This is a genomic window from Zavarzinia compransoris (assembly GCF_003173055.1).
Taxonomy (GTDB): Bacteria; Pseudomonadota; Alphaproteobacteria; order Zavarziniales; family Zavarziniaceae; genus Zavarzinia; species Zavarzinia compransoris.
Genome location: NZ_QGLF01000003.1, coordinates 221031 through 332377, shown reverse-complemented (window position 1 = coordinate 332377; position 111347 = coordinate 221031). Strand labels below are relative to the sequence as shown.

The window sequence follows — 111347 nt, the reverse complement described above, 5'->3', positions numbered from 1 at the left end:
CCGAGGGCGTGGTTTCGACCAGCACCGGCACGGTGACCCTGCGCTCGCTCTTCCCCAACCCGAAGGAACAGTTGCTGCCGGGCATGTTCGTGCGCGCCACCGTCCAGGTCGGCGTCGACGACAAGGGCCTGCTGGTGCCCCAGCGCGGCATCACCCGCAGCCCGACCGGCGACGGCGTCGCCATGGTGGTCAACGCCAAGGGCGAAGTCGAGGCGCGCAAGGTGACCGCCGACCGCGCCGTCGGCGACGCCTGGCTGGTGACCGAAGGCATTGCGGCCGGCGACAAGGTGATCATCGACGGCTTGCAGCGCATCCAGCCCGGCATGCCGGTGAAGCCCGTCGAGGGCGCCACGGCCGCTGCCGCCGACGCGCCCCCGGCGCAGTAAAGCGAGGTCGCGTCATGGCCAATTTCTTCATCGACCGCCCGATCTTTGCCTGGGTGATCGCCATCGTCATCATGATGGCGGGGGCGATGGCCATTCTCGGCCTGCCCATCTCGCAATATCCGGCGATCGCCCCGACCACGATCTCCATCACCGCCACCTATCCCGGCGCCTCGGCCCAGGCCTTGGAAGACTCGGTCACCCAGGTGATCGAGCAGAAGATGAAGGGGATCGACAACCTGCGCTACATGGCCTCGACCTCGTCGTCGTCGGGCCTGTCGATCATCACCCTGACCTTCAACCCGGGCACGGACCCCGATATCGCCCAGGTCCAGGTCCAGAACAAACTATCGCTGGCGACCCCCAGCCTGCCCCAGTCGGTGCAGCAGATGGGCGTCGTCGTCGCCAAGGCGACCGACAACTTCCTGATGGTGATCGGCCTCGTCGCCGGCGACAGCGGCCTGTCGCAGACCGACCTTGCCGATTACATCGGCTCCAGCCTGGTCGATCCCCTGAGCCGGGTCGACGGTGTCGGCGACATCCAGGTCTTCGGGTCGCAATATTCCATGCGCGTCTGGCTGGACCCGGGCAAGCTGAACGCCTTCGGCCTCACCACCGCGGACGTGCTGGGCGCCATCCAATCGCAGAACATCCAGGTTTCGGCCGGGCAGTTGGGCGGCACGCCGCCGGCGCCGGGCCAGCAGCTGAACGCCACCATCGTCGCCCAGACCCTGCTGCGCACGCCCGAGCAATTCAGCAAGATCCTGCTGAAGGGCGGCACCGACGGTTCCCAGGTGACCCTCGGCGACGTCGCCCGCATCGAGATCGGCAGCGAAAGCTATGACGTCATCGCCCGCTACAACGGCGTGCCGGCGGCCGGCATCGGCCTGAAGCTGGCGGCGGGCGCCAATGCGCTGGCCACCGCCGACCTGGTGAAGGCCAAGATGGCCGAACTCGGCGCCTTCTTCCCGCAAGGGGCCCATGCCGTCTACCCTTACGACACCACGCCCTTCGTGAAGATCTCGATCGAGGAAGTGGTGAAGACGCTGATCGAGGCGATCATCCTCGTCTTCGTCGTCATGTATGTCTTCCTGCAGAATTTCCGCGCCACCATCATCCCGACGATCGCGGTGCCGGTCGTGCTGCTCGGCACCTTCGCCGTGCTCTTCACCCTCGGCTATTCGATCAACGTGCTGACCATGTTCGCCATGGTGCTGGCGATCGGCCTTCTGGTCGACGATGCCATCGTCGTGGTCGAGAACGTCGAGCGGGTGATGAGCGAGGAAGGCCTGCCCCCGCGCGAGGCGACGCGGAAATCCATGTCGCAGATCACCGGCGCCCTGGTCGGCATCGCCCTGGTGCTGTCCGCCGTCTTCGTGCCCATGGCCTTCTTCTCGGGCTCGGCCGGCGTCATCTACCGGCAGTTCTCGGTCACCATCGTTTCCGCCATGGTGCTGTCGGTCCTGGTCGCCCTGGTGCTGACCCCGGCCCTCTGCGCCACCCTGCTGAAACCCCATGCCAAGAGCCATGAGGACAAGCAGAAGGGCGCCTTCGGCTGGTTCAACCGCGGCTTCGACAAGGCCAGCCGCGGCTACGAACGCAGCGTGGGCGGCCTGCTGCGCCGGGTGCCCCATGTCATGGTGGTCTATATCGCCCTGATCGTCGCCCTCGGCTTCCTGTTCGTGCGGCTGCCGACCTCGTTCCTGCCGGACGAGGACCAGGGCATCCTGTTCACCCAGGCGCAATTGCCCGTGGGCTCGACCCAGGAACGCACCATGGAAGTGGTGAAGGAAGTCGAGAAGCACTTCCTCGAAACCCAGGGCGAGGCGGTCAATTCGATCTTCACCGTCCAGGGCTTCAGCTTCGGCGGCAACGGCCAGAACGTGGCGCTCGGCTTCGTCGGGCTGCGCGACTGGGCGGTGCGCCAGCGCCCCGACCTTGCGGTGCAGGCGGTGGCCGGCCAGGCCATGGGTGCCTTCATGGCGCTGCGCGATGCCATGGTCTTCGCCTTCGCGCCGCCGGCGGTGATCGAGCTTGGCAATGCCTCCGGCTTCGATCTCCAGCTTCAGGATCTCGGCGGCCTCGGCCATGCCAAGTTCCTCGACGCGCGCAACATGCTGCTCGGCATGGCGTCGCAGGATCCCCGGCTGATGGGCGTCCGCCCCAACGGCCAGGAGGACGAGCCGCAATACCGGGTCGAGATCGACCAGGTGCGCGCCGCCTCGCTCGGGATTTCGATCGCCGACATCAATGCGACCCTGGCCACCGCCTGGGGCGGCACCTATGTCAATGATTTCGTCGACCGGGGCCGCATCAAGAAAGTCTATGTCCAGGCCGACGCGCCCTACCGCATGTCGCCCGAGGATCTGAACCGCTGGCACGTGCGCAACGCCAGCGGCGACATGGTGCCCTTCTCCGCCTTCGCCTCGGCGCGCTGGGACTATGGCCCGGCCCGGCTGGAGCGCTACAACGGCATGCCGTCCTTCTCGATCCAGGGCTCGGCGGCGCCCGGCCTGTCGTCCGGCGATGCCATGACGGCGATGGAGGAATTGATCGCCAAGCTGCCGGCCGGCGTCGGCTATGAATGGACCGGCCTGTCGGACCAGGAACGGGCATCCGGCGATCAGGCGCCGGCGCTCTATGCGATCTCGATCCTGGTCGTCTTCCTCTGCCTCGCCGCCCTTTACGAAAGCTGGTCGATCCCCTTCTCGGTGATCATGGTGGTGCCGCTCGGCGTCATCGGGGCGGTGCTGGCGGCGGTCACCCGCGGCCTCTCCAACGACATCTTCTTCCAGGTCGGGCTGCTGACCACGGTCGGCCTCGCCGCGAAGAATGCGATCCTGATCGTCGAATTCGCCAAGGAACAGCAGGAACAGGGCAAGGAACTGGTGGCGGCGACCCTCGAAGCCGTGCGCCTGCGCCTGCGCCCGATCCTGATGACCTCGCTCGCCTTCATCCTGGGCGTGCTGCCCCTGGTGCTGGCCAGCGGCGCCGGCTCGGGCGGGCAGAACGCCATCGGCACCGGCGTGATGGGCGGCATGATCGCGGCGACCGTGCTCGGCATCTTCTTCGTGCCGGTCTTCTTCGTCATGATCCGCAAGATGTTCCAGCGCCCGGCCAAGGCGCCGGCCGCAGCCGGCCACCAGCCGGCGGAATGAGCGAAGGGGCGCCCCGCCGGGCGCCCCTTTTCCCTGTCAGAGCTTTTCCTTCACGTCGCGCGCGGTATCGGAAATCGCGTCGCCGGTGTTCTTGATGTCGCGGCCGGCGCCTTCGATCGTGTTGCAGGCGGCGGTCAGGGCGACGAGCCCGAGAATCAGGGCAAGACCGAGTGTCTTCAAGGCGGCTCCTCCTTCGCCGGAACGGCATCGATGCCCGGCGTCGCGCCGACGATACGATGATTCACCGCCCCGGCGATACTGTCGCCCCCGGGCCTGTTTCTGCACCGGCCGGCCGGGCGGCAGATGAACAAAAAAAGGGTGGCTGCCGGCCGGCAGCCACCCTTTTCTCCGAAATCGCGGGATCAGGCGCGGAAGTAACCGCCGCAGGCGCCGCAGACGATGTTCACATAGTAGTTGGTGTCGAGGCCGACGGTCCAGCCGACATGGCCGCACCACGGGCACTGGGTGTAGCCGCTGTAGGCGGCCTGGCCTTCGGTCTCGTTCTGCGGCGGCTTGGCCAGCAGGATGCCGAGCTTGCTCTTGTCGATGCTGGCGGCGTCGGCAGCGTCAACCTTGGTGCCGCGCTTGATGGTCAGTTCGGACATGTCTCATCCCCCCGGGATCATGATCGGTGACGGCCAGACGGCCAATCGCCGGCGATCATAGCCGATTTGCCGCCCGATACAAACACCGTGGCGCAACCGGCCGCGACGCTTTAGGAAGAATGGACCCGGGGAGAGGACGACGGCTCATGGCAGGAACCGCATTCATTACAGGCGGCACGCGGCGCATCGGCGGGGCCATCGCCGCAGGGCTTGCCGCCGCCGGTTACGATCTGGTGCTGCAGACCCGCGATACCGCCACCGTCGATCCCGCCGTGGTCGCGCGGCTGGCGGCGCTCGGCGCCCGGGTCGAACTGGTCGCCCTCGATCTCGACCGGCCGGAGGCCCTGGCCGCCGCCGCCGACGCCCTGTTCCGGCGCCGGCCCGACATCGACCTCGTGGTCAACAATGCCTCGCGCTTCGAACCCGACGATTTCGCCAGCCTGACGCCCGCCGGCTTCAACCGCCATATGACGGTGAATGCCCTCGCGCCCCTCCTGCTGATCCAGGCGCTGGACCGCACGCTCGGGCGGGGCGCCGTGGTCAATGTGCTGGACGCCAAGCTCGCCTGGCCGCATCCGGATTTCCTGTCCTATACCCTGGGCAAGGCGGCGCTGGCGACGGTCACCGACCTTGCCGCGCGCTATTACGCGCCGCGTATCCGGGTGAACGGCGTCGCCCCCGGCCTGACCCTGATCAGCCCATTCCAGGACGCCGACCGCTTCGCCGCCGAAAAGGGCAAACTGCCCCTCGGCCCCGGCCTCGGGCCCGAGGATATCGCCGGCGCCGTCGTCTTCCTGGCCGGGGCGCGCCAGGTCACCGGGCAGGTGATCGCGGTCGACGGCGGCGAACGCTATCTCGCCCGCGACAGAGATCCCTCCAGCCCGATCGAATAGAACCAGGGTTCGACCCGCATTGAATACACTGCCGCTGGACTGTGCCCGCGCGGCGCGTAGTGTTGCCACATGCGGAAATGCCTGCCCATCCTGCTCGCCCTGATGGTGCCGCTTGCCGGCGCCGAGGGGGGGAGTCTGCGCGACAGGCAACAGGTGGACATCGCCCCCGCGATCGAGGGGCGCGAGGGTCCGGCCGGGTTCGGCATGCCCCTGGCCCCGAAGGCCGGCAATGCCCCGCCCATGGTGACGGCCGAAGCCCCGCCGTCCGTTCCGGAGACGCGGGCCCCCTCGTCCCCGCTGCGGCCCGAGCGCGGCCTGGGCCTGACCTTCGGCCTGGACGAGGACGGCCTGCCGCCCCTGCTGAGCCCCGGCGACGGCGCCGATTTCGCCGGCATGATCCAGTTCCGCAAGCCCCTGCCGTAGGCTTCTCAGCGCTCGGTCAGTTTCAGTTCGATGCGGCGGTTGCGCGCCAGCGCCTCGGGCGTGGCGCCCGCCTCGAGGGGCTGGAACTCGCCGAAGCCGGCCGCGGCCAGACGCTCCGGCGGCAGGCCCTGGGCGATCAGGAATTTGGCCACGGCGACGGCGCGGGCCGTGGACAATTCCCAGTTCGAGGGATAGAGCGGCGAATTGACGATGGGCGAACTGTCCGTATGGCCGTCGACGCGCAGGATCCAGGGCAGGTCGGACGGGATCTGTGCCGCGATCTCCTTCAAGGTCGCGGCGAAACGGGCCAGGGTTTCCTGCCCCGCCGCGCCGATCTCGGCCGAGCCGGAGGCGAAGAGCACTTCCGACTGGAAGACGAAGCGGTCGCCGACGATGCGGACGTCGTCGCGCTCGCCCAGCACTTCGCGCAGGCGGCCGAAGAATTCGGAGCGGTAGCGCGCCAATTCCTCGACCTTGCTGGCCAGGGCCAGGTTCAGGCGGCGGCCGAGGTCGGCGATCACCGCCTGGGCTTCCCGGTCCTTGGCCTCGGACGCATCGAGCAGGGCGGCGATTTCCTTCAATTGCTCGCGCAGTTCCGCCAGTTGGCGGTTCAGGAGATCGACCTGGGCCTGGGCTTCGGCGGTCAGGGCCCGTTCCCGGTCCAGTTCCCCGCTCAGGCTGCCGACCTGGGCTTCGAGCGCGGCGGCGCGGCTGCGCTGTTCCTCCGCCTCGCCGCGCAGCGTGTCGCGTTCCGCATTGGCGCTGCCGACCCCGCTGGAGAGCGAAGACACGGACAGGCGCAATTCCGCATTGGCCTGCCGCTCGAGGGCGAGAAGATCGGTCAGGTCGGCGATCTGGCGGTTCAGCCGGGCCAGCGCCTCGTCCCGCCCGGACAGGGCCTGGCCGAGAAAGAATTGCGCCAGCATGAAGACCGACAGCAGGAAACTGATCGCCAGCAGCAGCGTGGTCAGCGCATCGACGAAGCCCGGCCAGATGTCGGGCCCGCCCCGGTCGCGAAAGCGCCGGCTGCGCGCCGCCATGTCAGCGCTCCTCCGCCGCCATGGCGGCGATGGTGCGGGTCAGGATCTTCACCTGGGCCGCCACCTCGTCGAGGCCGGCGCGCTGGCCCTCGGCCAGCCGGGTGATGCCGCTGTCGAGGTTGCGCAGATGCGCCTTGCTGGCATCGTCCAGCACCGGCGCGGCCTGGCCCTGGGCCAGCCGTTGCAGGACCGGGCGCAATTCCATCTGGGTTTCGGCGATCCGCACCATCAGGTCCTGTTCCGCCCGCATCTGGGCGGCCAGGGTCGACAGCCGTTCGGTCAGGTTGACCAGGGCATTGTTGGCGGTGGCGCGGTTTTCCTCGGCATGGGCCATGGTCCGCTGGAGGCGGTCCAGGCTTTCCGCGGTCGATTCCAGCAACGCCGAGACATAGGCGGGCACGCCGGCGCCGGTTTCCGATTCGACGCCGCCGGTGCCGCCCAGGCGGGTATTGGCGGTCAGGTAATCCTCGACCTCGCCGAGGAAGCGGCCCTGGGCCTGGCTGGCCTGAAGTTCCAGGAAGCCGAGGATCAGCGACCCCGACAGGCCGAACAGCGAGGACGAGAACGACGTCCCCATGCCGGACAGGGGCGCTTCCAGCCCGCGCTTCAATTCGCCGAACATGGCGGTGAAATCGCCGCCGCCGGCGATATTGAGGTTGCGGATGGCATCGCCGATGGCCGACACCGTTTCCAGCAGGCCCCAGAAGGTGCCGAGCAGCCCGAGGAAGATCAGCACCGAAACGAGATAGCGGCCGATCTCGCGCTTTTCATCGAGGCGGGCGGCAAGGCCGTCGACCAGGGCGCGGGTCGCGGTCGGGCCCAATTGCCAGCGGGCGCTGCGCTTCTCGGGCAGGGCGGCGGCGATCGGGCCGAGCAGGTCCGGCGCCGGCGCGGTGCCCAGGTTCGGGTCCTGGCCGATCAGCCGCTCGAACCAGCGGATTTCCGGCCGCAGTTCCAGCACCTGCCGCAGCATGTAGACGATGCCGAGCAGCAGCACCGAGACGATCACCGCATTCAGCGGCACATTGGTCGAGAAGAAGCGGGAAGCGGGGCCGAGCAGGAACACGACCAGGCCGGCGATGGCCAGCAGGAACAGGGTCATGCGCAGCAGGTAACGGTCGGCTTTCATCGGTCCTCGTCCCTAGAGCATGTTCGGAATGACCGTCATTCCAAACATGCTCTATCGCTTTGATTTTACGCATCTTCGGGCGGCGAACCGGTTTCCACTTCGCCTGAAGATGCTCTAAGCGCCCCGGCCGACGGCACCGAAAACGGTCCCGGCGAAGCGAAAATTCCGGCAGGGAGCCGCCGATGCCGGGGCCCCGACCACATCCTGCGATCAGGGCGTGACGGCGATGTCGACCCCGTCGGCGACCGGCGCATCCGCCGCCATGCCGACCGCGCGCAGGTCGATCAGATTGGCCGCGACCCCCTGTTCGATCAGATAGGTGCGCACCGCCAGCACCCGCTGCCGGGCAAGGCGGCGGGCCCCGGTGGCCGTGTCGTTGGTGCCGCTGGCGAAGCCGCGCAGCAGGATGCGGCCGCCCGGTTCCTTGAGGCCGGCGACCGCGGCATCGAGGGCGGCGCGAGCCTCGGCGTCCAGCGTATCGGAGGTGGTGCCAAAACGGACCTGCGTCACCGCCCTGGCAACCGCCGGCAAGCCGCTGGCCGGGGCGGCGCCGGGCGCCGGCACGGGGGCCGCGGCTTCCGGCGGCGCAGCCGGGGGCGGCGGCGGCGGGGCCGGGGGCAGGGCCGCAGTCAGGTCCTGGGGCGGATTGGCCGGCGTTTCCGGCACGCTGGCCGCAGGCGGCGGGGGAGGAGGAGGAGGCGGTGGCGGTGACGGCGGTGGCGCTGGAGGCGGGGCCGGCGGCGGGGCGGCGGCGGTCGCCGGCTCGTCCAGGCGCGAGCCGAGTTCGGTCATGGCCAGGGTGCGCGGCGTCGCCACGTCGATGGCGGGGGGTGCCGGCGGCGGCGGCGCTTCAGCCACCGGCGCGGGCGGTTCCGGCGGCGCGACCGGGGCGGGCGGCGGGGGCAGCGCCAGGGCGGTTTCGGTCTCCGCCGGCGCCGGGGCGGCGACTTCGGCGGCGTGCGGCGCGGCGGCGGGGCGTTCGGCAGCCGACCGTTCGGGGGCCGACCGCTCTGGCGCCGGGCGGGCGACTGCCGGCCTCGGCCGGCGCGGGCGCGCAGGCGGCGCGACCAGATCGTCCAGCACCGACATATCGACGCTCACGCCCGTGGACGGGGCGCCGCCGATGATGATGGTTTCATAATCGACCCCGGCACCGGCGGGCCGGGCCGCCGGACGGCGCGGCGCGGGGCGCGCGGGCGTGCGCAGCGCCGGGGCGACCTCGTCCTCCTCGTTGCCGCCGGCATGGGCGGGCGCGGAAAGCGCGAGATCAAGGCCGAGGAGCGCCGCGACCAAGGCAAGAAGGGAGACCCCGGACCTCACGGTCCAGGCGGTTCCGCGTCCCCTTGCGGCTGCCCTCATACGCTTTGCACTCCCCTGTAGCCTCGCTCTCTTACCAGGAACTGACGAGTCGCGAAACCGACGAAATATTGCAATGCAGGGCGCCCCGCCCGACCCCTCGGCCGGGCGCGGTGCGCACGGCCAAATCAGGCCGCTATCATTCCCCGCTGTCGGGCCCGGAAGCAACCGGAGTTTCGGCCTTGGCCGCCGACTTTTTGGCCGCGGGCTTCTTGGGCGGCAGGCCGGCGCGCTCGATCAGGCGGCGCAGCTTTTCGTGGACGATTTCATTGCCGGCAACGATCTCGGGCGCATGCAGCACTTTCTTCGCGCCGCGCTGGTCGGTGACGACGCCGCCCGCCTCGCGCACCAGGATGATGCCGGCGGCGATGTCCCAGGACTGAAGCTCGGTTTCCCAGAAACCGTCGAACCGCCCCGAGGCGACGAAGGCGAGATCGAGGGAGGCGGCACCGAAGCGGCGCACCCCCGCCACCTCGCGCATGACGAGGCCCAGTTCCTTGAGGAAGCGCAGGTGATCGCCGCGGCCGTGGAACGGGATGCCGGTGGCGATCACGCATTCCTTCAGGTCTTTCCGCGCGGCGACCCGGAGACGGCGATCGTTGCAATAGGCGCCGGCGCCCTTTTCCGCCCAATACATTTCATCGGCGATCGGGTTGTAGATCAGGCCGGCGATAATCTCGCCGTCGCGCTCGACCCCGATCGAAATGGCGAATTGCGGCAGGCCGTGCAGGAAATTGGTGGTGCCGTCCAGGGGATCGATGATCCAGCGATGCGACTTGTCGCTGCCCTCGATGATGCCGCCCTCTTCCATCACGAAGCCGAAATCGGGCCGCACCCGCGACAATTCGGCATGGAGGACTTCCTCGGCCTTCTTGTCGGCGACGGAGACGAAATCCGCCGGGCCCTTCTTCGAAACCTGCAGGTTCTCGACCTCGCCGAAATCGCGCTTCAGGCCGCGGGCGGCCTTGGTGGCGGCGGAAGCCATGACATTGATGAGGGGCGAACGGAACGCCATCGGAAACCTCGGGATCGAACAGGGAAAAGAGCAGGCACGCCCAGGGGGCGGCAATGGCGCGGGACCCTATCAGGCCCCGCGGTCCCGGTCAAACCACCCCGGTCAGGGCGCGGCGAAGATCGCGTTGAAGGCTTCGACGGCGGCGGCCGGGCCTTCCGGGTGCTGCCAGATGCCGGCGGAAACCGCCAGGAAATCGGCGCCGGCCCGGACCAGGGGACGGCAGTTGTCGGCCGTGATGCCGCCGATCGCGACCTGGGGCACGGTCATCATCTCGGCCCACCAGGAGACGAGTTCGAAGGGCGCCCGGGCCTTCGGGTCCTTGGTCGTGGTCGGGAAGAAGGCGCCGAAGGCGACATAATCCGCCCCCGCCTCGCCCGCTTCCATGGCGAGGTGGCGGCTGTCGTGGCAGGTGACGCCGACGATGGTGTCCGGCCCCAACAGGCGCCGGGCCTCGGCATAGGGCATGTCGTCCTGGCCGACGTGGACGCCGTCGGCACCCAGCGCCTGGGCGAGGTCCGGCCGGTCGTTCAGGATGAAGGCGGCGCCGGCCCGCTGCACGATCGGCATCAGGTGATCGGCGGTGCGCAGGATATGATCGTCGGTCACATCCTTCAGGCGCAATTGGACGCAGGCGACGTCGCCCGCCCCGAGGGCGGCTTTCAGCACCTCGCCGAAAGCCTTGGCCTCGAACGCGGGCGGCGTGACCAGATAGAGGCGGCAGGGCGGCTTGGGGTCGTCCTGCACCGGCTGTCCCGCCGCCTTGGCCATGTTATTCCTGGCCCTTGTAGATGCGGACCAGCTTGTCCAGCATGCCCAGCGCGTCTTCGCGCGAGCGCTGGAACGTGTTGCGGCCGATGATCGAGCCGTTGCCGCCGCCGTCGCGGATCGCGCGGGCATCGTCATAGACCGAATCTTCCGACTTCGCGGCGCCGCCCGAGAAGACGACGAGACGCCTGCCGCCGAAGCAGGCCTGGGTGACATGGCGCACGCGGTCGGCCAGGGTCGCGGTCGGCACCGGGTGCTTGTCGTAGACCTTCTTGGCCTCGCCCTGCTCGATGAAGTCGGAGGGGAGCTTCACCTTGATGACATGGGCGCCGACCAGGGCGGCCATATGGGCGGCATAGGCGCCGACATCCAGCGCCAGCTCGCCTTCCTTCGACAGGTTGCCGCCGCGCGGGTACGACCAGACGACGACGGCAAGGCCATGGGACTTGGCTTCGGCGGTCAGTTCGCGCAGTTCTTCCACCTGGTCGAACATCTGGTCCGAACCGGGATACATGGTGAAGCCGATGGCCGAGCAGCCGAGACGGACCGCATCCTTCACCGAGGCGGTGATCGCCTGGTCCGGGGCTTCCTTGGCGCGCGACAGCGAATTCGAGGAATTGACCTTCAGGATGGTCGGGATCTGGCCGGCGAACGTGTCGGCGCCGGCTTCCAGCATGCCGAGGACCGAGGCATAGGCCGAGAGGCCGGCATCGATCGCGATCTGGAAGTGATAATGCGGGTCATAGGCCGGGGGATTGGGCGCGAAGGAGCGGGCGGGACCATGCTCGAAACCCTGGTCGACCGGCAGGATGATCATCTTGCCCGTGCCGCCCAGACGGCCGGCGCCCAGAAGGCGGGCGATATTGGCCTTGGTGCCCGGGTTGTCGCTCTCGTACCACGAGAGGATGTCCTTCACCTTCTTGGTGACTTTGGTCATGGGGTCCCCCAGAAACGACTCGGTTGAAATTCGGGCGCGCTTTTAGCAGGCGGGCGGAAGGCCGTCCATGCTGCGGCGCATCGTGGAAAAGAAAAAGCCGGCGGGACTTTCGTTCCCGCCGGCCGAGACTATTTTTACCGTGCCAGCGCCTTCACGCCCGGCAGTTCCTTGCCCTCGAGCCATTCGAGGAAGGCGCCGCCGGCGGTCGAGACGAAGGAGAAGCCTTCCGCAGCGCCGGCATGGTTGAGCGCCGCCACCGTATCGCCCCCGCCGGCGACCGACAGCAGCTTGCCCGCGCGGGTGAGCTTCGACACTTCGCGCGCGGCGGCATTGGTCGCGGCATCGAAGGGTTCAATCTCGAAAGCGCCGAAGGGGCCGTTCCAGACCACGGTCTTCGCCTTGGCGAAGACTTCGGCCACGCGCTCGACCGAGCGGGGCCCGACGTCGAGGACCATGGCATCGTCCGGCACCGCGTCGAAGGACACGGTCTCGGACGGGGCATAGGCCTTGAACTCGCGGGCGACCACGCCGTCGACCGGCAGCACCACTTCCGTACCCGCCGCCTTCGCCTTTGCGACGATGGCGCGGGCGGTATCGGCCATATCGCGCTCGGCCAGGCTCTTGCCGATGGCCTTGCCGTTGGCGAACAGGAACGTATTGGCCATGCCGCCGCCGATCACCAGGTAATCGACCTTGCCGACCAGATTGCCGATGACTTCGAGCTTGGACGAGACCTTGGCCCCGCCGACCACCGCCACCACCGGGCGCTCCGGCGCGCCGAGCGCGGCTTCGAGCGCGTCCAGTTCCTTCTTCATCCAGATGCCGGCCGCGGACGGCAGCAGCCTGGCCAGGCCCTCGGTCGAGGCATGGGCGCGATGGGCGCAGGAAAAGGCGTCGTTGACGAAGAATTCGCCGAGGTCGGCCAGCTGGCGGGCGAAGTCGGGATCGTTCTTTTCCTCACCCGGGTAGAAGCGGGTGTTCTCGAGCACGAGAACGCCACCCGGCGCCAGGTCGTCGACCGCCTTCTTCGCGACCGGGCCGACGCAATCCGGGGCGAAATGCACCGGCAGGCCGACGATGACCGGCAGGGCATCGGCGACCGGGCGCAGGCTCTGCCCGGCGTCCCAGCCCTTGGGCCGGCCGAAATGCGACAGCACGATGACCTTGGCGCCCTTGGCGGCCAGGGCCTTGATGGTGACGGCATTGGCCTGCAGGCGGGTGAGGTCGGTGACGACCCCATCCTTCATCGGGGCGTTGAGGTCGACCCGGAGCAGGACCCGGCGGCCGTGAAGGTCGCCGAGATCGTCGATGCCGGCAAAGCGGCGTCCCGCGGACATGGGCAGGGGCCTCAGATCAGCTTCGCCATGGCGACGGCGGTGTCGCTCATGCGGTTCGAGAAGCCCCACTCGTTGTCGTACCAGGTGAGGATGCGGACCAGGGTGCCGTCCATGACCTTGGTCTGGTCGAGGGCGAAGGTCGAGGACGCCGGGTCATGGTTGAAGTCGATCGAGACGTTCGGCGCGGCGGTATAGGCGAGAACGCCCTTCAGGTCGCCGTCGGCCGCGGCCTTGATCGCGGCGTTCACTTCCTCGACCGTGGTCGCGCGCTTGGCGACGAACTTCAGGTCGACGACCGAGACGTTCGGGGTCGGCACGCGGACCGAGACGCCGTCCAGCTTGCCCTTCAGTTCCGGCAGCACGAGGCCGACGGCCTTGGCCGCGCCGGTCGAGGTCGGGATCATGGAGAGGGCGGCGGCACGGGCGCGATACAGATCCTTGTGCATCTGGTCGAGCGACGGCTGGTCGTTGGTATAGCTGTGGATCGTGGTCATGAAGCCCTTGTCGATGCCGATGGCATCGTTCAGGACCTTGGCCACGGGCGCCAGGCAGTTGGTGGTGCAGGAGGCGTTGGAGACGACCAGGTGCTCCGCCTTCAGGGCGCCGTGGTTCACGCCGTAGACGACCGTGAGATCGGCATTGTCGGCCGGGGCCGAGACCAGGACGCGCTTGGCGCCGGCGGTCAGATGGGCGGAAGCCTTGTCCTTCGAGGTGAAGATGCCGGTGCATTCCATGGCGATGTCGACGCCGAGGTCGGCATGCGGCAGTTCGGCCGGGTTGCGGACCGCGGTCACCTTGATCTTCTGGCCGTTGACGACGATGAATTCGCCGTCGACCGCCACTTCACCGGGGAAACGGCCGTGGACCGAGTCGAAGCGCAGCAGATGCGCATTGGTCTCGACCGGGCCGAGATCGTTGATCGCCACGACCTCGACATCCTTGCGACCGGATTCGGCAATCGCGCGCAGAACATTGCGGCCGATACGCCCGAACCCGTTGATCGCTACCCGAACAGCCATTCAATCCTCCTGTCAGCCAATTTTGCCGATCGCGGCCTTGGCCGCATCGGCCACCGCCTCTGCGGTGATGCCAAAATGCTTGTAAAGCTCGGGCGCGGGCGCGGAGGCGCCGAACCCGTCCATGCCGACGAAATAAGTCGGCACCCCCAGGATCGGTTCCCAGCCCATGGCGATGCCCGCCTCGACGCCGACGCAGGGCGCATTGCCCACCACGGTCTCCTGATAGGCCTGCTCCTGCGCGGCGAACAGCTCCATGCAGGGCACCGAGACGACACGGGCGCGGATGCCGTCGTGCGCCAGTATGTCGCGGGCCTTCACGGTGATTTCGACCTCGGACCCCGAGGCGAAGAGGCTGACCTCGGCCAGGCCGCCCGCGGCCGGCAGCAGTTCGTAGGCGCCCTTGGCGGTCAGGTTCACGTCCGTATGGGCATCGCGCAGGGTCGGCAGGTTCTGCCGCGACAGGGCGAGAACCGACGGCGTGGTCTGCGAAGCGACCGCGACCGCCCAGGCTTCCGCGGTCTCGACCGTATCGCAGGGACGGAAGACGTTGAGGCCCGGAATGGCGCGCAGCGAGGCGATCTGTTCCACCGGCTGGTGGGTGGGACCGTCCTCGCCGAGGCCGATCGAGTCATGGGTCATGACGAAGATCGAGCGGATGCCCATCAGGGCGGCCAGGCGGATCGAGGGCCGGCAATAATCGGCAAAGGCGAGGAAGGTGCCGCCATAGGGGATGACGCCGCCATGCAGCGCCATGCCGTTCATCGCCGCCGCCATGCCGTGCTCGCGCACGCCCCAATAGACATAGCGGCCCTCGTAGGAGCCGGGGGCGAAGGTGCCGAGACCCTTGGTCAGGGTATTGTTCGAACCGGTCAGGTCGGCCGAGCCGCCGATGGTGGTCGGCACCGCCTTGTTGATCACTTCGAGCGCCAGTTCCGACGATTTGCGGGTGGCGACCGAGGGTTTGTCGGCCGAGATCTTCGCCTTGAAGGCATTGATCTCGGCGATCAGCTTGGCCGGGATGAAGCCCGAGAAGGCATTCTCGAACTCTTCCTGCAATTCCTTGGGCGCGGCCAGGAAGCGCTCGCCCCAGGCCTTGCCCTCGGCGGCGCGGGCCTTGGCGGCGGCGCGCCAGGCGTCGAGGATCGCCTCCGGGATCTCGAACGGGCCGTAGGGCCAGCCCAGCGCCTTGCGGGCGCCTTCGATCTCGGCGGCGCCGAGCGGGCTGCCGTGGGCCGACGACTTGCCGGCCTTGGTCGGCGCGCCGAAGCCGATGGTGGTGCGGCAGGCGATCAGGGTCGGCCTGTCGGTGGCGAGCCTGGCGCGGGCGATCGCGGCCGAAACCGCCGCCGCGTCATGGCCGTCGACCGCATCGACCGCCCAGCCGGCGGCCGTGAAGCGCAGGCCCACGTCTTCCGAGGTGGAAAGATCGGTGGCGCCGTCGATGGTGATCCGGTTGTCGTCCCAGAGCACGATCAGCTTGTTCAGCTTCAGGTGCCCGGCGAGCGTGATCGCTTCCTGGCTGACGCCTTCCATCAGGCAGCCGTCGCCGGCGATCACATAGGTGAAATGGTTGACCAGCGCCTCGCCGAAGCGGGCGCGGAGATGCGCCTCCGCCATGGCAAAGCCGACCGCGTTGGAAATACCCTGGCCGAGGGGCCCGGTCGTCGTCTCGATGCCAGCGGCATGGCCGTATTCCGGGTGGCCGGCGGTGCGGGCGCCGAGCTGGCGGAACTTCTTGATCTCGTCGAGATCGATGTCCGGATAGCCGGTCAGATAGAGCAGCGCATAGAGCAGCATCGAGCCGTGGCCGGCGGACAGGATGAAACGGTCCCGGTCGGGCCAGGCCGGATTGGCCGGATCGTAGCGCAGATGCTCGGTAAAGAGTGCGGTGGCGGCATCGGCCATGCCCATGGGCATGCCGGGATGCCCCGACTTCGCGGCCTCGACCGCATCCATCGCCAGGGCGCGAATGGCATTGGCCAGATCCCGAGCGGCCGGCGCCGTCGTCGCGAGGGGGGAGGTCGTCTCGGTCATGGAAATCGCCCGGTGCTAAGCGGTATACGCCAGGGGAAGCCGGCGGCGGGAACTCGCCGCGGCCTTTGCGGGCGTTGCATTGCAGACCGTCCTGTGCATGTCAACTGCCATGGCCGCGGTGCAGTCATTTCGCGGACGATGGCCGGCGCCGGCGCCCCCGGCCCGCGGCGCCGGAAACATGGCCGCAAGATCCCGGAAATCCGCTGGCGGCGATTGACCGCGAAAGCCCGCAGGCACATTCTGTTGGATGATTCGCGCGGCCATGCCGCACATATAGATGCCGCACATCTGATCTGGGGCCGCCCATGGACCGTCTCGCCGCCGCTGAAATCCGGCTCGCCGCCGCCCTCGACCGCCTGGACGCCCTGCCCTTCGGCGGCGGGGTCGATCAGACCGTGCATGCCACATTGGTCGACGAATACGATCGCCTGAACCGCGACGTCGACGAATTGTCGCAGGCGCTGGAGGATGTCCGCACCGACAACCGCCAGCTGGAAAACCGGATCGCCGAGCTTGCCGCCGAGAATGCGGTGCTGCGCGAGACCCCGGCCGCGGCCGCGCCCGACCTCGAGCGCCGCCTCGCCGATGCCGAGGCTTTCGCCGACGAAGCCCTGAGCGAACTCGACACGGCGCGGAAGGAAATGGCCCAGTTGCGCCAGGCCCTCGCCCAAGCCGAACAGCAGAGCGCGCAGCGCCAGGCCGACCTGTTCCGCCTGGAAAACGCCCAGGACGCGGCGGCCAAGCGCCTGGACCAGACCATCGGCCGCCTCGACCGCGCCATCGCTGAGTGAGGCCCGCCATGCGCCAGACCACGGTCCGGGTGAACGGGCGCGACTACCGCGTCGCCTGTCAGGCCGGTGACGAGGACAAGATCGCCGAACTCGCCGAATACCTGCAGGCCAAGGCCGACAGCCTGAACCTGCCGCCGAACGCCTCGGTGCCCGAGGCCCAGGTGCTGCTGCTGGTCGGCCTGCTGGCCGCCGACGACCTGTCGGACCGGCTGAACGAGATGGAGGCGATGCACGCCGAACTCGAACAGCTGCGCGCCGAAGTGTCCCGCCTCCATGCCGAAGCCGGCAGCCGGGCCGCCCATGTCGAATTGCGCGCCGCCCAGGGTCTGGAAAAGGCCGCCGCCCGCGTCGAGCAGCTGGTCGCCCGCTTCGAGCCGGCCTGATCCCCGGTTTTCCGCCCGATTTGTGACCGCCGCCCCTGTGCGGCGGCGGTACTTCGGTGTTTCCTGGAAGGCGGGCGGCCTGGTGCCTTCGGCGGGTTGAAGGCGGCGCCCCCCGGGGGAACATGATGGCCATCGCAATCGCGCCTTTCTACAACGTCCAATATGCCGTCGGGCCGGGCAAGCCCAACGTCGATACGGACGTGATGCTGGTGCAATACATGCTGTTCACGATCTGCGTGAGCACGGGCCCATGCTGGATGGGCAGCAACCCCAATCCGATCGGCGGCTCGGTCCTGATCGGGCCGACCGCGGGCGGCAAGGGCGGGGACGGGATCTATCCCGTCGACGGCAAGTTCACCTCGCGCACATCGGACTGGATCAAGGCGTTCCAGAGCGTGGCCAACCAGCGCAGCCTGGGCCCGCTGACGGTCGATGGCATCGTCAACCGCGCCCCCATCGGCTGGGGCAAGCCCCAGGCCAAGAAAACCGGCGGCTGGTATACGATCCAGGCGCTGAACCGCTGCCTCCAGGTGATGAACGGCCGCACTTTCCGCAATTTCGTGGAAAAGGCGACCGATGCCCCCGCCGCCCTGCGCGAGCGGCTGGGCTTCGTCGACTTCAGCTTCTACGACGGCCCGGGCGCCTGAGCGGGACTATTGCGCCAGGCGGATATGGGCGCGGATGGAAAGGGCGACGTCGTCCGAGACCAGCCCCTGGTCCGCGACCATGCCGAAGGCGGCGCGGTCGACCTTGCCGGTCACGGTGAAATTGGCGACTTCGGCCCCGGCGGCGGGATCGAAGCGCCGGTCGGTCAGGCTGGCTTCCAGGGTCTGCGGCCGGGTGACGTCGCGGATGGTCAGGTCGCCGGTGATCGCCACCCGGCCGGCATCGAGCGGGGTGACCGCATTGGCCCGGAAGCGCATCACCGGATAGCGCTCGACGTCGAAATAATCGGCCGAGCGCAGGCGCTCGCCGGCATAGCTGGAATCGGTCGCGACCGAGGTCGTGTCGACCCGGACCTCGACCCGGCTGCGCTCCGGCTCCTTGAGGTCGAGCAGGAGATTGCCCTCGAAGGCCTCGAATTCGCCCGTGGTCTCGAACAGGCCCATGGCATCGACGGCGAAGGCGATGGTCGTGGTGCCCGGCTGGATGCGATAGAGATCGCCCGCCCGGGCCGGCACCGCCCCCAGGACGAGGGCTGCCACCGCCAGTTGGACAATGTTCAAGGGTCGGACAATGTTCAAGGACTGCCGCATGCGCGCCTCCTCCCCGGTCTTGCCCCCATGGTTTTCACCTTTTCGTGCAGGCTAGCACGTCGCGGCCCCGGCGCCAGCCGCATGAATCCTTGGACAAGCGGCCATCGACACCCTACATAGGAATTGTGGCGGGTACTGCTGGGTGCGCCAGGCACTGCAATCCCTGGGGCCAATACCCGAACTCTTGGGAGCTGTCCCTTTCCGGACCGTGGTCCGGAAACATGGCGCCCACCTGCTGACGCAGGCCACAGAGGATCGGAACGCCAGCGGCTTCGGTGGTCCCGCCACGCCTATCGCCCTGCGCCAATACCCTGAACGACAAGACGACGGGCTCATGGACATCGACGACGAGAAGGCCCGCCTGCGCAAGACCCTGCGCGAGCGCCGCAAGGCTGCCCAGGCGGCGGCCGGGCCGGAAGCCGCCCAGCGGCTGGCGGACCGGCTCGAACGCCTGCCCCTGCCCACCGCGGCGTGGATCGCCGGCTATGTCGCCCATGGCAGCGAGATCGACCCCCTGCCCGGCCTGCGCCGGCTGGCGGCCCGGGGCCACGACCTGTGCCTGCCGGTGGTGGTCGCCCCCGGGCGCCCCCTGGTGTTCCGCGGCTGGGCCGAGGGGCTGGCGCTGGAAGCCGGGGAATTCGACATTCCGGTGCCGGCGGGCGGCGCCGAACTGTTGCCGGACGTGGTGCTGGTGCCCCTGGTCGGCTTCGACCGCCGGGGCGGCCGGCTTGGCCAGGGCGGCGGCTTCTACGACCGCACCCTGCCCCTGCTGCGGGCGGCAAAACCGGATCTTTTCACCATCGGGCTTGCTTTTTCGGTCCAGGAAGTGGCATCCGTGCCGCGCGCGGCCAATGATGCAGACCTCGACTGGATCGTGACCGAGCGGGAAACGATCGGAATCCATGCATGAGGCTGCTGTTCTTCGGTGATGTCGTCGGCCGGGCCGGGCGCGACGGGCTGGCCCGCCACCTGCCGGAAATCGGCGCACGGCTGAAGCCGGACTTCGTCGTCGTCAACGGCGAGAACGCCGCCGGCGGCTTCGGCATCACCGCGCAGATCGCCAAGGAATTCTACGCCCTTGGCGTCGACGTCATCTCGACCGGAAACCATGCCTTCGACCAGAAGGAAACCCTGTCCTATATCGGCAGCGACCCCCGCCTGCTGCGCCCGCGCAACTATCCCCCGACCACGCCGGGCCGGGGCGCCGGCGTGTTCGAGACCCGGACGGGCAAGAAGGTGCTGGTGGTCAACGTCATGGGCCGGATCTTCATGGATCCCCTGGACGATCCCTTCGCCGCGGTCGAGGCGGAATTGAACAAGGTGCGCCTGGGCGCCACCATCGCCGCCGCCATCATCGACGTCCATGCCGAGGCGACGTCGGAGAAAATGGCCATGGGCCATTTCTGCGACGGCCGCGTGTCGCTGGTCGTCGGCACCCATTCCCATATCCCGACCGCGGATGCCCAGGTCCTGCCCGGCGGCACCGCCTATCAGACCGATGCCGGCATGTGCGGCGACTACGACAGCGTCATCGGCATGCAGAAGGCGGAGCCGGTCAACCGCTTCGTCCGGAAACTGCCGGGCGGCCGCTTCGAGCCGGCGGCGGGCGAAGCCACGGTCTGCGGCCTGCTGGTCGAGACCGACGACCGCACCGGCCTTGCGCTCAGGATCGAGCCGATCCGCGTCGGCGGGCGCCTCAAACCCCAGTGGCCTCCGGACTGAGGGGCCTCCGGACTGACGTCCGCCACCAGATATGGTATTCATCACCCCGACGCTTTCGCAAATCAGGTCAGGGCTACGGTTTCGCCGGCCCCTGGAGTAGGGAACATGGCAGGTCATTCACAGTTCAAGAACATCATGCACCGCAAGGGCGCGCAGGACGCCAAGCGGTCGAAGATCTTCTCGAAACTCGCGCGCGAAATCACCGTGGCGGCCAAGATGGGCCTGCCCGACCCCAACATGAACCCGCGCCTGCGGGCGGCCATCCTGGCGGCGCGGGCGGAAAACATGCCGAAGGACAATATCGACCGCGCGATCAAGAAGGCGGCCGGCGGCGACGGCGACAATTACGAGGAAGTCCGCTACGAGGGCTATGGCCCCGCCGGCATCGCCGTGGTGGTCGAGGGCCTGACCGACAACCGCAACCGCACCGCATCGGAAGTGCGCTCGATCTTCACCAAGTTCGGCGGCAACCTGGGCTCGACCGGTTCGGTCGCCCATATGTTCAACCGCATCGGCCAGATCACCTATCCGGCCGAGGCGGCGGGCGCCGACGCCATGCTGGAAGCGGCGATCGAGGCCGGCGCCGAGGATTGCATCTCCACCGAGGACGGCCACGAGATCACCACCTCGATCGACGACCTGGGCGCCGTCCGCGATGCGCTGGAAGAGAAGTTCGGCGCCGCCTCGGGCGCCAAGCTGGTGTTCAAGCCGGGCGTGACCTCGGCCGTGGACGAGGACACCGCCCGCAGCCTGCTGAAGATGATCGACGCCCTCGACGACAATGACGACGTGCAGAACGTCTATTCGAACTTCGAGGTGTCGGACGAGATCATGGCGAAACTGTCGGCCTGATGCGGCGATGAGACTGATCGGCCTCGATCCCGGACTTCAGCGCACCGGCTGGGGCGTGATCGAGGCCGTCGGCTCCCGCCTGACCCCGGTCGCCAACGGCACCGTGACCTCGGATGCCGGCGACGACCTCGCCACCCGCCTGCGCCAGATCTTCGAGGGCGTGCAGGAGATCATCGCCCGCTATGCCCCGGATGCGGCGGCGGTCGAGGAAACCTTCGTCAACAAGAACCCGACCTCGACCCTGAAACTGGGTCAGGTGCGCGGCGTCGTCCTGCTGGCCCCGGCGCTGGCCGGGATTCCGGTTGCCGAATATACCCCGAACCACATCAAGAAATCGGTGGTCGGCGCCGGCCATGCCGACAAGGCGCAGATCCACCACATGGTGAAGGTCCTGCTGCCGACCGTCACCGTGACCGGGCCCGACGCGGCCGATGCGCTGGCCGTCGCCATCTGCCACGCCCACCACGCCCAGAGCGAGCGGAGCCTGGCCCGCGCCACCCTTGCCGCCGGGGGACCCCGATGATCGGCAAGCTGTCCGGCCGGCTGGACGAGACGGGCGAGGACTGGGCCATGGTCGATTGCGGCGGCGTCGGCTATGTCGCCACCTGTTCCGCCCGCACCCTGCGCCGCCTGCCCGCCCCGGGCGAGGCCGTCGCCCTGGTGGTCGAGACCGTGATGCGCGAGGATTCGATCCGCCTGTTCGGCTTTCTCGACAAGGCGGAACGGGATTGGTTCCGCGTCCTCCAAACCGTGCAGGGGGTGGGGGCCAAGGTGGCGCTGGCCATCCTCGACACGCTGGCGCCCGACGAATTGACCCGCGCCGTGACCCTGGGCGACAAGGCGGCGCTCGGCCGCGCCTCCGGCGTCGGGCCGAAGCTGGCGCTGCGCCTCGTCACCGAATTGAAGGACCGGGTGCCCGCGGGCGCGGGCACCGGCTTCGTCGCCGCCGGGCCCGCGCCTTCCGATGCCAAACCGGCCGGTGGCACCGGTCCGGTGGCGGAAGCGGTTTCCGCCCTGGTCAATCTCGGTTACAAGCCGGTGGAGGCGTCGGTGGCGGTGACCGCCGCCCTGTCGAAGCTGGGCCCGGCGCCCGAGCTTGGCGCCCTGATCCGCGGCGGCCTTAAGGAACTGGCGAAATGACCGGCGAGCAGCGGGTGGTATCCGGCGTGCGGCGCGAGGAGGATATCCTCGAAGCCAGCCTGCGCCCCGCCCGGCTGGACGAATTCATCGGCCAGGCCAAGGCGCGCGAGAACCTGAAGGTCTTCATCGAGGCCGCCCGCGCAAGGGGCGACGCCCTCGACCATGTGCTGTTCTTCGGCCCGCCCGGTCTTGGCAAGACCACGCTGGCCCAGATCATGGCGCGCGAACTGGGGGTCGGCTTCAAGTCGACCTCGGGCCCGGTGATCGCCCGGGCCGGCGACCTCGCCGCCCTGCTGACCAATCTCGAACCGCGCGACGTCCTCTTCATCGACGAGATCCACCGCCTGAACCCGGCGGTGGAGGAAGTGCTCTATCCGGCGATGGAGGATTACCAGCTCGACCTGATGATCGGCGAGGGACCGGCGGCGCGCTCGGTGAAGATCGACCTGCCGCCCTTCACCCTGGTCGGCGCCACCACCCGCTCGGGCCTGCTGACCACGCCCCTGCGCGACCGTTTCGGCATTCCCATCCGGCTCAATTTCTACGAGGTCGCGGAACTGGAGCTGATCGTCCGGCGCGGCGCCCATATCCTGAACGTGGAGATGACGCCGGACGGCGCCCGCGAGATCGCCCGCCGGGCCCGCGGCACGCCGCGCATCGCCGGCCGCCTGCTGCGCCGGGTGCGCGATTTCGCCCTGGTCGCCCGTGCCGAGGCCGTCGATGCCGAGGTCGCCGACATGGCCCTGACCCGCCTCGAGGTGGACAGCCGGGGGCTGGACGCCATGGACCACCGCTATCTCTCCGCGATCGCCCGGGATTACGGCGGCGGGCCGGTCGGGGTCGAGACCATGGCCGCCGCCCTGTCGGAACCGCGCGACGCGATCGAGGAAATCATCGAGCCCTATCTGATCCAGCAGGGATTGTTGCAGCGCACACCAAGAGGGCGCATGTTGACCCAGGCCGCGTTCCGCCACCTGGGGCTGGCCGTGCCCGAGCGCGGCGACATCGCCCAACTGCCCCTGCTTGCCGAGGATGACGATGCCTGACTGGTCGAGCCTAGCCCCCCAGCACGGGACCTTGGCCGAGGGGGCGCATTGGCTGCCCGTCCGCGTCTTCTTCGAGGATACGGATGCGGGCGGCATCGTCTATCACGCCAATTACCTGAAGTTCATGGAGCGCGCCCGCAGCGATTTCGCCCGCCTGATCGGCATCGACCAGAATGCCATGATGGAGGGCGACGATCCCCTCGCCTTCGTCGTCAAGCGCATCGACATCGATTATGCCCGCCCGGCCAAGCTGGACGATGCCCTGGTGGTCGAGACCCGGCTGCAGGTGCTGAAGGGCGCCAGCATGGAATCGCGCCAGATCGTGCGCCGGGGTGAGGAAATCATGACACAGGCGACGGTCAGAATCGCCTGTCTCGACCGAAATGGCCGGCCGCGACGCTTTCCGGATGCGGTTCGCCTTGCTTTTGCCCCCTTCGAGATTCAAGACCAACCCATGTCCAGCGGGAACCCGAAATGAATCCAGAAACTGCCCCCGGCGCCCTGACTGCCCCGGTCGGCGATATCGCGGCCACCGGGCTCGGCGGGGCCCATGCCCCCGACATGTCGATCCTCGGCCTGTTCATGCAGGCCGACTGGGTGGTGAAGACGGTCGTGATCCTGCTGCTGCTCGCCTCCTTCTGGTCGTGGGCCATCATCATCGACAAGCTGCGCCGCCTGCGCCGGGTCCAGGCCCAGGCCGACCAGTTCGAGGAAGCCTTCTGGTCGGGCAATTCGATCGACGATCTCTATGACCGCATCAACGGCCGCCCGGATCATCCGCTCGCCCTGGTCTTCGTCGCCGCCATGCGCGAATGGCGCCGCGCCACCGACCGCCTGGCGGTGCCGGGCGCCGTGGTCGCCGCCGGCCTGCAGGAACGGATCGCCAAGGTGATGCGCGTCGCCCTGAACCGGGAACTGGACGGGCTGGAACGCTATCTCGGCTTCCTCGCCACCGTCGGCTCGACCGCGCCCTTCGTCGGCCTGTTCGGCACGGTCTGGGGCATCATGAATTCCTTCTCGTCGATCGCGGTGTCCAAGAACACCTCGCTCGCCGTGGTCGCGCCCGGTATCGCGGAAGCGCTGTTCGCCACCGCCCTCGGCCTTGTCGCCGCCATTCCGGCGGTCATCGCCTACAACAAGCTGTCGTCCGACGTCGGCCGGTTCCAGGGCCGGCTGGAAGGCTTCGCCGACGAATTCTCGGCGATCCTGTCGCGCCAGATCGACGAGCGGAGGAGCTGAGCCATGGGCGCTTCGCTCGGCGGCGGCGGGGGCAGGCGGGGCGGCCGGCGCGGCCGCGCCCCCATGGGCGAGATCAATGTGACGCCGCTGGTCGACGTCATGCTGGTCCTGCTGATCGTCTTCATGGTGGCAGCGCCCCTGATGACCGTGGGCGTGCCCGTGGACCTGCCGACCACCCAGGCCGACACCATGCCCCAGGACGACAAGCCGGTGATCGTCTCGGTCGATGCCGAGGGCAAGGTCTTTATCGGCGATACGCCGTCCTCGGTCGATACGCTGGTCGCCGATCTTCAGGCAGCGGCGAAGAAGGGCCCGGAAACCCGGATCTACGTCCGCGGCGACCAGGCGATCAATTACGGCAAGGTGATGGAGACCATGGGCAAGATCAAGGCCGCGGGTTTCACCAAGGTCGCCCTCATCGCCCTGCCGCCCGCGAAGTGACGGACGGATAGCTACAAGGAAGGTTCGGTTCCGTATCATGCGTAAGGGCGCCATCGCCTCCGGCATCGTGCATCTGCTGCTGATCGCCATCATGGTGTTCGGCCTGCCGCAGTTCGCCCGCCCGCTGCCCGAGCCCGAACCCTTCTCGGTCGAAGTCCTGGACGTCATCTCGGACCAGGCCAATCCGGCGCCCCCGGAGCGGGTGAAGACGCCGATCCCGCCTTCGCCCGCCTCGAAGCCGCTGCCGCCGGCAGATACCTTGAAGGAAGTGCCGCCGCCGCCCGCCGCCGCCGGCACCCCGCCCCCGCCCGCGCCGACACCGCCGACCCCGGCCCCCCAGCCGAAGCCCGAGCCGCCCAAGGAAGTGGCCGAAGTCCGCCCGCCCGACCCGGTGAAAAGCGAAGTGCCGGACCCCGAGCCGGTGAAACCGGTCGAGAAGCCGCCCGAGAAGCCGCCCGAGAAACCGAAGGAGCCGGAAAAGCCGAAACCGGAAAAACCCAAGGAGCCCGAAAAGCCCAAGGAACCGGAGAAGCCGAAACCCGAAAAGCCGGAAAAGCCGAAACCCGAGAAACCGAAGCCGGGCAAGCCGAAGCCGGAGAAGCCGGAGGCGAAGCCGCTCGACCTCGACGATCTCGATGCCCTGCTGAACGACAAGGACCCGCAGAAGCCCGGCTCGCCGCCGCCGCCCGACGCCCGCGAGGCGCCGAAGCCAAACCGCGAGACGACCAACCGCAACAACCCCAGCCGGCCGCTCAGCGCGTCGGAAAAGGATGCGATACGCGGCCAGCTCATGGCCTGCTGGTTCACCGATTCAGGGATAGCCGGCTATGACAGCATGTCGGTCACCTGGCGGGCGCAGTTCGACCAGAACGGCGCCCTGATCGGCGAGCCCCAGCTGGTGAAGAAGACGGCGACGACGAGCAACGCCTATGTCAACTCGACCTATCGCGCCTTCTTCAAGTGCAACCCGCTGAAGGGCCTGCCGATCGCGAAATACGACGCCTGGAAGGACATGGAAATCACCTTCAACCCGGGCGGCATGGTGTTCTGAGACCGGCGCGCCGCTACCCCTGGCCGAACAGGCGGTAGCGGCGCAGCACGTATTTCTCGACCTCGAGCACCAGCATCAGCGCGACACCGGCGCCGATCACCATCAGCCCGTCGACGAGGCCGACCGGCCTGGTGCCGAACAGGTCCTGCATCACCGGCAGATAGGTGAACCCGGCCTGGGCCAGGATCACGCCGCCGAGCCCGGCCAGCACCGCCGGCGTGCCGAACAGGCCGCGCAGAGTGATCGAGCCGCCGTGCAGATAGCGGATGTTGAAGAGGTAGAAGACCTCGAACACCACGATCAGGTTGACCACCAGGGTCCGCGCCAGGGCGAGGTCGCCGTCCCAGGCCAGCGCCGCGAAAAAGACCCCGAGGCTGCCGGCCAGGAACAGCACGGAAACGAACACCACCCGCCACAGCATGAAGGCGGACAGCAGCCCGGCCGCCGGATCGCGCGGGCGGCGCGCCATCACCCCCGGTTCCGGCGGCTCGAAGGCCAGCACCAGGCCGAGGGTCACCGTGGTCGCCAGGTTGATCCACAGGATCTGCACCGCGCTCATCGGCATGGTGAAGCCGAGCAGGATGGCGGCGATCACGGCCAGGGCCTCGCCGCCGTTGGTCGGCAAGGTCCAGGCGATGACCTTGCGGATATTGTCGTAGACCGTCCGCCCCTCGTGCACCGCCGCGACGATGGAGGCGAAATTGTCGTCGAGCAGGACGATCTGCGCCGCTTCCTTCGCCGCCTCGGTGCCCTTGTGCCCCATGGCGATGCCGACATCGGCCTGTTTCAGCGACGGCGCATCGTTCACCCCGTCGCCGGTCATGGCGACGATGGCGCCTTGGGCCTGCAAGGCGCGGACGATGCGCAGCTTGTGTTCCGGGCTGGTGCGGGCGAAGACCGCGACCGGGGCGACCGCTTCCGCCAGGGCCGCGTCCGGGATGGCGTCCAGCTCGGCGCCGGTCATCACCCGGCCGGCGCTGTCGAGGCCCAGCTGGCGGGCGATGGCGCCCGCGGTGGCGGCATGGTCGCCGGTGATCATCTTGACCGCGATCCCGGCCGAGCGGCATTCGGCGATGGCGGCGACCGCCTCCGGCCGGGGCGGATCGATGAAGCCGACCAGGCCGAGGAAGCGCAGGCCCGGCCCGATGCCGTCGACCGTCAGGGCTTTCGCCGCATCGGCGGGGCCGGCGCAGAAGCCGAGCACCCGTTCGCCCTCGGCCGCGCGGCGCTCGATCTCGGCCTGCCAGAAGGCGCGGTCGATCGGCCGCGGCGCCCCGTCCGGCCCGGCCTCTTCAAGGCAGAGGTCCAGCAATTGTTCGGGCGCGCCCTTGACCAGCAGGCGATGCTCCCCGCCCGGGCCCCGGTTCACCGTCGCCATGAAACGGTGGCGGGCATCGAAGGGCAGTTCGGCCAGCCGCGGCCATTCGCGGCGGATATGATCGGCCTCGAGCCCGGCCTTGGCGGCCAGGGTGACCAGGGCGCCTTCCATGGGATCGCCCTCGACGCGCCAATGGCCCGAGACATAGCGCAGCACGGCATCGTTGCACAGCAGCCCGGCGCGGATCAGCGGCAGGGCGGCGGCCAGCGCCTGGGCATCGTCGACGCCCGCCGCATCCTCCACCCCGCCCTCCGGGGCATAGCCGGCGCCCCCGGCCGCCAGCCCGCCGCCGGCGGTGACGACATGGCGCGCGGTCATCTCGTTCCGGGTCAGCGTCCCCGTCTTGTCGGTGCAGATGACCGAAGTGGCGCCGATGGTCTCGACCGCCGGCAGGCGGCGCACCACCGCGTGGCGGGCCGCCATGCGCTGCACGCCGATGGCGAGGGTGATGGTCATCACCGCCGGCAGGCCTTCCGGGACCACGCCGACGGCCAGGGCGACGACAGCGATCAGCGCTTCCGCCCAGGGGTGGCCGCCGAGCAGGACGGCATAGAGGAACAGCGCCAGCGCGGCGAGGCCGATCATCACCGTCAGGCGCCGGCCGAAGCGGTCGATCTGGCGCAGCAGGGGCGTGGTCAGGGTCGGCACGGCGCCGATCAGGCTGCTGATGCGGCCGATCTCGGTGCGCAGGCCGGTGGCGGTGACGATGCCGCTGCCCTGGCCGGCGGCGACCAGCGTGCCGGAAAAGGCCATGGACTGGCGCTCGCCCAGCGCCGCGGCGGGGGCGGCGGGCTGTTCCGCCTTGGCGGCGGCGACCGATTCGCCGGTCAGGATCGCCTCGTCGATCAGCAATTGGCTGGCCCGGGTCAGGCGGAGGTCGGCGGGCACCCGGTCGCCCGCTTCGATCAGGACGAGGTCGCCGGGCACGAGGTCGGCCACCGCCACCCCCCGGCGGCGGCCGTCGCGCAGCACCTGGGCGCTGGGGCTGATCATGGCGGCGATGGCGGCCAGCGCCCGTTCCGCCTTGCCTTCCTGAAGAAAGCCGACGATGGCGTTCAGGATCGTGACCGCGACGATCACCCCGGCATCGACGTAGTGGCCGAGAACCGTTGCCGCCAGCGCCGACGCCAGCAGGAAATAGATCAGGGCCGAATTGAACTGGTTGAGGAAGCGCAGCACCGGATGCACGCCGCGCGCCGGCGGCAGGCTGTTGGGCCCATGGGTCAGCAGGCGTTCCGCCGCCTCCTGTCCGCTCAATCCCTCGGGCCCGGTGGCGAGGCCGCCGTATACTTCGGTCACCGGTTGCGCGTGCCAATCGTCCGCCATCACCCATCCCCTGCGTCAGGGCGCCAGCCTAGCAGGGGGATGTGACCGGGGACTTGTTCTCGATCAAATATGCCCCCCGGAGACGGCGCTCAGATCAGGGGTTCGTCGAAGCGAAGGACATGGACGGCGCTGCGCGCGCCCTTGATGCCGAAGTCGTCGTCGTCGATGACCACCAGGGTGCGCTCGTCGAACCAGCTCAAGCCCTCGATCTTGGGCGGCAGGCCCTTGTCCCGGTCGGAATCGAGGATCAGGCGCTTTTCCAGCACCGGGATCTGGGCCTTCCGCAGCGCCCTGCCGTCGGTTTCCTCCAGGGTCGGGCGGCGGTCGAGGTCCAGCCATTCGGGGGCGAGGCGCTGGTCCGCGGTCAGGCGGATGTGGAAGATCTTGGAGGCATTCTCCACCCGCTCGACCACCAGGAGGTCGTAGGGGCCGAAAGAGCACATGTCGCCGATCTTCACGTCCTTGCGCCGGGCACCCTTGTCGCCGCGATAAGCGTCGGGCCGTTCCAGGCGGTAGAGATGCTCGCATTCGACCTCGCGCTTCTTCACGTCGAAGGTGACGAGGCGGATATTGCGCGACCAGTCCGTGACCCCGGCATCCGGGTGGGCCAGCGCGCTCTGGGTCATGAAATGCAGGTGGCGGCCGTCGGGCGACAGGGTCAGGCCCTCGAAGCCCCGGTTCAGGCGGCGCCGGGCGAAGACCTCGGGCAGGCGTTCGCGCACCGGATAGGGCGCCTTCTTGTAGAAGCGGCCCACCCCCTTGGGCACGATCCGCTCCATCACCGTGCCGTCGGCGGCGATGTGGAGCAGGCTGGGGCCATATTCCTCGCCCGCCCAGAAGGTGCCGTCCGCCGCTGCCGCCACCGATTCGGTGTCGACGCCGCCGGGATCGGGGTCGAGCGGCGCGCCCCTGGTGTCGAAGGCCTGTTCGATGCCCGGTGCCGCCTCGCCCTCGCGCGGGTTGGGCAGGCCGCTCAGGGGCAGGCCCTTGGCATCGCGCAGCGGCAGGCGGGCGGCCAGGCGCACCCGGGTCGCCGCGATTTCGATGGTCACGATCGAGGGCTGGAAGGCCGGCTGGGGGAAGATCTTGGCTTCGCCGTCGCCGGCGCACAGGATGTCGGCGCCAAGGCCGAGGATGGCCGACGCCTCGTCGCAGGGGATATTGGGGCCCCGGTCGGTGATGGCATAGAGCCGGCCCGGCGGGTCGCCGAACCGGCGCGACAGGCCGGAACCGATGCCGAGCGACAGGCGCAATTCCCTGCCCCCGTCGAAATTGCCCCCGTCGAAACTGGCCTTACCGAGATCGAAGGGACGGACCGGCAGGGCGATGCGGCGGATTTCCAGAAGCCGGGCGGCCATGGTCTCAGTTTCCTCCCTGCCCTTGTCGCGCGCTGTCGTGCCAGCGGCGCAGCACGAATTGCGAGAGTGCCGTGAGTGCGGCGAAAATGGCAATCCCCGCGCCGGCGATCAGGGCCAGCGCCGCGAACATGCGCGGCACGTTCAGGCGCTGCCCGGCCTCGATGATGCGCCAGGCGAGGCCCGTCGCCCCGCCCGCCGTGGTCGAGGAGACGAATTCGGCGACCACGGCGCCGATCAGCGCCAGCCCCCCGGCGATGCGCAGGCCCGCCAGGAAATAGGGCAGCGCCGAGGGCAGGTGCAGCAGCCACAGGGTGCGCCAGCGCCCGGCGCCCTGAAGCCGGAACAGGTCCTCGAGCCCGGGATCGACGGCGCGCAGGCCCAGCATGGTATTGGCCAGGATCGGGAAGAAGGCGACGATGGTGGCGCAGACCAGCATGACCGCGAAGGGATCCTCGACATAGATCAGGATCAGGGGCGCGATGGCGACGATGGGCGTCACCTGCAGGATGACGGCATAGGGATAGAGGCTGCGCTCGATCCAGCGGCTCTGCCGGAACAGGACCGCCAGCAGCAGGCTGGCCGCCGCCGCCGTGACCAGGGCGGCGAAGGTCGTCTTCAGGGTGACCAGCAGGGAAACGGCCAGGATCGCCCGGTCGGTCCACAGGGTCGCCGCGATCCGGCTGGGGGCGGGCAGGATATAGGCCGGCAGGTCTTCGAAGCGGACCAGCGCCTCCCAGCCGCCGAGGACCAGCAGGGCGACGGCGGCCGGCGCCGCCCTCGACAGCAGGCGCGCGGTCATGCCGCCCCCGCCATGGCTTCGGCGAGGATGGCGGACACCGCGCCGCATTGCCGGGCATAATCGGCGGAGGCGCGGAAGGCCGCCCCGGTCGCCGTCCGCTCGATCGGCAGGGAGGCGGTGATCCGGCCCGGGCGCGGGCTCATCACCGCGATCCGGGTGGAGAGATAGACGCTCTCGAACACGCTGTGGGTGACGAAGAGCACGGTCAGCCCCTGGTCGCGGGCGAGCGCCTGCAATTCATCGTCGAGGCGCAGCCGGGTGATCTCGTCGAGGGCGGCGAAGGGTTCGTCCATCAGCAGCAGTTCCGGCTTGCCGGCGAAGGCCCGGGCGATCGAGACCCGCATGCGCATCCCGCCCGACAATTCGCGCGGCACCGCCCGCTCGAAGCCGCCGAGGCCGACCAGATCGATCGCCGCCCGGGCGGCCCGCTGGCGCTCGTCCCGGCCCTGGCCCTGAAGACGCAGCGGCAGGGCGACATTGTCGAGCACGCTGGCCCAGGGCATCAGGGTGGGTTCCTGGAAGACGACGCCGATCCGCGGCCGCAGCCGGCCCCATTCGACCGCGCCCGCATCCGGCGCCTCCAGCCCCATGATCAGGCGCAGCAGCGTGGACTTGCCGCAGCCGGACGGCCCGAGCAGGGAGAGGAATTCCCCCCGCTCGACCGCGAGATCGACACCCTGAAGCGCCAGGGTGCCGGAGGAGAAGCGCCGGGCGACGTCCCGGACCTTGAGCAGGCTCAAGGCAGGCCGACACCCTTGTTCACGAATTGCAGCGTATAGGCTTTTTTCACGTCGAGATCGGCGGGATAGATCCCGGCCGCCACCGTGCCCTCGAAGAAGGATTGCCAGCGCGCGTCGGTCATGGCGCCGATGCCCAGCGTCAGGGCATCGCCCGACTGCACGATGCCGTGCTCGTTCAGCACCTTGACGGCATAGGCGAGCTGGTCGTCGGTCATTTCCGGGTTGGCCGCCTTGATCATGGCATTGGCCTTGGCGGGGTCGCCGGTCAGGTAGGTCTTCCAGCCGATGACGGTGGCATCGACGAAGCGCTGCACCAGGTCGGGGTTCTTGTCGATCGTCTCCTGCCGGGCCTCGATCGTGGTCGAATAAGTGTCGTAGCCGTAGTCGGCCAGGAGCAGGATCACCGGCTTCACCCCCGCCTGCGCCACCGTATAGGGTTCGGACGAGAGATAGCCCTGGAGGATCATCGTCTTGTCGGCCAGGAACGGGGCGGGCGAGAAATTATAGGGCCGCACCTGGTCGTCGGTCAGGCCCTGGGTCCGCTTCATCCACAGCCAATAGGTGGTGAGCGCATCCTTGGACAGCAGGATGGGCCGCCCCTTCAGCGAGGCGAGGTCGGTCACCCCGGTCTCGGGATGGGCGATCATCACCCGCGGCTCCTTCTGGAACACGGAGGCGACGGCGCGGACGGGGATGGCGTTCTGGACGTAGTTGAGGGCGCCATAGCCCTCGCCGCCCATGTTGAAGTCGACGCGGCCGGCCGCCAGCAGCAGGGCATGGTTCACCTGCGGCCCGCCCATGCGGATCTCGACGTCCAGCCCGTATTTCTCGTAAGTGCCGTCGGCGAGCGCCTGGTAGAAGCCGCCGTGTTCGGCCTGGGCCAGCCAGTTGGTGCCGAAGACCACCTTGTCGCGGGCAAGGGCGGGCGCCGCCACGGCGACCGCGAGGCCGAGCGCCCCGAGCACAAGCCGACCGAATGTCATCTGACCGAACTCCCAGCGTTTCATCGACGCCAAGGATAGGCACGCCGTCGGTCAGGGCAAGGGGCTCGGCGGGCCGGGGCAAAAAAGAACCCGGTCGGGACAGGGTCCGGACCGGGTCTAGGGCAGGCAGCCCATCGTTGCGGGATGGGCCACGGGGTGGAGGGCCGGGGAGGCCCTCCGGGGAAAAGCGGGGCTGCCGTTCAGGCGAGGCCGACGTTCTGCGCGGTCTGCAACGCCAGCGCGACGGCATAGGCGGCGACGGTCGCGAGCAGGACGCGGTCGAAGCTGAAGAAGCGGGTCATGGTCGTGGTCCTTGTGGTTGGGCTGCGGCCGGGCAGGCCCGGCGCGCCGGTTGGATCGGAAGGGGCCGGCCGCCTCAGGCGATGCCGACGTTCTGGGCCGTCTGAAGCGCCAGGGCGACCGCATAGGCGGCGACGGTGGCGAGCAGGATGCGGTCGAAGGTGAAGAAGCGGGTCATGTCTTTGGTCCTCTTTGAAGGGGCTGCCGGCCGGTTCTCTTGCCCGGCGGCGCCTGTCCCTGGGTTGGTGCGGTGCCGCCGATCAGGCGATGGCGGCGATGTGGCTGACGTTTTCGACGACCAGCGCGGCGGCATAGGCCAGCACGGCGATCGAGAGGAAGCGTCCGAAGATCGTATTGAAGGCCAGCTTGTTCATGAGCGGTCTCCGTCGGTAAGGCGTGGTCGGCGTCAGATCGCCAGCACGTTGCTGGTCATCTGCACCAGGGCGGCGGCGCTATAGGCCAGCACCACCAGGGTCGTGATCCGGCCGAAGGTCAGGCCGTTGGCGATGTTCGCGATGGTCGTCATGTCCATCCTCCTCGGTTCTCGTCCCGGCCTGCCCCCTTGGGCCATCACCGCTGAACGATGAACAATAAATAACTCAGAATTTATTCACTGCAAGGGCAAAATGCGGTTTCTGTAAATATTTTTGTGATTGTTCACACACTGTCAGGCGATTCCGACCGGAATCCGCGGCTTTCCGCGGATTTGCGTAAAAAATTATGACGATTGTTCACTCGTCACAGACGGCCGGAATCGTCGACCCCGAACCCCGCAGGCGGCATATGAAAATAGGCTAGGCCAAAATTCAGCACTGACAAATCGTCATCGCGCATCAGGGCCATGCATATGCTGCAATGCGACGAAGGTCGAAGACAAAAGCCCCGGCCCAAAGATGCGCACAGGCAGGCCCCCATGAAGAGGGAGAACCATGCATGAAAGGCGCCGAGGCAAATCCGAATGGTTAGAAAATGGATATAATCGGGCATAAATGGATATTTGCTTGCCGATCCGACAGGAATGGATATTATTGTATATAAATGGATATTCCCAAGCAGGCCCAATGCTCGAAATCGCAAACATCGCCATCACCCCTGCAATCCTCAAGGCCATCAGCGAGATTGATGAATTCAAGGGTAAGTGGCAGGCCACACAGGATTTAGCCCCTGACCGCCTGGTGAGCCTGAAACGCATCGCCACGATCGAGAGTGTCGGGTCCTCCACCCGAATCGAGGGGGCAAGGCTGACCGATGGGGAAGTGGAGAAGCTGCTTTCCAAGCTGGAGCAAAAATCCTTCACCACCCGCGACGAACAGGAAGTGGCTGGTTACGCCGATGCCATGGATATGGTCTTTGAAAGCCATGCGGCGATCACCCTGACCGAAAATCACATCAGGCAATTGCACGGCGTCTTGCTGAAATACAGCAGCAAGGATGAAGAGCATCGCGGTGCCTACAAGACGATCACCAACCACGTCGAAGCGTTCGACGCGGATGGCAAGAGTCTTGGCATCGTCTTTCAGACGGCCACCCCCTTCGAGACGCCGCTCATGATGAAAGCGCTGGTGGACTGGTACAACGGGCAGGCCCGTGAGGAAATCCAGCACCCTTTGCTGCTGATCGCGGTGTTCATCAACGTGTTCCTCGCCATTCACCCCTTCCGGGACGGCAACGGCAGGCTTTCACGCATCCTGACGACGCTGCTGCTGCTGCGCGCGGGCTACGCCTATGTGCCGTATAGCTCGATGGAAAGCGTGATCGAAGCGAATAAGGAAGGGTATTACCTTGCCCTGCGACGCACCCAGCAAACCATTCGCACCGACCATCAGAATTGGGAGCCATGGGTGGCGTTCTTCCTCAAAGCGATGGTAAAGCAGAAGGACAATCTTTCACGAAAGATCAAAGAGGAACGTGCGCTCAGGGAGTCGTTGCCCGCCCTGTCACGCGCGATTCTGGAACTCGCCACCGCGCGCAGCGAAATCACCGTCCGCGAGATCGAGGACGCCACCCAAGCCAACCGCAACACCATTAAGGCTCATTTGAAGAAACTGGCCGATCAGGAATATCTGATAGCGGTCGGCAAAGGGCGTGGTGCGCGTTACACGCCGAAGACGCGGGGATAAGTAAGCCCCGGCTCCGGAGACATCCAGGTTATCCAGTCTCAAGTTGATGATACTGAAGTTCGCAATCTATGTGACACTCCCTTACACGATGGTGGTGCCGGCCTTGCCCCAGTAGCGGTCGCGCAGCAGGCGCTTGTAGAGCTTGCCGGTGGGGTGGCGCGGCAGTTCGTCGAGGAAATCGATCTGGCGCGGCACCTTGAGGCCGGAGAGATGCTGCCGGGCGAAGGCGGCCAGTTCGGCGGCAAGCTCGGGACCGGCGTCGCGCGGGTCGGCGGGCTGGATGACGGCGACGACCTTTTCGCCGAAATCCTCGTCCGGGGCGCCGACCACCGCCGCATCCGCCACCTTGGGGTGGGTGACCAGCAGGTTTTCGATTTCCTGCGGATAGATGTTCACGCCGCCCGAGATGATCATGAAGCTCTTGCGGTCGGTCAGATAGAGGAAACCGTCCTCGTCCACCCAGCCGACGTCGCCGATCGCGGTCCAGCCGTGGGCGTTGCGGGCCTCCGCCGTCTTCTGCGGGTCGTTGTGGTAGGAGAATTCGGGCCCGCCCTCGAAGAACACCATGCCCTCCCGGCGCGGCGGCAGCACGTTGCCGGCGTCGTCGCAGATGCGCAGCCGGCCGATGACGGCGCGCCCGACCGAGCCTTTGTGCGCCAGCCAGTCCTGCGGGCCGATGGTGGTCAGGCCGTTGCCCTCGGTCCCGGCATAATATTCATGAATGACGGGGCCCCACCATTCCATCATCTGTTCCTTCACCGGCACCGGGCAGGGGGCGGCGGCATGGACCGCCATGCGCAGGCTGGAGACGTCGTAGGCCGCCCGCACCGCCTCGGGCAGTTTCAGCATGCGCACGAAATGGGTCGGCACGAATTGCGCCGCATCGATGCGGTGGCGCCCGATCAGGGCGAGCGCCTCCTCGGCATCGAATTTCTCCATCACCACCACCGTGCCGCCCAGTTTCTGCACCGTCATGCACCAGCGCAGCGGCGCGGCATGGTAGAGCGGCGCCGGCGAGAGATAGACCGTCTCGGCGCCCAGGCCGAAAACATGCTGCGCCAGCAGGCTGAGCGGATTGGGCGCATCGATGGGCAGGCCGGAGAGCGGGATCCGGATCCCCTTGGGCCGGCCCGTGGTGCCCGATGAATAAAGCATGTCCGAACCCGCGGTCTCGTCCGCGATCGGCGTCGCCGGCAGGGCGGCGCAGGCCTCGTCCCAATCCCGGTAAGGGGCGGTCGCCCCCTCGAAGCCGAAGAAGGCGAGGTCCGGCAGGCGGGCCGCCACCTCGTCGCATACCGGCGCCAGGGCCCCGGTCGAGACCAGCACCTTGGCCCCGCTGTCGCGGACGATATATTCGACCTCGCCCGCCGTCAGCTTCGACGAGATGCAGGTGAAATAGAGGCCGGCGCGCTGTGCCGCCCAGGCCACCTCGAAATAGCGGGTGGTGTTGTCCAGGAAGGCGGCAATACCATCGCCCGGCTTCAGGCCGAGGGCGCGGAACAGGTGGGCGCCGCGATTCGAGCCCTCGTCGAGCTGGCGGAACGTGGTCACCGCGCCGCTGCCGGCCATGATGCAGGCGGGCTTGTCCGGATGGCTGGCGGCGTGAATCGACGGATGCATGTCGGTTTCCCTCCCCTTCGACCGGCCCTTCAGCAGGCCGTGTCTTGTTGTTGTATTTAATGTGCTGTTTTAAATATATAAGGAGAAGCACGGAAACAAGTGCCGCAAAAAAGCCCGCCGCAACCGGGCACCCCGGAGGGATACCAAGGCCGCGAGGCCGCACAGGGAGAGGAAGATGGAGTTCGAACGCGATTTCACCATGACCATCGGCGGCTTGGGGGTGGCAGGCGCCACCACCTTCCCGGTGGTGAACCCGGCGACCGAGGCGGTGATCGCCCAGGCCCCAGATTGTTCGCGCGGGCAGCTGGACGAGGCGGTGGCGGCGGCGCGGGCCGCCTTCCCGGCCTGGAGGGCCAGGCCGGTCGACGAGCGCCGCCAGTATCTGCACGCCATTTCCGCCCGCCTGTTCGAGAATCTGGACGGGCTGAAGCGCCTGCTGACCCTCGAACAGGGCAAGCCCTTCGGCGATGCGGAATTCGAGGTCGGCGGCGCGGGCATGTTCGTCCAGGGCACCGCCACCCTGACCATTCCCGAAACCGTGAACGAGGATTCGGCCGAACGGCGCAGCATCACCCGCCATGTCCCGATCGGCGTCGTCGGCGCGATCTCGCCGTGGAATTTCCCGGTGATCCTGGCTTTCTTCAAGGTCGGGCCGGCGCTGCTGGCGGGCAATACGGTGATCCTGAAGCCCTCGCCCTTCACGCCGCTGACCACCTTGAAGATCGGCGAGCTGCTGCGCGACGTGCTGCCGCCGGGGGTGCTCAACATCGTCTCGGGCGGGGACCAGCTCGGCCCCTGGATCACCGAACACCCCGGCATCGACAAGGTGAGCTTCACCGGCTCGACCGCCACCGGCAAGCGGGTGATGCAGAGTGCGGCCGGCAACCTGAAGCGGGTGACGCTGGAGCTTGGCGGCAATGACGCCGCCATCGTGCTGCCGGACGTCGACGTGAACAAGGTGGCGCCGGACCTGTTCTGGGCGGCCTTCCGCAACAACGGCCAGATCTGCATCGCCTCGAAGCGCATGTATATCCATAAGGATGTCTACGAGCCCCTGAAGGAGGCCATCGTCGACTATGCGAAGACGGTGAAGGTGGGCGACGGTTCGGAACAGGGCACCCAGATCGGCCCGGTGCAGAACCAGCAGCAGTACCGCCGCGTTCTCGAGCTGATCGAGGATTCGAAGCAGAGCGGCCACAAGTTCCTGCTCGGCGGCGACGCCCTGGAGGGGCCGGGCTATTTCGTGCCCGTCACCATCCTGGACAATCCGCCGGAAGAATCGCGCATCGTGCGCGAGGAACAGTTCGGCCCGATCCTGCCCCTGCTCAAGGTCGACAGCGTCGAGGAAGCGGTGGCGCGGGCCAATGCCAGCGACTACGGCCTCGGCGGTTCGGTCTGGTCCGCGGATCCGGACAAGGCGCTCGCCATCGGCGAACAGCTGGAAACCGGCACGGTCTGGATCAACGAGACCCAGCACCTGACCCCGCTTGCCCCCTTCGGCGGCCACAAGCAATCGGGCGTCGGCACCGAGAACGGCGTCGACGGCCTGCTCGAATATACCAATGTGCAGACCGTGGTGGTGCGCAAGGCCTGATCACGCCATATGGGAAACCCTTCCCCGCTGCGGGGAAGGGTTGACCGGCGGGGGGGCGGCTCATTAACGTGCCGCATCTTTTGACCTCGCTCGGGCAGTCCCATCCATGTCGGCGCCGCTGGCGGCTAAAGCCCCGCCCTTCCAGGACCTTATCCTGACCCTTCAGACCTATTGGGCCCGCCAGGGCTGCGTGCTCATGCAGCCCTACGACATGGAAGTGGGCGCCGGGACCTTCCACCCGGCGACGACGCTGCGCTCCCTCGGGCGGAAGCCCTGGAACAGCGCCTATGTCCAGCCCTCGCGCCGGCCGAAGGACGGGCGCTATGGCGAGAATCCGAACCGGCTCCAGCATTACTACCAGTTCCAGGTCATCCTGAAGCCGAGCCCGGACGATATCATCGACCTTTACCTCGGCAGCCTGAAGGCGCTCGGCATCGATGTCGACAACCACGACATCCGCTTCGTCGAGGACGATTGGGAAAGCCCGACCCTGGGCGCCTGGGGCCTGGGCTGGGAAGTCTGGTGCGACGGCATGGAAGTCACCCAGTTCACCTATTTCCAGCAGGTCGGCGGTCTCGACGTCGATCCGGTGGCGGGCGAGATCACCTATGGCCTCGAGCGCCTCGCCATGTATGTCCAGGGCGTGGAACGGGTCTACGACCTCGACTGGAACGGCCGCGGCGTCACCTATGGCGACGTCTACCTCCAGGCCGAGAAGGAATTTTCCGCCTATAATTTCGAGCATGCCAATACGGACGTGCTGTTCCAGCACTTCAAGGATGCCGAGGCGGAATGCAACGCCCTGCTGGGCGTCGCCAAAGCCCTGCCCGCCTATGACCAATGCATGAAGGCGAGCCACCTGTTCAACCTGCTGGATGCCCGCGGCGTGATCTCGGTGACCGAGCGCGCGGCCTATATCGGCCGCGTCCGCGCGCTGGCCAAGGGCTGCTGCGAAGCCTGGGTCGCCTCGCAAGGGGAGGCAAAATAATGCCCCAGCTGCTGATCGAGATTCATTCGGAAGAAATCCCCGCCCGCATGCAGCCCCGCGCGGCGGACGACCTGCAGCGCCTGATCCTGGACGGGTTCAAGGCGGTCGGCCTGAAGCATGGCACCGCCAAGGCTTACGCCACGCCCCGCCGCCTGACCCTGGTGGTGGACGACCTCGACGCCGCCCAGGCCGACCTGCGCGAGGAGCGGCGCGGCCCCCGGGTCGGCGCGCCGGACCAGGCGATCGACGGTTTCTGTACCGCCGCCGGGGTTTCGCGCGAGACATTGCAGGTCCAGGAAACCCCCAAGGGCAATTTCTACATCGCCCATATCGAGCGCCGGGGCCGCCCGACCGCCGAAGTGATCGCCGAATTGATGGCGAATACCCTGTGGAATTTCCCCTGGCCGAAATCCATGCGCTGGGGTGCGGGGCCGGACGGCGTCTCGTCCAAGCTCAACTGGGTGCGGCCGATCCGTTCCGTCATCGTCCTCTTCGGCGGGCAGGTGGTGCCCTTCGCGATCGCCCGGGGCGAGGATGCGGGTCATGGCATCACCGCCGGCAATCTCACCCACGGCCATCGCTTCATGGCCAGGGGCGCGATCGAAGTCGCGGATTTCGCCGACTACCGGGCGAAGCTGCGCGCGGCCCATGTCATCCTCGATGTCGAGGAACGGAAGGCCATCATCTGGGCCGGCGCGCAGAAACTGGCGGCGGACGCCGGGCTTGAAGTGACCCCGGACCCGGACCTGCTGGACGAGGTGGCCGGCCTCGTCGAATGGCCGGTCCCCCTGATGGGCCGGATCGACGATGAATTCATGGCCGTCCCGGCCGAGGTGCTGACCTCGACCATGCGCGCCAACCAGAAGTATTTCGCCCTTCGCGATCCCGCGACGGGCAGGATGGCGCCGCGCTTCCTGACCGTCGCCAACCTCGTCGCCAAGGATGGCGGCGCTTCCATCGCGGCGGGCAACGAGCGCGTGCTGCGCGCCCGCCTGTCGGACGCCAAATTCTTCTGGGACCAGGACCTGAAGACGACCCTGGCCGACCGGGTGCCGGCGCTCGATGCCATCGTCTTCCATGCGAAACTCGGCACCGTGGGCGCCAAGGTTGCCCGCGTGCGGGCGCTGGCGGCGCGGATCGCCGGGACGATCGGGGCCGATGCGGCCCTGGCCGATCGCGCCGCCCTGCTGGCCAAGGCCGATCTCGTCTCCGGCGTCGTCGGCGAATTCCCGGAAGTCCAGGGTATCATGGGCCGTTACTACGCCCGGAAGGACGGCGAGGATGCGGCCGTGGCCGACGCCATCGCCGAACACTGGAAGCCCCAGGGCCCGTCCGACCAATGCCCGTCCGCGCCGGTCTCGGTCGCGGTGGCGCTGGCCGATAAGATCGACACCCTGGCCGGCTTCTTCGCCATCGACGAAAAGCCCACGGGCTCGAAGGACCCCTTCGCGCTGCGCCGCGCCGCCCTCGGCGTCATCCGCCTCATCGTCGAGAACGGCCTGCGCCTGCCGCTGAAGCCCCTGTTCGGGGCAACGGCGGACAGCCTGCTCGAATTCTTCCATGATCGTCTGAAAGTCTCGCTGAAGGATCAGGGCGTCGCCCATGATCTGATCAACGCGGTCCTCGGCACCGGTGCCCCAGAATCGGGGGGGGAGGACGACCTCACCCGCCTGGTGCGGAAGGTGGCGGCGTTGAAATCCTTCCTGGAGACGGAAGACGGCAAGAACATGCTCGCCGCCTATCGCCGAGCGTCGAACATCCTGCGCATCGAAGAGAAGAAGGACGGCAAGTCCTATGCCGGGCCCGCCGACCGCGCCCAATTCGCCGCCGATGAGGAGAGCGCGCTCGGCGCGCGGCTGGATGCGGCCATGCCGAAGGCGCGCGCGGCCCTGGCGCAGGAGGATTTCGCGGCCTGCATGCAGGCGCTCGCCCTGCTCCGCGAACCTGTGGATGCCTTCTTCGAGAAGGTGACTGTCAATGCGGACGATCCGGCCTTGCGGGCCAATCGTCTGAAACTTCTGGCCGAGATCAGGGGCGCGCTCGACGAGATCGCCGACTTCTCGCGGATCGAGGGATAAGGTCATGAGCAAGTGGGTGTATACCTTCGGTGACGGCAAGGCCGACGGCCGCGCCGAGATGAAGAACCTTCTGGGCGGCAAGGGCGCCAACCTGGCGGAGATGAGCCATCTCGGCCTGCCCGTGCCCCCGGGCTTCACCATCACGACGGATGTCTGCACCTATTATTACGACCATGGCCGGACCTATCCCGACACGCTGACCGGCGATGTCCGCGCCGCCGTCGCCGATGTCGGCGCCAAGGTCGGCGCGATCTTCGGCGACAAGGACAATCCCCTGCTGGTCTCGGTCCGCTCCGGCGCCCGCGCCTCCATGCCGGGCATGATGGACACGGTGCTCAACCTCGGCCTGAACGACGAGACCGTGCTCGGCCTCGCCCGGCAGGCGGGCGACGAGCGTTTCGCCTATGACAGCTATCGCCGCTTCATCCAGATGTATTCCGATGTCGTCCTCGACGTCGGCCATCATCATTTCGAGGAAATCCTCGAAATCCATAAGGAAGAGAAGGGTTACACGCTGGACACCCAGCTGACCCCCGCCGACCTGAAGGCGCTGATCGCCGAATACAAGAAGACGGTCGAGGCGGAACTCGGCCGGCCCTTCCCGGCGGATGTGAACGAACAGCTGTGGGGCGCCATCGGCGCCGTCTTCGGCTCGTGGCGGAACGCCCGCGCCGAGACCTATCGCCGCCTGAACGACATTCCGGAATCCTGGGGCACGGCGGTCAACGTCCAGGCCATGGTCTTCGGCAATATGGGCGAGACCTCGGCCACCGGCGTCGCCTTCACCCGCAACCCCTCGACCGGCACCGCCGAGATCTACGGCGAATACCTGATCAACGCCCAGGGCGAGGATGTGGTCGCCGGCATCCGCACGCCGCAATATCTGTCCAAGGCCGCCCGCGTCGCCGCCGGCGATACCAAGCCCTCTATGGAGGAAAGCCTGCCGGAGGTCTATGTCCAGCTGGTCGAAGTGTTCCACAAGCTGGAACGCCACTACCGCGACATGCAGGACATCGAATTCACCGTCCAGCGCAGCAAGCTGTGGATGCTGCAGACCCGCTCCGGCAAGCGCACCGCCAAGGCAGCCCTGAAGATCGCGGTCGAACTCTGCAACGAGGGCCTGATCGACCGGGAAACCGCGATCCTGCGCGTGGAACCCCAGATGCTGGACCAGCTCCTGCATCCGACGCTGGACCCGAAGGCCGCGCGCGACGTGCTGACCCGGGGCCTGCCGGCCTCGCCCGGCGCCGCCAGCGGCATCATCAGCTTCACCGCCGACGACACGGAGAAACTGGCCGGCGAAGGCCGGAAAGTGATCCTGGTCCGCGCCGAGACCAGCCCGGAAGACATCCACGGCATGCATGCCGCCCAAGGCATCCTGACGTCCCGCGGCGGCATGACCAGCCATGCCGCCGTGGTCGCCCGCGGCATGGGCCGGCCCTGCGTGTCCGGCGCCGGCGCCCTGAAGATCGATGCCGCCAACCAGACCCTGACCGTACTGGGCAAAGTGCTGAAGCGCGGCGACGTGCTCACCATCGACGGCTCGACCGGCGAAGTGATGCTGGGCGAGGTGCCGACCGTGCAGCCCGAACTGTCGGGCGATTTCTCCACCCTCATGGGCTGGGCCGATGCGGTGCGCCGCCTGAAGGTGCGCACCAATGCGGAAACCCCGCTGGATGCGGAAACCGCCCGGCGCTTCGGCGCCGAGGGCATCGGCCTGTGCCGGACCGAACATATGTTCTTCGATGCCGACCGCATCCTGGCGGTGCGCGAGATGATCCTCGCCAGCGACAAGAAGGGGCGCGAGACGGCGCTGGCCAAGCTGCTGCCGGTGCAGCGCGGCGATTTCGTGAAACTGTTCGAGATCATGGCCGGCCTGCCGGTGACGATCCGCCTGCTCGATCCGCCGCTGCACGAATTCCTGCCCCATACCGAAGCGGAACTGGCCGAGGTGGCCGCCGCCGCCGGCGTGCCGGTCAGCGTGATCAAGACCCGCGCCCACGATCTTGCGGAAGCCAACCCCATGCTGGGCCATCGCGGCTGCCGCCTGGGCATCACCTATCCCGAGATCTACGAGATGCAGGCCCGGGCGATCTTCGAGGCGGCGATCGAGGTCGGCGCCAAGGCCGGCGCCACCGTGACCCCGGAGATCATGATCCCGCTGGTCGCGACCAAGGCCGAACTCGACATCCTGAAGGGCAAGATCGCCGGCATCGCCAAGGCCGTCGCCGCCGAGAAGGGCAAGGACATCCCCTATCTGATCGGCACTATGATCGAATTGCCGCGCGCAGCACTCCGCGGCGGCGAGATCGCGGAAGCGGCGGAATTCTTCTCCTTCGGCACCAACGACCTGACCCAGACCACCTTCGGCATCTCGCGCGACGACGCCGCCCATTTCCTGGACGATTATATCCGCGCCGGCATCTTCCAGAAGGATCCCTTCGTCTCGATCGACGAGGACGGCGTGGGCGAACTGGTCCGCCTCGCCTCGGAACGCGGGCGGGCGGTCCGGCCGAACCTCAAGCTCGGCATCTGCGGCGAGCATGGCGGCGATCCGGCCTCCATCGCCTTCTGCGAGAAGACCGGCCTCGACTATGTCTCCTGCTCGCCCTATCGCGTGCCGATCGCCCGCCTTGCGGCGGCCCAGGCGGCGCTGCGGCGTTAAGCGAGGCGGCGGGAAGGGGCGGAACCGTGACCACGATCGATTTCGTCTTCGGCGTTTCCAGCCGCTATTCCTATCTTGCCGCCAGCCAGCTGCCGGCGCTGGCGGCCGAATTCGGCGTCACCTTCCGCTGGCGGCCGGTGACGACCATCGCCCTGGTGCGCCAGGCGCGGGGCGGCGGTTCCACCCCCTTCGACGGGGCACCGCCGGCCATGCAGTATGATTTCAAATGGCGCCGCCAGGATGCGGAAGCCTGGGCCTCCCTCTACGGCATTCCCTTCAACGAGCCCCACGGCCGGCTGAAATACGACGCGGTCGAACTGAACCTCGGCTGCGTCGCCGCCGGGCTTCTGGGCGCGGTCGAGCCCTATGCCCGCCGTCTCGCCCGCCGCATCTTCGCCGACGACAACGACAGCCCCGTCGGCCGCGCCGACCTGATCGCGGCGGCGGCCGCGGCCGGCCTCGACGGGGAACGCTTCGAAACCCAGCTGGCGGCGCCGGAAACCCAGGCCGCGGTCGCCGCCATCCAGGACGAGGCGGCGGCAAGGGGCGCCTTCGGGGTGCCCAGCTTCCTGGTCGACGGCAAGGTGATCTGGGGCAACGACCGCATCCCCCTGCTGCGGCACCACCTGGCGACCCGCGCATGAGCCTCGACCAGCTGCGCAGCGGCGGCAAGGGCGCCATGGCCCGGGCGCTGGCCCGGATCGAGCGCGACCCCCATGGCGCCGAGACCATCGCCCTGCTGGACGCCGCCTGGACCGACCCGCGCGCCCATGTCGTCGGCCTGACCGGGCCGCCCGGGGTGGGCAAATCCACCCTGACCTCGGCCCTGATCAACCATTGGCGGCGCCAGGGGCTGACGGTCGGGGTGATCGCGGTCGATCCTTCGTCCCGGCGCACCGGCGGCGCCCTGCTCGGCGACCGCACCCGGCTGGTCATCGATGCCGAGGACCAGGGGATCTTCGTCCGCTCCATGGCGGCGCGGGACCGGCTGGGCGGCCTTGCCGCCCTCACCTTCCCGGCCATGGTGCTGATGCGCGCGGCTTACGACCGGGTGCTGATCGAGACCGTGGGCGTCGGCCAGTCGGAAACCGATGTCACCCAGGTGGCGGATACGGTGGTCTTCTGCGTGCAGCCCGCCTCGGGCGATTCGCTGCAATTCATGAAGGCGGGCATCGTCGAGATTCCCCATGTCGCGGTCGTCACCAAGGCGGACCTGGGCGCGCCCGCCACCAGGGCCCGGGCCGATCTTGCCGGCGCCCTGTCGCTGGCGGAGGATGTGACCGGCTGGAAAGTACCGGTCGCCCTCGTCTCCTCGACCAAGGGGGACGGGCTGGACAAGTTGCTGCACGCCCTCGACGCCCATGCCGCCCATCTGGCCGAGGACGGCAACGGCAAGGCCCAGCGCGCCGAGCAGGGCGCCGCCTGGCTGGCGGAAACCGTGCGCGACGAATTCGGCAAGCAGGGCCTGCGCGATGCCGCGGCCTTGATCGCCGATGCTGCCGGTGCCTCCCCCTTCGGGCGGGCGGCCGGGATCATCGCAACCCTCAGATCACGGCATTGACCGTCGCCGTCACCCCGATCAGCGCCAGCACCAGCAGCGAGATCGCGCGGTGGTGGGCGGAACCGAAACGCTCGAACAGGCGAAAGCCCAGCCAGTCGCCGAACAGCAGGCAGGGCAGCGCCAGGGCGAATTGCGCCGGCGAGATTTCGTCGATCTTGCCGGTGACCGTATAGCCGGCCAGCGACATCACCGACGTCAGGTTGAAGAAGGCCATCAAGGTCGCCCGGGCCCGGCGCGCATCGGGTTCAGTGCCGAGCAGGAAGACCACGATCGGCGGCCCCGGAATCGCCAGTGCCCCGCCCATCAGCCCGGCCGACAGGCCGACCGGCAGGGCCAGCCCGCGGCCCGCCCCCGCCATCACCCCGGTCCGCCACAGCAGAAGGGCGGACCCGAGCACGCCCACCCCGATCAGCAATTTGGTCGCATCCGCCGGCAGGAGATCGAGCAGGGCGACCCCGACCGGCGTGCCGATCAGGCTGCCGATCAGCAGCGGCTTCAACAGCCCGCGGTCGCTTTCGGCGACCGAGCGCCGCAGGGTGCGCAAGCCCGCGACCAGGGACAGCAGGGCGCAGAGCACCACGGCGCGGGCCGGCTCGATCACCAGCACCAGCAAGGGCATGGCCGCCAGCGCGAAGCCGAAGCCGGAAAAGGCGCGCAGCACCGCCGCCGCGACGATGGTCGCGGCAAAGAAGGCGAGATCGGCCGGCGAGAGGCCGAACAGCGCGAAGAAATCGAAACCGAGTGCCGGAATGATGACGGTCCGCCCGTGAAAGACGGCGCTTTATGCCAGAAAGCCTTTGTACCCGCCAGGCCTGGGAAATATCAGCCGGCCCGGGCCACCCCGTCCGGCACCGTGCCGGCGATGAAGGCGAGCGTATCGGCAAGGCCCGGATCGATGATGCCGCCATGGCCGAGGTCGGCGAAGCGGCGGTAGTAAACGGCGAAATCCCCGACCCCGGCCAGGGCCTTCGCCAAGTCCTGGCCGGCGGGGATGCTGCTGCCCCGCGCCGGATCGCGATGCGCGGCCCCGCCCCGCCCCTGGCCGGACGAATTCTCGACCAGCAGCCGCGCCGGCCGCGCCAGCCGCCCGCCCGCCGCGCGGACGCCGCCGAGGAAGGCCTGGGCCTCCGCCACCTGGGAACCGTTGTTCCACCACAGCGACGGATCGGCCGCCACCCAGGTGGAAAAGAGGTCGGGCCGGGTGAAAAGCGCGAACAGGGCGAAAAGGCCGCCCAGGGAATGGCCGAACAGGCTTTGCCGCGCCGGATCGACGGTGAGTTCCGCCTGGATCCGGGGCATCAGGTGATCGGCGATGAAGGCGAGCAGCGCCTCGCGCCCGCCGGTGGCGGTGTCGTCCCGGCCGCGCAGGTATTCCTTGGCGGTCGCCGGGGTGAAATCGAAGGTGCGGCGGGCCATGTCGAGCCGCCCCGCCCCCGGATGGCCGATGCCGACCAGCACGGCCCCCGGGCCCACACCCTTTTCCTGGTGCCGCCACGCCCCGGGAAACATGCCGCCCCCGTCGAGGAGGTAGAGCACGGGCCAGCCCGCCTCGGGCCTGTTTCCCGCCGGCAGGCCGACCTGGATGTGCCAGGGCGCCGCGCCGCCCGGCAGGCCGAAGTCGAAGCGGCGGATGCGCTCGTGCTCGATGATCTCGGCCGGTTCGCTGGCCCGGTCATGGGGGCTGGCCGGCTGCTGCGCCCGCGCCATGGGCGCCGCGAGAAGCCCGGCAAGGGCGCCGAGGGCAAGGCGGCGGGTGGCATCCATGATCGCGGTCGCTCCGGTTCTGGCGGTCCTTTTCTAGGCAAGGATCACCGAGGCCGGTCATACGATCTGGTGATCACGGCTTTTTCGGCGGCCCCAGTTCCTCGACCACGATCGTGCGGAAGAGATCGAGGGCGGCGCTTTCCGCCCGGTTCGGATCATGGGCGAGTTGGAACAATTGCTCGCGGGCGAACAGCGCCGGCTTCAGCGAGCGCAGGCGCCCGGCAGCGACGAAAGGCGCCGCGAAATGTTCCGGCAGATAGCCGAGAAAGGCGCCGGACAGGATCAGGCGGGCCTCGGATTCCATGTCCGAGACGATGGCATGGGCGCCGGCGATGGCGAAGATCTTGAGATCGCGCCCGCCCCAATAGTCGCGCCCGACGATGCGGTGCCGGCGCACCAGGTCGACGTCGATCTCGCCGTCCGGGACAGCGTAGAGCGGATGGTCCTTGCCGCAATAGAAGCGCTGCGCCTCGCGGTAGAGGTCTTCATAGGCAAGGCCGAGCACGACCCGGGGAAAGCTGGCGATCGCGACATGGAGATTGCCGGCGATGACCTCGCGCAGCAGGTCGTCCGGCGCCCGTGTCGAGATATTCAGCCGGACTTCGGGGGCCGCGGCGACGAAGCGGGCGAAGACCCGCTCCAGCGGTGCCTTCGGATCGGTGATCGTATTGTCGACGAGGCCGATCGCCAGCGTGCCGTGCAGCTTGTCGCGGAGCGAGCGCATGCGGTTGTCGAACTGGCTGGTGGCGCCCAGCAGGCGCTGGATCTCGGCATAGGCCGCCTGGCCTTCCGGCGTCAGCGAAAAGCCGCTGCGCCCGCGCCGGCACAGCGTCACGCCGAGGCGCGTCTCCAGCCCGGCGATATGGCTCGAGATCGTCGAGAGCGAGAGATTGAGCTTGGCCTGCGCCGCCGCGAAACCGCCCGACTCGACGATGGCGACGAAGACGCGCAACAATCTGAGGTCAACCGTATCCAGTGCCATGGTCGCGTAACTTCGATCCCGATCGAAGTGAGTTTCGATCCTTCGTCATTTTTTCACAAGAGCGTCACTGTTGTTCTGATCGCAGAAGATGCCATCCGGAGATCCGATCATGCCGAAGACCCCCCTCGCGGCGCCCAGCCGCCGCGCCCTTCTCGCCGGCGGCATCGCCGGTGCCGCCGCCATCGGCCTGGGCTTTCCCGGGATCGTCCGCGCCGCCGACAAGCGCCTGAAAGTCGGCGTCTACGGCGGCTATTTCAAGGACAGTTTCGACAAGCACATCTTCCCCGAATTCACTAAGGCCACCGGCATCGCCATCGATTCCGTGGCCGAGCCGACGGGCGAAGCCTGGCTGGTGCAGCTGGAACAGGCGGCCCGCGCGAAACAGGCCCCGGCCGATGTTTCGATGATGTCCCAAGTGGCGATGCTCAAAGGCGCCGCGGTCGAGCTTTGGGCGCCCCTGGACGAGGCCCGCATCCCGGGCGCGAAGACGGTCCACGCCCACCTGCAGAACCGCTATGCCGATGGCCGCCTGACGGGCGTGGGCGCGGTTTCCTGGTACATCACCCTGGTCACCAACACCAAGACCTACCCGGAGGCCCCGACCTCCTGGGCCGAGCTTTGGGACGCGAAGCACAAGGACCAATTGGGCCTGATGGCCCTGGTCTCCAACAGTTTCCTGCTGGAAGTGACCGCCGCCACCTTCTTCGGCGGCACCGCGATCATGGATACCGAGGACGGCATCCTGAAGGTGATGGAGAAGCTGGCCGAGCTGAAGCCCAACGTGAAGCTGTGGTACCGCGACGAGGCCCAGTTCGAACAGGCGCTGAAGTCGGGCGAAGTGCCCATGGGCGAATATTACCACGACGTCACCGGCCTTGCGGTCGCCGACGGCCACCCGGTGCGCTCCACCTTCCCCAAGGAAGGCGGCATCAACGACAGCGGCTCCTGGGCCGTGTCCAAGGCCTCGAAGGCGGTCGACCTGGCCGAGGTCTTCATCGAATACATGTGCCAGCCCGCGATCCAGGCCCTGCTGTCGCGGAAGGTCGGCACCGCGCCCACCATCGACCGCAAGCTGACCGACCTGACGGATGCGGAATTCGCCGCCGTCTCGTCCGAGATCACGCCGATCGTGCCGCGCTACGACCTCTACCAGTCCAAGGCCGACTGGCTGAGCCAGAAGTGGACCGAGCTGATCGTCGGCTGACGCCCCCCAGCCGCCCGCCCCGCGCGGGCGGCCCCCCTTGACACCAGGAGCCCGTCATGTCCGGTCTTGTCCTTGACCATCTGGTGAAGCGCTACGGTCCGTTCACGGCCGTGCATGACGCCGAGCTGACCATCCCCCACGGCCGTTTCGTCTGCCTGCTCGGGCCGTCGGGCTGCGGCAAGACCACCTTGCTGCGCATGATCGCGGGGCTGGAGGCGCCGAGCGCCGGCGCCATCCGCCTCGACGGCGAGGACATCACCGCAAAACCCGCGCATCAGCGCGATTTCGGCATGGTGTTCCAGTCGCTCGCCCTGTTCCCGCACCTGACGGTGGGCGAGAACATCGCCTATCCCCTGCGCATCCGGGGCAAGTCCAGGGCGGAACAGCGGGCCGAGGCGGAACGCCTGCTCGCCCTGGTGCGCCTGCCCGGCGCCGCCGACCGGCCGGTTGCCAAACTCTCGGGCGGGCAGCGCCAGCGCGTCGCCATCGCCCGCGCGCTCGCCCTGTCGCCCCGCCTGTTCCTGCTCGACGAGCCGCTCTCCGCCCTCGACGCCAAGCTGCGCGAGGCGATGCAGATCGAATTGAAGCAATTGCAGCAGCGCCTGGGCATCACCACCATCGTCGTCACCCACGACCAGCGCGAAGCCATGACCATGGCCGATCTGGTCGTCGTCATGTCCGCCGGGCGCATCCATCAGGCCGCCCCGCCGGTCGAGGTCTACCGCCGGCCGGCCGACGCCTTCGTCGCCGATTTCATCGGCATGACCAACCTCCTGAAGGGCAAGGTCGCCGGCCCCGGCCGGGTGGCGGTCGCCGGCGGCACGCTTGCGGTTACCGATCCGACCCCGGCGGCGGGGGAGGTCGTCCTTTCCGTCCGGCCGGAGGACGTCGCGGTCCGCGTCGGCGACGACGCCCCGAACCTCCTGCCCGGCACGGTGACCTTCCTGCGCGACCTGGGCGCCACGGTCGAGATCCGCCTCGACGTCGCGGGGCAGGAGATCGTGGCGGTGACGGCGCCGCAGGACCGGCCCATGGTGCAGGCGGGCGACGCGGTCCATGTCCGCTTCCCGGCGGAAGCGGCGGTGGTGCTGGCGTCATGATGAAATCCGTGCCCCGGCGCCTGCGGGATTACGCCCCCATCGCCTTCCCCGCGGCCATGCTGCTGCTGTTCTTCGTGGTGCCCTTCGGCATCATGATCGCCATTTCCTTCTATCACCGGGTGCAGGGCGGCTTTTACGAGCCGGCCTTCGAGACGGCGAACTACGAGCGCTTCCTCACCGCCTTCTTCGGCGGCGTGCTCGGCTTTTCCCTGCTGCTGTCGGGGCTGGTCGCCGCCCTTTCCGTAACCCTGGCCTTCCCTTTCACCTGGTTGCTGGTGCGCCGGCCGCGCCGGGTGCAGGTGGTCTGGCTGGTCTTCCTCCTCTCCGTGCTTTCGCTGTCCGAGGTGATCATCGGCTTTGCCTGGTCGACCCTGTTCTCGAAGACCGCGGGGATCACCAATCTCTTCGCCGCCCTCGGCCTCATGGACCAGGCGGTGTCGCTGTCGCCGTCCTTCGGGGCGGTCCTGACCGGCATGGTCTATCAGGCCTTTCCCTATACGGTGCTGGTCCTCTATCCCGCCCTGTCGCGCCTCGATCCCACCTTGGTCGAAGCCGCGCGGACGCTGGGCGCCTCGCCGCTGCGCGCCTTCTTCAACGTCATCGTGCCGGGCCTGCGCAACACGATCGTCGCCACCCTGATCATGGTCTTCGTCTTCGCGCTCGGCTCCTACCTGCTGCCGCAATTGCTCGGCCGGCCGCAGCAATGGACCTTGTCGGTCCTGATCACCGATCAGGCGATCTATCAATCGAACATGCCCTTCGCCTCGGCGATGGCCGTGTTCCTGGTGCTGGTCAGCCTCGGGCTGGTCGGCCTGTCGCTGCTGGCCGGCCGGCGGGAGAATGCGCAATGAGCAGGATCGCCACCCGTCTCGCCTTCGGCTGCTTCGGCCTCTTCCTGGCGGCGCCCCTCGCCGTGGTCGCCGGGGTCGCGGTCAACGAGAAGAAATCCCTGACCTTCCCGCCCGAAGGCTTTTCGCTCGCCTGGTTCGGCGAGATCTTCGGCAATCCGGAATGGTTCTCGGCCCTGCTGGCCTCGATCGGGGTCGCCGCCTCGGCCTCCGCCCTGTCGGTGCTGATCGCCCTGCCCATCGCCTGGTTCCTGTGGCGCTGGCATGCGCCTTTCGTCCGCATCGTCCAGGTCCTGGGCCTTGCGCCCTTCATCCTGCCGCCGGTGATCACCGCGCTTGGCTTCCTCGCCTTCTGGTCCGAACTCGGGCTCTACGGCGAGGCCTGGACCGTGGTCATCAGCCATGGGATCTTCTTCGTTACATTGCCCCTGGTGACGCTGACCCTCGGCTTCGACGCGATCGATCCGACTCTGGTCGAGGCCGCCTCGACCATGGGCGCGGACGACCGCGCGGTGCTGCGCACCATCGTCTTTCCCCTGATCCGGCCCTATGTCATCTCGGGCCTGGCCTTCGCCTTCGTTCTCTCGCTGAACGAATATATCGTCGCCTATATGGTCGTCGGTTTCACGGTCGAGACCCTGCCGATCAAGATCTTCAACGCCCTTCGCTACGGCTACACCCCGACCATGGCGGCGGTGACCGTGCTCTTCGTCTTGATCGCCGCGCTGGTGTTCGGGCTGATCGCCCGCTTCGGCGATCTGCCCCGGCTCCTGGGCGCCTGGTCGCCCAAGGACGAGTAACAAGCGTCATATCAGGAGAACCGCGATGTTCGATGCCAAGAAGCTGGAAGCGCTCCGGGCCAAATACGGCAATGCCGGCGGCGAGGTCATGTTCAGCGAGGAATCCCGGCGCGTCGCCGCCGTGCAGTTCTCCGCCGGGGGCCGGCGCCTGATGCCCTTCGCCGGCGTCTCCACCTTTCTCGACGCGGAATACCGGCCCGATGCCGCCGACCTGGCGGATTTCGGCGGCATCGACATCGCGCTGGTCGGCGTGCCCATGGATCTCGGCGTCACCAATCGCGCCGGCTCGCGCTTCGGGCCGCGCGCCGTGCGCACGATCGAACGGGTCGGGCCCTACGAACATGTCCTGAAGGTCGTGCCCCTGGCCGAGGCCAAGGTCGCCGATATCGGCGACGTCCCCTTCCGCAGCCGCTTCAGCCTCGAGAGCTGCCACCAGGATATCGAAGCCTTCTTCACCAAGCTATACGCCGCCGGGATCGTTCCCCTGGCGGTCGGCGGCGACCATTCGATCTCGCAGTCGATCCTGGCCGGCGTCGCCAAGACCCACGGGCCGGTCGGCCTCGTCCATTTCGATGCCCATTGCGACACCTCCGGTCCCTACGAGGGCAGCAAGTTCCAGCACGGCGGCCCCTTCCGCGAGGCGGTGCTGGCCGGCCACCTGGACCCGGAGCGCACGGTGCAGATCGGCATCCGCGGCGCCGCCGAATATCTGTGGGATTTCTCCTACGACAGCGGCATGACCGTGATCCATGCGGAAGAGGTCAGCCGCATCGGCACCGACGCCATCATCGAGACGGTGAAGAAGGTGACGGGCGGCGGCCCGACCTATATTTCCCTCGACGTCGACTGCCTGGACCCGGTCTTCGCCCCCGGCACCGGCACGCCCGAGATCGGCGGCATGACCAGCCGGGAAGTCATGGCCATCCTGCGCGGCATCGCCGGCATCGATGTGATCGGCGGCGACGTGGTCGAGATCGCCCCGCAATATGACGCCACCACCAACACGGCCCAATTGGGCGCCCAGATCATGTTCGAAATCCTGTGCCTTCAGGTGATCAACCTGAAGCGCAAGCAACAGGCCTGAGGCCGGGGGGCGCCATGCGCATCGCCATCTACCAGGGCCCGCCGGGCGCCCCCGGCAAGGCTGCCGTCCTCGACCTCTTGGAACGCCGCATGGCCGAGGCGGCGGCGGCCGGCGCCCGCCTGCTGGTCGCGCCCGAGATGATCGTCGGCGGTTACAACATCGGCCCCGCCGGCGTCGCCGCCGCGGCCGAGACGGCGGACGGCCCCGCCGCCGCCCGCCTTGCCGCCGCCGCCCGCGAACACCGGATCGCCGTCGCCTATGGTTACGCCGAGCGCGACCCCGCGACCGGCGCCGTCTATAACGCGGCGCAAGCGATCGACAGCGGCGGCACCCGGCTGGTCAGCCACCGCAAATGCCATCTGTTCGGGGATCTCGACCGCGCCGCCTTCGCCCCCGGCGAGGATCTCGCCCCGATCTTCGAGATCGAGGGGCTGCGCTGCGGCATCCTCATCTGCTACGACGTCGAATTCCCGGAAGCGGTGCGCAGCTATGCCTTGCAGGGCGTCGACCTGGTGCTGGTGCCGACCGCCCTGATGCTGCCCTTCGACTTCATCCCGGAAAAGATGGTGCCGACCCGCGCCTTCGAGAATCAGGTCTTCATCGCCTATGCCAACCGCATCGGCACCGAGGGCGACCTCACCTATGCCGGCCTCTCGGTCGTGGCGGCGCCGGACGGGGTCGACCGCGCCCGCGCCGGCCGGGGCGAAGAATTGCTGCTGGCCGATATCGATCCCGGCGCGGCGGCGGCGGCCCGGGCCGCCAACCCCTATCTGGCCGACCGCCGGCCCCGGCTCTACCGATGACCGCCGCCCACGCCCCCGCGGCGCGGGATATCGCGCCGGTGACCATGTTCGGGCCGGATTTTCCCTTCGCCTATGACGATTTCCTGAAGCATCCGGCCGGCCTCGGCCGGGTGCCGGAAGCGGCGCGGGGCAGCCGGGTCGCCATCGTCGGCGGGGGCATTTCGGGCATCGTCGCCGCCTATGAACTGATGAAGCTGGGCCTTCGCCCCGTGATCTACGAGGCGGACCGGATCGGCGGGCGGCTGCGCTCCGAAGCCTTCGCCGGGGGCGACGGCACCTTCGCCGAACTGGGCGCCATGCGCTTCCCGCCCTCGTCGCGCGCCCTGTTCCATTACCTCGAAGCCATGGGGCTGAAGACCGCGCCCTTCCCCAACCCGCTGTCGCCCGCAAGCCCGTCGACCGTGATCGAACTGGGCGGCGAGCGCCACTATGCGACGACACTGGCCGACCTGCCGCCCATCTTCGCCGAAGTGGCGGCGGCCTGGCGCCGCGCGCTGGACGACGGCGCCGATTTCACCGCCATGCAGGCGGCGATCCGCAGCCGCGACGTCGCCCGCATCAAGGCGCTGTGGAACCCCCTGGTTCCCCTCTTCGACGAGGACAGTTTCTACGGCTTCATCTGCCGCTCGGACGCCTTCTCGCGACTGTCGTGGCGGCACCGGGAAATCTTCGGCCAGGTCGGCTTCGGCACCGGCGGCTGGGACACCGACTTCCCGAACTCCATGCTGGAGATCCTACGCGTCATCTACACCAATGCGGACGAGGACCACCAGAGCGTGGTCGGCGGCATCGAGCAATTGCCCCGCCGCCTCTTCGCCCATGCCCCGGCGGAGATCGCCCATTGGCCGCCCGGGACGTCGCTGGCCGGGCTGCACGGCGGCCATCCGCGTTCAGGGGTCGCCCGCATCGCGCGCGGGCGCCACGGCGGCATCGCCATCACCGACCGCTGGGGCAATGCCGACGAATTCGACGCCTGCGTGGTCACCTGCCAGGTCTGGCTGCTGTCGGCGCGCATCGATTGCGAGGAACGGCTGTTCTCCGCCCCCCTGTGGATGGCGATGGAACGGACCCATTACATGCAGGCGTCCAAGACTTTCGTCATGGTCGACCGGCCGTTCTGGAAAGATATCGATCCGGTTACCGGCCGCGACACCCTGAGCATGACTCTGTCCGACCGCCTGACCCGCGGCACCTATCTGATCGACCAGGGCGAGGGCCGGCCGGGCGTGATCTGCCTGTCCTACACCTGGAACGACGATGCCTTGAAATGGCTGTCCCTGCCGGTCGAGGAACGGGTGCGCCTGATGCTGCACAGCCTGGCCCAGATCTACCCGGGCGTCGACATCCGCCGCCACATCGTCGGCCAGCCGATCACGGTGAGCTGGGAACAGGACCCGAATTTCATGGGCGCCTTCAAGGCCAACCTGCCCGGCCACTACCGTTACCAGCGCCGTCTCTTCGCCCATTTCGCCGAACGGCCGGCGGCGCCGGAACAGCAGGGCCTGTTCCTGGCCGGCGACGACATTTCCTGGACCGCCGGCTGGGCCGAGGGTGCGGTCACCACCGCCCTGAACGCGGTCGCCGGCGTCGTCCGCCATTTCAAGGGCGCCGGCTGCCCCGGCAATCCCGATCCGGTCGACGCCTGGGGCACGCTCGCCCCCCTGGCGCTGGCCGATTGACGCGGAGGATATCATGGCCACTGTCGGCGAAAATCTGGTCCGGCTGCTCGAAGCCTATGGCACCGAAGTAATCTTCGGCATTCCCGGGGTTCACAATATCGAGCTTTACCGCGGCCTCGCCGCCTCGCCCATCCGCCATGTCACCCCGCGCCACGAGCAGGGCGCCGGCTTCATGGCCGACGGCTATGCCCGGGTGACCGGGCGGCCGGGGGTCTGCTTCACCATCACCGGCCCGGGCCTGACCAATATCCTGACCGCCATGGGCCAGGCTTACGCCGATTCCGTGCCCATGCTGGTCATCGCCTCGGTCAATGCCACCGCCGAACTGGGCACCGGCGAGGGGCGGCTGCACGAACTGCCGTCGCAGCGCGCCCTGGCCGCCGGCGTAACCGCCTTCGCCCAGACCATCCACCACAAGCGCCAATTGCCGGAAGCCCTGGCCCGGGCCATGGCGGTATTCGCCGGCAGCCGGCCGCGCCCGGTCTATCTGGAAATCCCGGTCGACATCATCGCGGAGGACGGCGCCGGTCTCGATCTCGCGCCCCGGCCGCTGCCGGCCCGGCCCGGCCCTTCCGCCGATGCGATCGGCGAGGCGGCGGCCCTGCTGGACCAGGCGACCCGGCCCCTGATGGTGGTCGGCGGCGGCGCCGTCGGGGCCAGGGCGCCCTTGCGCTGGCTTGCCGAGCATCTCTCGATCCCGGTGATCACCACGATCAACGGCAAGGGCATGCTGCCGCCGGACCACGACCTGCTGGCGGGCGAGAACATGGCCGCCACGCCCCTGCGCGACGAATTGGCGGCGGCCGACGTCGTGCTCGCCGTCGGCACCGAATTCGGCGAGACCGAGCATTATCCGGGCCCGGTCGAGATCGCCATCCCCGGCAGCCTGATCCGCATCGACCTCGACCCGGAGCAATTGATGCGCGGGCCCGTGGCCGCGGTGCCGCTGGTCGCCGACGCCCGGCTGGCGGCGGAAGCGCTGATCGCCCGTCTCGACCACACCATGCCCAGGCTGGGCGGCAAGCCGCGCGCCGCCGCGCTCCGCGCAGCCCTGCTGGCCCAGCTGCCGGACTATGCGCGCCGCCACCGGAAGGCGCTGGCCGCGATCGACGAGGTCCTGCCCGATGCGGTCATCGTCGGCGATTCGACCGAGATGGTCTACGGCGCCAACCAATTCTTCCACCCCCGCGACGTCCGGCGTTTCTTCAACGCCTCGACCGGCTACGGCACCCTCGGCTACGGCCTACCGGCGGGGATCGGGGCGAAGCTGGGCGCCGGATCGGCGCCGGTCGTGGTCCTGGCCGGGGACGGCGGCTTTCTCTTCACCGTCGCCGAACTGGCGGCGGCGGTCGAGGCGGCGGTGCCGGTCGTCGTCCTTCTTTGGAACAACGGCGGCTACGGCGAGATCAGGACCTATATGAAGGCGCGGGGGATCACCCCGGTCGCGGTCGATCTCGTGGTGCCGGATCTTGTTGCGGTCGCCCGGGGTTTCGGCTGTCATGCGGAGGAGGTCGACAGCCCGGCCGCCCTCAAGGCGGCACTGGCGGCGGCCGCGACGCGCCGGGTACCGACCGTGATCGAATGGAAGGCGTGAGAGGATGAAGTTCGACTTCGCCGCCCGGCCCGAGGCGGACCGCACCGCCGCCCTGCGCGCGGCCGAGATGCAGGGCTTTGCCCTGCTCGACGCGATCGGCGCCGAACTGCTTCGCCCCGGCATCGGCGAGAAGGCGCTGGAAGCCGAGATCCGCGATCTTGCCGCCGAACGCTTCGGCGCCACCAAACATTGGCACAAGCGGATCGTGCGCAGCGGGCCCAACACGCTCTGCGTCTACGACGAGAACCCGCCCGACCGGGTGATCGCGGCGGACGACGTCGTCTTCATCGACATCGGCCCGGTCTTCGACGGCTGGGAGGCGGATATCGGGCGCAGCTTCGTCCTCGGCGACGATCCGGCCAAGCACCGCCTGCTCGGCGACATGGCCGAAGCCTTCGAGGACGGCCGCCGTCACTTCCGGGAAAACCCGGGCCTGACCGGGCGCGAATTCTATCGTTACGTCCAGGGACTGGCGGAACGGCGCGATTGGACTTTCGGTGGCACCATCGCCGGCCATATCGTCGGAGAATTCCCGCATAAACATCTACCGGGCGACGCAAAGAGTTTCTATATCAGTCCTGAGAACACGGCGTGTCTCGACGCGCCGGACGCGCTCGGCCAGCGGCAGCATTGGATTCTGGAAATCCATTTCGTCGACCGGCGGCGCAGCTTCGGCGGCTTCATGGAGTCGCTGATCACCCTGGATTGACCGTGCGGAGGGGATACGGCCATGAGCGACAAGGTGACCAAGACCGACGCCGAATGGCGGGAACAATTGACCCCGCTGCAATATGCCGTCACCCGGGAGAAGGCGACCGAGCGTCCCTTCACCGGCGATTACGAGCAGACCTGGGACCCCGGCACCTATGCCTGCGTCGCCTGCGGCCAGGAATTGTTCGATTCGGACACGAAGTTCGACGCCGGCTGCGGCTGGCCCAGCTTCTATGCCCCCGTGACGCGGGAGGCGGTGGCGGCCGAGGCGGACCACAGCCACGGCATGCAGCGGGTGGAAGTGCTGTGCGCGCGCTGCGACTCCCACCTCGGCCATGTCTTCGACGACGGGCCGCGGCCGACCGGCCTGCGCTTCTGCATCAATTCGGCAGCGCTGCGCTTCAAACCGGGTTCGGAAAGAGCCTGAGGGCGAAGGCCCGGCCCTGCTTGCGGATGTCGGGCACGGCGGTGATTTCCCAGAACATCGACTTGGTGGGCGGGCCGAGGGCGAAGATGCGCGGCCGCGCCTTGCCGTCCGCCCCGACCAGTTGCAGCCGGTCGTTGACGTCGAGCCCGAGGCCCAGGGGATCGGGCCGGGCAAGGCCCTGGTCCAGCAGGGTGCGGATCAGGGGCGCGGTCAGGTGGCGATAATCGACGGACGCCCCGGTACAATTGACCACATAGGCGGCGGCCAGCGTGATTTCCGCCCCACCGCCCCGGGGTGCCAGGCGCAGGGCCACGCCGTCCGGCGCCCGGCCCCAGCCGGCGATGCGCCCGGCGGCGATGGTCAGCGTGCCGGCGGCGATCAGCCGCTCGATCCCGGCCGCGACCTGGGGCGCCATGCGGTGACGGTGGATTTCCCACCACGGCCGGACATGGCGCAGGAAGCGCCGCCGCTCGGCCTCGGGCAGGGCGCGCCACAGGCCCTGGGTGTGGGGCCGGATGGCATCGATCACGCTGCGCCAGTCGATCCCCTCCGCCGCCGCGCGGGCGATTTCCCCGCGCACCCGGCGGACATAGGCGGCGATCCGCGGCTCCACCGACTCCGGGGCCAGGAAGGGCGGCCAGCTTCTGGTCTGGTCGTGCACCCGGGACAGGCGGCCCCGGCGGGAAATCGCCGTGATCCGCCCGCGGTGGCCCCGCCGGCCCAGCACGGTGACGACATCGACCGTGGTCAGCCCGGTGCCGAGCACGATCACCGCATCGTCCGGCCCGATGCGGCCAAGGGTGGCATCGTCCCACGGGTCGCCGATCAGGCGGTCGGCCGGCACATCCTCGATCCCGACCGGATGGGGCCAGAGCGGCGGATTATTGCCGGCCGCGACCACCGCGAGGTCGGCGGCGATTTCGGCCCCGCCGGCAAGGCGCAGGAACACCCCATCCCCGGTTTCATCCACGGCCTCGACCGCCTGGGCCAGGCGTTCCACCACCACGCGGGGGTGGGCCGTCGCCTCCGCCTCGGCCAGGGTGGCGGCGAGATAGGCGCCGTAGATCCCGCGCGGCACGAAGGCATGGCCGGAGGGCGGGATCTCCGCCGCCGGCGCCGCCGGCTCGTTCCGCGCCCACAGCCAGCGCAGGAAATGCGACGGGTCGTCCTCGAAAGCGCTCATGTTGGCGGCGCGGACGTTCAGCAGGTGATCGGCATGCACCGTCGAATAGGCAAGGCCGGGCCCGAAGATGCCCGAACGCTCGAACAGCAGGATGGTGGTGCCGCGCGGGGCCCGGCGCAGCAATTCCAGGGTGAGCTGGGCGCCCGTGAAACCCGCCCCGATGATGGCAATCCGCATCCCGCTCTCCCTGTCCCGCGCGTCGCGGGGCGCCCTACGCCGAAATCACATGGTCGGAAATGTTATATAATTCAACAACATGATCCCAAGGCGGCGATGCAGCGTCAAGGCGGGCGGGCGGATAACAGGGCGTTAACCAGACCCCGCTAGGCTGAACCGTCGAGGAGAAAGAAGAGACATGGCGCCCCTGCCCCCGACCCCCGAGGAGCTGGCCCGGCTGGACCGGCGGCGCGAGGCATTGGCCACCGCGCTGTCCGGCATCGTGCGCCATGTCCATGACGGGATTGCGATCATCGACGATGCGGGCCGGATCGCCTCGATCAACGATCACCTGGCCGCCTGCGCCGGTCTCGATGCCGCCGCCGTGGCCGGCCGCCCGGCCGACAGCCTGCTCGGCTGGACGGCTGAGGAGGCCCGCACCACCCGCCTTCTCGCCACCGGGATCCCCCTGATCACCGAGGCCGGGCGCCAGCCCTGCGAGGCCGTGATCCTGCCGGTCGAACGCGACGACGGCAGATATACCCGCATCGTCATCCTGCATGTGAGCGCAAGCCCCAAGGCGCCGGTGATCCTGAACGATTTCGAGCGCCGCGTGCTCACCGCCCTGCGCCCGGGCGGCGGCCGCGTCGCGACCGGCGGCGTGTCGGGCCAGATCGAAGTGGTGATGGTCGAGGCGGTGAAGCAGCGCCTGGGCCCGCGCTGGCGGTTCTTGTCGGAAAAGGTGATGACCATCGCCTCGACCATGATCGGCCAGCGCCTGCGCCAGGGCGAAAGCTATGCCCGCATCGCCGACACCAGCTTCGTCATTGCCTTCGGCAACGCCAACCTGGAAGAGGCAGCGGCCCGCGCCCGGGCGATCGCCACCGATATTCTCCAGCACCTTCTGGGCGATGCGGAAACCGCCAATAGCTTCATGGTCAAGGGCTCGGCCGAGCCGCTGCCGGAAGCGCCGGCGAACCCGCCGCCCGCCGGCCTCGAAGCCCGCATCGCCACCAGCCGGGCCGGCTATGAAAGCCGGCTCGCCATGGCGATCGACGAGTTCCTGCGCAACGGCCGGGTGGCGCTGCGTCCGGCGATGCGCCGGGGCGGGGCGCCGTCGGGCCTGATGCTGGTCGACCTGGATGGCCCTTCGCGCGAGGCGCAGGGCGCGCTGCGCCGGGCCGGGGTGTTTCCCCGCACCCATCCGGAAACCGGCCTGCTGCCGCTCGCCCTCGGGATCGAGCAGGTCTACCGCGCCCTCGACGGCGCCGAGGCGACCCCCCTGTTCCTGGTCCCCGTGCCCTGGCCCCTGCTGGACGAAAAGCCGGGCATGGAGCAATTCCTGGCCCTGGCCCGGCCCCTGCCGCCGGCGGCGCGGCGCCAGTTGATCCTGACCATCACCGAATTGCCGAAGGATACGCCGCGCCAGCGCCTGACCGATATCGCCCTGCGCCTGGCGCCCTTCTGCCGGCGCGTCGGCATCGCCCTCGAAGGGATCGACGACAGCATGATCGCCTATGAGGATTATCGCCCGACCGCCGTCCTGCTGCGCTGGACGCCGGACCTCGCCGCCGCCCTTCAGCGCGAGCCGGACCGCCTGCGCAAGCTGGTCGCCCGCGCCCACCAGCACCATTGCCTGGTCCTGGTCCAGGGCCAGACGGCACCCGAGGACCGGGCCCTGCTGGACGACGCCCCGGCCGTCGACCTCGTCATCGACTGATCCCCTCCGCGTTCCCGAGGAATCCCGCCATGCGCCTGATCGCCGCCGCCCTGCTGCTGACCGCCCTGCCCGCCCTGGCCGCGCCCGGCGGCAACGGGCCCGAGGGGCGCTATGTCATCGATGTCGAGGGCACCTATCAGGCCCTGGTCGCCGCCGACGCGGCAAAGCCCGACAGCCGCGCCACCCTCGAGCAGCAGAAGGGCGTGATGATCCTGGTGTTCAGGGACGATACCCTGTCCTTCGTCACCGGGCCCGGGCTCGGCAACAGCACGCGCGGCACCTGTCACTGGACATTGACCGGCGACGCGCTCGCCTTCGACCGCTGCCGCGCGGCCGGCGGCGGCGCCTTCACCGTCGACGGCATCGTGCTCTACGATGCCGCGACCGGCGCCGTGACCGTGCAGGGCAACACCCCGGTCCCCATGCGTTACATCACGGAGTAACCGGGAACGGCCCTCAGCCGAGGGCCGCCAGCCGTTCCGCGATCTGCGGGCCGATGTCGGTCATGACCTGCGGGTCCATCATCTCGTGATGGTGGCAGTCGACCGGCAGGACCACGGTTTCGGTCAGATAGGCGTTCCAGGCTTCCGGCTGGTGGTGGATGATCTCGTCCATCGCCTCGCCCTTGCCGCGGGTGGCGCGGAACAGCAGCGCCGACTGCGCCGCCGCCTGGGGCACGAAATCCCGGGCGATCTTCAGGTTGTTGGCGATCGCGGCGCGCATATTGTCGAACAGCGCCGGATTCTTCTGCCCCATGCTCTGCACCAGCGGGATCGAATAGACGTCGTACTGGTCGCAGACCAGATCGGCCAGGGCTTCCAGCGTCTCGGGCGGGTTGTCGATGTCGTGGCCGACATAGGAGAGGGCGGCGCGCACATCCTCCGCCTCGGTGCGGATCTTGCCCTGGACGTAAGGATAGCTGTCCAGCATGCAGAGGAAGGCGACGGTCTCGCCCTCGGCCTGGAGCAGGCGGGTGATTTCCTGGGCCACCAGCCCGCCGAACGACCAGCCGAGCAGGTGATAGGGCCCCTGCGGCCGGATCGCCCGGATCGCGGCCAGATAGGACCGGGCCATGGCCGGAATGCCGTCGAACAGCGGCGCCGGGCTGGACAGGCCGGGGACCTGCAGCACATGCACCGGCCGGTCCTTCACATGGCGCAGCAAGGTCGCATAGCTCCAGCCGAGGCCGACCACCGGGTGGATGCAGAACAGCGGCGCGAGATGGCCCGCCGCCTGCAAGGTCAGCACCGGCTTGAACGGATCGTGGTCGGCGGCCTTTTCGATCTCTTCCGCGAGGCCAGCGATGGTCGGCTTGGTGAAGACGGCGCCGAGCGGAATCTCGACCGCGAAACGCGCCTGCAAGGTCGAGATCATGCGCGCGGCCGCGATCGAATCGCCGCCGAGATCGAAGAGATTGTCGTAGACCCCGACCTTCTCCAGGCCGAAGATCTCGGCCCACAGGCTGGCGAGCATTTCCTCGGTCGGGGTGCGGGGCGCGGTGTAACCGCTGCGATCCTGCCATTCCGGCGCCGGCAGGGCGGCGCGGTCGATCTTGCCGTTCACGTTGAGCGGCAGGGCATCCAGGGTCACGAAGGCGCCGGGGATCATGTAGTCCGGCAGGCGTTCCGCCAGCAGGCGGCGCAGTTCCGCCTGTTCCGGCACCCGGCCGACCAGATAGCCGACCAGCATCCTGCCCTTGCCCGCCTCCTCGCGCAGCACCACCACCGCGCGCTCGATGCCCGGCACGGCCAGCAGGGCCGCCTCGACCTCGCCCGCCTCGACGCGGAAGCCGCGGATCTTGATCTGGAAGTCGCTGCGCCCGAGATATTCGAGCACGCCGTCCTCGCGCCAGCGGGCGATGTCGCCGGTCTGGTAGATCCGCCCCGCGCCGTAAGGATTGGCGATGAAGCGTTCCGCCGTCAGTTCCGGCCGGCCGAGGTAACCGTCGGCGATGCCGAGGCCGCCGATGTAGAGATCGCCCGGCACACCCACCGGCACGCGCTGGAGCGACTTGTCGAGGACGTGAACCGTGGTGTTCCAGACCGGGCGGCCGATCGGCGGATTGTCGAGATCGTCGCCGTCGAGCGCCGTGGCGGTCGACCAGATCGTGGTCTCGGTCGGGCCGTAGAGGTTGACGACCTTGTGGCCGAGCCGGCGCATCTGCCGGGCCAGGGCGCCCGGCAGCGCCTCGCCGCCGACCAGGGGCTTCAGGCCCTTCAGGGCGTCCAGGTGATCGGCCAGCAGGGCCTGCCACAGCGACGGCGTCGCCTGCATCACCGTGGCGCCCTGGTTGCGGATGGCCAGGGCGAGGGCACGGGGATCGCGCACCACGTCGCGCGGGGTGATCACCACCGAGGCGCCGGTCGCCAGCGGCATGAACAATTCCAGGGCGGCGATGTCGAAGGCGATGGTGGTCACCGCCATCAGCCGGTCCGCCGGGGTCAGGCCGGTGAAATCGGCGAAGGTCAGCAGGCAGTTGGTCAGCGCGCGGTGCGAGATGACCACGCCCTTGGGCCGCCCGGTCGAGCCCGAGGTGAAGATGACATAGGCGGTATCGCCGGCCCCGAGATCGGCGCGCGCGGGCGCCGTCGCCGGCTGCGCCGCGGTCGGGACCTTGTCGAGAAGGAACAGACGCTGTCCCGCGGCCGGAAGGATGGGGGTCAGTTCGCTGATGGTCAGGACCAGGGCGGGCGCCCCGTCCTCGAGGGTCATGGCGAGCCGGGCCGCCGGCGCGCCGATGTCGAGGGGCAGATAGGCGCCGCCCGCCTTGTGCACGGCAAGAAGGGCGACCGGCAGCATCTCGTCGCGCGGCAGGGCGACGGCGACGAGCCGGCCCGGCCCCACGCCCTCCGCCTTCAGGGCATGCGCCAGGCGGTTGGCCGCGGCATCGAGATCGGCATAGCTGAGGGTGTAATCGCCCGAGATCACGGCGGGCGCCGCCGGGGCCGCCTGCACCCGGGCCTCGAACAGGTCGATCCAGGGGGCGTCCGGCACGTCATGCGCGGTGGCGTTCCACGGGCCCTCGATCAGGGCGCGTTCGGCGGGATCGAGAATGTCGACCGCGGCGATCGGCCGGTCCGGGTCCGCGACCACCGCCTCGACCAGGCGGTTGAGGCGGGCGAGATGGGTTTCCAGTTCCTCGGGCGTGTAGAGGCCGGGGTTGGCGTCGATGTCGATGCGCAGGCCGTTGCCGTCGTTGCGGTCGTAGATGAAGATGGTGATGTCTTCGATCGAGCCGTTGCACAGGTTATGCGGCGTCGAGGCCAGGGTGCCGAAGCGCAGGTCGTAGTGGAACGGCTCGATATTGATCGCGGTCCAGGAGATCTGCTGGTTGTTGCTGGTCAGGCCCAGGTCGCGGCGGACGTCCTCGAAACGATACTGCTGGTGGCGGAGCGCGTGCAGCACGGTCTTCGAGACCTGCTGCACCAATTCGTTCAGGGTCTGGGCCTGCGACATGGCGAGGCGGATGGTTACGGCATTGGCCATCAGCCCCGGGATCCGGCGCAGCAGGGCATTGGTGCGCGCCGTCACCGGCATGCCCATGACCAGGTCCTCGGACCCGGTCGCCCGGTAGATATAGGCGGCGAGCAGGGAGATCAGGGTCTGCGGCAGGCTGATCGAGCGTTCGCGCGCAAGCTCGTGCAGGCGGGCGGTCAGTTCGGCCGAGATGTAACCGGTGGCGCGGCGCAGGCCGCCGGTCGCCTGGCCGCGGCGGCGCGACAGGGTGATCGGCTCCGGCAGGCCCGCCAGGTGTTCGGTCCAATACTGGCGGTCGCGCTGATAGCGGGGCGAGGCGCGGTAGTTGGCTTCATGCTCGTTGATCGCGGCGAAGGCGCCGAAGTCGCAGGGCGACGGCTCGCGGTCCTCGACCAGGGCGGAATAAAGCTCGGCGATGCGCCGCGCGATCAGGCCGCCGCTGAAGCCGTCGAGCACGATGTGATGGCAGCGGTGCATCCAGAAATATTTTTCCGGGCCGGCCTTCACCAGGGCGACCATCCACAGCGGATCGCGGGCGAGATCGACCGGGCGGGTGAGTTCGGCCATCATCCAGTCGAAGGCCGCCGTCCGCGGATCGGCGGCGGCGGAGACATCGACGAAGGGCAGGTCGCGGTCGAAGGTGGCGGCGATCGCCTGCCAGGGCATGCCGTCCTTCTCGACGATCGAGACGCGGGCGGTCTCGGCCTCGGCGGCCAGTTGGTACATGGCCTGCATGAACAGGCCCTCGTCGACCGCACCGTGGATTTCCAGGCATTCGGCGATATTCACCACCGCATCCGGCGGCGCGATCTTATGGGCGATCCAGAGGCCGCGCTGCGCGATCGACAGGGGAATCAGCCGCAGCGCCGCCTCGGCTTCCATCTGGCTGTCAAATCGCTCGATCGTGTTCATCGCCTGAACTCCCATGCCCGACTCGATCCATGCCCGAATTTGATCCCGCAGCCGCGTAGGCGCCCGACCCGGACACACCTGCCCCGGACACACCTGCCTTGCGGCAGATGGCCCCTGCCCGTCGATGCCGCGGCCGTTCACCGCTCCTGCATCACCGGACTATGAAGACTTCCCAACCGCAGGAATAAACAGATGTATCCAAAATAGTGTTAATAAGGCCGCTGTTTTCGCGCCGCATTCTGCCCTTGGAACCCGCTCCAATGGTGACTCAATAATGCTGCATTGCAACAGTCGAGATTCGGAAAAAGCCCCGGCTTCAGGCGGAAATTCCCGATTTTTTTGCACATTCTGTCGTCGGTGGTGCCGCTTTGAGCAGGTGCAGCACCGGGTTGTCGCCGGGGTGCGGCAGCGAACAGCATTGTCAGTTGACGAGGTACTCGGTAAAACCCTCTTTGGTTTTTTATGCGCCTAAAACAGATCAAAATGGATCCATTTCGGTGTTATTTGTCCGGCCCGCCTGGCCTATGGTGGCCGCGACCTGCAACCGATGCGGATTGATGTCCGGGACCTTCGCCATGCCACGCGACCTGCCAGCACCACCATCGAGAGAACGCGGCGCCGCGGCGCTTCTCTTTGCCGTGACGCTGCCCCTTCTGATCATGATGATCGCGTTCGTGGTCGATTTCGGCTACGGCTACTACTCGAAGCAGCGCCTCCAGGATGCGCTCGACCTGGCCGCCATCGCCGCGGCCCGCGAGCTGGACGGCGCGGCCGAGGAGCGCGGCGCCGCCCGCGCCGCCGCCTATGCGGTCATGGAAAAGAACGGCTTTTCCGCCACCGACATCGCGACCCTGAAGTTCGGCTCCTACAGCCGCGGCCGGCCGATCGGCAGCCGGTTCCACCCGGAAGCCAGCCAGAGCCGGTCGCCGAACGCGGTCGAACTGGTGGGGGCGGCGGAATCGCCGCGCTTCTTCTCGCGCGTTCTCGCGGCCGACAATCTGGGCGTCGCCGCGACCTCGGTCGCCATGACCACCGGGCGCTATGCCACGGTGAAGATCGGCAGCGGCCTCGCCAAGCTGAGCGGCGGGTTGCTCAACGCCCTGCTCGGCGCCCTGCTCGGCGGCAACGTCAATCTCTCGGTCCTCGACTACAACGGCCTGCTCGGCGCCAATGTCGAGCTTCTGTCCTTTCTCGACGAATATGCGATCCGGGTCGGGCTCAGTGCCGGCGACTACGACGGGCTGCTCAGCGCCGATGTCTCCGTGCTCGGCGTGCTCGGCGTCATTGCCGATGTCGCCCATAATGCCGCCAACGGCGACCCCAAGGCGCTCGGGCTCGGCCTCGGGCTCGGCGACGCCTTCCCGGGCCTCAGCAAGCTGATGCTGCTGAACATCAAGGACGTGAACATCAAGCTGGGCGACCTGCTCGGCGTCGGCATCGGCGCCGTCGACAGCGGCCTTGCCATTCCGGTCAATCTGTTCGATCTCGTCACCGCCTCGATCCTCGTCGCCTCGACCGGCTCGAACGCCACCGGCCAGCACCCGATCTCCGTCTCGCTCGGCACTTTCCTCGGCGCCTCCCTCGATGTTTCCGTGGTGGAAATGCCGCAGCCGCCCACCGGGTACCGGGTAATTTCGGAGGAAGATATCCGCAACGGCGACAATATCCTGCGCACGGCCCAGATCCGCCTGCTGCTGCGCGTCGATTGGCAGGGCCCCCTTACCGGCATTCTTTACGTCGTGAACGGCCTGCTGGACATTCTTCAGGTCCTCGGCCTCGATGCCGACCTGTTGCCGACCTACGGTCCCCACGCCAACGACAACCTGAGCATCGGGGTCGCCGTCGCGCCCGCGCAGGTGCGGGTCAACGCGCTCGGCTGCGAGCCCGAGAACACGGCGGACCGCTATGTCTCGATGGCCATCGACACCGGTCTCGCCTCGGCCCATGTCGGCCAGATCGACCGCGACGACTTCCTGTCGAACAATGCGGCAGCCCATGCCGACCCGTTCCGGGTGCTCGGCCTTTCCTACAATCTCTGGGGTCTGATCAATCCGCCGCTGGATATCCTGACGGTCGATCTCGGGGTAAACCTGCCGATCGCGGCACCCACCGCCCATGTCGACCTGAAAGGCGAGGCCCTGCTGGATGCGGCCAAGTTCCCCGATATCGCCGCCCTTTTCGACCAGGCAGGCCATCGGCCCGACAATGAGGATTTCCCGAGCGGGGTCAGCGTCGGCACGACCCAGATCATCACCACCCTCGGCAAGAATCTCCGCACCGCGCTCGGGCTTCAGCTCGGCGGGTTTCTTGGAACCTATTTACTGCAACCCCTGATCGATGCCGTGACCTATATCGTCGGCGACTTCCTGATCGGCATGGTCCTCGGCCCGCTGCTCGACCTGATCGTCGACCTGCTGCTGAAAGTGCTCGGCATTCAGGTCGGCACGGCGGATGTGGCAGTGTCGATCTCGTATGCGGCAGCCCGCGGCTGGTGATCCAATAGGCAGCAGGCTGGCCTTTCGAGGCAAAGGTGGTGATGATCGGGACCCGATCACCGCCGCCGGCCATCATGATGACCAATGTTCCTTCCATCCCGCTCGGGCTTTCCTTCGACAATTCCTATGGCCGCCTGCCCGAACGCTTTTATGCAAGGCAGAATCCGGTACCCGTGGCGGAACCTCGGCTGATTCGCCTGAATCGGGGCCTTGCCGGGGCGATCGGCCTCGACCCCGCCGTCAGCGACGACCAACTCGCCGGGGTCTTTGCCGGCAACCGCCTGCCCGAAGGTGCCGACCCCCTGGCCCAGGCCTATGCCGGCCATCAGTTCGGCGGCTTCTCGCCGCAGTTGGGCGACGGCCGCGCCCTGCTGCTGGGCGAGGTGATCGCCCGCGACGGCCGGCGCCTGGACCTGCAATTGAAGGGGGCGGGGCAGACCCCCTTCTCCCGCCGGGGCGACGGGCGGGCGGCGCTCGGCCCGGTGCTGCGCGAATATCTGGTCAGCGAAGCCATGGCCGCCCTCGGCATCCCGACCACCCGGGCGCTGGCCGCCGTTACCACCGGCCTGCCGGTGCTGCGCGAAACCGTGCTGCCCGGCGCCATCCTCACCCGGATCGCCGCCAGCCATATCCGGGTCGGCACCTTCCAGTATTTCGCCGCCCGCGGCGACCGCGACGCCTTGGAGCTTCTCGTCGCCCATGTCGTCGCCCGCCATTACCCCGAGGCGGGCGCGGCGGAAAATCCCGCCCTCGCCCTGCTGGCGGCGGTGATGGCGCGCCAGGCGGCGCTGGTCGCGCGCTGGCTTCAGGTCGGCTTCATCCACGGCGTGATGAATACGGACAATTGCTCGATCGCGGGCGAGACCATCGACTACGGCCCCTGCGCCTTCATGGATGCCTATGATCCGGCGACGGTCTATTCCTCGATCGACCAGCAGGGGCGCTATGCCTATGCCAACCAGCCGGTCATGGCCCATTGGAATCTGGCGCGTTTCGCCGAAACCCTGCTCGACCTGATCGATGCGGACCAGACGCGGGCGATCGACAAGGCGAGTGAGGTGCTGGCCGGCTTCGCCCCCCTGTTCCGCCGCCACTGGCTGGACGGCATGGCGCACAAGATCGGCCTCGCCGAGACGGCCGAGGCGGACGCGCCCCTGATCCAGGACCTGCTGGAAACCATGAAGACGGGCGAGGCCGATTACACCAATGGCTTCCGCGCCCTCGGCCGCGCCGCCGCCGCACCGGCGGGACGCGAGGATGTCCGCGGTCTCTTCGTCGGCATGGCGGGGATCGATGCCTGGCTCGACCGCTGGCTGGCCCGGCTGGCGGTCCAGGGCCGCGACCCGGCGGCGACCGCCGCCGCCATGGACGCGGTCAATCCCGCCTATATTCCCCGCAATCACCGGGTGCAGCAGGCGATCGACGCCGCCATGGCCGGCGACTTCGGCCCCTTCGAGGCGCTGCACCTGATCCTCGCCCGGCCCTTCGAGGACCGGCCGGAAGCCGCCGCCTATGCCGCCCCGCCCGAGGCGGACGAACGCGTGCTGCGCACCTTTTGCGGGACCTGAGCCCGCGCCCTACCAGACGCCGGTATTGCCCATGGACGCCCAGGGTTCCGCCGGCGGCAGGGCGCCGCCCTTCTGCAGCAGTTCGACCGAGATCAGGTCGGGCGAGCGGACGAAAGCCATGCGGCCGTCGCGCGGCGGCCGGTTGATGGTGATCCCCGCCGCCTGCAAGCGGGCGCAGGTCGCATAGATGTCGTCGACCTCGAAGGCGAGATGGCCGAAGTTACGGGCGCTGCCGTAATCCTCCGGATCCCAATTGTAGGTCAGTTCGACTTCGGGCGCGGCGGCGCCCATGGTCTCGACATCCTTCGGCGCCGCCAGATAGACCAGGGTGAAGCGCCCGGCCGGGGCTTCCATGCGCCGGGTCTCGGCCAGGCCGAGGTGGGTGGTGAAGAAGGCGAGCGCCGCGTCGAGATCGCGCACCCGGACCATCGAATGAAGGAAATGCATCATGCCCCCATCGGTTTCGCTGATCGGGGCAGGGTGTCCGTCCCGGCCCGCGAAGGCAAGGCCGGGGACGGCATGGCAGCATCCCGCGGACGCGCGGGATGCTGCCGCGGCAGGATCAGGCTTCCTTCGGATCGTTGCCGAAATTATTCGGGCCCTTGGTGCCCTCGGCCACCAGGAACACCAGCAGCACGATGAAGCCGACCAGCGGCACGAAGGAGATCAGGATCCACCAGCCCGAACGGTTGGTGTCGTGCAAACGGCGGACGAGAACGCCCAGCGACGGCAGCAGCACGGCCAGCGAATAGAGCGGCCCGAGCAGGCTGGTGCCGAAGATCAGTGCATCGATCGCCCCGAGAACGAGGCTGACGATGACGGTGAAGAGCACGAACCACCAATATTCGGCGCGGCGCGCCCGGCCGTTGAAGTCGACATATTTCTTCAGGACCGCAATGTACCATTCCATGGGTGTGCCCTTTCGCTGAACCCCCAAACGAAAGCCGGACGGGCGGCGGCTGGCGCCACCCGCCCCCGACAGGTGGAATCCCGACCGGGGAAACCGATCGGGCCGGCGCTATACCATCATCGGAAGACCTGGCCGGCCAGTGAAATCTGGCCACATGCCGCTGAACTTGAAGTAATTGTAGGCCGCATCACAGTTTGCCCCAGTACTGGCGTCAATTCTTCTGGCGGACGGCCGTTATTTTCCGATCACACCGCCGCGAGAATTCGCTCCTCGATTGCGGCGAGCGCCGGATCGCCGTGGCGGCGCGGGCGATCCTGCGGGATATCGACGTCGAGGGAAATGCCGCCCTGGCGCAGCACGATGACCCGGTCCGCCAGGGCCACCGCCTCGGCGACGTCATGGGTGATCAGCAAGGCGGTGAAACCGCGGGCGGCCCGGATGCGCAGCAGCAGGGTATGCATTTCCGCCCGGGTCATGGCGTCGAGGGCGCCGAAGGGTTCGTCCAGCAGCAGGACCCCCGGGTGCGAGACCAGGGCCCGGGCCAGCGCCACGCGCTGGCGCTGGCCGCCGGACAGCACCGCCGGCCAGTCCCGCGCCCTGGTGGCGAGGCCGACGTCGGCCAGCGCCGCCTCGGCATGGGTGCGCCAGTTGAGGCCGCGGGCGATGCCGACATTGTCGATCACCCGTTTCCAGGGCACGAGGCGGGCATCCTGGAACATCAGGCGGACATCGGGCTGAAGGCCGGTGACCTCGCGCTCGTCGAGGCGGAGATGCCCCGCGGTCGGCGCGTCGAGACCGGCGATCAGCCGCATCAGCGTGGTCTTGCCGCCGCCCGAGCGGCCGACCACGGCCAGGAACTGGCCGGCCGGCACATGCAGGTCCAGGCCGTGCAGGACCTCGTGCGCGCCGAAGGATTTGCGCACCCCGGTCAGGGTGACGGAGAGACCGCGGTCCCGGGCCACCGGGGCGGCCGCCTGGCGGGCGGCGGGCTGCCGGGCGGGCAGGTCGCCGACCACGCTGCGCTCGAGACGGCTGAGGACGGCATTCATCAGGCGGGCTCCTTCACGCGGACATAGGCGGGATGCCAGGCGAGCGCCCAATGTTCGAGCAGGCGGGTGGCGACATCCGCCAGCTTGCCGAGCAGGGCATAGACGATGACGCCGAGGACGACGACGTCGGTCTGCAGGAATTCGCGGGCGTTCATGGTCATATAGCCGATGCCCGAGGTCGCGGAGATGGTCTCGGCCACGATCAGGGTCAGCCACATGATGCCGAGGGCGTAACGCAGCCCGACCAGGATCGAGGGCAGCGCCCCGGGCAGGATGATCCGCCAGTACAGTTCGAAACGGGACAGGCCGTAGACCCGCCCCATTTCGACCAGGCCGCGGTCCACCGTGCGGATGCCGTGGAACGTGTTCAGGTAGATCGGGAACATGACCCCGATCGAGACCAGGAAGATCTTCGCCTCCTCGTCGATGCCGAACCACAGGATGACCATGGGAATGATGGCGAGATGCGGCACGTTGCGCAGCATCTGCACCGAGGAATCGAGGAATTTCTCGGCCACCGGGAAGGCGCCGTTGATGATCCCGAGCAAGAGCCCGATGCCGCCGCCGATGGCGAGCCCCTTGAGGGCCCGCTCGGTCGAGATCGCGGCATGGGTGAACAGGCTGCCGTCCTCGATGCTGCTCCAGAAGGCGGCGGCGACCGCGCTGGGCGCCGGCAGGGTGCGGGATTCGATCCAGCCGGCGCGGGCCGCCGCCTCCCAGACCACCAGGGCCAGCACCGGCACGGCCCAGGCGGCCAGGGCGCCGCCGAGGCCCGTCAGTCGCCGCCGGGTACTCACGAGGCGGCCTTGCGCACGACGTCGGCGACCTTGATCGCCTTGGGCAGCAGGCCAAGCTCGAAGAATGTGTCCGCGATCGCCTGCTGCGCCTCGACCACCTCGGGCGTCAGCGGCTTCAGGCCGAAGGCCTGGCGGCGGATGGCGATGGCCAGCACCGGCGCCGGGATGCCGACGTTGGGCGACAGTTTCTTCGCCGCCGCTTCCGGATCGGCGCGGACTTCCTCGCCGATGTCGTAAAGACCCTTCAGCACCGCGTCGACGACCTGGGGATTGGCGTCGGTGAATTTCTGCTCCGCCAGATAGAACTGATGGTTGGCGACGAGGCCGACGCCGTTCACCAGGGTGCGGGCGCCGATCGCCGCCTCGGCCGCGGCCTGGAACGGGTCCCAGATCGCCCAGGCATCGATCGCGCCCTTCTCGAAGGCGGCGCGGGCATCCGCCGGCGGCAGGTAGACCGGCTCGATATCCTTATAGTCGAGGCCGTTGGCGCGCAGGGCCTTCACCACCAGGAACTGCACGTTCGAGCCCTTGTTGAAGGCGACGCGCTTGCCCTTCAGGTCGGCCACGGTCTTCAGCGGGCTGTCCTTCGGCACCAGGATCGCCTCGCCCTCGGGCGCCGGCGGCTCGTTGGCGACATAGAGCAGGGGCGCGCCGGCCGCCTGGGCGAAGATCGGCGGCGCTTCGCCCACCGTGCCGAAATCGATGGCGCCGACGTTCAGCGCTTCCAGCAGCTGGGGACCGGCGGCGAATTCGGTCCAGGTGACCGAGAAGCCGAGGTCCTTCAAGGCCGGCTCCAGCGCACCCTTGCCCTTCAGGAGCACGAGCGAGCCGTATTTCTGATAGCCGATGCGGATGACCTTGTCGGCGGCGCGGGCCCCGCGCGGCAGGCCGGCCGCAAGGCCGGCGGCGAGGGCGGTGCCCCCGGCAAGGACATGGCGCCGGGTGATGCGGCCCTGGCGAGTGATGGTGCTGGTCATGGTTCTGCGTCCAGTCGATGTTATTTACATGAAATCCCTGCTTCCATTTGAAAAACACACTGATATGAACGTCAACGGTTCAGAAAACATATTTTATGTGTGTTTATGAGCCACACCCTTGCCATGAACCAGGACTATCCTGTCCTGCCACCGGCGGAGGATAGGCATATGCAACGAAAATTCGTGGCCCTGGCGGCCACCATGATCCTGACCGCGGCCTGCGAAAGCCTGCCGGCTGCGGGCGGTCCCGGCCTGTCCGGCACGACATGGCAATTGGAAACCCTGGGCGGGCAGCCGGTCCCGGCCGACAATATCCCGACGCTGGCGATCGCCGAGGACGGCCGGGTCTCGGGCTTTGCCGGCTGCAACCGCTATATGGGCGGCACCACCATCGCCGGCGACAAACTGAGCTTCACCCAGATGGCCTCGACCCGGATGGCCTGCCTCAATGTCACGATCGAACTGGATTACCTGGCCAGCCTCGAGAATGTCGCCGCCTATCGGATCGAGGACGGCCGGCTGAGCCTGATCGATGCCGTCGGCCACGTCCTGTCGACCTATCGCCCCGGCGCCTGAATGGCAAAGGGGCCGCGGAATGATCCGCGGCCCCATGCCCCCAATCCTGCCGGCGCCGGCCAGCGCCGGTTTCCGTATCAGAGGTGCGCGACGGCCTTCGAGAGGTCGTAGCCGGCGAGCTTGGATTCGCCCGGGGTGCCGTCGATCTTCTTCTGAACATACTTCGCTTCGAACTTGCGGAAGTTCAGCGAGATCGAGTCGACCGGACGGTTGCCCGCGCCGCCGCCCGAGCCCGACTGCTGGTACGAACCGATCAGCACGTCGAACAGCTTCACCTGGTAGTACACGAACGGGTCCTTGTCCGAGGTCGTGAAGTCGAAGGTGACTTCCACGCCCTTGCCGCCGTGAAGGGCTTCCTTCATCAGTTCCGGCGTCGAACGGTCGGTCATGCGGGTGATGTGGATGTCCTGGAAGTCGGGGGTCGAACCTTCACGGTTCTGGCCGGCGCCGACCGCCGAGGTCAGGTAGCGGCTGAAGCCGAGCGAGATCGACTCGATCAGCAGCCACTGCTCGTGACCCTTTTCCGTAACGTCACCCTTCACCGCACCGAATTTCATATAGAGAGCCATAACTTCCCCCTCAGGCCATCGCCTGTCGTCAGTACCGGCATCCGATTGCCCTGGCGGGCGGCGGGGCCGGTCCCCCGCTTCGTGTCCCGCCGCATTCCGTTGCGCGACACTTGATGAGCCTAAGATAGCACCGGGCGCCGAAAGATCTGTGACGGCGCGCACGCTTTCGCCGGCTTGTACTTTTTGCCGTTTCGACGATTACAATCGGGCCCAGACCGCGACGGAGACCGCCATGACCACCCTGCCCCCGGCCCTGCCCGACCAGCGCGAGGAAGACCTGCGCACCCTGGCGATGATCGCCCACGGCTGCATGGCGGCGAGTTTCCTCAACGGCATCACTTTCTTCATCGCCGTCATCATCGCCTATGTGAAACGGGCGGAGGCCGCCGGCACGCCCTACGAAAGCCACTTCGCGTCGGTCATCAGGACGTTCTGGATCGGCTTCGTGCTTTCGGTCATCGGCATCCTGACCTCGGTGATCTTCGTCGGCCTGTTCATCCTGTTCGGCACCTTCATCTATGTCCTGGTCAAGGCGGTGATCGGCCTGATCAAGGCATCGGAACGCAAGCCCCTGTAATCTGTCCCCTCAATCGCCGAAGGATCGCCGCATCATGCGCCTGGCCGTCACCGCCCTTGCCCTCGTTCTCGGCCTGGCCTTGCCGGCGGCGGCCGAAGCCCCCGGCTCGAAAAGCCCGGCCAGCCCCGGCCGGATCGTCGACCGCCAGGGCATCGGCGGCACCTGGACCGGCAAATATTATTACGGGGACCGGCCGGCCGTTTCCTTCACCCTGAACCTCGAGGACGACAAGGGCCGCATCACCGGCGACACGGTCGAGCCCGCGACCTTCGGCAACGGCGGCAGCGAATTCCTGACCGCCGCCGTCAAGGGCCGCCGCAACGGCGACACCCTGACCTTCAGCAAGACCTATGACGGCCGCGGCGGCGTCAGCCACACGGTCTATTACGAAGCCCGGATCAGCCGCGACGGCCGCAGCATGAACGGCCGCTGGAGCCTGAACGACACCAGCGGCATCTTCGAGGCGGAGCGGTCGAAATAAAGTGTCCGTGCTTGCGCGCCGGGCTTGGCGGGCCGCCGCCCTCGCCGTGGCCGTGCTGGCGGCGGGGCCCGCCGCCGGCGGCGGCGCCCGGCATTTCACCCCGGCCCAGGTGCTGAACCCCGACGCCCGCTATCCGGAGGGGCCGCAACTGCTGGCGGACGGCAGCCTGCTGTCGTCCGAAATGCCCCGGGACCGGGTGGTGCGCAGCGCGCCCGCCGGCACCGCCGCCGTCTGGTCCGAGCCGGGCTGCGGCCCGACCTCGGTGAAGCGCCTACCCCAGGGCGGCTATTGGGTGCTGTGCCACCTCGGCCATCACGTCGTCCGCCTGGGCGAGGATTTCACCACCATCGCCACCGTCGCGGCCGCCGACGACGGCAGCCGCATCACCTGGCCGAACGATGCCTCGGTCGATGCCGGCGGCAATCTCTTCCTCTCGTCGTCCGGCCTGTTCGACGACCGCGCCCCGGCCACCGGGCGCCTGATCCGGATCGCCGCCGCCGACAACCGGGCCCAGGTCCTGGCCGGGGGCATCCGCTATGCCAACGGCGTTCTGGTGCAGGCGGCGGCGGGCCGGGTCCTCGTTTCCGAACATCTGGGCGGGCGGGTGCTGGCCTTTCCCCTGCTCGGGCCCGACCGGGTGGGGCCGCCCGTCGTCTTCTTCGATTTCGCCGGCCTGCCGCCGGTGATGCGGCCCTATGACCTGGGCGGGCCGGACGGCATCGCCGCCTTCGCCGACGGCGAGATCCTGGTCGCCAATTACGGCAACGGCCGGCTGATCCATCTCTCCGCCCGGGGCGACTTGCTCGGCATCGTGCCGGTGGATCTGCGCTTCGTCACCAACATGGCCATTGCCCCGGACCGGCGAAGCCTCTACGTCACCATGACCAGGGACAACAGCAACCCCCGGCTGGACGGCGTCATCCAGCGTTTCGCGGTCGAGGGGCGGGAGTAATCGATGACCGAGGTCAAACCGGGATTTCTGCTGCGCGACCTCGCCCTGCACGGGGCGGCGTTCTTTTCCGGCTTCATCACCATGGCGCTGGAAATGATGATCGGGCGCAGCTTCATCCCCTATTTCGGCGGCACCATCTATACCTGGGGCGCGCTGATCGCCGTGTTCCTGATCGGCATGACCGTCGGCTATGTCGTCGGCGGGCGCATGGCCGACCGCCATCCCCACGGTCGCATCGTGCCGGTGCTGTTCTTCCTCTCGACCTTCGCCGTCCTCTTCGTGCCGTTCCAGGGCGAGGCGATCATCAACCTGATCCTCGATCACGTCGAGGACCTGCGCTATGCCGCCCTGCTCGCCTCGATCCTGCTGGCGGCGGTGCCGGCCGCCCTGCTGGCCGCGGTCAGCCCCTTCTGCCTGCGCCTGCTGCTGGACCGCCAGGATCATTCGGGCACGGTGTCGGGGCGGCTCTCGGCCCTGTCGACCGCGGGCAGCATCGTCGGCACGCTCGGCACCAGTTTCTATTTCATTCCGGGCTTCGGCATGCGCTCGATCTATTTCGTGCTGGCGGGGACGACGCTGCTGCTGTCGGTGCTGCTGTTCCTGCTGATCGTCGCGCGCGGCCGGGCGACCGGGGCCGCCGCCGTCGCCGCGGTGGTGGCCGGGATCGCCGCCCTGGCGCCGCCGGCCCCGGCGCGGGCGGCCGAGATCGCCGTGCTGCTGGCCCTGCCGGACGGCGAACTGGAGCGGATCGATTCCGAATACAACACGATCTTCGTCGAGAAGCGGGGCAGCCAGATCGGCCTGTTCTTCGGCTATCGCCGCAACCGCTACACGGAATCGGTGATCGACCTGCACCATCCCAAGGCGCTGGCCGTCGCCTATACCCGCTATATGACCGCGGCCCTGGCCTTCCATCCGCAGCCGGTGACCCGGATCGCCCTGGTCGGCCTCGGCGGCGGGCGGACCATCAACTACCTGATCGACAGCCTGCCCGGCGCCAGCGCCGACGTGGCGGAACTCGACGGCGCCGTGGTCGATGTCGCCGCCCGCTATTTCGGCGCCGGCCCGACCGAGCGCCTGAAGATCCACACCGCCGACGGCCGCGTCTTCCTGCAGCGGACGCGGGAACGCTTCGACCTCATCCTGCTCGATGCCTATCGCGGGCCCTTCGTGCCCTTTCACCTGACCACCCAGGAATTCTACCGCCTGGTGCAGGAACGGCTGGCCCCCGGCGGCATCGTCGCCCAGAACGTGGAACCGACCACCATGTTCTTCGACAGTGCCTATGCCACCATGAAATCGGTCTTCGACCAGGTCGACATGATCGAGGCGGGCGGCAATATCGTTCTCGTCGGCTATGCCGGGCCGCGGCTGACGGACGAGCAGCTGGCCGCCCAGGCCGCCGCCGTCCAGGCCCGCGACCGCCTGCCCTACGACCTGCGCGAACTGGTCAAGGCCCGGGACGAGGTCGGCCGGGTGGGCGAGCCGACCATCCTGACCGACGATTTCGCCCCGGTCGAAAGCCTGCACACGATCGAAAGGCACAACGAAAAGCGTCGGTAGCGAACAGGGACTTATCCGGGGGGGCGTCATGATCTGGATCCCGCGCATTTTCTTCGCCTTGGCGGCGCTGTTCCTCGCCGTCGCCGGCCTTGCGGTCTGGCTGAGTTCGGGAATCGGCCTGACCGCCAAGGCGACCGGCACCGTGATCCGGCTGGAGACGAGCTACAGCAATTCGGGCAATACCCGGGCGCGTTCCACGCTTTATTGCCCGATCGTCGCCTTCACCACGGCGACCGGCCAGCGGATCGAACTGGACCGGGGCTTCTGCTCGTCCCCCGCCGTCTACGACGTGGGCGAAAGCGTCGAGGTTTCCTACGACCCGGACGATCCGGCCGACGCGGTTTACGGCGGCTTCTTCACCCGCTATCTGGTCGCCGTGATCTTCGGCGCCTTCGGCACCCTGCTCCTGATCGGGGCGAGTATCGCCTGGATATTGGTGCGGAAGGCGGCGCGCCCCGTGCGCGAGGTCATGCCGCTGCGCTGAGGCGCCCGCCGCCGGGGCGGGGGTCCGGCCGGCAGTGAACTGTGCCGGCCGGAGGGGCGCCCGCCGCCTACGGCAGGGTCACCTGGGCCTGGGTGGGCTTGCCGGCGATCACCGTGACCGGGACTTCGGCCACCTTGTCGCCGGCCGTGGCTTCCAGGATGTAATCGCCCGCGGGCACGATCCAGACCGGCGCCGGGTCGAAGGCATAGGCGACCTGTTCCTTCTCCATCCCGGTCATGGCGGTCACCACCTTGTAGAGCCGCCAGGAGACGTCGGCCGCATTGGTCTTGCCGAGCACGGCACCGGCATTGAGGTTCAGCTCGGGCCTCGCCTGCTCGCCCGCCTTGACCTCGATCTCGGCCGCGACCACGGCAACGCCGCTCGTTACTTCCAGCAGGTAGCGGCCGGCGTTCAGGTGGAAGACCGGCTCCAGGTCGAAACTATAGGTGACCTGGGCGCCCTTGCGGTCGTCCGCCTTCGGGTCGATCAGGAAGACTTTCCACGACAGGTCGCGGGTCGGCTTGGGCGCGCCGGGGGCGAAGATCGCCCGGGGTTTCACGTCGCCCGCGCCGAGGACCAGGGTCGTCCGCGTGGTCTCCTTCGGCTTCACCTCGACCACGGCGCTGGCCGTCGCCTCGCCGATCCAGACCTGCACCGTGTAACGCCCGGGCGGCAGGGTGAAGACCGCCTTGCCGTCGTAGGAATAGGCGACCTGGTCCTCGGTGCCTTCGCGGAAGATCTTCCAGGTTACGCCCTGGCTCGCCGGGGGTTCCGCCTCGCTCGGCTTCACCTCGAGTTCGAGGCTGCCGGCCGAAAGCACGATCTCGACCGCCGGCCGCTCGCCGGCCTTCACCGTCACCGCGGCGCCGGCCTTGGCCTCGCCCCGGGCGACTTCCACCCGGTAGTCGCCGGGCTTCAGGGTGAAGACCGCCTCGGGTTCGTAATTGTAACCGATGATATTTCCCTCGGTATCGAACAGGCGCCAGGTGAGATCGCCGGTCAGGGCGGCGCCGCCCGCCTGCTCGACCGCGGTCGCGGTCAGGATGCCGGCGCCGATGACGACCGGCACCTCCTGCTTCTGGCCCGTGATCGTAACCGTCTGCTGCACCTTCAGGCCGTCGACCTGGACCTGCACCGCATAGGTGCCGGGGGCGACCGGGGCATCGGGGGTCCAGGCGTTGCGGTAGTCGCTGGCGATCGCATCCGCCAGGTCCTCGCTGCCCGCCGCATCCGGGTGCAGGCTCCAATAGACCGGGGTCCCGGTCAGCGGCACGCCTTCGGCCAGGAAGGGCTTGAAGGTGGCCGCCGCGCGCGGCTGGGCGGCCGGGCGCGGTTCGGCGGCGGGTGCCGGGGCCGGGGCCGCGGTCGCCGCCGCCACTTCGGCCAGGGCCGCGTTCAGGCTGGCGGCGTCATTGGCCTGGACATAGGTGCCGCCGGTATTGGCGGCGATGCATTGCAGCTGCTGGCGCGCGGCATCGTTGCGGATGTCGAAGCCGATGACATGGGCGGTGAAGCCGACCCCCGCCGCCTCCAGTTCCGCCGCGACGGCGCAGGGGTCGAGGTTGCAGGTCTCCTCCCCGTCGGAGACGAGGATGACCGTCGCCTTGTCCTCGGTATATCTCAGCTTTTCGGCGGCGTGGCGGACGGCGGCGCTCAGCGGCGTCTTGCCCTTGGGGCTCAACCCGCCGGTGATCGCCTTGATCTTGCCGGCATCGGCCGGGGCGGGGGCGAAGACATCCTCGATGTCGTTGCAGTCGCCCTTGGTGCGGTGGCCGTAGACCGTGAGGCCGAGGTCGATCTTCGGGTCCCAGCCGGTGACGAGCTGGGCCACCGCCTCCTTGGCGATCTCCCATTTCGCCTTGCCCTCGATCTGTCCCCACATGCTGCCCGAGGCGTCGAGCACCAGGATGGCCTTGTCGCGGGCTTCCGCCGCCGGGGCCGGGACCGCCCCGGCGACAAGGCCGAGGCCGATGAGCGCAAGGCGCCAGGATGATGTCGACCGGTTCATGTTCCCCCTCATGACTGCCTGGACCGCAGGCTGCCCGCGATATTGGCGCGCGACAAGCCCCTGCCCGGCGATTACGATACCGCCCAACCACACGCGATGACGGTGGTCACAAAATAATAAGGGAGGGGAAATGTCGGTTCGTTCCGAATCCGTTGCGCGCAACCCTGCGTCCAAACCCGATACGACAGAGCAGAATCCGGCGGTTGCCGACGATGCCGCACCCTATCCCGGTGCCGGCTATGCCTGGTATGTGGTCGGCGTCCTGATGCTGGCCTATACGATTTCCTTCATCGACCGCCAGATCCTGAACCTGCTGGTCGGGCCGATCAAACGCGACCTCGGCATTTCCGATACGGAGATGAGCCTGCTGGCCGGGCTTGCCTTCGCCCTGTTCTATACGTTCCTGGGCCTGCCCATCGGCCGCATGGTGGACAAGCGCAGCCGGCGCACCATCATCGCCGTCGGCATCGTGGTGTGGAGCCTGTTTACCGCCGCCTGCGGCCTCGCCACCAAGTTCTGGCACCTGTTCCTCGCCCGGGTCGGCGTCGGTGTCGGCGAGGCGGCGCTGTCGCCCGCCGCCTATTCCCTGGTCGCCGACTATTTCCCGCCCAACCGCATGGGCACGGCCATGGGTGTCTACAACATGGGCATCTTCGTCGGCTCGGGGCTGGCCTATATCTTCGGCGGCCTCGTCATCGGCATGGTCTCGGGCACCGAGCATATGGTGCTGCCGGTGGTGGGCGAGGTCTTCGCCTGGCAGGTGGTGTTCTTCGTCGTCGGCCTGCCCGGCATCCTGGTCGCCTTGCTGATGTTCACCGTGCGCGAGCCGATCCGCCGCGGCCTCAAGGCCGTGCGCCAGGCCGACGGCACGATGAAGGCAGAAGACGTGCCGATCGGCGAGGTCATCCGCTATATCGGCGCCAATGCCTCGGCCGTGCTCTGCCACAATATCGGCTTCGCCCTGCTCGCCCTGGTCGGCTATGGCGTCGCCACCTGGCTGCCCAGCTTCTTCATCCGCGTCCATGGCTGGACCCCGGCCGAAATCGGCTTCGCCTTCGGCATCGTCCAGCTTACCGCCGGCGTCATCGGCGTGATCGGCGGCGGCTGGCTGGGCGACGTGCTGAAGGCCCGCGGCCATGCCGACGGGCGCCTGCGCGTCGGCATGATGGCGGCCGTCCTGGGCGTGCCCTTCGCCGTCGGCATGCCCATGGTCGAGGACGGCAATCTCGCCCTCGCCCTGTCCATCGGCTCGACCCTGTTCTTCACCATGTGCTTCGGCGCGGCGCCGGCCGCGATCGCCGAAATCATGCCGAACCAGATGCGCGGCCAGGCTTCGGCCGTCTATCTGTTCATCGTCAATCTGATCGGCCTCGGCCTCGGCCCGACCGCGGTGGCGCTGGCCACCGATTTCATCTTCATGGACGAGAACATGGTCGGCTATTCGCTGGCCCTGATCGGCGGCATCGCGCTGCCGATCTCGGCGCTGGTGCTGTGGCTCGGCTGCGGCCCCTATCGCCGCAGCCTCGACAAGGTGAAGGCCTATACCGCCTGATCACCACAACAGGGTGACGACGCCGACCGCGACGAAAATCGCGGCGGCGGCAGCCCGGACGAATTTCAGCGGCACCACCTTGGTCGCCGCCTCGCCCAGGAACACCGCCGGCACATTGGCCAGCATCATGCCGAGGGTGGTGCCGAGCGTAACCATGGTCAGATTGTCGAAGCGGGCCGCCAGGCCGACGGTGGCGATCTGCGTCTTGTCGCCCATCTCGACCAGGAAGAAGGCGACCAGGGTGGCGACGAAAGCGCCGAAGCGGCCGGCCTTGCCGGCCTCGGCCCCGCCTTCGTCCATCTTGTCGGGGACCAGCGCCCAAAGCCCCATGGCGATGAAGGACAGGCCCAGAATCCAGCGCAGCGTCTCGCCCCCCAGCCAATTGGCGACCAGGGTGCCGACGGTCGCCGCCAGCAGGTGATTGGCGACCGTCGCGGCGAAGATGCCGGCGACGATGGCCCAGGGCCGGCGGAACCGGCTGGCCAGGAGAATGGCCAGCAATTGCGTCTTGTCGCCGATTTCGGCGATGGCGACAACGCCGGTCGAGATGAGAAAGGCTTCCATGGGCATACGGGCGCAGGGTCGGGCGAACAACCGATGGCAAGCCGCATGCCCGACCCTGCAAGGACGGACGCGGACCTGCCAAAGGTCTCGCCAAGCTGCTGCCGGATACGCCATGGCGGAAGGCTTCGAGCCTTCCCCCAAGTCTGTTGACGCATCCCCCGCTGAAACCGCGGGCGGCTACTCCCCAATGACGCCCAAGCAATAACCGAGGCCGATCACGATCTCAAGAAAAAGGATTGCCCGGCCCGGGCGATTATGTTCATGATATGTTCCATATCGCGGGGAGGAAGCGGAATGCTCGGCTATGTCACCCTGGGGGCGCGGGATTTCGCCCGCAGCCTCGAGTTCTACGATGCGGTGCTGGTCCCGCTCGGCCTGGCCCGGGAATTCTCGGCGCCCGAGACCGGCTGGGCGAGTTGGAGCGGCGCCGGCGCCCGCCTCATGATCTGCCAGCCTTTCGACGGCCAGCCGCCCAGCGCCGGCAACGGCGTGATGCTGGGCTTTCGCTGTGCCGATGAGGCGGCGGTCGATCGCATTCACGCCCTCGCCCTGGCCCGGGGCGGCAGCGACGAGGGCGGCCCCGGCACGCGGGAAGCCTATGGCCCGGATTTCTACGTCGCCTATGCCCGCGACCCCGCGGGCAACAAGCTCAGCTTCTACGTCGACCGGACGGGCGGGGCCTGACGCGAATCGGGCCCCGCCCGTCCGAGCCCGCCCGACCGGCGTCAGTAGCGCCCGTCGACGAAACCCGCGAGATTGACCTGGGGCCGGGGCCCGTAATGGCCCAGCACTTCGGCCGCGCAGAGCGAGCCGAGGCGCCCGGCCCGGGCCAGCCCCAGGCTGCGGGTGAGGCCGTAGAGGAAGCCGGCGGCATAGAGATCGCCGGCGCCGGTCGAATCGACCAGTCTTTCGGGCGCCACCGCATCGATGACGTGAACCTCGTCGCCGCCCAGGATGACCGAGCCCTTGTCCGACCGGGTCAGCGCCGCGGTGATGCCGAGGCCGCGGGTCGCCTGCAGGGCGGCATCGAAATCGCCGGTCTCGAACAGGGCGGCGATTTCGCTTTCGTTGGCGAAGAGAATATCGACGCCGCCGTTGGTCACGAGATCGAGGAATTCGGCGCGCCAGCGGTGCACGCAGAACGCGTCCGACAGGGACAGGGCGACACGGCGGCCGGCGTCATGGGCGGCCTGGATCGCCTTCCTGAACGCGGCCTTGCCGTTCGCCGGATCCCAGAGATAGCCTTCGAGATAGGTGATCTTGGCATCCGCCACCTGGGCGGGATCGACATCGTCCGGCCCGAGGCCGACGCAGGCGCCGAGATAGGTCGCCATGGTGCGCTGGGCATCCGGCGTCACCAGGACGAGGCAGCGGGCGGTGCCGGGGCCGTCGGCCGCGACCGGGGTGGCGAAATCGACGCCGACGGCGCGGATGTCGTGGCTGAACACCTGGCCCAGTCCATCGTCCCGCACCCGGCCGATGAAGGCCGCCGACCCGCCCAGCATGGCGAGGCCCGCCATCGTATTGGCGGCGGACCCGCCCGACGCCTCGACGCCGGCCTGCATCCGGCCATAAAGACCTTCGGCCTGGGCGGCGTCGATCAGGGTCATGGAGCCTTTGACCAGCCCTTCGCGGTCGAGGAAGGCTTCGTCCGCCGGGGCCAGAACATCGACGATGGCATTGCCGATCCCCAGGACATCGAAACGCGCTACGCCCATGATAACCCCTGAAATTTTGACCGCTGCAGTATATGGATAGGGCGGTCGGCGTCCAGTTCCGCCGGCCTGCCCCGCCGTTTTCCGGCCCGACCTGCCGTTTTCCGGAAGGAACATGTCCCGATGGCCCCGCCGATGTCCCCCCCGATATCCCTGGCCGCCGCCTTTCTGAAGGGCCTGGAGGATGCGCTGTCCCCGCCTTTGCGCGCCATCCTCTGGCGCGTGCTGGGGCTGGGCCTCGTTCTGTCCGCGCTGCTGATCGCCGGGGCCTATCAGGCGCTCGGCTATGCGCCCTCGACCGGCTGGGGCTGGGCCGACGAGATCATCCGCATCGCCGGCGGGATCCTTGCCGCGATCGGCCTCGCCTTCTTCTTCCCCGTGGTCATGACCACGCTGCAATCCCTGTTCCTGGACGAGGCGGCGGCCAAGGTCACGGCCCGGGATTATCCCGCCGATCCGCCCGGGCGCGAGGTCGGCTTTGCCGAGGGGCTGGCCTCCGGGCTCCGCTTCCTCGGCCTGGCGGTGATGCTGAACATTCTCGCCCTGCCCCTGCAATTGGTCGGGCTCTTCCTGCCTGTCGTCAATATCTTGTTGTTTCTGGTCCTCAACGGCTATCTTGTCGGTCGCGAATATTTCGAACAGGTGGCGATGCGCTATGCTTCGGCGCCGGAAGCGGCGCGGCGCCGGCGGGCGAATCGGGGGCTTGCCTTTGGCGCCGGGGTGCTGGGCACCGGGCTGATGGTGGTACCCGTGGTCAACCTGATCGCGCCCCTGGTGACGGTGGCGGCCATGGTCCATCTCGAACGCGGGGTGCGGCTCGGCCGGAAGGCCCAGGGCTAGGTTTGAATTCAGGGGGTAAGGTACCGGGCGCCTGAGACCCGGAAACGAGGACCGACCCGGCCGCAAGGCCGGTAATCCGAAACGTCCGGCCGCGAGGCCGGCGATCCGAAACGTGATGATGCCGGTCTTCCCGGCAAAGTACCTGTCTGGCCGAGGCCAGGACGCAAGAGACGGAGAGAGCGATGTTCGGAAAGCGCAGCGGCCCGCCGGAACCACCCCCGAGCCCGCCCGCCCAGCCGAAACCGGCAACCGTATTCGGGACGGCGCCGGTCCGGCCCCTTAACCCCACTCCCACCCCCTCGCAGCAAGGCACGACCGCCATGGCCGATAGTGATCCCACCAGCTTCCGTCCCGAAATCGCCCGTCGCCCGACGGAACTGCCGGGCATGACCCGGCCGATCATCGCCCCGGCGGCCCCCTCGGCCCCGCCGCCGTCGTCCGACGACAAGAAGCTGATCGTCGGCCGCAACATCGTGCTGTCGGGCCAGATCACCGCCTGCGACAAGCTGGTGGTCGAAGGCCGGGTCGACGCCACCCTGACCGAGAGCCGGGTGATCGAGATCACCTCGACCGGCGTCTTCAAGGGTGCCGCCGAGATCGACGAGGCGCTGATCGGTGGCGTCTTCGAAGGCACGCTGATCTGCCGCGGCCGCCTGCTGATCCGCTCCACCGGCAAGGTGAAGGGCGAGATCCGCTATGGCCAGCTCGAGATCGAATGCGGCGGCGAACTGGTCGGCGACATCAACACGGTCCAGGGCCAGGCCACCAAGCCGGCCGAGGCGCCGGCCCTGAGCCTGACGCCGACCCCGGTCGCGCCGCCCGCCGCGCCGGTCCAGGTCACCTTCTCGGCCCCGCCGCCGGAGAGCACCCTGGTCTGAGCCAAGCAGAGCCTGATCCGCGCTTGACCGGCCGGTCGCCGGTTTCGCCATCGAGGGCGGCATCTTTCGGTGCCGCCCTTTTGGCGCTGGGCGCCTGCGCCGCCGTGCCGCCGCCGGAAACGGCCGTCCTGCAACCCCTGCCGCCGTCCGGCCTCGTCGGCATGGCCGGCAGCGAATTGCCCCAGTACCTGGGGCCGCCGTCCCTGCGCCGGCACGAGGGCGCGGCGGAAATCTGGCAATATGCGGCGCCGGAGTGCCTGCTCTACCTGTTCCTCTATCTCGACCAGGGCCGGCCGGTGATCCGCCATGCCGAAGCCCGCGACCGCCGCCGCCGGCCGGCCGATGTCGCCGGCTGCGCCCGGGCGATCGGGGCCCAGCGGGCCGCCGCCCGCGCCAATGCCGCCGGCGGCTGAGCGCCGTCAGGCGCCGGTCTTTTCCCCGGTCTTTTCCGTCGAGCCGCAGAGATCGGCGACGATGCAGGACGGACAATCCGGCTTCCGCGCCTTGCAGACATAGCGCCCGTGCAGGATCAGCCAATGGTGGGCATGCAGGCGGAAAGCCGCCGGCACCACTTTTTCCAGCCTGGCCTCCACCGCCTCCACCGTCTTGCCCGGGGCAAGGCCGGTGCGGTTGGAGACGCGGAAGACATGGGTATCGACCGCGATGGTGGGCACGCCGAAGGCGATGTTCAGCACCACATTGGCCGTCTTCCGCCCGACCCCGGGCAGGGCTTCCAGCGCCTCGCGGTCGCCGGGCACCGCGCCGCCGTGCCGTTCGATCAGCAGGCGCGACAATTCGATCACATTCTTCGCCTTGTTGCGGAAGAGGCCGATGGTCTTGATCGCCTCCGTCACCCCCTCGAGGCCAAGCGCCAGCATCTGCTCCGGCGTCTTCACCCGGGCGAACAGGGGGCGGGTCGCCTTGTTCACCCCGGCATCCGTCGCCTGGGCCGACAGCACCACGGCGACCAGCAGCTGATAGGGATTCTCATGCTCCAATTCACCCCGCGGGTCGGGCCGCTGGGCCCGCAGCCGCTCGAAGAAGGTGACGATGTCCGCCTTGCGCATCATTGGGTACCGCTTACATTTGTGTTATAACGTTTGTTATAACAATGGAGGCGAAGATGATCCAACTGAAGGTGACGACCATCGGCAATTCGACGGGGATCATTCTGCCGCGGGAAGTTCTCGGCAGGCTGAAACTTGAAAAGGGGGACATGGTCCACCTCATTGAAACGCCGAACGGCTATGAGCTTACCGCTTATGACCCCGGCTTTGCCGAGGAAATGGCCGCCGCCGAAGGCGTCATGCGCAGCTACCGGAATGCCCTCAAGGAATTGGCCAAATGACCCCGCGCTGGCTATCGGAACGCGCAGTTCTGGCCATGCACGCCGCCCAGATCGTGGAACACGGCGGCGGGGAAGGTGTCCGCGACCTTGGCTTGCTGGCATCCGCATTGGCACGGGCACTGAATCTCGTCGCTTACGGCGACCCGGACTTGCCGGCCCTGGCAGCGGCCTATGCCTTCGGCATTGCGCGCAATCACCCTTTCGTCGACGGCAACAAGCGGACCGCCTTCGTGGTGGCGGCAACACTTTTGGCCCTCAACGGCATGCGGCTGCGTGCCAGCGAGAAGGATGTGGTCGAGACCATCCTTGCGCTTGCCGCCGGCCGGCTGGAAGAATTACAACTTGCCGAGTGGTTTCGGCATTGGTCGTCTTATTGAAACCGGAATGCACCCTGCAACCCCAGACCTTGATCGCCACTTGCTCGATCGCCTTTGGTTCGATGCGGTGGTCAGCCCGCATCGCTCGCTGGGGCCGCGCGCCTTCACGGCGCTGATGCTGGCGATCGCGCTGGTCAGCTTTGCCTCGGGCGTCATGTTCCTGATGCTGGGGGCCTGGCCGGTATTCGGCTTTTTCGGCCTGGACGTCGCCCTGATCTGGTTCGCCTTCAGGGCCAATTACCGGGCCGCCCGCGCCTTCGAGCGCATCCGCCTTTCCGACCGCGACCTCACGATCGAGCGGGTGGACCGCAAGGGCATCCGCCGCCGCTATCGCTTCGAGCCGAGCTGGGCCCGCATCGAGATCGAAGTGCGGGACGAGGACGACAATGAAATCGCCATCGCCAGCCATGGCCGACGCTTCGTCTTCGCCGCCTGCCTGTCGCCGGCGGAACGTCTCGACCTGGCCGCGGGCCTGCGCACGGCGCTGGCCGCCCGCCGGACCAATATGACGACGGCGGCGCCCTGAGGGACGCCGCCGCCTGAGACTTGCCGCGCGGACTTGAGACTTACTGCGCGGGCTTGCCGGGCTGGGGCGCGGTCGCCGGATCGGCGGGCTGGCCGCCGATAACCTCGTCGACCTTCTTCTCGGCTTCGGCGGCGGTGTCGCTGATCGCCTTGCCGGCGGCATCCAGCGCTTCGCCGGTCGCCTTGGCGGCATCGTCGACCGCCTTGTCGGTCGCCTTGGCCGCGTCATCCAGGGCCTTGCCGGCGTCCTGGCCCAATTGCTCCGCCGGGCCCGGGGTCGGGGCCGAGCTTTGCGAATCCGGGGCCGGCGTTACCGGAGCCGGCGTTACTGGGGCGGGCGCCGCCGGAGCCGGGGTGGCCGGGGCAGCGGGAGCCGGGGTCGCCGGCGCGGGGGTCACCGGGGCCGGGGCAGAGGTGCTGCCGGCACCCGCCGCGGGCTGTTCGGACGAGCCGGTCTTGGCGCCGTCGTCGCAGGCGGCAAGGCCAAGGGAGGCCAGCAGCGCCAGGGCAATAGCGGTCGTCTTCATGGAAGTCCTCGTTCTCATTGTGAAGAATGATCGATCACGAGAAGAGTAACCCTTCCGGCAGCCGGCGGTTCCCCGCCGGGGCCGAGACCGATTTCCGATCGGCTGCCGGCCTCAGCCGAGATCGAGGACATCCGCCATGTCGTAAAGGCCGGCGGGCTTGCCGGCGGCCCAGAGCGCGGCATGGACGGCACCGCGCGAGAAAATGCCCCGGTCCGTCGCCTTGTGGGTCAGTTCCACCCGTTCGCCGTCGGCGGCGAAAACCACCGAATGCTCGCCGACGACATCGCCGCCCCGCAGGGTGGCGAAGCCGATATGGCCCTTCACCCGGGCCCCGGTATGACCGTCGCGCACCCGGTCCGAAACCGCGTCGAGCGCGACGCCGCGCCCCGCCGCCGCCTCGCGCCCCAGGGCCAGGGCGGTGCCCGAGGGGGCGTCGACCTTGTGGCGGTGGTGCATCTCGACGATTTCGATATCCCACTCCTCGGGCCCGAGGATGGTTGCGACCTTGCGGGTCAGCGCGGCCAGGAGATTGACCCCCAGGCTGAAATTGGCGGCCTGGACCACCGGCGCGGCCGTGGCCGCGGCAACCACCGCCGCCTGCTGTTCGGCGGACAGGCCGGTGGTGCCGATCACCAGCGCCCGGCCCGTCCTGCCCGCGAGGCCGGCATGGAGGGGTGCTGCCACGGGGGCGGTGAAATCGATGATCACATCGGCGCGGGCGAACAGGTCTTCCGCGCTGTCGGTCACGGCGACGCCGAGCGGCGCCCGGCCGACCAGCGTGCCGAGATCGGCGCCGACGAATTCGGACCCCGGCCGTTCCGTGCCGCCGGCCAGGGTGGCGCCGGCATTGAGGGCGGCGTTGATCAGGCTGCGGCCCATGCGCCCCGCGCAGCCGAGAATGCCGATCGTGGTCATGGCCATATCCTTGTCGGTCTGAAGACCCGTGCCCCCCGCCCCGCCGGCGGGACGAGGGGCGGCCTCGCTATTCGGTCAGGTCGTTCCAGAGTTCCTTCACCTTGGCGAAGAACCCCTCGGATTCCGGGCTGGTGCCCTTGCCGCCGGCCTTTTCGAACTCCTTGAGGAGATCTTTCTGCTTGGCGGTCAGGTTCATCGGCGTCTCGACCACCGCATTGATGTAGAGATCGCCAAGGGCGCCGCCGCGCAGCGCCGGCATGCCCTTGCCCTTCAGGCGGAACTGGCGCCCGGTCTGGGTGCCGGCCGGGATCGCGACCCGGGCCCGGCTGCCGTCGATGGTCGGGACTTCGATATTGCCGCCGAGGGCCGCGGTCACCATGGGAATCGGCACGCGGCAGAACAGGTTGGCGCCGTCACGCCGGAACAGCGCATGGGGCACCACGGTCAGGAAGATATAGAGATCGCCCGGCGTGCCGCCGCGCAAGCCCGCCTCGCCCTCGCCGGCCAGGCGGATGCGGGTGCCGTCCTCCACCCCTTGCGGGATGTTGACCGACAGGGTCTTTTCCTTCGAGACCCGGCCATGGCCGCCGCAGACCTTGCACGGGTCCTTGATGATCCGGCCGGCGCCCTGGCAGGTCGGGCAGGTCCGCTCCACGGTGAAGAAACCCTGCTGGGCGCGCACCTTGCCGGCGCCCTGGCAGGACGGGCAGGTGGTGGGCTTCGAGCCGGGGGCGGCACCCGAGCCCTCGCAAGCCTCGCAGGACACGGTCGAGGGGACGCGGATCTGCGTCTTCTTGCCCTTGAAGGCTTCCTCGAGCGTGATCTCCATATTGTAGCGAAGGTCGGAACCGCGCGTCGCGCCGCTGCCGCCGGCGCCGCGCTGGCCGCCCCGGCCCATGAATTCGCCGAACAGGTCGTCGAAGACATCGGCGAAGGACGAGCCGAAGTCGAAGCCCCGCGCGCCCGCGCCGGCGCCCGGGCCGCCGCCCTCGAAGGCGGCATGGCCGTAGCGGTCATAGGCGGCGCGCTTGTCGTCGTCCGAGAGGACCGAATAGGCTTCGTTGATTTCCTTGAATTTCTGTTCCGCTTCGGCGTCGCCCGGGTTCTTGTCCGGGTGCCACTTCATCGCCAGCTTGCGGAATGCCTTCTTGATCTCGTCGGCAGAAGCCCCGCGCGCGACGCCCAGAAGTTCGTAATAATCGGCCTTCGCCATGGCGGACTCCTATCACCGGCCGTGCCGGCCGTCCCCCGGAGGGGCAACGGCCGGCACGCCACGTCCTGTCACGCTGCGGATCAGTTGGACTTCTTCTTGTCGTCCACTTCCTCGAAGTCGGCGTCGACCACATCCTCGGCGCCCGGCTGGGCCCCGGCGGCACCGGCACCGCCCTGGGCGCCTTGCGCCTTTTCCGCCTCGGCCTTGTAGATCGCCTCGCCCACCTTCATGGCGGCGTTGGCCAGCGCCTCGGTCTTTTCCTTGATCGCCTCGGCATCCTCGGCCGACAGGGCCGTGCGCAGGTCGGCGACCGCCGCCTCGACCGCCGCCTTGTCGCCGGCGGCGATCTTGTCGGCATGTTCGGCGAGGTTGCGCTCGGTCGAATGGATCAGGCCCTCGGCGTGGTTCCGCGCCTCGACCAGTTCCTTGCGCTTCTTGTCGTCGGCGGCATGGGCTTCGGCATCCTTCACCATCTTCTCGATGTCGGCATCCGAAAGACCGCCGGACGCCTGGATGCGGATCTGCTGTTCCTTGCCCGTGCCCTTGTCCTTGGCCGAGACCTGGACGATGCCGTTGGCGTCGATGTCGAAGGTCACCTCGATCTGCGGCACGCCGCGCGGCGCCGGCGGAATGCCGACGAGATCGAACTGGCCGAGCAGCTTGTTATCCGCCGCCATCTCGCGCTCGCCCTGGAAGACCCGGATGGTCACCGCGTTCTGGTTGTCGTCGGCGGTGGAGAAGACCTGGCTCTTCTTGGTCGGGATCGTGGTGTTGCGCTCGATCAGGCGGGTAAAGACGCCGCCCAGGGTCTCGATGCCCAGCGACAGCGGGGTGACATCGAGCAGCAGCACGTCGCGGACGTCGCCCTGGAGCACGCCGGCCTGGATGGCGGCGCCCATGGCCACCACTTCGTCCGGGTTCACGCCCTTGTGCGGTTCCTTGCCGAAGAAGGTCTTCACGATCTCCTGGATCTTCGGCATGCGGGTCATGCCGCCGACGAGCACCACTTCATCGATCTGGCCGGCCGAGAGACCGGCATCCTTCAGCGCCTTCTGGCAGGGCTCGATCGTGCGCTGCACCAGATCGTCGACCAGGCTTTCGAACTTGGCGCGGGTGAGGCGCAGGGTCAGGTGCTTCGGGCCCGTGGCGTCGGCCGTGATGAAGGGCAGGTTCACTTCGGTCTGCATCGCCGACGACAGCTCGATCTTGGCCTTTTCCGCCGCTTCCTTCAGGCGCTGCAGGGCGAGCTTGTCCTTGCGCAGGTCGATGCCGCCGTTCTCGCGCTTGAATTCGTCGGCCAGATAGTCGACGAGGCGGAGGTCGAAGTCCTCGCCGCCGAGGAAAGTGTCGCCGTTGGTCGACTTCACCTCGAAGACGCCGTCGCCGATCTCGAGCACCGACACGTCGAAGGTGCCGCCGCCGAGGTCATAGACCGCGATGGTCTTGCCGTCCTGCTTGTCGAGGCCATAGGCGAGCGCCGCCGCCGTCGGCTCGTTGATGATGCGCAGCACTTCGAGGCCGGCGATGCGGCCGGCGTCCTTGGTCGCCTGGCGCTGGGCGTCGTTGAAATAGGCGGGAACGGTGATCACCGCCTGGGTGACGGTCTCGCCCAGGAACGATTCGGCGGTTTCCTTCATCTTCTGCAGGATGAAGGCGGAAACCTGGCTGGGGCTGTACTTGGTGCCGCGCACATCGACCCAGGCGTCGCCATTGTCCGCCCTGACGATGTTGTAGGGCACCATGCCCTTGTCCTTCTGGGTCATCGGATCGGCGAAGGAGCGGCCGATCAGGCGCTTGATCGCGAACAGCGTGCCTTCCGGATTGGTGACCGCCTGGCGCTTGGCGGCCTGGCCGACCAGACGCTCGTCGGCGGTGAAGCCGACCATCGACGGCGTGGTGCGGGCACCTTCGGCATTCTCGATCACTTTCGGCTTGGGGCCGTCCATGATGGCGATGCAGGAATTGGTGGTCCCGAGGTCGATACCGATAACCTTGCCCATCGTACTCTCCTTTGCGGCAGGCGTCGGCGGCCCGAACGGCACCGGCGACACCCCCTGGGTTCTGAAACGGGGCGCGGGGGACCGGCAATGCCCCCTCGCGCGCTGTGGCTTATATAGGGCCCTGATTTGCGCGCCGCAACGGCCCGTGAGGGGGTCTAATCCCCTGCCGGCAAAAAAATCCGCCCCCGGGGCCGGTTGCCCGGGGGCGGTTCCCCAGGCCCCGCCTACCAGTTGAAATGGGCGCCGAGGAAGAGGGCGCGGCCGCTGCCCGGCTCGAACACGGCCGAGGCGTCGGTCGCCGTATTGCCGGTGCTGGCGCTGGCGATATAGGCCTCGTCCAGAAGGTTCCGGCCCTCGAAGAAGAGGGAGACATGCCGCGACAGGTCATAGCCGGCGCTGAAGCCGAGCAGGGCATAGGATGCGGTTTCCGTCCGGTTGGCATTGTCGACGTAATAGGCTTCCGGCACCCATTCGACATTCGGCCCGAAGGCATAGCCCGCCGGGTTCCGGTACAGCAGTTCGGCCCGCAGCATGTGCCGGGGCGCGCCCGGCAATTCATTGTCGCCGAACACGCGGTCGCCGTCGAAGCGGAAGTCGCTGAACGTATAGGCGCCCCGCAGCCAGACCCGGTCCGCCTGATCGCCCTCGACGAAAAGGGCCTTCGCCACCGTCAGGCCGAAGCCCGCCTCCAGGCCCTGGTGGAGGGTGCGGTCGGCATTGGCGACGGCGACGAGGCCGCCGCCCAGGTCCTCGAACAGGAATTCGCGGCGCAGCCGGCTGTGATAGAGGGTGATATCCCATTCGTGGTCGGCGGTGGCGCCCCTGGTACCGATCTCATAGGTCAGCGCGGTCTGCGGCCTGGTGTTCGAAAGCGCGGCCTGGGCGAAATTCAATTCGCCGAAGCTCGGCATTTCGGTCGCTTTGGTCACATTGGCGAAGACCTGCCACCCGGCCGAGATATCGAAGAGCAGGCCGAGCTTCGGGTTGAAGGCGTCGAGGTCGATATCGCCGCCGGCGGTGTTGAAGATCGCCTCCCGCTCGCGCGAGGCCCTGATGTATTGGCCGCCGATGACGAGGGCGAGCCCGGGCACCACGTCGAAGGCGTTTTCGACATAGAGGCTGGTGGTCTCGGCCTTGTCCTTGGCCTTCGACAGCAGCGCGCCCTGACGGGCGCCCGGCAGGTTCTGGTACTGGGCATTGTCCAGGCGGCCGCCGGCGACGCTGAGGCCGAGCGTCAGGCGGTTGTCGTGGCCGAAGATCCGGCCCTCGTTCTCCACCCGGGCGAAAAGGCCCTGATCCCGGTATTTATAGTCCAGATACTGGTAGATCGGGTGGACGAGCTGCTTTTCCGAAGCATAGAAGCCCACCTCGAGGCTGGTTTCGCCCAGGATCACGGTCGTCTTGTTGGCGAAGCGCAGCGCTTCGATATTGCGCTGGTAATCCTGGGTCAGGTTGCCGGCGGCCGCGGTCCTCGGGCGGTTCAGCGCCGCCGCCTTGCCGACCGAACCCGGGATATATTGCTCGATGTCGCTGGCGTTCACATAGAAGCGGGTCTCGGCCCGGGGCGAGAGGCGCCAGCCGAGGTTGGCCGAGCCGCGGAAGGACTCGCCGTCCGCATGGTCGCGAAAACCGTCGTCCTGCAGCCAGGAGCCGGTGGCATGGACGTCGACCGCGCCGCTGGCCGTGCCGCTGGCCAGTTGCAGCTGGCGGAAACCGTCGCTGCCGATCACCGCCCGGCCGGAGATAAGGCTGGCGTCATGGCCGCTCGGGGTGACGAAATTGACCGCGCCGCCGGTCGAATTGGCGCCGTAGCGCAGGCCGTTGCCGCCCTTCCAGACCTCGACATGATCATAGGCGGTGGGGTCGATTTCCTGGGCGTCGCCGCTGCCGTCGGCGAAGATCATGGGGATGCCGTCCTGGAACAGCTGGATGCCGCGCAGGTGGAAATTGCGCGACAGGCCGCTGCCCCGGATCGAGAAGCGGGCATCGCCGCCCCATTTCGGCTGGACGAAAACGCCCGGCTCGTAATCGAAGATATCCTTCAGGGTGGCGGCCGGCGTATCGGCATAGTCTTCGGCCGGAACGACCGCGGCGGCGCCGGGGGTGCGGGCGATGATCCCGGCCGCCGCCGCCGCATCGGGCGCGGTCAGGGAGACGGCCCCGGCGGAAACCGAGACGGTGGGCAGGACGTCCTGGGCCGCCGCCGGCAGGGCGGCGAGCAGGGCCGGCAGGGAGACGAGGGCGAAACGGATCTTCGGCATGGGATGGCCTTTCATCAGGCGCGGGCAGTGCCGCGGCGCAGCAGGCGCACGATGAATTCGAGGGCGGCGACGGCGAGCAGGCTCGCGGCCGTCAGCGGAAACAGAAGAGAGAGGACGAGGATGAGGGCGCTGGCCCCCGCCATCACCCCGTTGCCCGGGACCGGCGGCACGCCGAAGGACCGGGCCGGCCGGCGCTTCCACCACATGACGGCGGCGGCCAGGCTCATGACCACGATGGCGATGCAGGCGAGCAGCATCAGCATCTGGTTCAGCGGCCCGAATTCCTGGCCGAGATGGACATTGATGCCCCATTCGATCGCCTTCGCCCCGGCGCCGTAATCGGCGAAGCCGACATCGGCCAGCACCAGGCCCGAATATTGATCGACATGGACCGCGCGCTGGCGGGTGATGTCGTCGGGGAAGACCGAGGCGGTATAGACCCCGACCGCCCCTTGCGGCAGGGCCAGGGTGAAGCCCGGGGCGATGCCGGTGGCCCGGACCGCCTCCAGCGCCCGTTCGACCGAAAGCGCCGGATGGCCGGAGACGGCGGAGGACGGCACCGGGCTGCCTTCGAGGGTCCAGCCCGCTTCGGTGACCGCACCGAGGGGAATGCTCGATTCCGGTGCCGCGTCCCAGAGATAGGCCGGATAGCCGGCACCCCGGGCATTGATCTCCGCATTCAGCCGGTCGCCGAGAAAGCCCGACCAGGGCAGGCCGGTCACCGCCAGGAACAGCACGAAGCCGCCGGCGACGATGCCGGTGACGGCATGGAGGTCGCGCCAGAACACCCGCTTGCCCGGGGTTTCGCGGATGGTGACGACACCGCCCCGCCGGCCGCGCGGCCACCACAGGTAGATGCCGGTGACGACCAGGATCACCGCCCAGCCGGCGACGATCTCGATCACCCGGTTGGGCCCGTCGCCGAGAATGGCCAGGGAATGGATCCGGCGCAGCACCTGGGCCAGTTTCTCGTCCTGGGGAATGCTGCCCAGCACCTTGCCTGTGCCCGGATCGACATAGACCGAGCGGCGGACCCCGGCCTCGTCGTCGACCACGATATCGATGCTGCGGTCGGACGCGGCCGGGGCGACCAGCTTCACCGCCCGGCCGGGAACGGCTTCGACGGCGGCGGCGATCAATCGGTCGGCGGGCAGCGCCCAGGCCGGCGGCGCGACCACGAGCAGGTCGCGGTGGCGGGCAAGCTCGATCTCGTCCTTGAACAGGTAGAGGCCGCCGGTCAGCGCCAGCGCGATCAGAAACGGCAGGGCGAACAGCCCGGCATAGAAGTGCCAGCGCCAGACGGCGCGGTAGAAAGTCCCGAGGCGGGCGCGGGGCATGGCGCCCGCGGCCCGATCGGCAGCAGAAAGGGTCATGAGTATCGTCCTGGCAGGGCGCAGGCCGGCACGCCGGCCCGCGCAGTCACGGGGAAACGGGTGACGTCAGGCCAGGAGGACGGGCGGGGCGCGGGCTTGCCGGCGCTCGGGCGGGCCGGCGGGCACGATGCGGCCGGCGATCGCCAGCCAGGGGCCGGCGGCGACCGCGACCGGCACCGGCGGCTGGAACAGGGGTTCGGGCGGCGCGGCCAGGGCCTGGTGCGGCATGGCCGGGCACAGGGCGCAGGAACGGTCGGCCGCCGGCGCCTGCGGCTTGCCGCCCTCGTCCCGGCCGGGGGAGCCCTTCTCCCCGGCCAGAAGATCGGCAAGGCTGACAACCTTGTAGCCATAGAGGGTGCAGATCACGACCGAGATCTGGTCGGCCCCGGCGACCGGCGCCGCCGTCGGGGGTGGCGTCGTGCCGCCATGGCGGGCCATGGCCGCCGCCTGCACCGACGGCAGCAGGACAAGGGCGAGAACGGCAAGAAAGGCGAGGATCGTGCCGGACAGGGAAGTGCGGCGCGAAGCGCGCCGGCGCAACCGTCCTGTCCGCATCCCGATGGTCATTGCCGCCCCTGCCCTGCCGGCACGGACGATCGTCGAGACCGCCTGCCGGACCGCCGCGCTTTCCGCGCGATCGATCCAGCTTTTGCGGATCGGAACCGTTCAGGTCAAGCGGTCTGATCGACCACGGGTGCGACAGATTCGGCCTTGGCGACGCCGACCTTGGCCGCGCGCAGCAGGCGGTCGTGGATCTGGTAGCCGGTCTGGATGACCTGGATGATGGCGCCGCCCGGCTGGCCGGTGCCCGGCGCCTCGAACAGCACCTCGTGCTTGTTGGGATCGGCCTTCTCGCCCAGCGCCGGGGCGATGCGGGTGATGCCGGCCTTTTCGAAGGCGGCGAGCAATTCGCGCTCGGTCATGCCGATGCCGTCGAGCAGGCCGGCCAGGGCCCCGCCCTCGGCGCGGGCGTCGCCCGGCACCGCCTCGATCGCGCGGCGCAGGTTGTCGGCGACGCCGGTCAGGTCGCGGGCGAGCTTGGTCACGGCGTATTTCGCCGTATCCTCGCGCTCGCGCTCGGTGCGGCGGCGCAGGTTCTCGGTCTCGGCGAAGGCGCGCAGCAGGCGGTCCTTCAGGTCGGCGACCTCCGCCTGGAGGGTTTCGACCGTGGGGCCGGCTTCCGGGGCGGCCGGCGCCTCGGCGGCGGTTTCGGTCACGACGGTTTCGGGATGTTCGGTCTCGGTCATTTCGGGTCCACTTAACGTCAACTGATCAGGCGGCCGAGCATCCTGGCGGTGTAATCCACCATGGGCACGACCCGCCCGTAATTCACCCTTGTCGGCGCGATCACGCCGATCATGCCCACGATCCGTTCCTCCTGGCGCTTGAAGGGCGCCACGATCAGGGACGAGCCGGACAGGCTGAACAGCTTGTTCTCCGAGCCGATGAAGATGCGCACCCCATCGGCGTCCTGCGCCAGTTCCAACAGTTGGAGAACGTCACGCTTGCTTTCAAGGTCGTCGAACAATTGCCTGACCCGCTCGAGATCCGCAAGCACCGTGAGATCGTCGAGCAGGCGGGCGCGGCCGGAAACGATCAGCATGTTGCGCTCGTCCTCGCCCGACCAGGTGGCGAGCCCGGCTTCGACCACCTTGGCGGCAAGCAGGTCCAGTTCCGCCTTGCGGTCCTCGATCTCGTGCAGGATGCGCGTCCGCCCCTCGGCCATGGTGCGGCCGCCGAGGCGCGCCGACATATAGTTCGACGCCGCCTGCAAGGCCGAGGGCGTCAGGCCCGCCGGCACGTCGACGATCCGGTTCTCGACCGAGCCGTCCTGGCCGACGAGGACGGCCAGCGCCCGCCCCGGGCCGAGGTGGACGAATTCGACATGGGACAGCGAACGGTCCGACTTCGGCACGATGACGAGGCCGGCGCATTGCGACAGGCCGGACAATTGCTTGGTCGCCTCGGTCAGCAGGTCTTCGACCGAGCGGCCGGCGGCGGCGCCATGGGCTTCGATCGAGCGGCGCTCGTCCTCGGTCAGGTTGCCCAGTTCGAGAAAACTGTCGACGAAGATGCGCAGGCCCGCCTGGGTCGGCATCCGCCCGGCCGAGGCATGGGGGGAATAGAGCAGGCCGGCCTGTTCGAGATCCTGCATCACGTTGCGGATCGAGGCCGGCGACAGGGTGATGCCGAGGCGCTGCGACAAGGTGCGCGAACCGACCGGCTCCCCCGTCTCGAGATAGGACTCGACGATGGTGCGGAAGATCTGGCGTGAACGCTCGTTCAACTCCTGGATCATGCCGTCATTCCTGATGCTTTACGCAGGTGCAATGTAGGAAGCCTGCCGCGGCCCGTCAATCGCTCGCCTTGAGGGTGCCCGGCCCTCGAGGGTGGACAAGCCGGCGGAACGGGCGCCCAATAAAACGGGGCTGACCTCTCCACAACGACAAGAGTGAAAGGAGAACGCCATGGATTATTGGAGCCTGCTGGCCCGCCAGCGATCCAACGAAGCGAAGGCCCGGGCGCTGAGCCCGATCCTGCGCCGCGCCGGCGGCGGCCGCGCCACCCCCGTGCTGGCCGATGCCGGCCGCACCATCGCCGCGCTGCGCCAGGAAAACGCCCGCCAGCAGGCGGAAATCGACGTTCTGCGCGGCGAAATCGCCGACCTTCGGGGCCGCCCGTCCTGAAGCTGCGGAGCGCTGTTGATCCCCGCCCCGGGGCCTGCGACCATCGGGGCGGGGAATGGCGCCGAGGGGGAACGGCATGCGCGGATTGATCGGTCTCGTTACCGGCCTGCTGCTGGCGGCAGCGGCGCCGGCCGCAGCGGAAACGCAATATTTCCGGATCGCCACCGCCGGCGAGACCGGGACTTATTTTCCGGTCGGCCATGCGCTGGCCGCCGCCGCCAGCCGGCCGCCGGACCTCGTCGTTTCCGCCATCGCCTCGAACGGTTCCGTCGCCAATGTCGAGGCGATCAGCAACGGCACGGTCGAATCGGGCCTCGTCCAGGCGGATGTCGCCCATTGGGCGATCACCGGCACCGGCGCCTATGACGCCAGGGGGCCGCGCCCGGGCCTGCGCGCCATCGCCGCCCTTTACCCGGAGACGGTCCACCTCGTCGTGCGCCGTGACAGCGGCATCACCGGCATCGACACGCTGCGCGGCAAGCATGTCTCGATCGACGAGCCGGGCTCGGGCACGCTGGCCGACGTCCGCCTGATCCTGGACGCCCATGGCTTCAACGAGCGCGACTTCGTCGCCGAATATTACAAGCCCGACCTCGCCGCCCAGCTGGTGGGCGACGGGCAGCTGGACGGTTTCTTCTTCGTCGGCGGCTTCCCGAGCGAGGCGATCGCCATGCTGGCCGGCCGCAAGCTGGGCGAGATCGCCCTGGCCCCGATCGCCGGGCCGGGGGTGAACCGGCTGCTGGCGGACAATGCCTTCTTCACCCCGGCGCGCATTCCGGTGAACACCTATCCCCGGCTCGACGCGGTGGAGACGGTGGCCGTCCGCGCCCTGTGGCTGACCGGGGAAGACCAGCCGGCCGAATTGATCGAGCGGCTGACGGAGGCGCTCTGGTCCGATCAGGCCCGCGCCGTGCTCGACGCCGGCCACGCCCAGGCCCGGGCGATCCGCCCGGAAACCGCCCTTCTCGGCCTCACGGTGCCGCTGCACCCGGGCGCCGAAGCCTTCTACCGCAAGGCCGGCCTGATCAAGTAAGAGAAAGGCTCAATCGCCCGCCGGCCAGAACGCCGGATCGATGATCTGATCGAACGACCACGGGCAGGCGGGCGGAAAACTTTCTTCCGCAAGGCCGGTCTCCAGGCCGGCAGTGCGCCGCGCCTTCCTGTAGGCCCGCTGCAGGCTGTCGTCGACCTGCGCCCTGAGGCTCGGATTATCCGCCAGAAGGTCGGCGAGATCGTCGCGCTGATTGAGGATCGTCGTCCGCCACGACGCGCCCTGCAAGGCCGGCTGGAAGCGCCATTTCAGGAGATGCAGGAGAAGGACCGCCAGGCGGCTGATCAATTCGCGCTTTTCGGCCTTGCCCATGCTTTCGATTTCCTCGGCGATATGCTCGATATCGGCCGCCGCCAGCCGGCCGGCGCGCAGCAGCGCCGCCTGTTCGTTGGCCCAGGCGTAGAAATCCTCTTCGTAAAGGCGGGACTTTCCGGTCATCGCTGTCTCCGGCCCGAAGCCTAGCGAATTTCGCCCGGACTGTCATTCCGGCCGGCGCGATTTGCCTTTTCATAAATCCGGCGATTGGCTTTAAAAGGGCGGCCGGAACCATTCTCAAAGGGGAATTCTCATGCGCGCCCATGGCCGCCAGGCCGACCAGCTGCGGCCCATCAGCCTCGAGCCCGGTTTTTCCAAACACGCCGAAGGCTCGTGCTTCGTGCGTTTCGGCGACACTCATGTGCTCTGCACCGCCTCGATCGACGAGAAGGTGCCGTCCTGGCTGCGCGGCCAGGGCCGGGGCTGGGTGACCGCCGAATACGGCATGCTGCCCCGCGCCACCCACAGCCGGAACGACCGCGAGGCGGCCAAGGGCAAGCAGACCGGCCGCACCCAGGAAATCCAGCGCCTGATCGGCCGCGCGCTCCGCGCCGCCATCGACCTCGAAAAACTGGGCGAAGTCTCGATCAAGATCGACTGCGACGTGATCCAGGCCGACGGCGGCACCCGCACGGCCTCGGTCACCGGGGCCTATGTGGCACTCTACCAGGCGATCGAAGGGCTGATGAACAAGGGCACGCTCAAGGAAAACCCGATCCGGACCGAGGTCGCGGCGGTTTCCTGCGGCATCGTCAAGGGCGAGGCCCTGCTCGACCTCGATTACACCGAGGACAGTTCGGCCGGGGCGGACGCCAATTTCGTCCTGACCGGCACCGGCCAGATCGTCGAGATCCAGGGCACGGCGGAAGGCGCCCCCTTCAGCGCCGAGGAATTCGCCAATCTCTTCGCCCTCGCCCAGGGCGGCATCGCCCGCCTGACCGCCTATCAGCGCACGGCGCTCGGGCTGTTCTGATGAAACTCTCGGGCCGGCTGGTGGTCGCCAGCCACAATGAGGGCAAGGTGCGGGAGATCGGCGATCTCCTCGCCCCCTTCGGCATCACCCCGGTCTCCGCCGGCAGCCTGAACCTGCCCGAGCCGGAAGAAACCGAAACCACCTTCGCCGGCAATGCCGAACTGAAGGCGCGGGCCGCAGCCCTTGCCGCCGGCCTGCCGGCGCTGGCCGACGATTCGGGCCTTTCGGTCGAGGCGCTGGGCGGCGATCCCGGGATCTATTCCGCGCGCTGGGCCGGCCCGGGCAAGGATTTCGCCGTCGCCATGGACCGGATCGAAACCCTGCTGCGGGAAAAGGCTGCGCTGCTGCCGGCGCAGCGCCGGGCCTGGTTCACCTGCGCCCTGGCGCTGGCGCAGCCGGACGGCCGCTGCACCACTTTCGTCGGCGAGGTTCACGGTACCCTGGTCTGGCCGCCGCGCGGCCGTAACGGCTTCGGTTACGACCCGGTGTTCCAGGCCGAGGGCGCGGAGATCACCTTCGGCGAGATGGAGCCGGCGGCGAAACACGCGATCAGCCATCGCGCCATCGCCTTCCGCCAATTGGTCGACAGCCTGAAGGATTGAAACCGCCCGCCCGTCCCCCTACCCTGGTCCGACAACGATACCGCTGGGGGGCGGGCTATGGGCAGACTGGTGAATTTCCTTCTTTCGCTGCTGGTCCTCGCCGGGCTTGCGGTCCATGGCTATTTCTACCTCGCGACCGAGGAGATCCATCCCTGCCGGGCGGCCCTCGTCCGCCTCGGGCCCCATAATGCCGAGACCACCCTGGCCCTTCAGTTCAAGGGGCCGGACCGCAATCTCGATACGATCGTCGAATGCTATGCCGTCGCCTTTGACGGCGCATCCGAAGCCCCCGTCTCAACCCCCATTGACGTGCCGGCCCCGGCAGTCCAATAGGCGGGGATGAGCGAAACGATCCGTGCCGGCGATCCCGGCACAATGGCGCTTTACGTCCATTGGCCATTCTGCAAGTCGAAGTGTCCCTACTGCGACTTCAACAGCCATGTCCGCGACAGCGTCGACCATGGTGCCTGGGCGGCGGCCCTGACGGCGGAAGTGGCGCGGGTCGCCGCCCTCGCCCCCGGGCGGGTGCTGACCTCGATCTTCTTCGGCGGCGGCACACCGTCCCTGATGGACCCGGCGACGGTCGCGGCGGTGATCGCGGCGGCGGCCAGGGCCTGGCGCTTCGCCGCCGATATCGAGATCACGCTCGAAGCCAATCCGACCTCGGTCGAGGCCGGGCGCCTCGGCGATTTCCGCGCCGCCGGGGTTAACCGGGCCAGCCTCGGCGTGCAGTCGCTGGCGGAGGGCGATCTCCGCTTCCTGGGCCGGCAGCATTCGGCGGCGGAGGCGCTTCAGGCCGTCGCCACCGCGCGGGCGATCTTCCCCCGGGTCTCCTTCGACCTGATCTATGCCCGGCCCGGCCAGACGCCGGCACGCTGGGGCGAGGAATTGCGCCGCGCCCTCGATTTCGGGCCCGACCACCTCTCGCTCTATCAACTGACCATCGAGGAGGGCACGGCCTTCCACGCCGCCGTCCGCCGCGGCGACTGGGCCCCCCTCGACGAAGAGGCCCAGGCCGCCTTGTTCGAACAGACCCAGGCCCTGCTGAACGACGCCGGCCTGCCGGCCTATGAAATCTCGAACCACGCCAGGCCGGGCAACGAAAGCCGGCACAACCTGACCTATTGGCGCTATGGCGATTATGCCGGCATCGGCCCGGGCGCCCACGGCCGCCTGACCCTGGACGATGGCCGGGCGATCGCGACCAGCGCCTGGCGAAAGCCCGAAACCTGGGCGGACCACGTGCGCGAAACCGGCGACGGCACCGAATTCCGCCACGACCTCGATACTGCCGCCCGGGTCGACGAAGCGGTGATGATGGGCCTGCGCCTGACCGAAGGCGTGCCGGTCGACCGGCTGGAACGGCTGGGAAACGCGCCCTTCGCCCGGCTGATCGCGCCGGCGCGGCTGGAACGGCTGGCCGCCGGCGGCTTCCTGACCCTGGCCGACGGCCGCCTGAGCGCCACGGCCGCGGGCCGGGCCGTGCTCAATACCCTGCTCGGCGAATTGCTCGCCTGATCAATCCGCGGTCCAGAGGGCGTTCTTGATTTCGCCGATCATGGCGGCATGGGCGGCCGCTTCCTCGGCCGTCGGCTCGTGCGGGCGGGGCGGGCGGATCTCGCGTTCGCGCGCCCCGGCCCGGGCCAGGCTGCTGCGGGTGAGCGAGAAACCCTGCTGACGGCCGCCCACCAGTTCGAGATAGACCGCCGCCAGCAATTCGCAGTCGAGCAGGGCGCCGTGCTTGCCGCGCTTCGACAGGTCGACGTCGAAGCGCTTGCACAGCGCATCCAGGCTGGCCGGCGCGCCGGGGAACTTGCGGCGGGCGATCAGCACCGTATCGGTCGCCCGTTCCATCGGGAAACCTTCGCGCCCCAGGCGGGCCAGTTCGGCATTCAGGAAGCCGATGTCGAAGGCGGCATTATGGATGACGAAGGGGGCATCGCCGATGAAGGCCAGGAAATCATCGGCGACGGCGGCGAACAGCGGCTTGTCGGCCAGGAATTCGTCGGTCAGGCCGGTGACGTTGCGCGCCCCTTCCGACATTTCCCGTTCCGGGTTGACATAGACCTGATAGGTCCGCCCGGTCGGGACATGGTTCATCAATTCGACGCAGCCGATTTCGACGATGCGGTCGCCATTGTTGAACTCGAAGCCCGTGGTTTCGGTGTCGAGAACGATTTCCCGCATCAGGCCAGCCTTTCGTCGCGCTTTGGCGGGGGGTCGCCCAGCAGGGTCTCGACCACGCGCCGGACATGGCCGCGCGCGACCTCCAGCCCCTGGTCGGTCGGGATGACGAAATCGGCCTGCGCTCGCTTGTCGCCGTCCGGCACCTGGCGCGACAGGATCTCGTCGAGTTTTTCGGCACTCATGCCCGGCCGCTCCAGCACCCGCCGGCGCTGCACCTCGGCCGGGGCCGAGACCACGGCGACATAATCCGCCCGGTGCTGGCCGCCGGTTTCGAACAGCAGGGGAATGTCGAGCACCACGAGGGCCGTGCCCCGGTCGATTTCCGCCACCAGAAAATCGCGCTGCACCTGGGCGACCAGGGGATGGATCACCGCTTCCAGCTTTTTCCATGCCCCCGGGTCGCCGGCGATTTCGCGCGATAGCAAGGCGCGGTCGACGGCGCCGTCGCGCACCACCGCGGGAAAGATCTCGCCGATCGGCCCGACCGCCCGGCCGCCCGCGGCATAAAGACCATGCACCGCGGCATCGGCGTCATAGACCGGGATGCCCAGGTCGCGGAACATCTTCGATGTCTCGCTCTTGCCCATGCCGATCGAGCCGGTAAGGGCGAGGATGAGCGGCCGGCCCCGGCCGGGTTCAACGGGCGAGGACATGGCGGCGCAATTCCTCCGTCACTTCGGGCACCAGCCCGAACCAAGCGGCAAAGCCCGGCACGGCCTGATGCAGCAACATGCCGAGGCCATCGACCGTCCGGTTGCCCCGGGCCTTCGCCCGGGCCAGGAGATCGGTCTCGAGGGGGGCATAGACGATATCGGTGACCACCGCCGCCTCCGCCAGGCCGTCCAGCGGCAGGTCCAGGGCCGGCTGGCCCTGCATGCCGAGGCTGGTGGTATTGACCAGGAGATCGATGTCGTCCAGCCGGTCGGCCCGCTCGTCCCAGGGCACGGGCACGACATAGGGCTCGAAGGCGCGGACCAGGGCATTGGTCTTGTCCGGGCTGCGGTTGGCCAGCTTGATCTCGACCACGCCGGCCTCGATCAGCCCGGCGATGACCCCCCGCGCGGCACCGCCGGCACCGAGCACGAAGGCGCTCGCCCCGTCCAGGGCAAGGCCCGGCGCGCCCTGGAGCAGGTTGGCGATGAAGCCGGGCGCATCGGTGTTGCGCCCGCTCAGCGTGCCGTCGTCCTCGACGATCACGGTGTTGATGGCGCCGATGCGCCGCGCCGTTTCATCCACCCGGTCGACGATCCGCATCGCCGCCTCCTTGTGGGGCACGGTCAGGTTGCAGCCGCGAAAGCCCAGCTTGGGCAGGGCGCGCAGCGCGTCCTGCAAGTCATCCGGGCGGACGGCCAGGGGCAGATAGGCGCCGTCGATGCCGTGCTTCTCGAGCCAATAGCCATGCAGCCGGGGCGAGCGGGAATGGCCGACCGGCCAGCCCATCACGCCCGCCAGCCTCGCCTTGCCGGAAATCATCATGTGCCGAGCGCGCCCCTGATGCGCAGATAATCGAGAACCGCCAGCAGGGGCAGGCCCTGGATGGTGAAATGATCGCCGGCGATGCGGTTGAAGAGTTGCAGCCCCAGCCCCTCGACCTGATAGGCGCCGACCGAGGACAGCACGACCTCCCCCGCCGCGGCGAGATAGGCGTCGATGAAGTCGTCCGTATAGGGCCGCATCTCCAGGGTGGCGCTGGCGATGTGGCGCCAGACCGGGGCGCCGTTCTCGCAGATCACCACGGCCGAGATCAATTCATGGGCGCGCCCGCGGAAAGCCTGGAGATGGGCCCGGGCATGGGCCATGTCCGCCGGCTTGTCGAAGACCACGCCGTTCTGGACCAGGATCTGGTCGGCACCGATGACGAGAGCGCCGCGCCAGCGCTGCGAGACTTTCATCGCCTTCAATTCGGCCAGGAAATCGGCCATGTCGCGCGGGGCGACGCGTTCGGCCAGCATCGACCGCTTCAGCTCCGCCTCGTCGACATTGGGGGGATCGATGGCGACCGGGATGCCCGCGGCCTCGAACATGCGGCGCCGGGTCAGGCTGCCGGAGGCGAGCACGATCGCCCGCCCGGCGGGCAGGACCGGCGCGGCGGCGGTTTCGGGACTTGGGGAGGCTGGAGTCGACATGCTATCTCTATGGCCAGTTTCAATCGACCTTGCAACGGGGCGGCACTCGCCGAAGCGATCACCATGTTCATCAGGCCGCCGGACGATTTTACCCAGGCGCGCCGGCAACTGACGAAATTCCTGCTCGGCTATTCCCTGACCGAGAGCTATTACGCCTTCATGCTGGCCCGCAAGGCCTATCCCTTCATCGCCAAGGCCAATATCGTGCCGGGCACCGCCCTGCCCCGGACCGAGCACCGCCACCAGCGCACCGCCTTCGTCATCCTGCTGGAACAGCCGCTGCCGCGCGCCTTGATCCGCCATTTCCGGGTGCGGAAATCGAACCGGGTGACGCCGCAGAACCTGGCCGGCCTGTGCCCCGGGGTGACGGCGGACAATTTCGATCCCCTGACGCTGAGGCCGTCCGAACCCGACAGCAAGGCCCTGCTGCGCCGGCTGATGCCGATCGACTATGCCGTGCTGGCGGAACCGCAGGCGGCGCAAGGCCCGATCACCCTGTCCCACGTCCATGTGAAGATCGAGCGCCTGACCGACAATGCGATCCGGGAACTGGCGGCCGAGCTTGGCTATATCGAGCGCCGCCTGTTCGAGCGCGGCGAGGATTACGCCGACGCGCTGGAAGCCAAATATTACGAATACTACGGCTTTCCCGGCAATGCCTCGGGCCGGAAGTCGGCGGCGGCCATGGCCGCCCAGATGCTGGGCAAGACCGGCATGCGCTTTACCGTGCTGCTGGCCAACCAGGACGATTGCCGCATCACCATCCTCGACGAGGGCGAGACGATCACCCAATACATGGTGATGCGCCTGGATCGGGAGGGCGAGGAACAATTGCACCAGGCGGCCGCCGCCGCCGGCGTCGAGGATCTCGGCGCCTATACCCTGGCGACCGACGAGCGCGGTTCGGCCATCGTCATCTATCGGGTCGATTTCGTCCGGGCGGCGCCCGCCCGCGGCCGCGGCCGCAGCGATGCCGACCGCCTGCTGCGCCAGCCCTGGCTGGAGATCGCCCGCGAATGGGTGGTCAAGGTCCCGACCGTCGACCAGGACAATCTGGACGATGCGCTCGATACGCTGTTCGACCTCGACCGCGGCCACCTGGACGCCCTGCCCGAGGAATTGCCCATCACCTGGGCAAGGCGCCGCAGCCCGCTCACATCAGGTTGAGGCGGTCGTAATAGAGGTTGAGGATCGCCGCCGACGTTTCCTCGATCGAGCGGCGCGAGACGTCGATCACCGGCCAGCCCTGCTTGACGAAGAGACGGCGGGCTTCGGTCAATTCCCGGTTGATCGCCTCGAGATCGATATAATCCGTCGTCTCGTTCTGGCCGAGCAGCAGCATGCGGTGGCGGCGGATCTGCACCAGCCGTTCCGGCGAGGTGGTGAGGCCGACGATCAGGGGCCCGGTCAGCTCGAACAGGATTTCCGGCAGGGGCAGGCCCGGCACCACCGGCACATTGGCGGTCTTGATGCCGCGATTGGCGAGATAGACCGCGGTCGGCGTCTTCGAGGTCCGCGACACGCCGAGCAGGATGACATCCGCTTCCATCAGGCCCTGGGGATTCTGGCCGTCGTCCTGGGCCAGGGTGAAATTCATCGCCTCGATACGGCGGAAGTAATCGGCGTCCAGGGCATGCTGGCGCCCGGGCATGGGCCGGGCCGGCGTGCCGAGATAAGCGGCCAGGTTCTGGATGATCGGGTCGAGGACGTTGATCACCGGGACATGGCGGGCAAGGGCGCCTTCCTCCATGGCGTTGCGCAATTCGATGTTCACCAGGGTGAACAGGATCAGGCCGCCGGTCGAGGCCGCCATGTCCAGGGCGCGTTCGATCTGGTTCCGGCTGCGGGCCATGAAGCTGACGTGCTGGACCGCGGCCACGTCCGGAAATTGCGACAAAGCCGCCTTGGCCACCGAGGATAGGGTTTCGCCGGTCGCATCCGAGACCAGATAGAGATGCAGGCGCCGCGTCCCCTCGCCTGTGAATAACGGGGAGAGAGGGGAAGACTCGGGCTTTTCGCCGCAGGCTTCGGCATCGGCGGATTCAACCGGCTCGGTCATCACCATGAAACTCCCTTGAGGGGCAAATTGTCGCCACCCTGTGGACAGGGGAACCGGCCCTTGCCGATCAGGCATCGAACGTCCAACTTATCCCCGCGATCCCCATTCGCCAACCGGTGCCAAAACCTCGACTTGCCGCGATTTAGCCACTAGTGAAGGAATGGATGACGGGTCTTGCCCGCCTTGCTGTGGACAAACCGGGGGCAGCCGGTGAAACCCCGTTGTCCACAGGCATCAACAAACAACAACAACCTTTTTATATATAGGTATTGAAAGTGGTCGAGCCCCTGTCGGTAACACGGAAGCGCTTCCTGAAGGCTTTGAAGGGCGAGGCGGTGGACCGTCCGCCGTTCTGGATCATGCGCCAGGCCGGCCGCTACCTGCCCGAATATCGCGCGGTCAGGGCGACGACGAAGAATTTCGTCTCCTTCTGCCTGGACAGCGAGAAAGCCTGCGCCGTCACCCTCCAGCCGATCGAGCGTTACGGCATGGATGCGGCGATCCTCTTTTCCGACATCCTGATCGTGCCCCATGGCCTCGGCCAGAACGTGCGCTTCGTCGAGGGCGAGGGTCCGCGCCTCGATCCCGTCACCGATGCCGGCGGTCTCGCCCGATTGACTCGGGATGGCTTCGACGCGCGGGTGAGCGCGGTCTATGAAACCGTCCGCCTGCTGGCCAAGCGCTTGCCGGAGGATGTCGCCCTGATCGGCTTTGCCGGGGCGCCCTGGACGGTCGCCACCTATATGGTGGCGGGCCAGGGCGGCAACGAGCAGAAGGCGGCCCGGCTCTGGGCTTACCGGGATCCGGAGGGGTTCCAGCGCCTGATCGATCTCGTGACCGAGGCGACCATCGACTATCTCGCCGCCCAGGTCGAGGCCGGGGCGGAAGCCCTGCAGATTTTCGACACCTGGGCCGGCTCCCTGCCGGAGCATGAACTGGCGCGCTGGGTCTTTGCCCCGATTGCGCGCATCAGGGCGGCGCTCAGAGCCCGTTTCCCCCATGTCCCGGTGATCGGCTTCGCCAAGGGCATAGGGCCCGCCCTGCCCCGCCTGGCGGCCGCCACGGGGGTGGAGGCGGTGGGGGTCGATGCCGGGGTGCCGCTGGCCTTCGTGCGCGACCATGTCCAGCCGACGGCGACCGTGCAGGGCAATATGGATCCCCTGCTGGTGGTCGCCGGCGGCAAGGCCATGCATGACCGGATCGAGGAGACCCTGCGCACCCTGGGGCCGGACCGTTTCGTCTTCAATCTCGGCCACGGCGTGGTGCCGGAAACCCCGCCGGAGCATGTCGCGGCCCTGGCCAGGCAGATCCGGGAGTGGCGCCCTTGAGCAAGCGCCTCGCCGTCGTCCTGTTCAACCTCGGCGGGCCGGATTCGCCGGCCGCGGTGAAGCCTTTCCTGTTCAACCTGTTCAACGATCCGGCGATCATCCGCCTGCCCCAGCCGTTCCGCTATCTGGTGGCGAAGCTGATCTCGGGCCGGCGGGCGGCGGCGGCAGCGGAAATCTATGCCCGGTTGGGCGGCCGTTCCCCCATCCTGCCCCTGACCGAGCAGCAGGCGGAAGCCCTGGCCCAGGCGATCGACGGTCTCGATCCCGGCTATGAGACCAGGGTCTTCATCGCCATGCGCTATTGGCACCCGCGCGCGGCCGAGACGGCGCAGGCGGTGGCGGCCTTCGCCCCGGACGAGGTGGTGCTGCTGCCGCTCTATCCCCAGTTCTCGACCACGACGACCGCATCCTCGGTCAAGGAATGGCGGGCGGCGGCAGCGAAGGCGGGGCTCACGGCACGGACCGCGACCATCGAGGATTACCCGACCGAGCCGGGCTGGATCCAGGCCCAGGCGCTGCTGATTTCCGGGGTGCTGGACCGGCTGCCGGCGGGGGGGCGCTATCGCGTGCTGTTCTCGGCCCATGGCCTGCCGCAGAAAGTGGTCGATGCCGGCGATCCCTATCAGGCCCAGGTGCAGGAGACGGCGGAAGCCGTGGTCCGGGCCCTGAACCGCCCCGGGCTGGATTGGCGGGTCTCGTATCAGAGCCGGGTCGGCCCCCTCGAATGGATCAAGCCCTATACCGAGGACGAGATCCGCCGGGCCGGGGCGGAGAACACCGGCCTGATCGTCGTGCCCATCGCCTTCGTTTCCGAACATTCGGAAACCCTGGTCGAGCTCGACATCGAATACCGCGAACTGGCCGGGCACAGCGGCGTGCCCGACTATCACCGGGTGCCGGCGGTCGGCACCGAACCCGCCTTCATCGCCGGCCTGGCCCGGCTGGTGGTCAGCCAT

At 68.3% G+C, this 111347-nt stretch carries 109 protein-coding genes, 1 other RNA gene and 1 riboswitch (2 of these 111 cut by a window edge); of the genes, 62 read left to right on the top strand and 48 right to left on the bottom strand.

Features of this window, described 5'->3' with window-relative positions; genetic code table 11:
* Together DKG75_RS12250 and DKG75_RS12245 are read left to right on the top strand one after the other, a co-directional pair.
* Positions 1 to 386, top strand: partial view of an efflux RND transporter periplasmic adaptor subunit gene (locus DKG75_RS12250; RefSeq protein ID WP_109921404.1) — the 3' portion only. 799 nt of this gene lie to the left of the window's left edge; only the last 386 of its 1185 coding nucleotides appear in the window; the start codon falls outside the window, past its left edge; the stop codon is at positions 384 to 386.
* Positions 387 to 400: 14 nt separating this feature from the next.
* Positions 401 to 3541, top strand: a complete 3141-nt coding sequence (locus DKG75_RS12245) for an efflux RND transporter permease subunit (RefSeq protein ID WP_109921403.1) — start codon at positions 401 to 403, stop codon at positions 3539 to 3541.
* A 36-nt stretch (positions 3542 to 3577) separates the two neighbouring features.
* Here the strand turns inward: DKG75_RS12245 and DKG75_RS12240 are convergent, their stop codons facing one another.
* A complete protein-coding gene (locus DKG75_RS12240; RefSeq protein WP_109921402.1) occupies positions 3578 to 3721 on the bottom strand; it encodes an entericidin A/B family lipoprotein in 144 nt (47 codons plus the stop codon).
* 182 nt (positions 3722 to 3903) lie between these two features.
* The gene (locus DKG75_RS12235) at positions 3904 to 4146 is read right to left on the bottom strand and encodes a hypothetical protein (protein ID WP_109921401.1); all 243 of its coding nucleotides are present in this window, start codon (positions 4144 to 4146) and stop codon (positions 3904 to 3906) included.
* 146 nt (positions 4147 to 4292) lie between these two features.
* Between DKG75_RS12235 and DKG75_RS12230 the strand changes: the two genes are divergently transcribed.
* Both DKG75_RS12230 and DKG75_RS12225 read left to right on the top strand, forming a co-directional pair.
* On the top strand, positions 4293 to 5039 hold the full coding sequence (locus tag DKG75_RS12230; protein ID WP_166646522.1) for an SDR family oxidoreductase: 747 nt from the start codon (positions 4293 to 4295) through the stop codon (positions 5037 to 5039).
* 69 nt (positions 5040 to 5108) lie between these two features.
* The gene (locus DKG75_RS12225) at positions 5109 to 5462 is read left to right on the top strand and encodes a hypothetical protein (RefSeq protein ID WP_109921399.1); all 354 of its coding nucleotides are present in this window, start codon (positions 5109 to 5111) and stop codon (positions 5460 to 5462) included.
* A gap of 5 nt (positions 5463 to 5467) precedes the next feature.
* On the opposite strand, the gene DKG75_RS12220 is transcribed toward DKG75_RS12225, so the two are convergent.
* The 9 genes from DKG75_RS12220 to tkt all read right to left on the bottom strand — a co-directional run bounded on the left by DKG75_RS12220 (position 5468) and on the right by tkt (position 16094).
* Positions 5468 to 6502: a peptidoglycan -binding protein gene (locus tag DKG75_RS12220; RefSeq protein WP_109921398.1), complete on the bottom strand. Its 1035-nt coding sequence runs from the start codon at positions 6500 to 6502 to the stop codon at positions 5468 to 5470.
* Between the two features lies 1 nt (position 6503).
* The gene (locus DKG75_RS12215; protein WP_109921397.1) at positions 6504 to 7631 is read right to left on the bottom strand and encodes a flagellar motor protein MotA; all 1128 of its coding nucleotides are present in this window, start codon (positions 7629 to 7631) and stop codon (positions 6504 to 6506) included.
* A 210-nt stretch (positions 7632 to 7841) separates the two neighbouring features.
* Positions 7842 to 8924 (bottom strand): OmpA family protein, encoded by a 1083-nt coding sequence (locus DKG75_RS12210; protein WP_109921396.1) that lies wholly within the window; start codon positions 8922 to 8924, stop codon positions 7842 to 7844.
* 202 nt (positions 8925 to 9126) lie between these two features.
* Positions 9127 to 10002, bottom strand: coding sequence for an inositol monophosphatase family protein (locus DKG75_RS12205; protein WP_109921395.1), 876 nt, complete (start codon positions 10000 to 10002; stop codon positions 9127 to 9129).
* A gap of 102 nt (positions 10003 to 10104) precedes the next feature.
* Positions 10105 to 10770, bottom strand: coding sequence for a thiamine phosphate synthase (thiE, locus tag DKG75_RS12200; RefSeq protein ID WP_109921394.1), 666 nt, complete (start codon positions 10768 to 10770; stop codon positions 10105 to 10107).
* A gap of 1 nt (position 10771) precedes the next feature.
* Positions 10772 to 11704 (bottom strand): class I fructose-bisphosphate aldolase, encoded by a 933-nt coding sequence (locus DKG75_RS12195; RefSeq protein WP_109921393.1) that lies wholly within the window; start codon positions 11702 to 11704, stop codon positions 10772 to 10774.
* A gap of 134 nt (positions 11705 to 11838) precedes the next feature.
* Positions 11839 to 13041, bottom strand: a complete 1203-nt coding sequence (locus tag DKG75_RS12190) for a phosphoglycerate kinase (RefSeq protein WP_109921392.1) — start codon at positions 13039 to 13041, stop codon at positions 11839 to 11841.
* Between the two features lie 11 nt (positions 13042 to 13052).
* Positions 13053 to 14060: a type I glyceraldehyde-3-phosphate dehydrogenase gene (gene gap / locus DKG75_RS12185; protein WP_109921391.1), complete on the bottom strand. Its 1008-nt coding sequence runs from the start codon at positions 14058 to 14060 to the stop codon at positions 13053 to 13055.
* A 12-nt stretch (positions 14061 to 14072) separates the two neighbouring features.
* Positions 14073 to 16094 (bottom strand): transketolase, encoded by a 2022-nt coding sequence (gene tkt / locus DKG75_RS12180; RefSeq protein ID WP_109921390.1) that lies wholly within the window; start codon positions 16092 to 16094, stop codon positions 14073 to 14075.
* 305 nt (positions 16095 to 16399) lie between these two features.
* Between tkt and DKG75_RS12175 the strand changes: the two genes are divergently transcribed.
* The 3 genes from DKG75_RS12175 to DKG75_RS12165 all read left to right on the top strand — a co-directional run bounded on the left by DKG75_RS12175 (position 16400) and on the right by DKG75_RS12165 (position 17915).
* The gene (locus DKG75_RS12175) at positions 16400 to 16885 is read left to right on the top strand and encodes a hypothetical protein (RefSeq protein ID WP_109921389.1); all 486 of its coding nucleotides are present in this window, start codon (positions 16400 to 16402) and stop codon (positions 16883 to 16885) included.
* An 8-nt stretch (positions 16886 to 16893) separates the two neighbouring features.
* On the top strand, positions 16894 to 17268 hold the full coding sequence (locus DKG75_RS12170) for a cell division protein ZapA (RefSeq protein ID WP_109921388.1): 375 nt from the start codon (positions 16894 to 16896) through the stop codon (positions 17266 to 17268).
* A 122-nt stretch (positions 17269 to 17390) separates the two neighbouring features.
* A complete protein-coding gene (locus tag DKG75_RS12165; RefSeq protein WP_109921387.1) occupies positions 17391 to 17915 on the top strand; it encodes a peptidoglycan-binding domain-containing protein in 525 nt (174 codons plus the stop codon).
* Positions 17916 to 17921: 6 nt separating this feature from the next.
* Here DKG75_RS12165 and DKG75_RS12160 read toward each other — a convergent pair whose 3' ends face one another.
* The gene (locus DKG75_RS12160; protein ID WP_166646524.1) at positions 17922 to 18494 is read right to left on the bottom strand and encodes a YceI family protein; all 573 of its coding nucleotides are present in this window, start codon (positions 18492 to 18494) and stop codon (positions 17922 to 17924) included.
* A gap of 159 nt (positions 18495 to 18653) precedes the next feature.
* Between DKG75_RS12160 and ssrS the strand changes: the two genes are divergently transcribed.
* From ssrS to DKG75_RS23775, 11 genes are all read left to right on the top strand, one after another.
* Positions 18654 to 18810: non-coding RNA, 6S RNA (ssrS, locus tag DKG75_RS12155), on the top strand.
* 48 nt (positions 18811 to 18858) lie between these two features.
* The gene (locus tag DKG75_RS12150) at positions 18859 to 19434 is read left to right on the top strand and encodes a 5-formyltetrahydrofolate cyclo-ligase (protein WP_109921385.1); all 576 of its coding nucleotides are present in this window, start codon (positions 18859 to 18861) and stop codon (positions 19432 to 19434) included.
* Positions 19431 to 20246 carry a TIGR00282 family metallophosphoesterase gene (locus DKG75_RS12145; RefSeq protein ID WP_109921384.1) on the top strand — a complete coding sequence of 272 codons (816 nt, stop codon included), beginning with the start codon at positions 19431 to 19433 and terminating at the stop codon, positions 20244 to 20246. Before DKG75_RS12150 ends, DKG75_RS12145 begins: the two co-directional genes overlap by 4 nt.
* 105 nt (positions 20247 to 20351) lie before the next feature.
* Complete coding sequence (locus DKG75_RS12140; protein ID WP_109921383.1) at positions 20352 to 21098, top strand: YebC/PmpR family DNA-binding transcriptional regulator; 747 nt, start codon at positions 20352 to 20354, stop codon at positions 21096 to 21098.
* A 7-nt stretch (positions 21099 to 21105) separates the two neighbouring features.
* Positions 21106 to 21621: a crossover junction endodeoxyribonuclease RuvC gene (gene ruvC / locus DKG75_RS12135; RefSeq protein ID WP_109921382.1), complete on the top strand. Its 516-nt coding sequence runs from the start codon at positions 21106 to 21108 to the stop codon at positions 21619 to 21621.
* Positions 21618 to 22238 carry a Holliday junction branch migration protein RuvA gene (ruvA, locus tag DKG75_RS12130; protein WP_109921381.1) on the top strand — a complete coding sequence of 207 codons (621 nt, stop codon included), beginning with the start codon at positions 21618 to 21620 and terminating at the stop codon, positions 22236 to 22238. The genes ruvC and ruvA overlap by 4 nt, the downstream gene beginning before the upstream one ends.
* Positions 22235 to 23284, top strand: coding sequence for a Holliday junction branch migration DNA helicase RuvB (ruvB, locus tag DKG75_RS12125; RefSeq protein WP_109921380.1), 1050 nt, complete (start codon positions 22235 to 22237; stop codon positions 23282 to 23284). Before ruvA ends, ruvB begins: the two co-directional genes overlap by 4 nt.
* Entirely contained in the window at positions 23277 to 23762 is a 486-nt protein-coding gene (gene ybgC / locus DKG75_RS12120) for a tol-pal system-associated acyl-CoA thioesterase (RefSeq protein WP_109921379.1), read from the top strand. Before ruvB ends, ybgC begins: the two co-directional genes overlap by 8 nt.
* Positions 23759 to 24523, top strand: a complete 765-nt coding sequence (gene tolQ / locus DKG75_RS12115) for a protein TolQ (RefSeq protein WP_109921378.1) — start codon at positions 23759 to 23761, stop codon at positions 24521 to 24523. The genes ybgC and tolQ overlap by 4 nt, the downstream gene beginning before the upstream one ends.
* Positions 24524 to 24526: 3 nt before the next feature.
* Complete coding sequence (gene tolR, locus DKG75_RS12110) at positions 24527 to 24964, top strand: protein TolR (RefSeq protein ID WP_109921377.1); 438 nt, start codon at positions 24527 to 24529, stop codon at positions 24962 to 24964.
* Positions 24965 to 25001: 37 nt separating this feature from the next.
* A complete protein-coding gene (locus DKG75_RS23775; RefSeq protein ID WP_166646525.1) occupies positions 25002 to 26015 on the top strand; it encodes a hypothetical protein in 1014 nt (337 codons plus the stop codon).
* Positions 26016 to 26028: 13 nt separating this feature from the next.
* On the opposite strand, the gene DKG75_RS12100 is transcribed toward DKG75_RS23775, so the two are convergent.
* The 5 genes from DKG75_RS12100 to DKG75_RS12080 form a co-directional block, all read right to left on the bottom strand.
* On the bottom strand, positions 26029 to 28719 hold the full coding sequence (locus DKG75_RS12100) for an HAD-IC family P-type ATPase (RefSeq protein WP_109921376.1): 2691 nt from the start codon (positions 28717 to 28719) through the stop codon (positions 26029 to 26031).
* Positions 28720 to 28808: 89 nt separating this feature from the next.
* Entirely contained in the window at positions 28809 to 30077 is a 1269-nt protein-coding gene (locus DKG75_RS12095) for an esterase-like activity of phytase family protein (protein WP_109921375.1), read from the bottom strand.
* Between the two features lie 4 nt (positions 30078 to 30081).
* Entirely contained in the window at positions 30082 to 30876 is a 795-nt protein-coding gene (locus DKG75_RS12090; protein ID WP_109921374.1) for an ABC transporter permease, read from the bottom strand.
* Positions 30873 to 31616: an ABC transporter ATP-binding protein gene (locus DKG75_RS12085; protein WP_243746563.1), complete on the bottom strand. Its 744-nt coding sequence runs from the start codon at positions 31614 to 31616 to the stop codon at positions 30873 to 30875. Before DKG75_RS12085 ends, DKG75_RS12090 begins: the two co-directional genes overlap by 4 nt.
* Positions 31613 to 32599 (bottom strand): ABC transporter substrate-binding protein, encoded by a 987-nt coding sequence (locus DKG75_RS12080; protein ID WP_109921372.1) that lies wholly within the window; start codon positions 32597 to 32599, stop codon positions 31613 to 31615. Before DKG75_RS12080 ends, DKG75_RS12085 begins: the two co-directional genes overlap by 4 nt.
* Positions 32600 to 33960: 1361 nt before the next feature.
* Between DKG75_RS12080 and DKG75_RS12075 the strand changes: the two genes are divergently transcribed.
* Positions 33961 to 35019 (top strand): Fic family protein, encoded by a 1059-nt coding sequence (locus tag DKG75_RS12075; protein ID WP_109921371.1) that lies wholly within the window; start codon positions 33961 to 33963, stop codon positions 35017 to 35019.
* Between the two features lie 81 nt (positions 35020 to 35100).
* On the opposite strand, the gene DKG75_RS12070 is transcribed toward DKG75_RS12075, so the two are convergent.
* Entirely contained in the window at positions 35101 to 36639 is a 1539-nt protein-coding gene (locus DKG75_RS12070) for an acyl-CoA synthetase (protein ID WP_109921370.1), read from the bottom strand.
* Positions 36640 to 36814: 175 nt separating this feature from the next.
* Between DKG75_RS12070 and DKG75_RS12065 the strand changes: the two genes are divergently transcribed.
* From DKG75_RS12065 to DKG75_RS12040, 6 genes are all read left to right on the top strand, one after another.
* Positions 36815 to 38233 (top strand): aldehyde dehydrogenase family protein, encoded by a 1419-nt coding sequence (locus DKG75_RS12065; protein WP_109921369.1) that lies wholly within the window; start codon positions 36815 to 36817, stop codon positions 38231 to 38233.
* Positions 38234 to 38339: 106 nt separating this feature from the next.
* Positions 38340 to 39221, top strand: coding sequence for a glycine--tRNA ligase subunit alpha (locus DKG75_RS12060; RefSeq protein WP_109921368.1), 882 nt, complete (start codon positions 38340 to 38342; stop codon positions 39219 to 39221).
* Complete coding sequence (gene glyS / locus DKG75_RS12055) at positions 39221 to 41299, top strand: glycine--tRNA ligase subunit beta (protein ID WP_109921367.1); 2079 nt, start codon at positions 39221 to 39223, stop codon at positions 41297 to 41299. Before DKG75_RS12060 ends, glyS begins: the two co-directional genes overlap by 1 nt.
* Positions 41300 to 41303: 4 nt before the next feature.
* Positions 41304 to 43964, top strand: coding sequence for a pyruvate, phosphate dikinase (gene ppdK / locus DKG75_RS12050; protein ID WP_109921366.1), 2661 nt, complete (start codon positions 41304 to 41306; stop codon positions 43962 to 43964).
* A 26-nt stretch (positions 43965 to 43990) separates the two neighbouring features.
* A complete protein-coding gene (locus DKG75_RS12045) occupies positions 43991 to 44608 on the top strand; it encodes a 2-hydroxychromene-2-carboxylate isomerase (RefSeq protein WP_166646526.1) in 618 nt (205 codons plus the stop codon).
* Positions 44605 to 45525: an ArgK/MeaB family GTPase gene (locus tag DKG75_RS12040; RefSeq protein ID WP_109921365.1), complete on the top strand. Its 921-nt coding sequence runs from the start codon at positions 44605 to 44607 to the stop codon at positions 45523 to 45525. The genes DKG75_RS12045 and DKG75_RS12040 overlap by 4 nt, the downstream gene beginning before the upstream one ends.
* On the opposite strand, the gene DKG75_RS12035 is transcribed toward DKG75_RS12040, so the two are convergent.
* From DKG75_RS12035 to DKG75_RS12025, 3 genes are all read right to left on the bottom strand, one after another.
* A complete protein-coding gene (locus DKG75_RS12035; RefSeq protein WP_279573947.1) occupies positions 45509 to 46201 on the bottom strand; it encodes a sulfite exporter TauE/SafE family protein in 693 nt (230 codons plus the stop codon). The genes DKG75_RS12040 and DKG75_RS12035 overlap by 17 nt on opposite strands.
* 146 nt (positions 46202 to 46347) lie before the next feature.
* Positions 46348 to 47289 (bottom strand): alpha/beta hydrolase, encoded by a 942-nt coding sequence (locus DKG75_RS12030; RefSeq protein ID WP_109921363.1) that lies wholly within the window; start codon positions 47287 to 47289, stop codon positions 46348 to 46350.
* Positions 47290 to 47362: 73 nt separating this feature from the next.
* Positions 47363 to 48271: a LysR family transcriptional regulator gene (locus DKG75_RS12025; RefSeq protein ID WP_109921362.1), complete on the bottom strand. Its 909-nt coding sequence runs from the start codon at positions 48269 to 48271 to the stop codon at positions 47363 to 47365.
* A 109-nt stretch (positions 48272 to 48380) separates the two neighbouring features.
* On the opposite strand from DKG75_RS12025, the gene DKG75_RS12020 reads away from it, so the two are divergent.
* From DKG75_RS12020 to msrB, 10 genes are read left to right on the top strand one after another with little or no spacing between them, the layout of a single operon-like run.
* The gene (locus DKG75_RS12020; RefSeq protein WP_109921361.1) at positions 48381 to 49475 is read left to right on the top strand and encodes an extracellular solute-binding protein; all 1095 of its coding nucleotides are present in this window, start codon (positions 48381 to 48383) and stop codon (positions 49473 to 49475) included.
* 56 nt (positions 49476 to 49531) lie between these two features.
* Positions 49532 to 50575, top strand: a complete 1044-nt coding sequence (locus tag DKG75_RS12015) for an ABC transporter ATP-binding protein (protein ID WP_109921360.1) — start codon at positions 49532 to 49534, stop codon at positions 50573 to 50575.
* Complete coding sequence (locus DKG75_RS12010; RefSeq protein ID WP_109921359.1) at positions 50572 to 51426, top strand: ABC transporter permease; 855 nt, start codon at positions 50572 to 50574, stop codon at positions 51424 to 51426. Before DKG75_RS12015 ends, DKG75_RS12010 begins: the two co-directional genes overlap by 4 nt.
* A complete protein-coding gene (locus DKG75_RS12005; protein ID WP_109921358.1) occupies positions 51423 to 52223 on the top strand; it encodes an ABC transporter permease in 801 nt (266 codons plus the stop codon). The genes DKG75_RS12010 and DKG75_RS12005 overlap by 4 nt, the downstream gene beginning before the upstream one ends.
* Positions 52224 to 52248: 25 nt before the next feature.
* Positions 52249 to 53307: an agmatinase gene (speB, locus tag DKG75_RS12000; RefSeq protein WP_109921357.1), complete on the top strand. Its 1059-nt coding sequence runs from the start codon at positions 52249 to 52251 to the stop codon at positions 53305 to 53307.
* A gap of 14 nt (positions 53308 to 53321) precedes the next feature.
* Entirely contained in the window at positions 53322 to 54110 is a 789-nt protein-coding gene (locus DKG75_RS11995) for a carbon-nitrogen hydrolase family protein (RefSeq protein WP_109921356.1), read from the top strand.
* Positions 54107 to 55789 carry a flavin monoamine oxidase family protein gene (locus DKG75_RS11990; protein ID WP_109921355.1) on the top strand — a complete coding sequence of 561 codons (1683 nt, stop codon included), beginning with the start codon at positions 54107 to 54109 and terminating at the stop codon, positions 55787 to 55789. The genes DKG75_RS11995 and DKG75_RS11990 overlap by 4 nt, the downstream gene beginning before the upstream one ends.
* A gap of 13 nt (positions 55790 to 55802) precedes the next feature.
* Complete coding sequence (locus DKG75_RS11985; RefSeq protein ID WP_109921354.1) at positions 55803 to 57383, top strand: 5-guanidino-2-oxopentanoate decarboxylase; 1581 nt, start codon at positions 55803 to 55805, stop codon at positions 57381 to 57383.
* A gap of 4 nt (positions 57384 to 57387) precedes the next feature.
* Complete coding sequence (locus tag DKG75_RS11980) at positions 57388 to 58092, top strand: M24 family metallopeptidase (RefSeq protein WP_109921353.1); 705 nt, start codon at positions 57388 to 57390, stop codon at positions 58090 to 58092.
* A gap of 21 nt (positions 58093 to 58113) precedes the next feature.
* The gene (gene msrB, locus DKG75_RS11975; RefSeq protein WP_109921352.1) at positions 58114 to 58521 is read left to right on the top strand and encodes a peptide-methionine (R)-S-oxide reductase MsrB; all 408 of its coding nucleotides are present in this window, start codon (positions 58114 to 58116) and stop codon (positions 58519 to 58521) included.
* Here the strand turns inward: msrB and DKG75_RS11970 are convergent.
* A complete protein-coding gene (locus tag DKG75_RS11970; RefSeq protein ID WP_109921351.1) occupies positions 58496 to 59881 on the bottom strand; it encodes an FAD/NAD(P)-binding protein in 1386 nt (461 codons plus the stop codon). The two genes, msrB and DKG75_RS11970, sit on opposite strands and share 26 nt — an antisense overlap.
* Positions 59882 to 60059: 178 nt before the next feature.
* On the opposite strand from DKG75_RS11970, the gene DKG75_RS11965 reads away from it, so the two are divergent.
* Positions 60060 to 61580, top strand: coding sequence for a transcriptional regulator (locus tag DKG75_RS11965; protein ID WP_109921350.1), 1521 nt, complete (start codon positions 60060 to 60062; stop codon positions 61578 to 61580).
* A gap of 29 nt (positions 61581 to 61609) precedes the next feature.
* Positions 61610 to 62023, top strand: coding sequence for a hypothetical protein (locus DKG75_RS11960; protein WP_109921349.1), 414 nt, complete (start codon positions 61610 to 61612; stop codon positions 62021 to 62023).
* A 13-nt stretch (positions 62024 to 62036) separates the two neighbouring features.
* On the opposite strand, the gene DKG75_RS11955 is transcribed toward DKG75_RS11960, so the two are convergent.
* Positions 62037 to 65969 carry a non-ribosomal peptide synthetase gene (locus DKG75_RS11955; protein WP_166646528.1) on the bottom strand — a complete coding sequence of 1311 codons (3933 nt, stop codon included), beginning with the start codon at positions 65967 to 65969 and terminating at the stop codon, positions 62037 to 62039.
* Positions 65970 to 66526: 557 nt separating this feature from the next.
* Here DKG75_RS11955 and DKG75_RS11950 point away from each other — a divergent pair.
* Complete coding sequence (locus DKG75_RS11950; RefSeq protein ID WP_166646529.1) at positions 66527 to 68464, top strand: pilus assembly protein TadG-related protein; 1938 nt, start codon at positions 66527 to 66529, stop codon at positions 68462 to 68464.
* 41 nt (positions 68465 to 68505) lie between these two features.
* Positions 68506 to 70032 carry a protein adenylyltransferase SelO gene (locus DKG75_RS11945; RefSeq protein WP_341809850.1) on the top strand — a complete coding sequence of 509 codons (1527 nt, stop codon included), beginning with the start codon at positions 68506 to 68508 and terminating at the stop codon, positions 70030 to 70032.
* A 9-nt stretch (positions 70033 to 70041) separates the two neighbouring features.
* Here the strand turns inward: DKG75_RS11945 and DKG75_RS11940 are convergent, their stop codons facing one another.
* The 5 genes from DKG75_RS11940 to DKG75_RS11920 form a co-directional block, all read right to left on the bottom strand.
* Positions 70042 to 70482, bottom strand: coding sequence for a VOC family protein (locus DKG75_RS11940; protein WP_425319011.1), 441 nt, complete (start codon positions 70480 to 70482; stop codon positions 70042 to 70044).
* A gap of 112 nt (positions 70483 to 70594) precedes the next feature.
* Positions 70595 to 70942, bottom strand: a complete 348-nt coding sequence (locus tag DKG75_RS11935; protein ID WP_109921346.1) for a DUF805 domain-containing protein — start codon at positions 70940 to 70942, stop codon at positions 70595 to 70597.
* Between the two features lie 245 nt (positions 70943 to 71187).
* Complete coding sequence (locus tag DKG75_RS11930) at positions 71188 to 71991, bottom strand: ATP-binding cassette domain-containing protein (RefSeq protein WP_109921345.1); 804 nt, start codon at positions 71989 to 71991, stop codon at positions 71188 to 71190.
* Positions 71991 to 72788 (bottom strand): aliphatic sulfonate ABC transporter permease SsuC, encoded by a 798-nt coding sequence (gene ssuC, locus DKG75_RS11925; protein ID WP_208112110.1) that lies wholly within the window; start codon positions 72786 to 72788, stop codon positions 71991 to 71993. Before ssuC ends, DKG75_RS11930 begins: the two co-directional genes overlap by 1 nt.
* Positions 72785 to 73765, bottom strand: coding sequence for a sulfonate ABC transporter substrate-binding protein (locus DKG75_RS11920; RefSeq protein ID WP_109921343.1), 981 nt, complete (start codon positions 73763 to 73765; stop codon positions 72785 to 72787). The genes ssuC and DKG75_RS11920 overlap by 4 nt, the downstream gene beginning before the upstream one ends.
* Positions 73766 to 73933: 168 nt before the next feature.
* On the opposite strand from DKG75_RS11920, the gene DKG75_RS11915 reads away from it, so the two are divergent.
* Positions 73934 to 74341 carry an META domain-containing protein gene (locus DKG75_RS11915; protein ID WP_166646530.1) on the top strand — a complete coding sequence of 136 codons (408 nt, stop codon included), beginning with the start codon at positions 73934 to 73936 and terminating at the stop codon, positions 74339 to 74341.
* A 77-nt stretch (positions 74342 to 74418) separates the two neighbouring features.
* Here DKG75_RS11915 and DKG75_RS11910 read toward each other — a convergent pair whose 3' ends face one another.
* Positions 74419 to 74910, bottom strand: coding sequence for an Hcp family type VI secretion system effector (locus DKG75_RS11910; RefSeq protein WP_109921341.1), 492 nt, complete (start codon positions 74908 to 74910; stop codon positions 74419 to 74421).
* Positions 74911 to 75142: 232 nt separating this feature from the next.
* On the opposite strand from DKG75_RS11910, the gene DKG75_RS11905 reads away from it, so the two are divergent.
* Genes DKG75_RS11905 through DKG75_RS11885 form a run of 5 tightly spaced genes read left to right on the top strand, consistent with a single transcriptional unit; the run spans position 75143 to position 78967 of the window.
* Complete coding sequence (locus tag DKG75_RS11905) at positions 75143 to 75487, top strand: DUF4870 family protein (protein WP_133637005.1); 345 nt, start codon at positions 75143 to 75145, stop codon at positions 75485 to 75487.
* Positions 75488 to 75521: 34 nt separating this feature from the next.
* Positions 75522 to 75968, top strand: coding sequence for a hypothetical protein (locus DKG75_RS11900; protein WP_109921339.1), 447 nt, complete (start codon positions 75522 to 75524; stop codon positions 75966 to 75968).
* A 1-nt stretch (position 75969) separates the two neighbouring features.
* Positions 75970 to 76920 carry an SMP-30/gluconolactonase/LRE family protein gene (locus DKG75_RS11895; protein ID WP_109921338.1) on the top strand — a complete coding sequence of 317 codons (951 nt, stop codon included), beginning with the start codon at positions 75970 to 75972 and terminating at the stop codon, positions 76918 to 76920.
* A gap of 3 nt (positions 76921 to 76923) precedes the next feature.
* Complete coding sequence (locus DKG75_RS11890; protein ID WP_109921337.1) at positions 76924 to 78483, top strand: fused MFS/spermidine synthase; 1560 nt, start codon at positions 76924 to 76926, stop codon at positions 78481 to 78483.
* 28 nt (positions 78484 to 78511) lie between these two features.
* Positions 78512 to 78967, top strand: a complete 456-nt coding sequence (locus tag DKG75_RS11885) for a DUF3592 domain-containing protein (protein ID WP_109921336.1) — start codon at positions 78512 to 78514, stop codon at positions 78965 to 78967.
* Between the two features lie 67 nt (positions 78968 to 79034).
* Here DKG75_RS11885 and DKG75_RS11880 read toward each other — a convergent pair whose 3' ends face one another.
* Positions 79035 to 80975 (bottom strand): vWA domain-containing protein, encoded by a 1941-nt coding sequence (locus tag DKG75_RS11880; RefSeq protein ID WP_166646531.1) that lies wholly within the window; start codon positions 80973 to 80975, stop codon positions 79035 to 79037.
* 130 nt (positions 80976 to 81105) lie between these two features.
* Here DKG75_RS11880 and DKG75_RS11875 point away from each other — a divergent pair, with 130 nt between their 5' ends.
* Positions 81106 to 82527, top strand: a complete 1422-nt coding sequence (locus tag DKG75_RS11875) for a spinster family MFS transporter (RefSeq protein WP_109921334.1) — start codon at positions 81106 to 81108, stop codon at positions 82525 to 82527.
* Here the strand turns inward: DKG75_RS11875 and DKG75_RS11870 are convergent, their stop codons facing one another.
* Positions 82528 to 83091, bottom strand: coding sequence for a TMEM165/GDT1 family protein (locus DKG75_RS11870; protein ID WP_109921333.1), 564 nt, complete (start codon positions 83089 to 83091; stop codon positions 82528 to 82530).
* A gap of 8 nt (positions 83092 to 83099) precedes the next feature.
* Positions 83100 to 83289: riboswitch (yybP-ykoY riboswitch) on the bottom strand.
* 96 nt (positions 83290 to 83385) lie between these two features.
* On the opposite strand from DKG75_RS11870, the gene DKG75_RS11865 reads away from it, so the two are divergent.
* The gene (locus DKG75_RS11865) at positions 83386 to 83775 is read left to right on the top strand and encodes a VOC family protein (protein WP_109921332.1); all 390 of its coding nucleotides are present in this window, start codon (positions 83386 to 83388) and stop codon (positions 83773 to 83775) included.
* 41 nt (positions 83776 to 83816) lie between these two features.
* Here DKG75_RS11865 and DKG75_RS11860 read toward each other — a convergent pair whose 3' ends face one another.
* Positions 83817 to 84809, bottom strand: coding sequence for an adenosine kinase (locus tag DKG75_RS11860; RefSeq protein ID WP_109921331.1), 993 nt, complete (start codon positions 84807 to 84809; stop codon positions 83817 to 83819).
* A gap of 132 nt (positions 84810 to 84941) precedes the next feature.
* On the opposite strand from DKG75_RS11860, the gene DKG75_RS11855 reads away from it, so the two are divergent.
* From DKG75_RS11855 to DKG75_RS11845, 3 genes are all read left to right on the top strand, one after another.
* Positions 84942 to 85646, top strand: coding sequence for an EI24 domain-containing protein (locus DKG75_RS11855; RefSeq protein WP_166646532.1), 705 nt, complete (start codon positions 84942 to 84944; stop codon positions 85644 to 85646).
* Between the two features lie 320 nt (positions 85647 to 85966).
* Positions 85967 to 86524 carry a bactofilin family protein gene (locus DKG75_RS11850; protein ID WP_109921329.1) on the top strand — a complete coding sequence of 186 codons (558 nt, stop codon included), beginning with the start codon at positions 85967 to 85969 and terminating at the stop codon, positions 86522 to 86524.
* Positions 86525 to 86547: 23 nt separating this feature from the next.
* On the top strand, positions 86548 to 86937 hold the full coding sequence (locus DKG75_RS11845; protein ID WP_133637007.1) for a hypothetical protein: 390 nt from the start codon (positions 86548 to 86550) through the stop codon (positions 86935 to 86937).
* Between the two features lie 6 nt (positions 86938 to 86943).
* Here the strand turns inward: DKG75_RS11845 and nth are convergent, their stop codons facing one another.
* On the bottom strand, positions 86944 to 87591 hold the full coding sequence (gene nth / locus DKG75_RS11840) for an endonuclease III (RefSeq protein ID WP_109921715.1): 648 nt from the start codon (positions 87589 to 87591) through the stop codon (positions 86944 to 86946).
* 56 nt (positions 87592 to 87647) lie between these two features.
* Between nth and DKG75_RS11835 the strand changes: the two genes are divergently transcribed.
* Genes DKG75_RS11835 through DKG75_RS11825 form a run of 3 tightly spaced genes read left to right on the top strand, consistent with a single transcriptional unit; the run spans position 87648 to position 88775 of the window.
* Positions 87648 to 87872 carry an AbrB/MazE/SpoVT family DNA-binding domain-containing protein gene (locus DKG75_RS11835; RefSeq protein ID WP_208112111.1) on the top strand — a complete coding sequence of 75 codons (225 nt, stop codon included), beginning with the start codon at positions 87648 to 87650 and terminating at the stop codon, positions 87870 to 87872.
* Positions 87869 to 88249: a type II toxin-antitoxin system death-on-curing family toxin gene (locus DKG75_RS11830; protein WP_109921327.1), complete on the top strand. Its 381-nt coding sequence runs from the start codon at positions 87869 to 87871 to the stop codon at positions 88247 to 88249. The genes DKG75_RS11835 and DKG75_RS11830 overlap by 4 nt, the downstream gene beginning before the upstream one ends.
* Positions 88250 to 88289: 40 nt before the next feature.
* Positions 88290 to 88775, top strand: a complete 486-nt coding sequence (locus DKG75_RS11825; RefSeq protein ID WP_166646533.1) for a DUF2244 domain-containing protein — start codon at positions 88290 to 88292, stop codon at positions 88773 to 88775.
* A 40-nt stretch (positions 88776 to 88815) separates the two neighbouring features.
* Here DKG75_RS11825 and DKG75_RS11820 read toward each other — a convergent pair whose 3' ends face one another.
* From DKG75_RS11820 to hrcA, 9 genes are all read right to left on the bottom strand, one after another.
* On the bottom strand, positions 88816 to 89301 hold the full coding sequence (locus tag DKG75_RS11820; protein WP_109921325.1) for a hypothetical protein: 486 nt from the start codon (positions 89299 to 89301) through the stop codon (positions 88816 to 88818).
* Positions 89302 to 89412: 111 nt separating this feature from the next.
* Positions 89413 to 90216: a 4-hydroxy-tetrahydrodipicolinate reductase gene (dapB, locus tag DKG75_RS11815; protein ID WP_109921713.1), complete on the bottom strand. Its 804-nt coding sequence runs from the start codon at positions 90214 to 90216 to the stop codon at positions 89413 to 89415.
* Between the two features lie 67 nt (positions 90217 to 90283).
* Positions 90284 to 91429 (bottom strand): molecular chaperone DnaJ, encoded by a 1146-nt coding sequence (dnaJ, locus tag DKG75_RS11810; RefSeq protein ID WP_109921324.1) that lies wholly within the window; start codon positions 91427 to 91429, stop codon positions 90284 to 90286.
* Between the two features lie 80 nt (positions 91430 to 91509).
* Entirely contained in the window at positions 91510 to 93429 is a 1920-nt protein-coding gene (gene dnaK / locus DKG75_RS11805) for a molecular chaperone DnaK (RefSeq protein WP_109921323.1), read from the bottom strand.
* 224 nt (positions 93430 to 93653) lie between these two features.
* Entirely contained in the window at positions 93654 to 95690 is a 2037-nt protein-coding gene (locus DKG75_RS11800; RefSeq protein WP_109921322.1) for a TonB-dependent receptor family protein, read from the bottom strand.
* Positions 95691 to 95704: 14 nt separating this feature from the next.
* Positions 95705 to 97063, bottom strand: coding sequence for a PepSY-associated TM helix domain-containing protein (locus DKG75_RS11795; protein WP_109921321.1), 1359 nt, complete (start codon positions 97061 to 97063; stop codon positions 95705 to 95707).
* A 66-nt stretch (positions 97064 to 97129) separates the two neighbouring features.
* Positions 97130 to 97630 (bottom strand): DUF2946 family protein, encoded by a 501-nt coding sequence (locus DKG75_RS11790; RefSeq protein WP_133637011.1) that lies wholly within the window; start codon positions 97628 to 97630, stop codon positions 97130 to 97132.
* A gap of 104 nt (positions 97631 to 97734) precedes the next feature.
* Positions 97735 to 98310, bottom strand: a complete 576-nt coding sequence (gene grpE, locus DKG75_RS11785; RefSeq protein WP_109921319.1) for a nucleotide exchange factor GrpE — start codon at positions 98308 to 98310, stop codon at positions 97735 to 97737.
* Between the two features lie 17 nt (positions 98311 to 98327).
* Positions 98328 to 99362, bottom strand: a complete 1035-nt coding sequence (hrcA, locus tag DKG75_RS11780) for a heat-inducible transcriptional repressor HrcA (protein WP_109921318.1) — start codon at positions 99360 to 99362, stop codon at positions 98328 to 98330.
* A gap of 169 nt (positions 99363 to 99531) precedes the next feature.
* Between hrcA and DKG75_RS11775 the strand changes: the two genes are divergently transcribed.
* Both DKG75_RS11775 and DKG75_RS11770 read left to right on the top strand, forming a co-directional pair.
* Positions 99532 to 99750, top strand: coding sequence for an FtsB/FtsL family cell division protein (locus tag DKG75_RS11775; RefSeq protein WP_109921317.1), 219 nt, complete (start codon positions 99532 to 99534; stop codon positions 99748 to 99750).
* Positions 99751 to 99826: 76 nt separating this feature from the next.
* On the top strand, positions 99827 to 100783 hold the full coding sequence (locus DKG75_RS11770; protein WP_109921316.1) for a TAXI family TRAP transporter solute-binding subunit: 957 nt from the start codon (positions 99827 to 99829) through the stop codon (positions 100781 to 100783).
* A 9-nt stretch (positions 100784 to 100792) separates the two neighbouring features.
* On the opposite strand, the gene DKG75_RS11765 is transcribed toward DKG75_RS11770, so the two are convergent.
* The gene (locus tag DKG75_RS11765) at positions 100793 to 101239 is read right to left on the bottom strand and encodes a DUF29 domain-containing protein (RefSeq protein ID WP_109921315.1); all 447 of its coding nucleotides are present in this window, start codon (positions 101237 to 101239) and stop codon (positions 100793 to 100795) included.
* Positions 101240 to 101369: 130 nt separating this feature from the next.
* Here DKG75_RS11765 and rph point away from each other — a divergent pair, with 130 nt between their 5' ends.
* The 4 genes from rph to hemW are packed head-to-tail and all read left to right on the top strand — an operon-like array spanning position 101370 to position 104209.
* Positions 101370 to 102089, top strand: coding sequence for a ribonuclease PH (gene rph, locus DKG75_RS11760; protein WP_109921314.1), 720 nt, complete (start codon positions 101370 to 101372; stop codon positions 102087 to 102089).
* The gene (gene rdgB / locus DKG75_RS11755) at positions 102089 to 102691 is read left to right on the top strand and encodes an RdgB/HAM1 family non-canonical purine NTP pyrophosphatase (RefSeq protein WP_109921313.1); all 603 of its coding nucleotides are present in this window, start codon (positions 102089 to 102091) and stop codon (positions 102689 to 102691) included. The genes rph and rdgB overlap by 1 nt, the downstream gene beginning before the upstream one ends.
* Before the next feature lie 57 nt (positions 102692 to 102748).
* Positions 102749 to 103024, top strand: coding sequence for a hypothetical protein (locus DKG75_RS11750; RefSeq protein ID WP_109921312.1), 276 nt, complete (start codon positions 102749 to 102751; stop codon positions 103022 to 103024).
* Between the two features lie 6 nt (positions 103025 to 103030).
* Positions 103031 to 104209, top strand: coding sequence for a radical SAM family heme chaperone HemW (gene hemW / locus DKG75_RS11745; protein WP_208112113.1), 1179 nt, complete (start codon positions 103031 to 103033; stop codon positions 104207 to 104209).
* Here the strand turns inward: hemW and dnaQ are convergent, their stop codons facing one another.
* From dnaQ to DKG75_RS11725, 4 genes are read right to left on the bottom strand one after another with little or no spacing between them, the layout of a single operon-like run.
* On the bottom strand, positions 104210 to 104878 hold the full coding sequence (gene dnaQ, locus DKG75_RS11740) for a DNA polymerase III subunit epsilon (protein WP_109921310.1): 669 nt from the start codon (positions 104876 to 104878) through the stop codon (positions 104210 to 104212).
* Positions 104878 to 105531: a dephospho-CoA kinase gene (gene coaE, locus DKG75_RS11735; protein WP_109921309.1), complete on the bottom strand. Its 654-nt coding sequence runs from the start codon at positions 105529 to 105531 to the stop codon at positions 104878 to 104880. The genes dnaQ and coaE overlap by 1 nt, the downstream gene beginning before the upstream one ends.
* Positions 105515 to 106354 carry a shikimate dehydrogenase gene (locus tag DKG75_RS11730; RefSeq protein WP_109921308.1) on the bottom strand — a complete coding sequence of 280 codons (840 nt, stop codon included), beginning with the start codon at positions 106352 to 106354 and terminating at the stop codon, positions 105515 to 105517. The genes coaE and DKG75_RS11730 overlap by 17 nt, the downstream gene beginning before the upstream one ends.
* Entirely contained in the window at positions 106351 to 107004 is a 654-nt protein-coding gene (locus DKG75_RS11725) for a Maf family protein (protein ID WP_109921307.1), read from the bottom strand. The genes DKG75_RS11730 and DKG75_RS11725 overlap by 4 nt, the downstream gene beginning before the upstream one ends.
* 63 nt (positions 107005 to 107067) lie before the next feature.
* Here DKG75_RS11725 and DKG75_RS11720 point away from each other — a divergent pair, with 63 nt between their 5' ends.
* Complete coding sequence (locus DKG75_RS11720) at positions 107068 to 108171, top strand: hypothetical protein (protein ID WP_133637013.1); 1104 nt, start codon at positions 107068 to 107070, stop codon at positions 108169 to 108171.
* Here the strand turns inward: DKG75_RS11720 and DKG75_RS11715 are convergent.
* Positions 108158 to 109063: a pyruvate, water dikinase regulatory protein gene (locus DKG75_RS11715; protein ID WP_208112114.1), complete on the bottom strand. Its 906-nt coding sequence runs from the start codon at positions 109061 to 109063 to the stop codon at positions 108158 to 108160. The two genes, DKG75_RS11720 and DKG75_RS11715, sit on opposite strands and share 14 nt — an antisense overlap.
* A 275-nt stretch (positions 109064 to 109338) precedes the next feature.
* On the opposite strand from DKG75_RS11715, the gene hemE reads away from it, so the two are divergent.
* On the top strand, positions 109339 to 110391 hold the full coding sequence (gene hemE, locus DKG75_RS11710; RefSeq protein WP_109921712.1) for a uroporphyrinogen decarboxylase: 1053 nt from the start codon (positions 109339 to 109341) through the stop codon (positions 110389 to 110391).
* Positions 110388 to 111347 carry the 5' portion of a ferrochelatase gene (hemH, locus tag DKG75_RS11705; RefSeq protein WP_243746564.1) on the top strand. The gene runs 36 nt beyond the window's last position, so only the first 960 of its 996 coding nucleotides appear in the window; the start codon lies at positions 110388 to 110390; its stop codon lies off the right edge, out of view. Before hemE ends, hemH begins: the two co-directional genes overlap by 4 nt.

Bases quoted from the DNA above. Each gene is read 5' to 3' on its own strand.
- DKG75_RS12245 (WP_109921403.1), top strand. From the start codon at position 401: ATGGCCAATTTCTTCATCGACCGCCCGATCTTTGCCTGGGTGATCGCC.
- DKG75_RS12235 (WP_109921401.1), bottom strand. From the start codon at position 4,146: ATGTCCGAACTGACCATCAAGCGCGGCACCAAGGTTGACGCTGCCGAC.
- DKG75_RS12230 (WP_166646522.1), top strand. From the start codon at position 4,293: ATGGCAGGAACCGCATTCATTACAGGCGGCACGCGGCGCATCGGCGGG.
- DKG75_RS12225 (WP_109921399.1), top strand. From the start codon at position 5,109: ATGCGGAAATGCCTGCCCATCCTGCTCGCCCTGATGGTGCCGCTTGCC.
- DKG75_RS12220 (WP_109921398.1), bottom strand. From the start codon at position 6,502: ATGGCGGCGCGCAGCCGGCGCTTTCGCGACCGGGGCGGGCCCGACATC.
- DKG75_RS12215 (WP_109921397.1), bottom strand. From the start codon at position 7,631: ATGAAAGCCGACCGTTACCTGCTGCGCATGACCCTGTTCCTGCTGGCC.
- DKG75_RS12205 (WP_109921395.1), bottom strand. From the start codon at position 10,002: ATGGCGTTCCGTTCGCCCCTCATCAATGTCATGGCTTCCGCCGCCACC.
- thiE (WP_109921394.1), bottom strand. From the start codon at position 10,770: ATGGCCAAGGCGGCGGGACAGCCGGTGCAGGACGACCCCAAGCCGCCC.
- DKG75_RS12195 (WP_109921393.1), bottom strand. From the start codon at position 11,704: ATGACCAAAGTCACCAAGAAGGTGAAGGACATCCTCTCGTGGTACGAG.
- DKG75_RS12190 (WP_109921392.1), bottom strand. From the start codon at position 13,041: ATGTCCGCGGGACGCCGCTTTGCCGGCATCGACGATCTCGGCGACCTT.
- gap (WP_109921391.1), bottom strand. From the start codon at position 14,060: ATGGCTGTTCGGGTAGCGATCAACGGGTTCGGGCGTATCGGCCGCAAT.
- tkt (WP_109921390.1), bottom strand. From the start codon at position 16,094: ATGACCGAGACGACCTCCCCCCTCGCGACGACGGCGCCGGCCGCTCGG.
- DKG75_RS12175 (WP_109921389.1), top strand. From the start codon at position 16,400: ATGGACCGTCTCGCCGCCGCTGAAATCCGGCTCGCCGCCGCCCTCGAC.
- DKG75_RS12170 (WP_109921388.1), top strand. From the start codon at position 16,894: ATGCGCCAGACCACGGTCCGGGTGAACGGGCGCGACTACCGCGTCGCC.
- DKG75_RS12165 (WP_109921387.1), top strand. From the start codon at position 17,391: ATGATGGCCATCGCAATCGCGCCTTTCTACAACGTCCAATATGCCGTC.
- DKG75_RS12150 (WP_109921385.1), top strand. From the start codon at position 18,859: ATGGACATCGACGACGAGAAGGCCCGCCTGCGCAAGACCCTGCGCGAG.
- DKG75_RS12145 (WP_109921384.1), top strand. From the start codon at position 19,431: ATGAGGCTGCTGTTCTTCGGTGATGTCGTCGGCCGGGCCGGGCGCGAC.
- DKG75_RS12140 (WP_109921383.1), top strand. From the start codon at position 20,352: ATGGCAGGTCATTCACAGTTCAAGAACATCATGCACCGCAAGGGCGCG.
- ruvC (WP_109921382.1), top strand. From the start codon at position 21,106: ATGAGACTGATCGGCCTCGATCCCGGACTTCAGCGCACCGGCTGGGGC.
- ruvA (WP_109921381.1), top strand. From the start codon at position 21,618: ATGATCGGCAAGCTGTCCGGCCGGCTGGACGAGACGGGCGAGGACTGG.
- ruvB (WP_109921380.1), top strand. From the start codon at position 22,235: ATGACCGGCGAGCAGCGGGTGGTATCCGGCGTGCGGCGCGAGGAGGAT.
- ybgC (WP_109921379.1), top strand. From the start codon at position 23,277: ATGCCTGACTGGTCGAGCCTAGCCCCCCAGCACGGGACCTTGGCCGAG.
- tolQ (WP_109921378.1), top strand. From the start codon at position 23,759: ATGAATCCAGAAACTGCCCCCGGCGCCCTGACTGCCCCGGTCGGCGAT.
- tolR (WP_109921377.1), top strand. From the start codon at position 24,527: ATGGGCGCTTCGCTCGGCGGCGGCGGGGGCAGGCGGGGCGGCCGGCGC.
- DKG75_RS23775 (WP_166646525.1), top strand. From the start codon at position 25,002: ATGCGTAAGGGCGCCATCGCCTCCGGCATCGTGCATCTGCTGCTGATC.
- DKG75_RS12100 (WP_109921376.1), bottom strand. From the start codon at position 28,719: ATGGCGGACGATTGGCACGCGCAACCGGTGACCGAAGTATACGGCGGC.
- DKG75_RS12095 (WP_109921375.1), bottom strand. From the start codon at position 30,077: ATGGCCGCCCGGCTTCTGGAAATCCGCCGCATCGCCCTGCCGGTCCGT.
- DKG75_RS12090 (WP_109921374.1), bottom strand. From the start codon at position 30,876: ATGACCGCGCGCCTGCTGTCGAGGGCGGCGCCGGCCGCCGTCGCCCTG.
- DKG75_RS12080 (WP_109921372.1), bottom strand. From the start codon at position 32,599: ATGACATTCGGTCGGCTTGTGCTCGGGGCGCTCGGCCTCGCGGTCGCC.
- DKG75_RS12075 (WP_109921371.1), top strand. From the start codon at position 33,961: ATGCTCGAAATCGCAAACATCGCCATCACCCCTGCAATCCTCAAGGCC.
- DKG75_RS12070 (WP_109921370.1), bottom strand. From the start codon at position 36,639: ATGCATCCGTCGATTCACGCCGCCAGCCATCCGGACAAGCCCGCCTGC.
- DKG75_RS12065 (WP_109921369.1), top strand. From the start codon at position 36,815: ATGGAGTTCGAACGCGATTTCACCATGACCATCGGCGGCTTGGGGGTG.
- DKG75_RS12060 (WP_109921368.1), top strand. From the start codon at position 38,340: ATGTCGGCGCCGCTGGCGGCTAAAGCCCCGCCCTTCCAGGACCTTATC.
- glyS (WP_109921367.1), top strand. From the start codon at position 39,221: ATGCCCCAGCTGCTGATCGAGATTCATTCGGAAGAAATCCCCGCCCGC.
- ppdK (WP_109921366.1), top strand. From the start codon at position 41,304: ATGAGCAAGTGGGTGTATACCTTCGGTGACGGCAAGGCCGACGGCCGC.
- DKG75_RS12040 (WP_109921365.1), top strand. From the start codon at position 44,605: ATGAGCCTCGACCAGCTGCGCAGCGGCGGCAAGGGCGCCATGGCCCGG.
- DKG75_RS12030 (WP_109921363.1), bottom strand. From the start codon at position 47,289: ATGGATGCCACCCGCCGCCTTGCCCTCGGCGCCCTTGCCGGGCTTCTC.
- DKG75_RS12025 (WP_109921362.1), bottom strand. From the start codon at position 48,271: ATGGCACTGGATACGGTTGACCTCAGATTGTTGCGCGTCTTCGTCGCC.
- DKG75_RS12020 (WP_109921361.1), top strand. From the start codon at position 48,381: ATGCCGAAGACCCCCCTCGCGGCGCCCAGCCGCCGCGCCCTTCTCGCC.
- DKG75_RS12015 (WP_109921360.1), top strand. From the start codon at position 49,532: ATGTCCGGTCTTGTCCTTGACCATCTGGTGAAGCGCTACGGTCCGTTC.
- DKG75_RS12010 (WP_109921359.1), top strand. From the start codon at position 50,572: ATGATGAAATCCGTGCCCCGGCGCCTGCGGGATTACGCCCCCATCGCC.
- DKG75_RS12005 (WP_109921358.1), top strand. From the start codon at position 51,423: ATGAGCAGGATCGCCACCCGTCTCGCCTTCGGCTGCTTCGGCCTCTTC.
- speB (WP_109921357.1), top strand. From the start codon at position 52,249: ATGTTCGATGCCAAGAAGCTGGAAGCGCTCCGGGCCAAATACGGCAAT.
- DKG75_RS11995 (WP_109921356.1), top strand. From the start codon at position 53,322: ATGCGCATCGCCATCTACCAGGGCCCGCCGGGCGCCCCCGGCAAGGCT.
- DKG75_RS11990 (WP_109921355.1), top strand. From the start codon at position 54,107: ATGACCGCCGCCCACGCCCCCGCGGCGCGGGATATCGCGCCGGTGACC.
- DKG75_RS11985 (WP_109921354.1), top strand. From the start codon at position 55,803: ATGGCCACTGTCGGCGAAAATCTGGTCCGGCTGCTCGAAGCCTATGGC.
- DKG75_RS11980 (WP_109921353.1), top strand. From the start codon at position 57,388: ATGAAGTTCGACTTCGCCGCCCGGCCCGAGGCGGACCGCACCGCCGCC.
- msrB (WP_109921352.1), top strand. From the start codon at position 58,114: ATGAGCGACAAGGTGACCAAGACCGACGCCGAATGGCGGGAACAATTG.
- DKG75_RS11970 (WP_109921351.1), bottom strand. From the start codon at position 59,881: ATGCGGATTGCCATCATCGGGGCGGGTTTCACGGGCGCCCAGCTCACC.
- DKG75_RS11965 (WP_109921350.1), top strand. From the start codon at position 60,060: ATGGCGCCCCTGCCCCCGACCCCCGAGGAGCTGGCCCGGCTGGACCGG.
- DKG75_RS11960 (WP_109921349.1), top strand. From the start codon at position 61,610: ATGCGCCTGATCGCCGCCGCCCTGCTGCTGACCGCCCTGCCCGCCCTG.
- DKG75_RS11955 (WP_166646528.1), bottom strand. From the start codon at position 65,969: ATGAACACGATCGAGCGATTTGACAGCCAGATGGAAGCCGAGGCGGCG.
- DKG75_RS11950 (WP_166646529.1), top strand. From the start codon at position 66,527: ATGTCCGGGACCTTCGCCATGCCACGCGACCTGCCAGCACCACCATCG.
- DKG75_RS11945 (WP_341809850.1), top strand. From the start codon at position 68,506: ATGATCGGGACCCGATCACCGCCGCCGGCCATCATGATGACCAATGTT.
- DKG75_RS11940 (WP_425319011.1), bottom strand. From the start codon at position 70,482: ATGATGCATTTCCTTCATTCGATGGTCCGGGTGCGCGATCTCGACGCG.
- DKG75_RS11935 (WP_109921346.1), bottom strand. From the start codon at position 70,942: ATGGAATGGTACATTGCGGTCCTGAAGAAATATGTCGACTTCAACGGC.
- DKG75_RS11930 (WP_109921345.1), bottom strand. From the start codon at position 71,991: ATGAATGCCGTCCTCAGCCGTCTCGAGCGCAGCGTGGTCGGCGACCTG.
- DKG75_RS11920 (WP_109921343.1), bottom strand. From the start codon at position 73,765: ATGACCAGCACCATCACTCGCCAGGGCCGCATCACCCGGCGCCATGTC.
- DKG75_RS11915 (WP_166646530.1), top strand. From the start codon at position 73,934: ATGCAACGAAAATTCGTGGCCCTGGCGGCCACCATGATCCTGACCGCG.
- DKG75_RS11910 (WP_109921341.1), bottom strand. From the start codon at position 74,910: ATGGCTCTCTATATGAAATTCGGTGCGGTGAAGGGTGACGTTACGGAA.
- DKG75_RS11905 (WP_133637005.1), top strand. From the start codon at position 75,143: ATGACCACCCTGCCCCCGGCCCTGCCCGACCAGCGCGAGGAAGACCTG.
- DKG75_RS11900 (WP_109921339.1), top strand. From the start codon at position 75,522: ATGCGCCTGGCCGTCACCGCCCTTGCCCTCGTTCTCGGCCTGGCCTTG.
- DKG75_RS11890 (WP_109921337.1), top strand. From the start codon at position 76,924: ATGACCGAGGTCAAACCGGGATTTCTGCTGCGCGACCTCGCCCTGCAC.
- DKG75_RS11885 (WP_109921336.1), top strand. From the start codon at position 78,512: ATGATCTGGATCCCGCGCATTTTCTTCGCCTTGGCGGCGCTGTTCCTC.
- DKG75_RS11880 (WP_166646531.1), bottom strand. From the start codon at position 80,975: ATGAACCGGTCGACATCATCCTGGCGCCTTGCGCTCATCGGCCTCGGC.
- DKG75_RS11875 (WP_109921334.1), top strand. From the start codon at position 81,106: ATGTCGGTTCGTTCCGAATCCGTTGCGCGCAACCCTGCGTCCAAACCC.
- DKG75_RS11870 (WP_109921333.1), bottom strand. From the start codon at position 83,091: ATGGAAGCCTTTCTCATCTCGACCGGCGTTGTCGCCATCGCCGAAATC.
- DKG75_RS11865 (WP_109921332.1), top strand. From the start codon at position 83,386: ATGCTCGGCTATGTCACCCTGGGGGCGCGGGATTTCGCCCGCAGCCTC.
- DKG75_RS11860 (WP_109921331.1), bottom strand. From the start codon at position 84,809: ATGGGCGTAGCGCGTTTCGATGTCCTGGGGATCGGCAATGCCATCGTC.
- DKG75_RS11855 (WP_166646532.1), top strand. From the start codon at position 84,942: ATGTCCCCCCCGATATCCCTGGCCGCCGCCTTTCTGAAGGGCCTGGAG.
- DKG75_RS11850 (WP_109921329.1), top strand. From the start codon at position 85,967: ATGGCCGATAGTGATCCCACCAGCTTCCGTCCCGAAATCGCCCGTCGC.
- nth (WP_109921715.1), bottom strand. From the start codon at position 87,591: ATGCGCAAGGCGGACATCGTCACCTTCTTCGAGCGGCTGCGGGCCCAG.
- DKG75_RS11835 (WP_208112111.1), top strand. From the start codon at position 87,648: ATGATCCAACTGAAGGTGACGACCATCGGCAATTCGACGGGGATCATT.
- DKG75_RS11830 (WP_109921327.1), top strand. From the start codon at position 87,869: ATGACCCCGCGCTGGCTATCGGAACGCGCAGTTCTGGCCATGCACGCC.
- DKG75_RS11820 (WP_109921325.1), bottom strand. From the start codon at position 89,301: ATGAAGACGACCGCTATTGCCCTGGCGCTGCTGGCCTCCCTTGGCCTT.
- dapB (WP_109921713.1), bottom strand. From the start codon at position 90,216: ATGACCACGATCGGCATTCTCGGCTGCGCGGGGCGCATGGGCCGCAGC.
- dnaJ (WP_109921324.1), bottom strand. From the start codon at position 91,429: ATGGCGAAGGCCGATTATTACGAACTTCTGGGCGTCGCGCGCGGGGCT.
- dnaK (WP_109921323.1), bottom strand. From the start codon at position 93,429: ATGGGCAAGGTTATCGGTATCGACCTCGGGACCACCAATTCCTGCATC.
- DKG75_RS11800 (WP_109921322.1), bottom strand. From the start codon at position 95,690: ATGCCGAAGATCCGTTTCGCCCTCGTCTCCCTGCCGGCCCTGCTCGCC.
- DKG75_RS11795 (WP_109921321.1), bottom strand. From the start codon at position 97,063: ATGACCCTTTCTGCTGCCGATCGGGCCGCGGGCGCCATGCCCCGCGCC.
- DKG75_RS11790 (WP_133637011.1), bottom strand. From the start codon at position 97,630: ATGACCATCGGGATGCGGACAGGACGGTTGCGCCGGCGCGCTTCGCGC.
- grpE (WP_109921319.1), bottom strand. From the start codon at position 98,310: ATGACCGAGACCGAACATCCCGAAACCGTCGTGACCGAAACCGCCGCC.
- hrcA (WP_109921318.1), bottom strand. From the start codon at position 99,362: ATGATCCAGGAGTTGAACGAGCGTTCACGCCAGATCTTCCGCACCATC.
- DKG75_RS11775 (WP_109921317.1), top strand. From the start codon at position 99,532: ATGGATTATTGGAGCCTGCTGGCCCGCCAGCGATCCAACGAAGCGAAG.
- DKG75_RS11770 (WP_109921316.1), top strand. From the start codon at position 99,827: ATGCGCGGATTGATCGGTCTCGTTACCGGCCTGCTGCTGGCGGCAGCG.
- DKG75_RS11765 (WP_109921315.1), bottom strand. From the start codon at position 101,239: ATGACCGGAAAGTCCCGCCTTTACGAAGAGGATTTCTACGCCTGGGCC.
- rph (WP_109921314.1), top strand. From the start codon at position 101,370: ATGCGCGCCCATGGCCGCCAGGCCGACCAGCTGCGGCCCATCAGCCTC.
- rdgB (WP_109921313.1), top strand. From the start codon at position 102,089: ATGAAACTCTCGGGCCGGCTGGTGGTCGCCAGCCACAATGAGGGCAAG.
- DKG75_RS11750 (WP_109921312.1), top strand. From the start codon at position 102,749: ATGGGCAGACTGGTGAATTTCCTTCTTTCGCTGCTGGTCCTCGCCGGG.
- hemW (WP_208112113.1), top strand. From the start codon at position 103,031: ATGAGCGAAACGATCCGTGCCGGCGATCCCGGCACAATGGCGCTTTAC.
- dnaQ (WP_109921310.1), bottom strand. From the start codon at position 104,878: ATGCGGGAAATCGTTCTCGACACCGAAACCACGGGCTTCGAGTTCAAC.
- coaE (WP_109921309.1), bottom strand. From the start codon at position 105,531: ATGTCCTCGCCCGTTGAACCCGGCCGGGGCCGGCCGCTCATCCTCGCC.
- DKG75_RS11730 (WP_109921308.1), bottom strand. From the start codon at position 106,354: ATGATGATTTCCGGCAAGGCGAGGCTGGCGGGCGTGATGGGCTGGCCG.
- DKG75_RS11725 (WP_109921307.1), bottom strand. From the start codon at position 107,004: ATGTCGACTCCAGCCTCCCCAAGTCCCGAAACCGCCGCCGCGCCGGTC.
- DKG75_RS11720 (WP_133637013.1), top strand. From the start codon at position 107,068: ATGTTCATCAGGCCGCCGGACGATTTTACCCAGGCGCGCCGGCAACTG.
- DKG75_RS11715 (WP_208112114.1), bottom strand. From the start codon at position 109,063: ATGACCGAGCCGGTTGAATCCGCCGATGCCGAAGCCTGCGGCGAAAAG.